115 protein-coding genes, 3 tRNA genes and 6 pseudogenes (2 of these 124 cut by a window edge) are annotated in these 112643 nt (G+C 58.4%); 52 read left to right on the top strand and 72 right to left on the bottom strand.

Annotated features, from left to right (window positions below):
* From QFX16_RS12730 to QFX16_RS12710, 5 genes are all read left to right on the top strand, one after another.
* Nucleotides 1-2096: the 3' portion of a multidrug efflux RND transporter permease subunit gene (locus QFX16_RS12730; RefSeq protein ID WP_283184188.1), read on the top strand. It extends 1003 nt beyond the left edge of the window; 2096 of the gene's 3099 nt are visible here — the last part of the coding sequence; the start codon falls outside the window, past its left edge; it ends in the stop codon at nt 2094-2096.
* A 191-nt stretch (nt 2097-2287) separates the two neighbouring features.
* Complete coding sequence (locus QFX16_RS12725) at nt 2288-2929, top strand: DUF1345 domain-containing protein (RefSeq protein ID WP_283184187.1); 642 nt, start codon at nt 2288-2290, stop codon at nt 2927-2929.
* Nucleotides 2930-3005: 76 nt separating this feature from the next.
* Entirely contained in the window at nt 3006-3845 is an 840-nt protein-coding gene (locus QFX16_RS12720) for an AraC family transcriptional regulator (protein WP_283184186.1), read from the top strand.
* 51 nt (nt 3846-3896) lie between these two features.
* Nucleotides 3897-4517 (top strand): LysE family translocator, encoded by a 621-nt coding sequence (locus QFX16_RS12715; RefSeq protein ID WP_283184185.1) that lies wholly within the window; start codon nt 3897-3899, stop codon nt 4515-4517.
* A gap of 159 nt (nt 4518-4676) precedes the next feature.
* Nucleotides 4677-5162, top strand: a complete 486-nt coding sequence (locus tag QFX16_RS12710; RefSeq protein WP_283184184.1) for a hypothetical protein — start codon at nt 4677-4679, stop codon at nt 5160-5162.
* Between the two features lie 77 nt (nt 5163-5239).
* Here QFX16_RS12710 and QFX16_RS12705 read toward each other — a convergent pair whose 3' ends face one another.
* The 3 genes from QFX16_RS12705 to QFX16_RS12695 all read right to left on the bottom strand — a co-directional run bounded on the left by QFX16_RS12705 (nt 5240) and on the right by QFX16_RS12695 (nt 10605).
* On the bottom strand, nt 5240-7483 hold the full coding sequence (locus tag QFX16_RS12705; protein ID WP_283184183.1) for an autotransporter outer membrane beta-barrel domain-containing protein: 2244 nt from the start codon (nt 7481-7483) through the stop codon (nt 5240-5242).
* Nucleotides 7484-7700: 217 nt separating this feature from the next.
* Nucleotides 7701-9704: a hypothetical protein gene (locus QFX16_RS12700; RefSeq protein WP_283184182.1), complete on the bottom strand. Its 2004-nt coding sequence runs from the start codon at nt 9702-9704 to the stop codon at nt 7701-7703.
* Nucleotides 9705-9801: 97 nt separating this feature from the next.
* Nucleotides 9802-10605 carry a hypothetical protein gene (locus QFX16_RS12695; RefSeq protein WP_283184181.1) on the bottom strand — a complete coding sequence of 268 codons (804 nt, stop codon included), beginning with the start codon at nt 10603-10605 and terminating at the stop codon, nt 9802-9804.
* Between the two features lie 229 nt (nt 10606-10834).
* Between QFX16_RS12695 and QFX16_RS12690 the strand changes: the two genes are divergently transcribed.
* The 5 genes from QFX16_RS12690 to QFX16_RS12670 all read left to right on the top strand — a co-directional run bounded on the left by QFX16_RS12690 (nt 10835) and on the right by QFX16_RS12670 (nt 16172).
* Nucleotides 10835-11860: a LacI family DNA-binding transcriptional regulator gene (locus tag QFX16_RS12690; protein ID WP_283184180.1), complete on the top strand. Its 1026-nt coding sequence runs from the start codon at nt 10835-10837 to the stop codon at nt 11858-11860.
* A gap of 152 nt (nt 11861-12012) precedes the next feature.
* On the top strand, nt 12013-12795 hold the full coding sequence (locus QFX16_RS12685) for a sugar phosphate isomerase/epimerase family protein (RefSeq protein WP_283184179.1): 783 nt from the start codon (nt 12013-12015) through the stop codon (nt 12793-12795).
* Complete coding sequence (locus tag QFX16_RS12680; protein WP_283184178.1) at nt 12788-13774, top strand: sugar kinase; 987 nt, start codon at nt 12788-12790, stop codon at nt 13772-13774. Before QFX16_RS12685 ends, QFX16_RS12680 begins: the two co-directional genes overlap by 8 nt.
* A gap of 100 nt (nt 13775-13874) precedes the next feature.
* Nucleotides 13875-15173: an MFS transporter gene (locus QFX16_RS12675; RefSeq protein ID WP_283184177.1), complete on the top strand. Its 1299-nt coding sequence runs from the start codon at nt 13875-13877 to the stop codon at nt 15171-15173.
* Between the two features lie 21 nt (nt 15174-15194).
* The gene (locus tag QFX16_RS12670) at nt 15195-16172 is read left to right on the top strand and encodes a 2-hydroxyacid dehydrogenase (protein ID WP_283184176.1); all 978 of its coding nucleotides are present in this window, start codon (nt 15195-15197) and stop codon (nt 16170-16172) included.
* A 127-nt stretch (nt 16173-16299) separates the two neighbouring features.
* On the opposite strand, the gene QFX16_RS12665 is transcribed toward QFX16_RS12670, so the two are convergent.
* The 5 genes from QFX16_RS12665 to QFX16_RS12645 all read right to left on the bottom strand — a co-directional run bounded on the left by QFX16_RS12665 (nt 16300) and on the right by QFX16_RS12645 (nt 23510).
* Nucleotides 16300-17487, bottom strand: coding sequence for a pyridoxal phosphate-dependent aminotransferase (locus QFX16_RS12665; protein ID WP_283184175.1), 1188 nt, complete (start codon nt 17485-17487; stop codon nt 16300-16302).
* A gap of 41 nt (nt 17488-17528) precedes the next feature.
* Complete coding sequence (locus QFX16_RS12660; RefSeq protein WP_283184174.1) at nt 17529-19154, bottom strand: methyl-accepting chemotaxis protein; 1626 nt, start codon at nt 19152-19154, stop codon at nt 17529-17531.
* A 612-nt stretch (nt 19155-19766) separates the two neighbouring features.
* Entirely contained in the window at nt 19767-20870 is a 1104-nt protein-coding gene (locus QFX16_RS12655) for an IS110 family RNA-guided transposase (protein ID WP_283180771.1), read from the bottom strand.
* Nucleotides 20871-20968: 98 nt separating this feature from the next.
* The gene (locus QFX16_RS12650) at nt 20969-22111 is read right to left on the bottom strand and encodes a glycerate kinase (protein ID WP_283184173.1); all 1143 of its coding nucleotides are present in this window, start codon (nt 22109-22111) and stop codon (nt 20969-20971) included.
* Between the two features lie 268 nt (nt 22112-22379).
* Nucleotides 22380-23510, bottom strand: a complete 1131-nt coding sequence (locus QFX16_RS12645) for a sugar diacid recognition domain-containing protein (RefSeq protein WP_283184172.1) — start codon at nt 23508-23510, stop codon at nt 22380-22382.
* A gap of 170 nt (nt 23511-23680) precedes the next feature.
* Here QFX16_RS12645 and QFX16_RS12640 point away from each other — a divergent pair, with 170 nt between their 5' ends.
* A complete protein-coding gene (locus tag QFX16_RS12640) occupies nt 23681-24991 on the top strand; it encodes an MFS transporter (RefSeq protein ID WP_033055148.1) in 1311 nt (436 codons plus the stop codon).
* A gap of 277 nt (nt 24992-25268) precedes the next feature.
* Here the strand turns inward: QFX16_RS12640 and QFX16_RS12635 are convergent, their stop codons facing one another.
* Together QFX16_RS12635 and QFX16_RS12630 are read right to left on the bottom strand one after the other, a co-directional pair.
* A complete protein-coding gene (locus QFX16_RS12635) occupies nt 25269-25631 on the bottom strand; it encodes a DUF6124 family protein (protein ID WP_283184171.1) in 363 nt (120 codons plus the stop codon).
* Between the two features lie 550 nt (nt 25632-26181).
* Nucleotides 26182-28512, bottom strand: coding sequence for a YVTN family beta-propeller repeat protein (locus tag QFX16_RS12630; protein WP_283184170.1), 2331 nt, complete (start codon nt 28510-28512; stop codon nt 26182-26184).
* A 253-nt stretch (nt 28513-28765) separates the two neighbouring features.
* Between QFX16_RS12630 and QFX16_RS12625 the strand changes: the two genes are divergently transcribed.
* Together QFX16_RS12625 and rarD are read left to right on the top strand one after the other, a co-directional pair.
* The gene (locus tag QFX16_RS12625) at nt 28766-29779 is read left to right on the top strand and encodes an aldo/keto reductase (protein WP_283184169.1); all 1014 of its coding nucleotides are present in this window, start codon (nt 28766-28768) and stop codon (nt 29777-29779) included.
* A 118-nt stretch (nt 29780-29897) separates the two neighbouring features.
* Nucleotides 29898-30785 (top strand): EamA family transporter RarD, encoded by an 888-nt coding sequence (gene rarD / locus QFX16_RS12620; RefSeq protein WP_283184168.1) that lies wholly within the window; start codon nt 29898-29900, stop codon nt 30783-30785.
* Nucleotides 30786-30849: 64 nt separating this feature from the next.
* On the opposite strand, the gene hppD is transcribed toward rarD, so the two are convergent.
* The gene (gene hppD / locus QFX16_RS12615) at nt 30850-31926 is read right to left on the bottom strand and encodes a 4-hydroxyphenylpyruvate dioxygenase (protein WP_046054072.1); all 1077 of its coding nucleotides are present in this window, start codon (nt 31924-31926) and stop codon (nt 30850-30852) included.
* A gap of 252 nt (nt 31927-32178) precedes the next feature.
* The gene (locus QFX16_RS12610; RefSeq protein ID WP_283184167.1) at nt 32179-33123 is read right to left on the bottom strand and encodes a DMT family transporter; all 945 of its coding nucleotides are present in this window, start codon (nt 33121-33123) and stop codon (nt 32179-32181) included.
* Between the two features lie 79 nt (nt 33124-33202).
* On the opposite strand from QFX16_RS12610, the gene QFX16_RS12605 reads away from it, so the two are divergent.
* The 3 genes from QFX16_RS12605 to QFX16_RS12595 all read left to right on the top strand — a co-directional run bounded on the left by QFX16_RS12605 (nt 33203) and on the right by QFX16_RS12595 (nt 36319).
* Entirely contained in the window at nt 33203-34075 is an 873-nt protein-coding gene (locus tag QFX16_RS12605) for a LysR family transcriptional regulator (protein ID WP_283184166.1), read from the top strand.
* A gap of 112 nt (nt 34076-34187) precedes the next feature.
* Nucleotides 34188-35723, top strand: a complete 1536-nt coding sequence (locus tag QFX16_RS12600; protein WP_283184165.1) for an EAL domain-containing protein — start codon at nt 34188-34190, stop codon at nt 35721-35723.
* Nucleotides 35724-35956: 233 nt separating this feature from the next.
* Nucleotides 35957-36319, top strand: coding sequence for a histone-like nucleoid-structuring protein, MvaT/MvaU family (locus QFX16_RS12595; RefSeq protein ID WP_283184164.1), 363 nt, complete (start codon nt 35957-35959; stop codon nt 36317-36319).
* A 173-nt stretch (nt 36320-36492) separates the two neighbouring features.
* Here QFX16_RS12595 and QFX16_RS12590 read toward each other — a convergent pair whose 3' ends face one another.
* Nucleotides 36493-37017, bottom strand: coding sequence for a DUF4946 domain-containing protein (locus tag QFX16_RS12590; protein WP_283184560.1), 525 nt, complete (start codon nt 37015-37017; stop codon nt 36493-36495).
* 145 nt (nt 37018-37162) lie between these two features.
* On the opposite strand from QFX16_RS12590, the gene gloA reads away from it, so the two are divergent.
* On the top strand, nt 37163-37684 hold the full coding sequence (gene gloA, locus QFX16_RS12585; protein ID WP_046054068.1) for a lactoylglutathione lyase: 522 nt from the start codon (nt 37163-37165) through the stop codon (nt 37682-37684).
* 313 nt (nt 37685-37997) lie between these two features.
* Entirely contained in the window at nt 37998-38927 is a 930-nt protein-coding gene (locus tag QFX16_RS12580; RefSeq protein WP_283183157.1) for an IS110 family transposase, read from the top strand.
* Nucleotides 38928-39106: 179 nt separating this feature from the next.
* On the opposite strand, the gene ahpF is transcribed toward QFX16_RS12580, so the two are convergent.
* The 3 genes from ahpF to QFX16_RS12565 all read right to left on the bottom strand — a co-directional run bounded on the left by ahpF (nt 39107) and on the right by QFX16_RS12565 (nt 42463).
* Nucleotides 39107-40669: an alkyl hydroperoxide reductase subunit F gene (ahpF, locus tag QFX16_RS12575; RefSeq protein ID WP_283184163.1), complete on the bottom strand. Its 1563-nt coding sequence runs from the start codon at nt 40667-40669 to the stop codon at nt 39107-39109.
* A 140-nt stretch (nt 40670-40809) separates the two neighbouring features.
* A complete protein-coding gene (gene ahpC / locus QFX16_RS12570) occupies nt 40810-41373 on the bottom strand; it encodes an alkyl hydroperoxide reductase subunit C (protein ID WP_010460707.1) in 564 nt (187 codons plus the stop codon).
* A 145-nt stretch (nt 41374-41518) separates the two neighbouring features.
* Nucleotides 41519-42463 (bottom strand): site-specific integrase, encoded by a 945-nt coding sequence (locus QFX16_RS12565; RefSeq protein ID WP_283184162.1) that lies wholly within the window; start codon nt 42461-42463, stop codon nt 41519-41521.
* A gap of 178 nt (nt 42464-42641) precedes the next feature.
* Between QFX16_RS12565 and QFX16_RS12560 the strand changes: the two genes are divergently transcribed.
* Complete coding sequence (locus QFX16_RS12560) at nt 42642-43661, top strand: DNA-binding protein (RefSeq protein WP_283184161.1); 1020 nt, start codon at nt 42642-42644, stop codon at nt 43659-43661.
* Here QFX16_RS12560 and gorA read toward each other — a convergent pair.
* Complete coding sequence (gene gorA, locus QFX16_RS12555; protein WP_283184160.1) at nt 43658-45016, bottom strand: glutathione-disulfide reductase; 1359 nt, start codon at nt 45014-45016, stop codon at nt 43658-43660. The genes QFX16_RS12560 and gorA overlap by 4 nt on opposite strands.
* Nucleotides 45017-45146: 130 nt before the next feature.
* The gene (galU, locus tag QFX16_RS12550) at nt 45147-45986 is read right to left on the bottom strand and encodes a UTP--glucose-1-phosphate uridylyltransferase GalU (RefSeq protein WP_282375774.1); all 840 of its coding nucleotides are present in this window, start codon (nt 45984-45986) and stop codon (nt 45147-45149) included.
* A 266-nt stretch (nt 45987-46252) separates the two neighbouring features.
* On the opposite strand from galU, the gene QFX16_RS12545 reads away from it, so the two are divergent.
* Nucleotides 46253-46444 carry a hypothetical protein gene (locus tag QFX16_RS12545; protein ID WP_283184159.1) on the top strand — a complete coding sequence of 64 codons (192 nt, stop codon included), beginning with the start codon at nt 46253-46255 and terminating at the stop codon, nt 46442-46444.
* Between the two features lie 139 nt (nt 46445-46583).
* Entirely contained in the window at nt 46584-46865 is a 282-nt protein-coding gene (locus QFX16_RS12540) for a hypothetical protein (protein ID WP_283184158.1), read from the top strand.
* Nucleotides 46866-46875: 10 nt separating this feature from the next.
* Here the strand turns inward: QFX16_RS12540 and QFX16_RS12535 are convergent, their stop codons facing one another.
* Nucleotides 46876-47106 carry a hypothetical protein gene (locus QFX16_RS12535; protein ID WP_283184157.1) on the bottom strand — a complete coding sequence of 77 codons (231 nt, stop codon included), beginning with the start codon at nt 47104-47106 and terminating at the stop codon, nt 46876-46878.
* Nucleotides 47107-47178: 72 nt separating this feature from the next.
* Nucleotides 47179-47535, bottom strand: a complete 357-nt coding sequence (locus QFX16_RS12530; RefSeq protein ID WP_283184156.1) for a hypothetical protein — start codon at nt 47533-47535, stop codon at nt 47179-47181.
* Between the two features lie 212 nt (nt 47536-47747).
* On the opposite strand from QFX16_RS12530, the gene QFX16_RS12525 reads away from it, so the two are divergent.
* From QFX16_RS12525 to ada, 6 genes are all read left to right on the top strand, one after another.
* The gene (locus QFX16_RS12525) at nt 47748-48050 is read left to right on the top strand and encodes a DUF1883 domain-containing protein (protein WP_283184155.1); all 303 of its coding nucleotides are present in this window, start codon (nt 47748-47750) and stop codon (nt 48048-48050) included.
* 29 nt (nt 48051-48079) lie between these two features.
* The gene (locus tag QFX16_RS12520) at nt 48080-48256 is read left to right on the top strand and encodes a hypothetical protein (RefSeq protein ID WP_283184154.1); all 177 of its coding nucleotides are present in this window, start codon (nt 48080-48082) and stop codon (nt 48254-48256) included.
* 126 nt (nt 48257-48382) lie between these two features.
* Nucleotides 48383-48889 carry a methylated-DNA--[protein]-cysteine S-methyltransferase gene (locus QFX16_RS12515; RefSeq protein WP_283184153.1) on the top strand — a complete coding sequence of 169 codons (507 nt, stop codon included), beginning with the start codon at nt 48383-48385 and terminating at the stop codon, nt 48887-48889.
* Complete coding sequence (locus QFX16_RS12510; RefSeq protein WP_283184152.1) at nt 48886-49590, top strand: 2OG-Fe(II) oxygenase; 705 nt, start codon at nt 48886-48888, stop codon at nt 49588-49590. The genes QFX16_RS12515 and QFX16_RS12510 overlap by 4 nt, the downstream gene beginning before the upstream one ends.
* Nucleotides 49580-50260 carry a DNA oxidative demethylase AlkB gene (gene alkB, locus QFX16_RS12505; RefSeq protein ID WP_283184151.1) on the top strand — a complete coding sequence of 227 codons (681 nt, stop codon included), beginning with the start codon at nt 49580-49582 and terminating at the stop codon, nt 50258-50260. The genes QFX16_RS12510 and alkB overlap by 11 nt, the downstream gene beginning before the upstream one ends.
* Nucleotides 50261-50347: 87 nt before the next feature.
* A complete protein-coding gene (gene ada, locus QFX16_RS12500; protein WP_283184559.1) occupies nt 50348-51421 on the top strand; it encodes a bifunctional DNA-binding transcriptional regulator/O6-methylguanine-DNA methyltransferase Ada in 1074 nt (357 codons plus the stop codon).
* On the opposite strand, the gene QFX16_RS12495 is transcribed toward ada, so the two are convergent.
* Nucleotides 51385-51873 (bottom strand): GyrI-like domain-containing protein, encoded by a 489-nt coding sequence (locus QFX16_RS12495; RefSeq protein ID WP_283184150.1) that lies wholly within the window; start codon nt 51871-51873, stop codon nt 51385-51387. The genes ada and QFX16_RS12495 overlap by 37 nt on opposite strands.
* Nucleotides 51874-51925: 52 nt before the next feature.
* A complete protein-coding gene (gene acuI / locus QFX16_RS12490; protein WP_283184149.1) occupies nt 51926-52909 on the bottom strand; it encodes an acrylyl-CoA reductase (NADPH) in 984 nt (327 codons plus the stop codon).
* Nucleotides 52910-53103: 194 nt separating this feature from the next.
* On the opposite strand from acuI, the gene QFX16_RS12485 reads away from it, so the two are divergent.
* From QFX16_RS12485 to QFX16_RS12450, 8 genes are all read left to right on the top strand, one after another.
* Nucleotides 53104-54168 carry an NAD(P)H-dependent flavin oxidoreductase gene (locus QFX16_RS12485; protein WP_283184148.1) on the top strand — a complete coding sequence of 355 codons (1065 nt, stop codon included), beginning with the start codon at nt 53104-53106 and terminating at the stop codon, nt 54166-54168.
* Between the two features lie 167 nt (nt 54169-54335).
* Nucleotides 54336-55103, top strand: a complete 768-nt coding sequence (gene modA / locus QFX16_RS12480; RefSeq protein ID WP_283184147.1) for a molybdate ABC transporter substrate-binding protein — start codon at nt 54336-54338, stop codon at nt 55101-55103.
* Nucleotides 55104-55784, top strand: coding sequence for a molybdate ABC transporter permease subunit (gene modB / locus QFX16_RS12475; RefSeq protein WP_283184146.1), 681 nt, complete (start codon nt 55104-55106; stop codon nt 55782-55784). It begins immediately after the preceding gene.
* A gap of 3 nt (nt 55785-55787) precedes the next feature.
* The gene (modC, locus tag QFX16_RS12470) at nt 55788-56867 is read left to right on the top strand and encodes a molybdenum ABC transporter ATP-binding protein (RefSeq protein ID WP_283184145.1); all 1080 of its coding nucleotides are present in this window, start codon (nt 55788-55790) and stop codon (nt 56865-56867) included.
* A gap of 75 nt (nt 56868-56942) precedes the next feature.
* Nucleotides 56943-57983, top strand: coding sequence for a DNA topoisomerase IB (locus QFX16_RS12465; protein WP_283184144.1), 1041 nt, complete (start codon nt 56943-56945; stop codon nt 57981-57983).
* Nucleotides 57984-58055: 72 nt separating this feature from the next.
* Nucleotides 58056-58277: a hypothetical protein gene (locus tag QFX16_RS12460; protein ID WP_046047413.1), complete on the top strand. Its 222-nt coding sequence runs from the start codon at nt 58056-58058 to the stop codon at nt 58275-58277.
* 126 nt (nt 58278-58403) lie between these two features.
* Nucleotides 58404-58634 carry a hypothetical protein gene (locus QFX16_RS12455; RefSeq protein WP_007946177.1) on the top strand — a complete coding sequence of 77 codons (231 nt, stop codon included), beginning with the start codon at nt 58404-58406 and terminating at the stop codon, nt 58632-58634.
* 305 nt (nt 58635-58939) lie between these two features.
* A complete protein-coding gene (locus tag QFX16_RS12450) occupies nt 58940-59224 on the top strand; it encodes a hypothetical protein (RefSeq protein ID WP_046047412.1) in 285 nt (94 codons plus the stop codon).
* Here the strand turns inward: QFX16_RS12450 and QFX16_RS12445 are convergent.
* Nucleotides 59221-59907 (bottom strand): TetR/AcrR family transcriptional regulator, encoded by a 687-nt coding sequence (locus tag QFX16_RS12445; protein ID WP_283184143.1) that lies wholly within the window; start codon nt 59905-59907, stop codon nt 59221-59223. The genes QFX16_RS12450 and QFX16_RS12445 overlap by 4 nt on opposite strands.
* A 169-nt stretch (nt 59908-60076) precedes the next feature.
* Here QFX16_RS12445 and QFX16_RS12440 point away from each other — a divergent pair, with 169 nt between their 5' ends.
* Entirely contained in the window at nt 60077-60913 is an 837-nt protein-coding gene (locus QFX16_RS12440) for an NAD(P)H-binding protein (protein ID WP_283184142.1), read from the top strand.
* A gap of 163 nt (nt 60914-61076) precedes the next feature.
* Entirely contained in the window at nt 61077-61286 is a 210-nt protein-coding gene (locus QFX16_RS12435; RefSeq protein WP_283184141.1) for a hypothetical protein, read from the top strand.
* A 104-nt stretch (nt 61287-61390) separates the two neighbouring features.
* Here QFX16_RS12435 and QFX16_RS12430 read toward each other — a convergent pair whose 3' ends face one another.
* Nucleotides 61391-61606 (bottom strand): hypothetical protein, encoded by a 216-nt coding sequence (locus QFX16_RS12430; RefSeq protein WP_283184140.1) that lies wholly within the window; start codon nt 61604-61606, stop codon nt 61391-61393.
* An 82-nt stretch (nt 61607-61688) separates the two neighbouring features.
* Nucleotides 61689-61766, bottom strand: a tRNA-OTHER gene (locus QFX16_RS12425).
* A 467-nt stretch (nt 61767-62233) separates the two neighbouring features.
* On the opposite strand from QFX16_RS12425, the gene QFX16_RS12420 reads away from it, so the two are divergent.
* The 3 genes from QFX16_RS12420 to QFX16_RS12410 all read left to right on the top strand — a co-directional run bounded on the left by QFX16_RS12420 (nt 62234) and on the right by QFX16_RS12410 (nt 63865).
* Nucleotides 62234-62584 carry a hypothetical protein gene (locus tag QFX16_RS12420; RefSeq protein ID WP_283184139.1) on the top strand — a complete coding sequence of 117 codons (351 nt, stop codon included), beginning with the start codon at nt 62234-62236 and terminating at the stop codon, nt 62582-62584.
* 28 nt (nt 62585-62612) lie between these two features.
* Nucleotides 62613-63326, top strand: coding sequence for an SOS response-associated peptidase family protein (locus QFX16_RS12415; RefSeq protein ID WP_283184558.1), 714 nt, complete (start codon nt 62613-62615; stop codon nt 63324-63326).
* A gap of 182 nt (nt 63327-63508) precedes the next feature.
* Nucleotides 63509-63865: a hypothetical protein gene (locus QFX16_RS12410; RefSeq protein ID WP_283184138.1), complete on the top strand. Its 357-nt coding sequence runs from the start codon at nt 63509-63511 to the stop codon at nt 63863-63865.
* Between the two features lie 106 nt (nt 63866-63971).
* Here QFX16_RS12410 and QFX16_RS12405 read toward each other — a convergent pair whose 3' ends face one another.
* The 19 genes and pseudogenes from QFX16_RS12405 to QFX16_RS12315 form a co-directional block, all read right to left on the bottom strand.
* Nucleotides 63972-64298: a hypothetical protein gene (locus QFX16_RS12405; protein ID WP_283184137.1), complete on the bottom strand. Its 327-nt coding sequence runs from the start codon at nt 64296-64298 to the stop codon at nt 63972-63974.
* 81 nt (nt 64299-64379) lie between these two features.
* The gene (locus QFX16_RS12400) at nt 64380-64805 is read right to left on the bottom strand and encodes a cell wall hydrolase (protein ID WP_283184136.1); all 426 of its coding nucleotides are present in this window, start codon (nt 64803-64805) and stop codon (nt 64380-64382) included.
* A 62-nt stretch (nt 64806-64867) separates the two neighbouring features.
* Nucleotides 64868-65233, bottom strand: a complete 366-nt coding sequence (locus tag QFX16_RS12395; RefSeq protein ID WP_283184135.1) for a phage tail protein — start codon at nt 65231-65233, stop codon at nt 64868-64870.
* Nucleotides 65230-65565 carry a hypothetical protein gene (locus tag QFX16_RS12390; protein ID WP_283184134.1) on the bottom strand — a complete coding sequence of 112 codons (336 nt, stop codon included), beginning with the start codon at nt 65563-65565 and terminating at the stop codon, nt 65230-65232. The genes QFX16_RS12395 and QFX16_RS12390 overlap by 4 nt, the downstream gene beginning before the upstream one ends.
* Nucleotides 65565-66704, bottom strand: coding sequence for a phage tail protein (locus QFX16_RS12385; RefSeq protein WP_283184133.1), 1140 nt, complete (start codon nt 66702-66704; stop codon nt 65565-65567). The genes QFX16_RS12390 and QFX16_RS12385 overlap by 1 nt, the downstream gene beginning before the upstream one ends.
* A 38-nt stretch (nt 66705-66742) precedes the next feature.
* Nucleotides 66743-67402: a hypothetical protein gene (locus tag QFX16_RS12380; protein ID WP_283184132.1), complete on the bottom strand. Its 660-nt coding sequence runs from the start codon at nt 67400-67402 to the stop codon at nt 66743-66745.
* Nucleotides 67399-67707: a hypothetical protein gene (locus tag QFX16_RS12375; protein ID WP_223527010.1), complete on the bottom strand. Its 309-nt coding sequence runs from the start codon at nt 67705-67707 to the stop codon at nt 67399-67401. Before QFX16_RS12375 ends, QFX16_RS12380 begins: the two co-directional genes overlap by 4 nt.
* A gap of 51 nt (nt 67708-67758) precedes the next feature.
* Nucleotides 67759-71343: a TipJ family phage tail tip protein gene (locus QFX16_RS12370; protein ID WP_283184131.1), complete on the bottom strand. Its 3585-nt coding sequence runs from the start codon at nt 71341-71343 to the stop codon at nt 67759-67761.
* A gap of 59 nt (nt 71344-71402) precedes the next feature.
* A pseudogene (locus tag QFX16_RS12365) lies at nt 71403-71888 on the bottom strand (tail assembly protein); the annotation flags it as partial.
* A gap of 200 nt (nt 71889-72088) precedes the next feature.
* A pseudogene (locus QFX16_RS12360) lies at nt 72089-73030 on the bottom strand (phage tail length tape measure family protein); the annotation flags it as partial.
* 27 nt (nt 73031-73057) lie between these two features.
* A complete protein-coding gene (locus QFX16_RS12355) occupies nt 73058-73234 on the bottom strand; it encodes a phage tail assembly chaperone (RefSeq protein WP_283184130.1) in 177 nt (58 codons plus the stop codon).
* A gap of 9 nt (nt 73235-73243) precedes the next feature.
* Nucleotides 73244-73891, bottom strand: coding sequence for a phage tail protein (locus tag QFX16_RS12350; protein ID WP_283184129.1), 648 nt, complete (start codon nt 73889-73891; stop codon nt 73244-73246).
* A gap of 70 nt (nt 73892-73961) precedes the next feature.
* Nucleotides 73962-74378 carry a phage tail terminator-like protein gene (locus tag QFX16_RS12345; protein WP_283184128.1) on the bottom strand — a complete coding sequence of 139 codons (417 nt, stop codon included), beginning with the start codon at nt 74376-74378 and terminating at the stop codon, nt 73962-73964.
* Entirely contained in the window at nt 74375-75031 is a 657-nt protein-coding gene (locus QFX16_RS12340) for a hypothetical protein (RefSeq protein WP_283184127.1), read from the bottom strand. Before QFX16_RS12340 ends, QFX16_RS12345 begins: the two co-directional genes overlap by 4 nt.
* Nucleotides 75028-75396: a hypothetical protein gene (locus QFX16_RS12335; protein ID WP_283184126.1), complete on the bottom strand. Its 369-nt coding sequence runs from the start codon at nt 75394-75396 to the stop codon at nt 75028-75030. Before QFX16_RS12335 ends, QFX16_RS12340 begins: the two co-directional genes overlap by 4 nt.
* A 16-nt stretch (nt 75397-75412) precedes the next feature.
* The gene (locus QFX16_RS12330) at nt 75413-75913 is read right to left on the bottom strand and encodes a DnaT-like ssDNA-binding protein (protein WP_283184125.1); all 501 of its coding nucleotides are present in this window, start codon (nt 75911-75913) and stop codon (nt 75413-75415) included.
* 3 nt (nt 75914-75916) lie between these two features.
* Nucleotides 75917-76132, bottom strand: a complete 216-nt coding sequence (locus QFX16_RS12325; RefSeq protein ID WP_046047652.1) for a hypothetical protein — start codon at nt 76130-76132, stop codon at nt 75917-75919.
* Nucleotides 76133-76185: 53 nt separating this feature from the next.
* Nucleotides 76186-76755 (bottom strand): annotated as a pseudogene (locus tag QFX16_RS12320) (major capsid protein); the annotation flags it as partial.
* A pseudogene (locus tag QFX16_RS12315) lies at nt 76751-77221 on the bottom strand (hypothetical protein); the annotation flags it as partial. The pseudogenes QFX16_RS12315 and QFX16_RS12320, both read right to left, overlap by 5 nt.
* Before the next feature lie 118 nt (nt 77222-77339).
* Here QFX16_RS12315 and QFX16_RS12310 point away from each other — a divergent pair.
* Nucleotides 77340-77897, top strand: a complete 558-nt coding sequence (locus tag QFX16_RS12310) for a hypothetical protein (protein ID WP_283184123.1) — start codon at nt 77340-77342, stop codon at nt 77895-77897.
* Here QFX16_RS12310 and QFX16_RS12305 read toward each other — a convergent pair.
* From QFX16_RS12305 to QFX16_RS12265, 9 genes are all read right to left on the bottom strand, one after another.
* Complete coding sequence (locus tag QFX16_RS12305; protein ID WP_283184122.1) at nt 77871-78956, bottom strand: minor capsid protein; 1086 nt, start codon at nt 78954-78956, stop codon at nt 77871-77873. The genes QFX16_RS12310 and QFX16_RS12305 overlap by 27 nt on opposite strands.
* Entirely contained in the window at nt 78931-80394 is a 1464-nt protein-coding gene (locus tag QFX16_RS12300; protein WP_283184121.1) for a DUF4055 domain-containing protein, read from the bottom strand. The genes QFX16_RS12305 and QFX16_RS12300 overlap by 26 nt, the downstream gene beginning before the upstream one ends.
* The gene (locus tag QFX16_RS12295) at nt 80381-80842 is read right to left on the bottom strand and encodes a DUF2280 domain-containing protein (protein WP_046047660.1); all 462 of its coding nucleotides are present in this window, start codon (nt 80840-80842) and stop codon (nt 80381-80383) included. The genes QFX16_RS12300 and QFX16_RS12295 overlap by 14 nt, the downstream gene beginning before the upstream one ends.
* 31 nt (nt 80843-80873) lie before the next feature.
* A complete protein-coding gene (locus tag QFX16_RS12290; protein WP_283184120.1) occupies nt 80874-81497 on the bottom strand; it encodes a putative metallopeptidase in 624 nt (207 codons plus the stop codon).
* 179 nt (nt 81498-81676) lie between these two features.
* Nucleotides 81677-81910, bottom strand: coding sequence for a hypothetical protein (locus QFX16_RS12285; RefSeq protein WP_283184119.1), 234 nt, complete (start codon nt 81908-81910; stop codon nt 81677-81679).
* A gap of 68 nt (nt 81911-81978) precedes the next feature.
* Complete coding sequence (locus QFX16_RS12280; protein WP_283184118.1) at nt 81979-82167, bottom strand: hypothetical protein; 189 nt, start codon at nt 82165-82167, stop codon at nt 81979-81981.
* A 53-nt stretch (nt 82168-82220) separates the two neighbouring features.
* Entirely contained in the window at nt 82221-82718 is a 498-nt protein-coding gene (locus tag QFX16_RS12275; RefSeq protein WP_283184117.1) for a DUF2514 family protein, read from the bottom strand.
* Nucleotides 82715-83059, bottom strand: a complete 345-nt coding sequence (locus QFX16_RS12270) for a hypothetical protein (protein WP_283184116.1) — start codon at nt 83057-83059, stop codon at nt 82715-82717. The genes QFX16_RS12275 and QFX16_RS12270 overlap by 4 nt, the downstream gene beginning before the upstream one ends.
* Entirely contained in the window at nt 83056-83388 is a 333-nt protein-coding gene (locus QFX16_RS12265; RefSeq protein ID WP_283184115.1) for an MFS transporter, read from the bottom strand. Before QFX16_RS12265 ends, QFX16_RS12270 begins: the two co-directional genes overlap by 4 nt.
* A 78-nt stretch (nt 83389-83466) precedes the next feature.
* On the opposite strand from QFX16_RS12265, the gene QFX16_RS12260 reads away from it, so the two are divergent.
* Nucleotides 83467-83856: a hypothetical protein gene (locus QFX16_RS12260; protein WP_283184114.1), complete on the top strand. Its 390-nt coding sequence runs from the start codon at nt 83467-83469 to the stop codon at nt 83854-83856.
* Between the two features lie 267 nt (nt 83857-84123).
* Here the strand turns inward: QFX16_RS12260 and QFX16_RS29710 are convergent, their stop codons facing one another.
* Nucleotides 84124-84432, bottom strand: a complete 309-nt coding sequence (locus tag QFX16_RS29710) for a hypothetical protein (protein ID WP_439900116.1) — start codon at nt 84430-84432, stop codon at nt 84124-84126.
* Nucleotides 84433-84630: 198 nt separating this feature from the next.
* Nucleotides 84631-85212 (bottom strand): annotated as a pseudogene (locus QFX16_RS12250) (bacteriophage antitermination protein Q); the annotation flags it as partial.
* Between the two features lie 53 nt (nt 85213-85265).
* Here QFX16_RS12250 and QFX16_RS12245 point away from each other — a divergent pair.
* Nucleotides 85266-86297, top strand: a complete 1032-nt coding sequence (locus QFX16_RS12245; RefSeq protein ID WP_283184112.1) for a tyrosine-type recombinase/integrase — start codon at nt 85266-85268, stop codon at nt 86295-86297.
* Between the two features lie 82 nt (nt 86298-86379).
* Here QFX16_RS12245 and QFX16_RS12240 read toward each other — a convergent pair.
* The 3 genes from QFX16_RS12240 to QFX16_RS12230 all read right to left on the bottom strand — a co-directional run bounded on the left by QFX16_RS12240 (nt 86380) and on the right by QFX16_RS12230 (nt 87160).
* Nucleotides 86380-86466 (bottom strand) — tRNA-Leu (locus QFX16_RS12240).
* A 195-nt stretch (nt 86467-86661) separates the two neighbouring features.
* A tRNA-Cys gene (locus tag QFX16_RS12235) sits at nt 86662-86735 on the bottom strand.
* Between the two features lie 203 nt (nt 86736-86938).
* On the bottom strand, nt 86939-87160 hold the full coding sequence (locus tag QFX16_RS12230) for a DUF3079 domain-containing protein (protein WP_283184111.1): 222 nt from the start codon (nt 87158-87160) through the stop codon (nt 86939-86941).
* Nucleotides 87161-87365: 205 nt separating this feature from the next.
* Between QFX16_RS12230 and QFX16_RS12225 the strand changes: the two genes are divergently transcribed.
* The 5 genes from QFX16_RS12225 to QFX16_RS12205 all read left to right on the top strand — a co-directional run bounded on the left by QFX16_RS12225 (nt 87366) and on the right by QFX16_RS12205 (nt 90914).
* Nucleotides 87366-87713: a hypothetical protein gene (locus QFX16_RS12225; RefSeq protein WP_283184110.1), complete on the top strand. Its 348-nt coding sequence runs from the start codon at nt 87366-87368 to the stop codon at nt 87711-87713.
* A 93-nt stretch (nt 87714-87806) separates the two neighbouring features.
* The gene (locus tag QFX16_RS12220) at nt 87807-88337 is read left to right on the top strand and encodes an iron transporter (protein ID WP_008153602.1); all 531 of its coding nucleotides are present in this window, start codon (nt 87807-87809) and stop codon (nt 88335-88337) included.
* A complete protein-coding gene (locus tag QFX16_RS12215) occupies nt 88338-88670 on the top strand; it encodes a cupredoxin domain-containing protein (RefSeq protein ID WP_223430077.1) in 333 nt (110 codons plus the stop codon).
* 22 nt (nt 88671-88692) lie between these two features.
* Nucleotides 88693-89547: an FTR1 family iron permease gene (locus tag QFX16_RS12210; protein ID WP_283184109.1), complete on the top strand. Its 855-nt coding sequence runs from the start codon at nt 88693-88695 to the stop codon at nt 89545-89547.
* Entirely contained in the window at nt 89535-90914 is a 1380-nt protein-coding gene (locus QFX16_RS12205; protein ID WP_283184108.1) for a 4Fe-4S binding protein, read from the top strand. The genes QFX16_RS12210 and QFX16_RS12205 overlap by 13 nt, the downstream gene beginning before the upstream one ends.
* 30 nt (nt 90915-90944) lie before the next feature.
* Here QFX16_RS12205 and QFX16_RS29705 read toward each other — a convergent pair whose 3' ends face one another.
* From QFX16_RS29705 to QFX16_RS12145, 13 genes and pseudogenes are all read right to left on the bottom strand, one after another.
* Nucleotides 90945-91649 carry a methyl-accepting chemotaxis protein gene (locus QFX16_RS29705; protein ID WP_370655155.1) on the bottom strand — a complete coding sequence of 235 codons (705 nt, stop codon included), beginning with the start codon at nt 91647-91649 and terminating at the stop codon, nt 90945-90947.
* A gap of 420 nt (nt 91650-92069) precedes the next feature.
* A pseudogene (locus tag QFX16_RS29700) lies at nt 92070-92564 on the bottom strand (MCP four helix bundle domain-containing protein); the annotation flags it as partial.
* Between the two features lie 86 nt (nt 92565-92650).
* Nucleotides 92651-93346 carry an anaerobic ribonucleoside-triphosphate reductase activating protein gene (locus tag QFX16_RS12195; RefSeq protein WP_283184106.1) on the bottom strand — a complete coding sequence of 232 codons (696 nt, stop codon included), beginning with the start codon at nt 93344-93346 and terminating at the stop codon, nt 92651-92653.
* On the bottom strand, nt 93343-93510 hold the full coding sequence (gene nrdD, locus QFX16_RS12190) for an anaerobic ribonucleoside-triphosphate reductase (protein ID WP_017338867.1): 168 nt from the start codon (nt 93508-93510) through the stop codon (nt 93343-93345). The genes QFX16_RS12195 and nrdD overlap by 4 nt, the downstream gene beginning before the upstream one ends.
* Nucleotides 93511-93542: 32 nt before the next feature.
* On the bottom strand, nt 93543-95558 hold the full coding sequence (locus QFX16_RS12185) for a ribonucleoside triphosphate reductase (RefSeq protein ID WP_283184105.1): 2016 nt from the start codon (nt 95556-95558) through the stop codon (nt 93543-93545).
* A 389-nt stretch (nt 95559-95947) separates the two neighbouring features.
* A complete protein-coding gene (gene moaA, locus QFX16_RS12180) occupies nt 95948-96940 on the bottom strand; it encodes a GTP 3',8-cyclase MoaA (RefSeq protein WP_283184104.1) in 993 nt (330 codons plus the stop codon).
* A gap of 25 nt (nt 96941-96965) precedes the next feature.
* Nucleotides 96966-97922 (bottom strand): peptidylprolyl isomerase, encoded by a 957-nt coding sequence (locus QFX16_RS12175; protein ID WP_283184103.1) that lies wholly within the window; start codon nt 97920-97922, stop codon nt 96966-96968.
* Nucleotides 97923-97932: 10 nt separating this feature from the next.
* Nucleotides 97933-98613: a respiratory nitrate reductase subunit gamma gene (gene narI, locus QFX16_RS12170; RefSeq protein WP_283184102.1), complete on the bottom strand. Its 681-nt coding sequence runs from the start codon at nt 98611-98613 to the stop codon at nt 97933-97935.
* A complete protein-coding gene (gene narJ, locus QFX16_RS12165; RefSeq protein ID WP_283184101.1) occupies nt 98606-99361 on the bottom strand; it encodes a nitrate reductase molybdenum cofactor assembly chaperone in 756 nt (251 codons plus the stop codon). The genes narI and narJ overlap by 8 nt, the downstream gene beginning before the upstream one ends.
* Nucleotides 99362-99363: 2 nt before the next feature.
* A complete protein-coding gene (gene narH / locus QFX16_RS12160) occupies nt 99364-100902 on the bottom strand; it encodes a nitrate reductase subunit beta (RefSeq protein WP_123366640.1) in 1539 nt (512 codons plus the stop codon).
* 1 nt (nt 100903) lies between these two features.
* Nucleotides 100904-104677, bottom strand: a complete 3774-nt coding sequence (locus QFX16_RS12155) for a nitrate reductase subunit alpha (protein ID WP_283184100.1) — start codon at nt 104675-104677, stop codon at nt 100904-100906.
* A 70-nt stretch (nt 104678-104747) separates the two neighbouring features.
* The gene (locus QFX16_RS12150) at nt 104748-106145 is read right to left on the bottom strand and encodes a NarK family nitrate/nitrite MFS transporter (protein ID WP_283184099.1); all 1398 of its coding nucleotides are present in this window, start codon (nt 106143-106145) and stop codon (nt 104748-104750) included.
* The gene (locus QFX16_RS12145) at nt 106123-107427 is read right to left on the bottom strand and encodes an MFS transporter (RefSeq protein ID WP_283184098.1); all 1305 of its coding nucleotides are present in this window, start codon (nt 107425-107427) and stop codon (nt 106123-106125) included. Before QFX16_RS12145 ends, QFX16_RS12150 begins: the two co-directional genes overlap by 23 nt.
* Nucleotides 107428-107731: 304 nt before the next feature.
* Here QFX16_RS12145 and QFX16_RS12140 point away from each other — a divergent pair, with 304 nt between their 5' ends.
* From QFX16_RS12140 to QFX16_RS12125, 4 genes are all read left to right on the top strand, one after another.
* Nucleotides 107732-109534 carry a HAMP domain-containing protein gene (locus tag QFX16_RS12140; RefSeq protein WP_283184097.1) on the top strand — a complete coding sequence of 601 codons (1803 nt, stop codon included), beginning with the start codon at nt 107732-107734 and terminating at the stop codon, nt 109532-109534.
* The gene (narL, locus tag QFX16_RS12135) at nt 109531-110178 is read left to right on the top strand and encodes a two-component system response regulator NarL (RefSeq protein WP_283184096.1); all 648 of its coding nucleotides are present in this window, start codon (nt 109531-109533) and stop codon (nt 110176-110178) included. Before QFX16_RS12140 ends, narL begins: the two co-directional genes overlap by 4 nt.
* A gap of 86 nt (nt 110179-110264) precedes the next feature.
* On the top strand, nt 110265-110939 hold the full coding sequence (locus QFX16_RS12130) for a Crp/Fnr family transcriptional regulator (protein ID WP_283184095.1): 675 nt from the start codon (nt 110265-110267) through the stop codon (nt 110937-110939).
* A gap of 74 nt (nt 110940-111013) precedes the next feature.
* Nucleotides 111014-111409 carry a putative zinc-binding protein gene (locus tag QFX16_RS12125; protein WP_283184094.1) on the top strand — a complete coding sequence of 132 codons (396 nt, stop codon included), beginning with the start codon at nt 111014-111016 and terminating at the stop codon, nt 111407-111409.
* Nucleotides 111410-112258: 849 nt separating this feature from the next.
* On the opposite strand, the gene ubiT is transcribed toward QFX16_RS12125, so the two are convergent.
* Nucleotides 112259-112643: the 3' portion of a ubiquinone anaerobic biosynthesis accessory factor UbiT gene (gene ubiT / locus QFX16_RS12120; RefSeq protein WP_283184093.1), read on the bottom strand. Its footprint extends 86 nt past the window's final position; only the last 385 of its 471 coding nucleotides appear in the window; its start codon lies beyond the right edge, outside the window; the stop codon is at nt 112259-112261.

The following is a 112643-nucleotide window of genomic DNA, read 5'->3' as shown; positions in this document are numbered from 1 at the left end:
CGATCACCAAGGTGGTTTACACCCTTGTCGAGGCAATGTTGCTGGTGTTCGCGGTGATGTTCCTGTTCCTGCAAAACATCCGCTACACGCTGATCCCGACCCTGGTAGTGCCGGTGGCGCTGATGGGCACTTTTGCGACCATGCTGGCGCTGGGGTTCTCGATCAACGTGCTGACCATGTTCGGCATGGTGCTGGCCATCGGCATCCTGGTGGATGACGCGATTGTGGTGGTGGAGAACGTCGAGCGAATCATGGCCACCGAAGGCCTGTCGCCCAAAGAGGCAACGCGCAAGGCAATGAAGCAGATCACCGGCGCAATCATCGGCATCACGCTGGTGCTGGTCGCGGTGTTCATTCCGATGGCGTTCATGCAGGGGTCGGTCGGAGTGATTTACCGGCAGTTCTCCTTGTCGATGGCGACGTCGATTCTGTTCTCGGCGTTCCTCGCCCTGACCTTGACCCCGGCGTTGTGCGCGACGCTGCTCAAGCCGATTGCCAAGGGCGAACATCACGAGAAGCGCGGGTTCTTCGGCTGGTTCAACCGGCGTTTCGAGCAACTGACCGAGCGTTATCAGGGCTGGGTCGCCTATGCGCTGAAACGCACGGGACGTTACCTGTTGATCTACGGCGTGCTGCTGATCGGATTAGGCGTGTGCTTCAGTCGCCTGCCCTCCTCGTTCCTGCCGGTGGAAGATCAGGGTTACACCATCACCGATATTCAACTGCCGCCGGGTGCAAGCAAGAACCGAACAGTGCAGGTGGTCGAGCAGATCGAAGCCCACAACGCCACTGAACCCGGCGTCGGCGACAGCACGGTGATTCTCGGTTTCAGTTTTTCCGGTAGCGGGCAGAACGCCGCGCTGGCATTTACCACGCTCAAAGACTGGTCTGATCGGGGTAGCGACGACTCGGCCAGTTCGATTGCCGATCGCGCCAACATTGCGTTGAGCCAGATCAAGGACGCCGTAGCGTTTTCGGTACTGCCACCGCCGGTGGATGGCCTTGGCACCTCCAGCGGTTTCGAGTTCCGCCTGCAGGACCGTGGCGGCCTCGGCCATGCCACGTTGATGCAGGCGCGGAGTGAATTACTCGCTGCCGCCGAGAAAAGTCCGATCCTGATGAACGTGCGCGAAAGCGCCCTGGCCGAAGCACCGCAGGTACAACTGGAAGTCGACCGCAAACAGGCCAACGCGCTGGGCGTGTCCTTTGCCGACATTGGCAATGTGCTGTCCACCGCCGTCGGTTCGGCCTACATCAACGACTTCCCCAATCAGGGGCGGATGCAACGGGTGGTGGTGCAGGCTGAAGGCGATCAGCGCAGTCAGGTCGCCGATCTGCTGAAGATTCACGTGCGCAACAACGCCGGGAAAATGGTGCCTTTGTCGGCCTTCGTCCAGGCCAAATGGACTCAGGGTCCGGCGCAAATGACGCGCTACAACGGCTACCCGGCGATCAGCATTTCCGGCGAACCGTCGCCCGGTCACAGCACCGGCGAAGCCATGGCGGAAATCGAACGACTGGTTGCACTTGGCCCGGCGGGATTGGGCCAGGAATGGACCGGGTTGTCATTGCAGGAACGGTTATCCGGCAGTCAGGCGCCGATCCTGCTCGGTTTGTCGTTGCTGATCGTGTTCCTTTGTCTGGCCGCGTTGTATGAGAGCTGGTCGATTCCGACCTCGGTGCTGCTGGTGGTGCCGCTCGGCGTACTTGGCGCGGTACTGGCCGTGACTTTTCGCGGGATGCCCAACGACGTGTTCTTCAAGGTCGGGCTGATCACCATCATCGGGCTGTCGGCGAAGAACGCGATCCTGATCATCGAGTTCGCCAAGAGCCTGTACGACGAAGGCCACGACCTGATCGACGCTACCCTGCAAGCCGCGCGCCTGCGACTGCGGCCGATTGTGATGACGTCGCTGGCGTTCATCCTCGGCGTGGTGCCGTTGGCGATTGCCACCGGGGCCAGTTCGGCGAGCCAGCAAGCGATCGGCACCGGGATGATTGGCGGGATGATCACGGCGACGCTGGCGGTGGTGTTTGTGCCGGTGTTTTTTGTGGTGGTGATGAAGTTGGTGCGAAAGAGAAATAAAAGTAACTGAGCAAACACAAATCAATTGTGGGAGCGAGCCTGCTCGCGAAAGCGGCGTAACAGTCAACGGATAGGTTGAATGTGATGGCATCTTCGCGAGCAGGCTCGCTCCCACAAGGGTTTTCATCGATCTCAGGGTTATGGTCACAACCGAGTGCGCTGGGCTAAGGTGTTTGCAAAGCCCTGACGCATCGAGTTCACATGCCCTTCCTCGCCCGCACCCACCCTCGCCTGTCCGCCGCTGCCACCCTCGGCGTCGCGGTGGGCATTCTGGCGCCGGCCGACTCGATCATCAGCAAAATCCTCTTCGGCTGGAATGCCGGCGTCTGGGCTTACCTGGTCCTGATGTTCTGGCTCACCGCGCGCGCCAAAGCGCCGGATGTGAAACGCATTGCCGAGGTCGAAGACGAAAACGCCGGGCTGGTGCTGTTTGTTGTATGCATCGCCGCGGTGGCGAGCCTGGCGACCATCGCCTTTGAACTGGCCGGCAGCAGAGACCTGGAAACCACGCGCAAGCTGTTGCACTACGGCTTTACCGCGTTGACGGTGATCGGTTCCTGGCTGCTGATCGGGGTGATTTTCAGCGTGCACTACGCCCGTCTGTTCTACACCTGGGGCGGCAAAGACCCCGCACTGCGTTTTGCTGAAGGTCTGACAACGCCCAATTACTGGGACTTCCTGTACTTCTCGTTCACCATCAGCGCGGCGGTCCAGACGTCCGATGTTGGCGTGGCGACTCGGGATTTGCGCAAGATTGTCCTGGCGCAGTCGCTGATCGGCTTTCTGTTCAATACGGCCATTCTCGGGTTCTCGATCAACATCGCGGCGGGACTGTTCAACTGATCCCTGCACAAACGTTCTAGTCATCGCCCTCGGCGCGGGCGTTAAATAAGTCGGCTATCCGTCTCACAGGTGCAGCATGACGACTCACAATTGGATCGACCTGGCCCAGGACGCCGACACCGGCATCGAGACCCTGCGCGCGCATTTCGAAGGCCATGCCTACGACCCGCACTGGCATGACAGCTATCTGGTGGGCGTCACCGAACAAGGGGTTCAGCAGTTTCACTGTCGGCGAGCAAAGCACCAAAGCACACCGGGCAAGGTGTTTCTGCTCGAGCCGGGGGACATCCACGACGGTGAAGCGCCGACCGAAGACGGTTTCACCTACCGCATGCTGTACCTCGACCCGCAGTGGCTGAAACGTGAACTCAGTGCAGTCTTCGAAAATGCCCCCGACTACAGTCAATTGAGTTTCGCCAACACCCTGGCCAGCGACTCGCGACTGGCCCACGCCACCAGCCTGGCGTTTCAAACCCTGCATCATGGTGAACTGAAAATCGTCCGCCAGACCGCCCTCGACGGTTTGCTCGAACGCCTGACCAGTCACCTGCACTGGCGCGCCCACTATGGCGAGGATCCGCGCCTGCCGCTGGTGGCGCAGAAGGCACGGGAGTACCTGCACGCCAACGCTCAATACGACATCGGCCTCGACCAACTGGCCGCCGTCACCGGAGTTGATCGCTTCCGCCTGACCCGCGCCTTCAAGGCTGCTTATGGCATGGCACCCCACGCCTACCTCGTGCAATTGCGCCTGGCGACCGCCCGGCGAATGCTGGCCCGTGGCGAGCAGCCGGCGACGGTGGCGATGGAACTGGGGTTTGCCGATCAGAGTCACCTGGGCCGCTGGTTTGTTCGGGCTTATGGTTTGACGCCGGCGCTGTATCGCAAGCGCTGCTCAAATCTTCCAGACGTGTGAATCAGGCTTTGTGAGGATTGGCTCCTGAGTTAATCCACGGAGCCTGCTGCCATGTTGTCCACCTTTCCGACCTTGCTACCTTTTATGTTGTTTGCGTTCGTCGCCTCCATCACGCCGGGGCCGACCAATATTCTGGTGCTGAGCAACAGTGCTCGACATGGCTTCAAGGCTACATTGCCTATCCTCTTTGGTGCCTGCGCCAGTGCTGCAATCATCGTCCTGCTGGTCGGTTATGGTTTGGGTGAATCCCTGAAACAGATTCCCTTGCTGCAAAACGCCATGCAGTGGCTAGGCGTTACCTGGTTGAGCTACCTGGCCTGGCACATTTACCATTCTGCGACCGATACCTTCGATCCCGATGTATCCGGCAATCAAAAACGTCCGGGCCTTTTGACCGCCGCAGGCCTGCAATGGATAAACCCAAAAACCTGGATGATGGCCATGGCGGTCATCGGCGTGTTTGCCAGCAACGGCTCCGATCGCTTGCATCACGTCTTGTTGTTGAGTTTTGTTTTTTTTGCGATAGCTCTGCCTTGCATGGCTGCCTGGGCGCTGCTGGGATCAAGTATCAATAAAAGGCTCCGTTCAACCAAAGCCTCCAAATACTTCAATCGCTCCATGGGTTTATTGCTGGCAGGTTCGACGTGGCTAAGTGTCTGGATCGGACAGTAAAAATTTGTCCCACCCCACCGGACAAAAAAATCACATTTAGAAGGCCTTGTAAACTGTCAGGTTTGACAGTTTACAAGTTGGCTTTTCAGCGCTCTGATATGTCATCCCGGACATTCTATTGCCAGGATATTTCGAGTCATAATCGCGGAGACAATTTAAATGAACAGGATCAACAACATCACCCGATCCGGTAGCTGCAGTGGAACAATTGGCGGCGGGATCACGTTTAATGCGCACTTGGTAGAGTTGACATCACAGACGTTCCCTCCACCGCACGGTGAGTCTCATGTCATGTTCGCCAGGCAACGTGCGCCAGGTCCAGATTTCACCACAAAGGAAGTGTACGTGTCAGCCAGGAAAGACTTGGCAGATGGCCCTTATACTGTCAGCCCTGACTCCAGTGAGGTGCGGGTAACCTTTGTGGACAATAGCGTATCGGCAGAACCCGTCATCTACATGCAGCACAGCGGAACGATTCACATCAAGTTCGATAACTCTGGTGTTTTCTCCGGAGAACTCAAAGACGTCCTTCTGGAAAACCATGATAACGACGACGATAAAACGTTAACTCTCAATCTCGAATTCAATGCAAAAAGCGATATCTCCAGCACTCGTAAAAACAAAAGCACCAGACAGGCTGCCTAACAAAGTCATGAAAGAAACGTTCAATAAAAAAGGAAGCCTACGCTTCCTTTTTTATTAGATCACCTCCATTTATTTTCTTAAAAACCGTAACGAACGCCAATATTCAAGCCGATCGGCCGCTCTATGTTTTTCCCTTTGCTGTAATCCGCATCAATGTGCACTTGCAGGCGATCCGTCATGGCGACAGCCAAACCTGCGGCAATCTCACCTCGAGATCCTGAGAGATCATTGTTGAACACATTATCGTTAACCTTGACCTCATTATTTTTGGCGAACTCGTGACCCAGCGCGACCCGTACATAGGGCTGAACTTGTAGATCGCGTTCCAGTGCAAAAGTGCGTCCAGCTGTCATGCCTGCTTCGCCCACCAATGACCGTGTGCGGTCTCCATTAGCTTGCATATCGTTGTCCAGAGTGAAACTCCTGCCCTGAATGACCACGCCGGACCACTTTGTGTAGGGCTCGATGAAATAGCCACCAGCCAGTTTGATATTCCGCCCAAGCTCGATGGAACCACCCAGTCCGGTATTATCGTAATCACCTTTGGCCCTGTGTCCATCGCTCAAACCAACCTTGGCCTCGTTGCGGAAGCGGTTTAATTTAAGAACTCCGTCCAGGTAGTAACCACTACCGGCATCAATCCAGGTGAGGTAGGTTCCCAGATAGTTGCTGGTGACGGTACCGGAAGTACCGCCATCAAGGTTCAGGTCGGACTTGCTATGCCCCGCCATCACGCCTATCAACCATTGTCCGTCGCCGAATGGCAGCGGAGCATCGGCACCCAACGTAAAACCTCGTTGGGTTTGCTGATATCCAACACCTGAACCATCGGCCACGTTGTATTTGTTGCCATAGGTGCGGCCCCAGGCGCCGCCCTCACCACCATTGAAACGCAACTCCCCCATGCGCGAACGCAGAGACGTAGCTTCTGCTGACCACACTGTCGATGCCGTATTGAATAAAGCCAGCACCGAACGCGCGCCAGGGCTTACTGTCCTTGTCGCGGGATCGAGAATCCAGTCGTTGCCGTTTTTCGCCAAGCTATAAGAAAAGGCTCCGAGGTCTACCTCCCGATCCATAAAGAATTGCGCATCGCCGCCACCTGTTTGCACCACCCGAACCGGTTGACCGGCGGCGGGGTCCACACCAGAACTACTGATTATCAGTTCATGACGACCGCTCGCCGTCCCGGTCACATTCAGCAGATCTGTCTGGCCCGTAGAGAAGTCAGTTCCCAACTCGAAGCGACCATTACCCGCGAGCTGCCCCACATTCAATTGATAAAAAGCATTGTCGGCGCCGAAGCGAACGGTGCCGCCGTTCAGAGTCAAATTGTCTATCTGGCCATCACCCACCAGTACCCATCGAGAAGAGTCATTGATGGTTGCGCGAGATACATTTTCCAGGTTGCCTGTCAGAACCGAATTGTTCTGTAAAACCAGGTCAGCAGTGCTGCCTGCTTCATTGACGATATTGCCGCTTAACGTACTGTTATTGACAGTAAACGAAGCAGTAGCCCCTCCTCGTACATCCAGCAAGGTATCGTTGCCTGCCACCAGCCGGGAGTTGTTCAGCGTGATCGTCGCAGTCGAAGACCCCGCACTGGCGAAATCAACCTGAATGGCCGAACCGGTAACGCCCTCGACAGTTGTATTGTTGAGGTTCAGCGTCGCGGGCTGGATAGAATTCGCGTCAAGCCCGATCGTCACACCGTTTTGTCCCCCTATGATCGTGCTGTCAGTGGCCGTGGCCTGACCGCTGGCCAACCTCAATCCGTAACTGCTGGCACCTGTTCCCTGAATCGTCGAATCAGTGACATCCAAGCGACTGAATGCACTCACCAGGGCTCCGCCCGTCACACCGGTTATGTTGCTTTTGCCGCTAACGGTGGCGGTAGACCCCGTCAAAGTATTCGCGTTGCGTACAACCTGAAGCCCGACACGATTGCCAGTGATCGTGCTGTTGTCGATATTGGCCTGACTATTGACGAGTGCCACCGCAGCCAGACCGCCAAAGCCCGAGACGGTTGCTCCGCTCAGGTTAACTTGAGAGCCGTTACGGGCTGCGATCTGTTGAGTGATACCTGCATTGACGTTGAGTGTCGAACTGTCAGTGTTTATGAACAGCGTCTGAGCTCCATTGACGTTCAATGTGGCATTTGAGCTAAGCGACCATTGCTCGGGAACACCTCCGGTAATAGTTGTGTTCCCTCCAACCAGGTTTCCTGCCATGGTCAATGATGAGAATGGCAACAGCATGGAAGTAAATATTAAACTCCGGCCGATACCGAAAGTAGGCGCCGCAGTTAACTTTTTTTGCATAGTAGACACCTGTCATCTAAAAAACGGAATCACTACCACTTACGTAGGAGGCCATGAAAACGAGGGTCGCTAGGCTAGCGTGAAGCTACGCCCATCTCTGTAGGACGTATCTGTTTTTCAGCATCGAAAAATCCGACATCGGATTTTTCTGACAGGTCTCGAATCAACTTAAGACAATGCGACTAAGACTATCTAGTCGCATTGTCTGTGGCGAACGTCATGGAACAGGATTTACCTCTTCGCAGTACTGCCCCTCGCTATTAGTAAACAGCATGAAATGTTTAGCCTCCGCTGACGGTGGAGTGGGCGTAGTACCCGCCCGGGTAATGGTGTATGTAAGCACAGCATTTGCCCGGTTCGCCGGTTTGAAGTGAGTGACATACTCACCGATATCGACTGGAACCCCCGCAGGTGGATACGGGTCAGGCACCGGCAAATCTACAGTGGTTTCCGTCCCATCAACAAGAACCGGTGGAGAGGCATCGGTATATGCAGCAAAACTTAAAGTGATCGTCTCCCCCGCGACCGTGTAACCACTTTTCGGGATGATAACTCTCAGATTACGCCGGGCAGTGCCATCACCAGGAGGGACGAAGTTCAATGTTGAACAACCGATTCTCCGCATCGGGCCTGCAAGATTCTGCACCTCGGGTGCGGGAGTCTGGATAGGAAAAGCGGCTACAGGAATATCCTTGGGTATACATTTAGTCGGGTTAGGATTCAACGCGGTATGAAGTACCCAATGTAATGGTTTGTCTCCGGGACCTTGAGCAAATATTGTATCCCAAGGAAGCGGTTGCGTAAGTGTAGTATTTTCCTGACCCGGGGTTAAGGCGATGGTCTCGCCCACTTTCACTCCATCATAATAAATCGTAGCCAACCATCCTTCTTCTGTAGGCGGAACGGCGAACAATGTAACTGAAATGGTTGCATCCTTTCCGAAATCCGATTCTTCCACCTGATCCGTACTGCCCCCTGTAACCGTCAGTACAGGTTGGTTCAAAGAAGGGTTCACGGGATTCGGCTCATCCGGATTAACAGGTCCGACATAGTGAATATTGACCACTGTCTTGTCATCTCTCCCGCCAAGACGACGGATACCTCGAAACATGGAATAACTGAACTCGGTTTCTTCATCGCCATCTGTATTGCCGTATACAGTCTTGATGGTGGAATATGGAACATCCCAAACTAATTTGCCATCAACGGCAGTATTCACAAGCTTTTCACCCAGTTCCATTGTGCCCCAGTAACCCATGAGCGTGTCCGTTGGAGCATTCGGGGCGGGCACCTTCGCCTCAAGTTTGACCCCCAGATGACAGTCAGCCAGATCAATCAAATCGTCGTCGGCCAATGGCACCTTTGGCGGTTCAAATACAGTAGGATCGGCAATGCGCTTTACTTCACGCGAAGCGGGATTCGATACTTTGCTCAAGTGACCTACAAGATCCCTCACTCTATAGATGACTGTGTTAGCACCCTCTTCAGCATTTACGAATACATCGATGGGGATGGTAAATTCGCGTGAGGAGGGTAAAGAAATTTCAAGCACCGGCTGGTCACGCACAGGATCCGGGGCTTTGCCCAACCAGGCCAGCAACACGTCAGTGGAGTGATAGTTCTGATAGGTCGCGGCAGTCAATGTGATTCCGCTCGGATTGTTACCTATGTAGGCTTCATCGATAGCAGCGGTCGGCGGCAAATTGGCTGGAAAGTTGGCTGCTCTCGGAGACAGGTTCGAAGGTGGTCGCTTTTCTCTATAGGGTGCAGTTCGGTCAATGCCGTATGTAACGATGTCCGAATTCCCCTCGTTCACCGAGCCATACCAGTAAACGTATTTAATTTCATACTCAGTAGGAAATTCAGATGTGTTTTTCTCGACCATCCACGGGGTCATTGGGATTGTCTTGGGCAAAGGCCATGTCCTGCCAGCAATAGGCCCCAACTCTTGCATGTCCTCTATATCCGTCCAGGCTAACGTACCTTTCTCACGGATTTTAAACTCAATCATATCATCCGGATCCTCAGGCTCTGTAGGCTTCGGAATGGTGTAATTGAGCGGCGAGGACAGCGCCGCCAGCGGGATGCGCAAGTCACCCCCGGGAAGTGTTTGAGCTGTAATTGTGACGCCGATGGGGTTTGCAAGTACGCCTCCCGCACCGTAACTTTTCTGAAGCACAGCGCTTCGGGACAGTATGGCTTTATCAACTCTGCTGTTCATCTTGAAAATCTCCTGTCATCACAATTGAAGTGAAATTTGTCGGGACCAAAGAATACGATTTACAACGTCCTGCGCAGCGCACGTTACTCAACATTGTTCAAGGCCCACATGGGAGCTCTTGACCACTGATGATTCTGTCGATTTTGACCAATGCTGTTTTTGACACACCTACAAGCCTGGCTCCACGATATATTCGATAAATGAGGGTGGCGGAAGAGTTTTTCACCATCGGCTTTATATGTATGTCGTAGGGTTCAACTACGAGTGGATATCCTTCCCGAATATCTTTATCGCTCAAATTTTGGCGCACATTGATCCAGCGTGCGGGAACGATCTCAGGGCCGCTACCATTCAGCGTGGAATACCCTCTCCATGTGACTTCGCATCTATCGCCAACTTTAAATAATGTTAGCGGCGGAATAACAACATGTATGCCAAACCATATTGGTGGCTCAGTGCCGCAATTATAATAACCCCAAAGGCTCTCGTATAAAAAATCAGCTTCTTCAAGTTCAATCGGTAACGGAGTGTGATCTATTGTCAGTTTACGACGATATGAAAAAGATGGATTATCGGCCGTATCAAGCAATTCATACCACAACTCGCCGACGCCATTATTTAGCAAATACTGCGGACCGATATGAATAATAAACTCAGGCTTCATCTCCCCCGGAGTATAAGTATTTTCTATTTTTACAGGTGTTTGTCCGGGTTGCACAAAGTGAACCGTCAAAATGTCCCTTTCCCCCGGCTTCGTCGCCGGCTCGGGCCATAAAGGGACGATCACATCAATACCTTCGGGTAACAATGGAAGTGGGATATGACCCTCCGGATCAACATCGGGATCGGCTACGCCTCTAACTTTTGGCGCATCGAATGTCAGTGGTTTATTGGGCGCCATATCATCGCAAGTCCTTTGATGGTCACAGAGTTACTTTTTGGTGCTGAAAGAAATTAAGCGCCGAGTTCAGTGGTTTGGCTACTGTCACATATGACAGGTAACGCTACCGTTGGTCGGTTTATTCCTATGCATTGGGATGTCGCTGGCTTGACGTCTTCTGGCTAATGGTGTCTTCTGAAACCGGTTTCATAGCCGACCTGCACAAACACCAATAACAAGGTTAAAAACCGTGAACGACTTCTCCGCCGCCCAGCGTAGCCGCGTCACCATGCTCGACGTCGCCGAACACGCCAAGGTCTCCAAGGCCAGCGTCTCGCGCTTCATCGGCGATGACCGTGCCCTGCTCTCCGATGCCACTGCCTTGCGCATCGAGCAGGCGATTGCCGAACTGGGCTATCGCCCGAACCAGATGGCCCGCGGTCTGAAGCGCGGTCGAACCCGCCTGATCGGCATGCTGGTGGCCGATATCCGTAACCCTTATTCGATTGCCGTGATGCACGGGGTGGAAACCGCCTGCCGTCAGCACGGCTACAGCCTGGTGGTGTGCAACACCGATCGCGATGACGAGCAGGAACGCCAGCACCTGGCCCTGCTGCGCTCCTACAACATCGAAGGCTTGATCGTGAACACCCTCGGTCATCATCGCGACGAATTACGTGAACTGCATCGGGAAATGCCGCTGGTGCTGGTGGATCGCAAGGTCGAGCAGCTCGACAGCGATCTGGTCGGGCTGGACAATCCTGCCGCCATTGAAATGGCCCTCACCCATTTGCAAGAACGCGGCTATCGCGACGTGCTGCTGGTCACTGAACCCTATGACGGCACCAGTTCGCGGATCGAGCGGGTCAGCAGCTTCAAGGCGCAGATCGAACAACGCCCGGCCCTGCGCGGCACCCTGATCGAAACCGGCAGCGAACTCACCGCGCAGCTGAAAACCTTCCTTGAAACGCCCGGTCCCGGCCCGAAAACGCTGTTCTGCGCCAACGGAATCGCCGCGCTGGCCAGCACCCATTCGTTGCGAGAACTGAAGTGCAATCTGTTCGAGGACGTCGGCCTGATCGCCCTCGATGACCTGGATTGGTATCCGCTGGTCGGCAGCGGCATCACCGCCCTCGCCCAGCCGACGGCCGAGATTGGCGCCAGTGCGTTCGAGTGTTTGCTCAAGCGTTTGCGCGGTGATGACGGGCCGGTGCGGACCCTGGATTTTTCGGCGCGGTTGATTGTGCGTGGGTCGACTCTAGGAAATTTGCAGTGAATGTCAGGACCTCTTCGCGAGCAGGCTCGCTCCCACAAGGGACCTACGGCGCTCACACCCCCCCTGTGGGAGCGAGCCTGCTCGCGAAGAGGCCATAAAGGTCACCAATTTTTTTTGAACAAAAATGAAACCGGTTTCAGAGGTATACAACAATGAATAAACCACCTGTCTCCATCAGCCTGTCGAGCTACGGCGCCGACCTTGTTCGCCAACGCGGTCAGGGATCGTTTATCGACGTGTTGGCCGCCGCGGGCGCCACGCGCATCGAATGGCGCGAAGAACTGCTGACCGTCGAAGATCCTGCGCAACTGGCTGACGCCACCCAGGCCCAAGGCCTCGAAAGCGTGTATTCCTCACCGATGGAATTGTGGTTGGCTGGCCAGTCCAAACCCAATCCCGAACTGATCAGCGCACTGCAGCGTGCCCAGGCATTCGGTGCCAAATGGCTGAAAGTGTCCCTGGGCTATTTCACCGACAACAGCGATCTCCAGACCTTGTCCCGCGTGCTGGGCAAAAGCGCCGTGCAGTTGCTGGTGGAAAACGATCAAACCCTGCACGGAGGCCGTATCGAGCCGTTCCAACGGTTTTTCAATGAAGTCGAGCAACACAACCTGCCGGTCAAAATGACCTTCGACATCGGCAACTGGCATTGGCAAGACCAGTCCGCTGCCAGCGCCGCGCGGTTGCTCGGTCGTCACGTCGGCTATGTGCACTGCAAAGCCGTGACGCGCCGGGCCGATGGCAAACTGGTCGCCATACCGCCGACCGCCAGTGACCTGCATCTGTGGGAACAACTGCTGCGGCACATGGCCCAAGGCGTCATGCGGGCGGCGGAATACCCGCTGCAAGGCGACGACCTGGTGCAGTTGACCACCGAGCATGTCGCCGCCCTCGTCCGCCTCGGTCAAACCCGGTTGGAGAGCGCTCATGCCTGAGATCGATATTCTCTCGTTCGGCGAAACCATGGCGATGTTCGTCGCCGAGCAGAACGGTGATCTGGCCGATGTCGACCACTTCCACAAACGCATTGCCGGGGCCGACAGCAATGTCGCCATTGGCTTGTCGCGGTTGGGTTTTAACGTGGCCTGGCTGAGCCGAGTGGGCGCTGATTCGCTGGGACGGTTCGTGATCGACACCCTGGAAAAAGAAGGTCTGGATTGCAGCAACGTTGCCATCGACACCGCACACCCCACCGGTTTTCAGCTCAAGTCGCGCACTGACGATGGCAGCGATCCGGTGGTCGAGTATTTCCGTCGTGGGTCGGCGGCGAGTCATCTGTCGCGGCAGTCAATCGCCCCTGAGTTGCTGAGCGCCCGACACTTGCACGCCACCGGCATTCCGCCGGCGCTGTCCGAAACGGCGCGGGAAATGTCTTTCGAGTTGATGACCCGCATGCGCGATGCAGGGCGCAGCGTGTCCTTCGACCCGAACCTGCGCCCGAGTCTGTGGGCCAGCGAGCAACAGATGATTAGCGAGATCAACCGCCTCGCATCCCTCGCCCATTGGGTGCTGCCGGGGTTGAGCGAAGGCCGGTTGCTGACCGGTTTCGAAGACCCAGCCGACATCGCGGCGTTCTACCTCGATCAAGGCGCCGAAGCCGTGGCGATCAAACTGGGCCCGCACGGTGCGTATTACCGCACCCACCTGGACCAGGGTTTCGTCGCGGGCGTGCCCGTGGAAACGGTGGTCGACACCGTCGGTGCCGGCGATGGTTTTGCCGTTGGCATGATCAGCGCCTTGCTGGAAAACCACAGCTTTGCCGATGCGGTGAAGCGCGCCAACTGGATTGGCAGCCGCGCGGTGCAGAGCCGTGGGGATATGGAGGGGTTGCCCAATCGATCCGAAATGATCGCCGAATTTGAGGCCGCCATCGCGAGCAGGCTCGCTCCCACATTGGATCGCATTCCAACGTAACCCTGTGGGAGCGAGCCTGCTCGCGAAGAGGCCGTAACAATCACTGAAGATTTAACCCGTTACCTGCTGCGACAAAAACAACAAGCTCAGGAGCACCACTATGAAAACCGCAACACTCGCCGCCCGCCGCTGGTGGTACATCATGCCGATCGTGTTCATCACCTACAGCCTGGCGTACCTGGACCGCGCCAACTACGGGTTCGCCGCCGCCTCCGGGATGGCCGCCGACCTGATGATCACGCCGGGCCTGTCGTCGATGCTTGGCGCACTGTTCTTCCTTGGCTACTTCTTCTTCCAGGTGCCGGGCGCGATCTACGCCCAGAAGCACAGCGTCAAGAAGCTGATTTTCGTCAGCCTGATTCTCTGGGGTGGCCTGGCCACGTTGACCGGGATCGTCTCCAACGCCTACTGGCTGATCGTGATTCGCTTCATGCTCGGCGTGGTCGAAGCCGCGGTGATGCCGGCGATGCTGGTGTACCTGTGCCACTGGTTCACCCGTGCCGAACGCTCGCGGGCCAACACGTTCCTGATCCTCGGCAATCCGGTGACCATGCTCTGGATGTCGGTGGTCTCGGGGTATCTGGTGCAGCACTACAGTTGGCGCTGGATGTTCATCATCGAAGGTTTGCCGGCGGTGCTCTGGGCGTTTATCTGGTGGCGTCTGGCCGATGACCGTCCCGCCCAGGCCAAGTGGCTGAGCGACCAGGAAAAGCACGATCTGGAAAGCGCTCTGGCCGCCGAACAGGTGGGCATCAAAGCGGTGAAGAACTACGCCGAAGCCTTCCGTTCGCCCAAGGTAATCATCCTGGCCTTGCAGTTTTTCTGCTGGAGCATCGGCGTCTATGGCTTCGTGCTGTGGCTGCCGTCGATCCTCAAGGCCGGTGCGCAAATGGACATGATTGAAGCCGGCTGGCTCTCCTCGCTGCCGTATCTGGCCGCGGTGATTGGCATGCTGCTGGTGTCCTGGGGCTCGGACAAAATGCAGAAGCGCAAACGCTTTGTCTGGCCACCGCTGCTGATCGCCTCGATTGCTTTCTATGGCTCCTACGCCTTGGGCGCTGAACACTTCTGGTGGTCCTACACCCTGCTGGTGATCGCTGGCGCCTGCATGTACGCGCCTTACGGTCCGTTCTTCGCGATCATTCCGGAAATCCTCCCGGCCAACGTCGCGGGGGGCGCCATGGCGTTGATCAACAGCATGGGCGCGCTCGGTTCGTTTGGCGGTTCGTATCTGGTGGGCTACTTGAACAGCTCCACTGGCTCGCCGGGTGCTTCTTATCTGTTGATGAGCGGCGCGTTGATGCTCTCAGTGGTGCTGACGATTTTCCTCAAGCCCGGCGCCAGCGACCGGGTCGTGGCCAAGGCCGTTGTGCAACGGTCGACGGCCGCTCATTCCTGAATTGAAGTTGAGATGATGACGATGAAAAAGCAGGTTGTGCTGTACAAGAAACTCTCGCCGCTGCTGATGGCTCGCCTGCACGAGCAGACCGAGGTGACGCTGATCGACAACCTCAATGCCGACGGCCTGGCAACACTGCGCGAGGCTCTGCCCCGCGCCCACGGGTTACTCGGTGCGAGTCTGAAACTGGATGCCGGATTATTGGATCTGGCACCTGACCTGGAAGCCATTGCCAGCGTGTCCGTGGGGGTCGACAACTACGACATCGACTACCTGACCGAACGGCGGATCCTGCTCAGCAACACCCCGGACGTACTCACCGAAACCACGGCCGACACCGGTTTCGCGCTGATCCTGGCGACCGCCCGACGCGTGGTGGAACTGGCGAACATGGTTCGCGCCGGTCAGTGGAACCGCAACATCGGCCCGGCGCAGTTCGGTACCGATGTACACGGTAAAACCCTGGGCATCATTGGCATGGGGCGGATCGGTGAGGCGCTGGCCCAGCGTGGGCATTTCGGTTTTGGCATGCCGGTTATCTATCACAGCCACTCACCGAAACCGGCGGTGGAACAACGATTCAACGCGCAATACCGCAGCCTGCCGGCGCTGTTGCAGCAGGCTGATTTCGTATGCCTGACATTGCCGCTGACGGCTGAAACCGAAGGGCTGATCGGGGCCGAGCAGTTTGCCCTGATGCGCCCCGAAACCATCTTCATCAACATTTCACGGGGCAAGGTGGTGGACGAGGCGGCGCTGATTCAGGCCTTGCGTGAGGGGCAGATTCGCGCTGCGGGGCTGGATGTGTTCGAACGCGAGCCGCTGAATACGGACTCGCCGCTGTTGCAGCTGAGCAACGTGGTGGCAACGCCGCACATTGGCTCGGCGACGCATGAAACGCGGGAGGCGATGGCTACGTGTGCGGTGGACAATCTGTTGGCGGCGCTGGCGGGTTTGCGGCCGGCGAATCTGGTGAATGCCGGGGCGTGGAAAGGCTGAGTAACTCGGCGCCTGTCAGATAGCTTTCGCGAGCAGGCTCGCTCCCACACGGGATCTGTGTACGACGCAGATTAAATGTGGGAGCGAGCCTGCTCGCGAAGGGGCCATTAAAGCCAGCACAAATCCTTCAGGCCCGGCGCGCCTCCAGAAGGTCCGCCGCACACAACGCTATCCGCTGGCACGCATCCGCCAGCTTCAGCTGATCCACCACCAACCCCAATCGAATATGCCCCGCCGCACTCGGCCCGAACGCTTCACCCGCCAGCACTGACACGCCATAACCCTCCAGCAATCGCTCGGCAAAACTCTGGGCGCCAAGCCCGGTCTGGCGTACATCGATCATCACGAACATCCCGCCATCAGGCCGGATCGGGCGGAGGCCCGGGCAATCACTCAGACTCGTGCACACCAGGTCGCGACGCTGGCGATACTCCTCGCGCATAAACGCCACTTCCGGCAGATCCTCATCCAGCGCCATTTGCGCGGCGTTCTGAATGAAATCCGGAATACCAAACAGCATGCATAACGAAAGGTGCACCAAGTGTTCGGCCAAAGGTTTCGGACCGATCACCCAACCCACACGCCAACCGCTCATGGCGTGGGACTTGGACAGGCTATTGATGGTCGCGGTGCGTTCAGCCATGCCCGGCAGACTGGCCGGGCTGATGTGCTTGCCTTCGTACAACAGATCGCTGTAGACCTCGTCGCTGATCAGCCACAAGTCGTGACGAACACACAGCGATGCCAGTTCCTGCCAGACCATCAACGGCAAACTGGCGCCGGAAGGATTGTTCGGACTGTTGAGCAAAATGGCGCGGGTCTTGGGTGTGATCAGCGCCGCGACATCCGCCGGATCGACCCGAAAACCGTTCTCGGGGCGCACCGCCACCGGCACCACTTTGGCCGCGCAGGCGCCGAACACGCCTTCATAGGTCACGTACATCGGCTCGGCGACGATCACTTCATCGCCCGGGTCGAGCAGGCATTGCACGACCGAATACACCGCACATTGCGCACCCGGCAGCACGATCACATGATCGGCATCCACCGCTTGACCACTGCGACGTCGATGACGGTTGGCAATGCTATCGCGCAACCCCCGACTGCCACGTACTGACGGGTAGTGGGTGTCACCGGCCAACAAACTATCGATGCACGCCTGAACGATGGGCTGCGGCGTATCGAAGTCGGGATCGCCGATCGATAGCAACAGCACATCAACGCCCTGCTCAATTAATTCCAGTGCTCGGTCATGAATCTGCCAGGCCGCAGCGCCGTCACCGGCAATTCGTTTGGTCAAGGCTGAATAGCGCATGTAATTCTCCAGTCGCGCGGGTTCCAAGTCTCAACCCTATCTCAAATCACGAAACGCGCCACCATGGCATTTAAATCCACGGCCAGGCGCGACAGTTCGTGAGTGGCGGCGCTGGTCTGGTTGGCACCGGCGGCGGACTGGGTGGCCAGGTCGCGGATGTTCACCAGGTTGCGGTCAACTTCGCGGGACACCTGGGCCTGTTCTTCGGAAGCGCTGGCGATCACCAGGTTGCGCTCGTTGATCAATTGGATCGACTGAGTGATCTGCTCCAGCGCAACGCCGGCGGCGCGGGCCATTTCCAGGGTGCTTTGGGTGCGTTGATTGCTTTGCTGCATCGACGCGACCGCGTGGCCGGTGCCGTTCTGGATGCCGGCGACCATTTTTTCGATTTCCTGGGTCGATTGCGCGGTGCGATGGGCCAGCGCCCGGACCTCGTCCGCCACCACCGCAAAACCACGCCCGGCTTCACCGGCACGGGCGGCTTCGATTGCAGCGTTCAGCGCCAGCAGGTTGGTTTGCTCGGCGATGGCGCGGATCACGTCCAGCACCTTGCCGATGTCGCGCCCCTGAGCGGCCAGGCCTTCGATCATCACCGAGGTGTTTTGCACATCGTGGGTCATGGTCTGGATCGCGCCGACGGTTTCCACCACTCGGTCGCGACCTTCACGGGCCGCCTGGGTAGACTGGTTCGAGGCTTCAGACGTCGACACCGCGTTGCGTGCCACTTCTTCCACGGCGGCGGTCATTTCGTTGACGGCAGTGGCGGCCTGATCGATTTCGTTGTTCTGCTGTTGCAGACCGCGGGAGGCTTCTTGGGTGACCGTGCTGAGTTCTTCAGCGGCGGCACCCAGTTGGGTGGCGGAGCCGGCGATCTGTTCGATGGTTTTGCGCAGGTTGGTTTGCATCGTGGACAAGGCACCGAGCAAACGGGCCGGTTCATCCTTGCCGTCGATGTCGATGGTTTTAGTCAGGTTGCCGCCCGCAATGGTTTCGGCCGCCTGGAGCGCACGGTTGAGCGGCGTGACGATGCTGCGGGTCAGCAGCCAGGCCAGCAGCACGGTCATCAGCGCCGCAATCACCGCCACTGCGATGATGCCGGTCACGGCGTTGCTGTAGTGCTCGCCCGCTTCGGCCGAGGCGGTTTTCGCATATGTGTTGTTGAACGCTACCAGTTTGTTCAGCTGCTCGCCCATCTGGTCCGTACCGTCCTTGATCCGGGTGTTGATCAGCGTGCGCATCTCATCGAGTCTGTTCTGCCGCGACAGCTCCAGCATCTGGTTCTGGGCTTGCATATAGCTGTCCAGTGTTGTCGTGAACGTCTCGTACAGCGCGGCTTCTTCCGGGGTGGCCGGCAACGCTGCATAACTGGCTTGTGCGCTGCGAACCTTGTCGACCAGCACGCCGGTACGTGTCTGGGCTTCCTGCAACGCGTTCGGATCACGGTTGACCAACACCCTGAAAGAAAGAATGCGCAGGCGCAGGATGTTTTCTGTCAGGTTGCCGAGAAACACGATGCTGGGCAGCTGCGTGGTTGCCATGTCGATGGAGGCTTGGCGGATGGTCGACATGCGGTTGACGGCAAACACACCCAGCACGATGACGAGCAAGGCAATGAAGGCAAAACCCAGGAAAGCTCGAGGCGCGATATTCAGATTACGCAGTGACATAGGATGATTCTCGGGTGATGGGGCTACGAGCATCCTTGCGTGATCGCTGAATGGCGGGCGGCGGCGCTCGCGCTTTCAGTTTGGCGCCACTGTTGGAATAGGTTTGTGTGGGCCTATTGGCTGTATCGGCTGGGGATGAGGTTTCCTGCGGGGATTGGAGAAAAATATTTCAAGGGATTACAAGCGTTTCACCCATGAAACACTCTAGCTCTATGTAGCAGCTGCCGAGCCTGCGAGGCTGCGTTCGGCGACGAAGTCGTCGTAAACCCTGCGAACGCAGTTTTCCTGGCACACCGCAGCGCCTGATTTCACGACGACTCCGTCGCCGAACGCAGCCTCGCAGTCTCGGCAGCTGCTATGTATGGACTCGCCCCCACTGTCTACCCGCTTTTAAAAAAACTGCCGCCCCGTTGCATCTATGTATTAGGCCTACTCGAGGAAGCCGTCGTCGGCTTCTGGCCAAAATTGGAAGAGCTCGTGGCATGCCGATTACAGTCAGGCCTCGAAGGCCACTAGCAGCTTAGGCATCTATCCACGCCGGTCTTACCAGGGGTCAATGTTTTTTCAGCAACAGGTTGGTCAGTAGGTACCTCGGTGGCAGAACTCGGTGGATCAGTGGCTCATCGTCGCTTGCTGGCCGTCGGCGGGCTGGCGACGATAAGTCTGGTCATTCTGTAAAAGCACCCAGACGATGCGCAGGTTGCGATTGGCCAACCTGACCGCTGCGTCCTTGCGGCCCAATCGGCTCATCCAGCGCAACAAACGGCGGTCGTCGGGCTGTTGGGAATCAGGTCGCAACTGCTGCAATACCGCGTGGGCACCCTGGATCATCAGGCTGCGCAAATAGCTATCGCCTCGCTTGGTCATGTCCCCCAGTTGAATCGTCTTCCCGCTGCTGTGCTGATCAGGGACCATGCCGAAGTACGCGGCGAACATGCGAGCATTGGGAAAACGCTCAGGCTTGGTTTCCTTGGCCACCAGCGCCGTAGCGGTGATTGGGCCGATACCGCGCACAGTCATCAACCGTTTGGCTGTCTTGTCGGCGTTCGCGGCCACTTCCAGGCGTCCCGTCAGGACGTTGATGCGCTCGCCCAAATGGCGCCACTCGGCCAACAGTTCGTCGATCAGTTCGCGCAACATGGCAGGCACCGGCTGAGTGGCATCCTCCAATATCCGCGGGATTCTCTGGCTGATCGCGACGTCGCCCTGTGCCAGCGCAATCCCGTGCTCAAGCAGCAGGCCGCGCATCTGATTACTCACGGCGGTGCGGCGACGCACGTAACCTTGACGAGCGCGATGCAGTGCCTGCATGGCCAGCGCTGCGACACTTTTGACCGGCACTGCGCAGATCTTTTCGTCGCGACCGGCACGCAGGATTGCCAGCGCATCGTTACGATCATTTTTAGGGCCGCTGCGATGCTTGGCCACCAGACCGGCAGGAAGGATCCGCGCCAGGTTGCCTTGATCCTGCAACTGCCGGGCCCAAGCTTGAGCGCCCGGGCCGGTCTCCATCAGGACCACGACATGAGGCGGCAGCTGGCGGAGAAACTCGTAGAACGCCTCGCGCGACTTGATCCGCTGCTCATAATGCACCTTGCCGAGGGCGTCTTCGCCGGCGAGCTGGAAAACATGCTTGGCCAGGTCGACCGCCACGGTAGTGCAGGCCGATAAATCGGCAGAAGACAAAGATTGATCAATCGAAGTATGCTTTTTCATGGACTCGCCCTCGCTGTCGTTGGCTGTTTAGACTGCCACCGTGGCGCATTGACGCCTCGGCGTGGGCGAGTCCATTCAATTACAGGATCGCGGGGTCTTCAGGCTTTGCGAGCGGCCACCCGCCAAACCCGCGCCACATCACTCGCCCGCTCCCGCAACAACCGCGGTGCCTCGGCACACGCCTGCTCCAGCGTCATCGGTCCACTGGCCAAGGCAAACGCGGCATCGATGCCATGTTCGTACAGCGCCTGGTAACCCTCACCCAGTGTTCCGGCGAGGACGATCACCGGCACGCCGTGCTGCCGAGCAATACGCGCCACACCAAACGGCGTCTTGCCACGCAGGGTCTGAGCATCGAAACGACCTTCTCCGGTGATCACCAGGTCCGCGCCCTTGACCGCATCGTCCAGGCCAACCAGCTCGGCGACCACTTCGACGCCAGCCTTGAACTGCGCCCCCAAAAACGCCTTGGCGCCAAATCCCAGGCCGCCTGCCGCACCGCTGCCCGGTTCGTCGCGAACGTCTTTGTTCAGGACTTGCGCGCACCGTTCGGCAAAGTGCCCGAGCGCGCGATCCAGTTGTTGGACTTGCTCGGGTGATGCCCCTTTTTGCGGACCGAAAATCGCTGAGGCACCGTGAGGGCCGCACAGTGGATTGTTGACGTCAGCGGCGATGTCGAAGCGTACCTGGGCCAGACGCGAGTCGATTTCACTCATGTCGATTCGCGCCAATTGCGCGAGGGCCAGACCACCCGGTGTCAGGGCCTGGCCCTGTGCGTCCAGCAGTTTGACGCCCAAAGCTTGCATCGCACCCGCCCCGCCGTCGTTGGTGGCGCTGCCGCCAATCGCCAGAATGACCCGTTGCGCCCCGGCATCGAGCGCCGCGCGGATCAGCTCGCCGGTGCCGAATGTGCTGCTGATGCAGGCGTCACGCTTGCCCGGCGGAACCCGTTGCAGGCCACTGGCCTCGGCCATTTCGATAATCGCGGTGTGGCTCTGGGGCAGCCAGCCCCAAGCGGCCTCAACCGTTGCGCCGAGCGGCCCGCGGACTGGGGTGCGGCGCAGTTCGCCCTCGCACGCCGCCAGAATCGACTCGACGGTCCCCTCCCCGCCGTCAGCCATCGGGCATTTGACCAGGAGCGCATCGGGCCAAACCTGCGCCAACCCCAGAGCAATGGCATCAGCCACACCCTGGGCACTCAGGCTGTCCTTGAACGAATCGGGGGCGATGACGATTTTCATGCGAATTCTCCAGTTCCAATGCGTTCCATGCTGCCAGCAGGCAAGAACAATAACGCCGGTCCGCTGCACAAGCCGGTGTGGCGTTTATTGTTCATTTCCACAAAACCTCCCTCCACACCGCTCGTTGTAGCAGCTGCCGAGCAGCGCGAGGCTGCGTTCGAGGACGAAGTCCTCGCAAATCCGGTGTACGCGATTTGCCTGATATACCGCGTTGCTTAAATGACGACGGCTTCGCCGCCGAACGCAGCCTCGCGCTGCTCGGCAGCTGCTACGGATTGGTGTTCGGTGCGTCGGTTTGTGGGAGTAGCTGGACGCCCAGATAAAGCGCGAGCATCCCGTCCAGTCTTAGCGGGTCAACACCGCTGAGCTCGGCAATCCGCTCCATTCGATAGCGCAAACTGTTGCGATGGATGCCCAGCGCATCGGCACACGCCTGGCTCTGACCATCGTGATCGCACCAGCTGCGCAGGGTCGCCAGCAGATGGCCGTTGCCATCCTTGGCGATGACTTTGCGCAGCGGTTTGAGCAACTCTTCCAGCGCGTCGTCGTTGCGGTGTCGCCAGAGCATCACCGGCAACCGATAACGGTTGAGCGTCAGCAAGCGGGAGTGCGGCAACACCTCTCGCCCATAGGCCAGCAAGTCGCCGACGCGTCGATAGCAACGACGCAGCCCGGACAATCCATCCGCCTGCCCGCCTACGGCAATGCGCAGAATGTTCCAGCCGAGGCCGTCGAGTTTTTCCAGCAACCGATCGTTCTCGATCGCCTGGCTGGCCGGTCGGCACCAGAGCAACGATGACTTGGCCGAACTCACGCACCAACTGTCCGGGTAGCGCGAGGTCAGCCAGGCGCTGAGCGCCTCGACGGTTTGCCCCGGACTGTGTTCCATCCCCAACTCGAACAGATACGGCACCCGCGTCATCTGCGGCTTGAGCCCAAGCTGTTGCGCTTCGTCGATCAGCCGCGGCGAATCCCCGGCCTCACTGAGCAGCAACGCCAGCAGATCATCGCAACGCTGGCGCCGCCATTGCTGTTCGGCCTGCTGATTGCGCTGGCCGACCAGCATCTCGGCGGTCATCCGCACCAGTTCGGCGTAGGTGCGTAATTGCTCGGGGTCACCGGTGATGCCCAGCACGCCAATCAAACGCTGATCGAGCAACAGCGGCAGGTTGATGCCCGGCTGCACGCCTTTCAAATGAATCGCCGTTTGAGCGTCGATCTCCACCACCCGACCGTTGGCCAGCACCAGTTGCGCGCCTTCATGACGGGTGTTGACGCGCTCCGGTTCGCCGCTGCCAAGAATCAGGCCCTGGCTGTCCATGACGTTGACGTTGTACGGCAGGATGGCCATCGCCCGGTCGACGATGTCCTGGGCCAGGTCGTGATCGAGTTCGAACATAGCGGGGATCCTTGAAAGCGTGATGGAGCGGATTGTTCACCCGCACAGGCCTTGGTTGCAAACCCTGTGCTCAGGCACAAAGACAATGACCCAAGCGGTGGCCGAGACTCACTGGGCGATCAACGTTACCCTTTGCATCGCAAAAAATCATAATAAAGAGAGAGCCCGCCATGTCACAGAGCGCCGCCGCTACCCAGGCCATCGTTGACGAGAAAAACGCCGTCTACAAACGCATTACCCTGCGTTTGATCCCCTTCATCTTCATCTGCTACCTGTTCAACTACCTTGACCGGGTGAACGTTGGATTTGCCAAGCTGCAGATGCTCGACGCGCTGAAATTCAGCGAAACCGTGTACGGCCTCGGGGCTGGGATCTTCTTTATCGGCTACGTGCTGTGCGGCGTCCCCAGCAATCTGGCCCTGACCAAATTCGGCCCGCGCCGCTGGATCGCACTGATGATGATCGTCTGGGGCTCGCTCTCGACCTGCCTGCTGTTCGTCACCACACCGACCGAGTTCTACACCTTGCGCCTGTTCACCGGCGCGGCCGAAGCCGGGTTCTTCCCAGGCGTGGTGCTCTACCTTTCGCAGTGGTTCCCGACCTTCCGCCGTGGCCGCATCATGGCGTTGTTCATGTCGGCGATCCCGGTGTCCGGCCTGCTCGGCAGCCCGTTTTCCGGCTGGATTCTCAATCACTTTGGCGCAGGCCAGGCGGGTTTGGCCGGCTGGCAGTGGATGTTCCTGCTGCAAGGTATCCCAACCGTGATCCTCGGCGCCCTCGCCTACTTCCTATTGAGCGACAGTTACGCCAACGCCAAATGGCTCACGCCGTTCGAGCGCTCGGTGCTGGAAGCCGACCACGCTGAAGACCTGGCCAACAAACCGAAAACCACCACCGACTCGCTGCTGGCGGTGTTCAAGAACCCGGCGATCTGGGCCTTCGGCCTGATCTATTTCTGCATCCAGAGCGGCGTCTACGCGATCAACTTCTGGCTGCCGTCGATTATCAAAAACCTGGGCTTCAGCGATAACCTGGTGATTGGCTGGCTCAGTGCGATTCCGTACCTGCTGGCGGCGCTGTTCATGTTGATGGTCGGCCGCTCGGCGGACCTGCGTAAAGAACGCCGCTGGCATTTGGTGGTGCCGATGCTTATGGGTGCGGTCGGTTTGCTGATCGCTGTGAACTTTGCGACTACACCGGCCATCGCCATCCTCGGCCTGACCATCGCCACCATGGGCGCCCTCACCGGTTTGCCGATGTTCTGGCCGGTGCCTACCGCGCTGCTCAGCGCGGGCGCTGCGGCGGGTGGTTTGGCGTTGATCAACTCCATGGGGCAGATGGCCGGGTTCCTGAGTCCGTATCTGGTGGGTTGGGTCAAGGACAGCACCGGGTCGACCGATGCCGCGCTTTACCTGCTGGCGGGCGTGATTGTTTGCGGGAGTTTGCTGGCGTTGCGCATGACGCGGACGTTGCGGGTTTAAGCTTCAGTAGACATGAGAAACGGCCCTTTTCGGGCCGTTTTTTTTGCCGAGGTGTTCGGCTTGAGTTTTGTGGTATTGCTTAAATCTATCCCCCTCACCCCAGCCCTCTCCCCCCAAGGGGCGAGGGGGAAAGGGGGCCGATCTTCATGCATTTCAAAGCCTGAGTTCGACTCAGAATTGCAGGTCGGTGTAGCTCTAAAAAACAACTCGGTCAGTCCCCTCTCCCTACGGGCGGTCCGACGTTTCGGGAGGGTTAGGGTGAGGGCTGCTTTTGCGTTTAACCCGGTGGATCGATGTTATCCAACGCCCGATTCACCGCCAGTTCGCCCAGCATGATGATCTGCGCGATGCCCAACAGCGAATTGCGACTCGACCCCTCCATTTGATCCGCCAGATCCATGGTCATGACATTGGCGGAGGCCAGCGACTCGCAAGCGTGGGCCAGCAGGGTTTCGGTATCGAGCTCCGGGTTGACGATGAACATGGTGCCGGGTGTGCGTGGGGTGTCTTTGATGTGGGCAGCCATGTTGAGGTAGTGATCGAGGTCGCGGTCAGCGGCTTCGTTGAGTTTTTTGAAATCGAGGCTTTCGTACGGGGATGCCGGATCGGTGTCCGGCGGATTGGGCGTTACTTTAAACATAGATGAAACTCCTAATTGAAATAAAGGAGCCTTCACCCTCGCTACCAAACGAAGGGTGGCGGCCATACGAAGGTTGGTAGACCGGCAATTAGGACCCGGCGCCCCCGAAGGAGCCCTGCGCATGGCCACCATAAAACCGAGACCTGAAAGGCCTACAAACGGTGGCGCTATGCGCCTAATTGCCGGGCTACCAAACCCGATCGCTTTTATTCAGCGACGGGGAAACGATAGAGCCCAGGCCCAAGGCGCACAAGCCGGCGGATTCTGGCGCAGTCGTAGGCAGCGGCGCAAGGATATGTAGCCCGAATCAGTATCTGGAGATGTCGATTAAACAACCCAGTCATTGCTCACTTTTCAATCGATAGGAGAGACGGATAAATATGTATGTCCCTCTTTCGTGGTCACTGCCAACGCCGCGCCATAACCGGATAAATAGATCTGTCCCCATATCTCGCTATCGGGTTTGGCGAGGGAAACACCCTGCAGTTCAGAACTGCAGGGTAAGCGGACATTTAGCCTTGACTCGAGACCGGCTAATGGGTGTCCCTGATTAGACCCCAATCACCGAGACCGTGTGGCTATCAGTGTTGCTGACATAAGCGCGGGCACCGTCCGGGCTGAGGGCGATCCCCATCGGAGAGATCCCGACCGGGATGTTCGTCAGGACTCGATCCGTCGCCGTATCAATCACCGAGACCGTGTGGCTAGCAAAGTTGCTGACATAAGCGCGGCTACCGTCCGGGCTGATGGCAACCCCGTACGGTTGGTTCCCGACCGGGATATTCGTCAGGACTCGATTCGTCGCCGTATCAATCACTGAGACCGTGTGGCTAAAAAAGTTGCTGACATAAGCGCGGCTACCATCCGGGCTGACGGCAACCCCCCCCGGATTGTTCCCGACCGGGGTGTTCGTCAGGACTCGATCCGTCGCCGTATCAATCACCGAGACCGTGTGGCTAGTCCAGTTGCAGACATAAGTGCGGGTACCGTCCGGGCTGACGGCAACCCCCCTCGGATAGGTCCCGACCGGGATGTTCGTCAGGACTCGATCCGTCGCCGTATCAATCACCGAGACCGTGTTGCTATCCAGGTTGCTGACATAAGCGCGGGTACCGTCCGGGCTGACGGCAACCCCCGACGGATTGTTCCCGACCGGGATGGTCGTCAGGACTCGATCCGTCGTCGTATCAATCACCGAGACCGTGTGGCCAGACTCGTTGTTGACATAGGCGCGGGTACCGTCCGGGCTGACGGCAACCCCCGTCGGACGGTTCCCGACCGGGATGGTCGTCAGGACTCGATTCGTCGCCGTATCAATCACCGAGACCGTATGGCTAGCCTGGTTGCAGACATAAGCGCGGGTACCGTCCGGGCTGACAGCGATCCCGAACGGACCGTTCCCGACCGGGATGCTACCGATTGGCCCCAGCCCCGTAACGGTTACGGTTGCGTTGGCGACCTGAGCACCACTGGTGGCGCTCAGACTGTAAGAGCCGGGGATGAGAGCGCCTTTGACGCGACTGACGCTGAGCCTGCCGGCAGCGTCGGTGATGAAGTCGCGCTGGCCGCTGCCGCCATCGGCGTACATGAAGTTGGTCGGGAGAGTCAGACTGAGCTTGCCCCCGGGGATGGGGGTGTTACTGCGGGTGCTGAGGAGCAACTCAACGTTCTTCAGCCGGCCAGCCGGGGCGATGGTGTAGGGCTCGTTGGTGAAGGTCGGCACGTCATGCTCCGCGCTAACCTGCGCCGTAGCCGTTTTGGACGTGGCCATGACCACGCTACCTCTGACCTGCTCATAGATCACCCTCACCACGCTGTCGGCAATGACCTTGGCATTGGGCACCATCAATTTATAGGTGAACGGGAGCCGCGAAACGGTGGCTTCAACGGAATGCGGCACCGCCGGGCCGCCAGACGGCGTTGACGTGTATTTCACGCGAATGATGTCATTGGGTTGCCACAGCGGTGCAAAGGCATGCACCAACACGGTCAGATCCTTGCTACCGAGTTTGCTGAGGTCGATGGTTTTCGGGTCATCGCTGGGGTCATCCGGGTCTTCGGCCAGGTCGGGGGCCACCAGCCGATTGCTCTTGAGATACACATCCACCAACAACGAAACCGACCACGGTGAATCCGTGTCAGGTCCGTTTCCCACCTGGTCGGTCACGGTGTACGAAAACACGAACCGGGGATGATCACCGGCGCGTTCGAAAACGGCTTTGTCGACGGTGACGCAAATCCTTGTCGGCTCGGCGGAAGGAGTGGCCGGTGCTTCGGCAGGCGTGACGTCGCGGTAGACGTCCTGGCCGTTGCAGTTCAACCAGATTCTGTCGTAGGCCCGGCAGTAAGGGTAAGAGAAACACACCTGCACACCCTGCGCCGCGCGGTCGGCGTCAATGCCGTTTTCGAGTACGTCCTCGGGCAGAATTAGTTCCAGCTCGGAGTGGCCATCGTCGCCATGAATGCGGTCTTCGATACCGGGGCGGATGGCGTTGTACAAGATCTCCAGCGGTGGCGTGGAGGTGCCCATGTTCTGACTGCCACGGGTCACCGTATAGGTGAGACGGTTGACGAACTCGGGCCTCAGCAGATTTTTGGGAATGTACAGGAAGACAGAATCATCCGTGGAGGCTGTCTGCGTACTGGCGATGTTTGGTTGGCCATTCAGGTTCAGCGCAACGGTATCGTTCGGTGCCTGCCCCTGGTACGCATCCACCTTGACCCTGGCGCCCATGGGGGACAGGTCATAAATCCGTATAGAGACACCGCAATGTCCCCCCACCACTGGCTTGGTGCTGCCAAGTACATCCGGCGCATACAGAACCAGAACGGTGATATCGGACGAAGTCTCAGCCAGTGTGTCGGGGGATTCGGTGGTCATGAAAACGCTCCTTCGTGGAACGACCGGGAGGGTCCGGCGGTTGGAGCTATCACACAGGGATCAGGGGCGGACTGGCTACTGTCAAATCTGACAGTGGCGACGAGTGGTTGCCCCGACCTTCATTCGAGGTGTTGAAGCGCCCGACCGTTTCTGGGCAAAAGTGCTGCCAGGCGCTTCGTCGATAAATCAGATTGCCCCGCCCCACCGTTCTGGTATTTGATTGAGCCTTTCCCACCGGTAAAAGGATTTCGGCATGAGCTACCGCACACTGGGTCATTCGGGTTTACAAGTGTCGACCCTGACCCTGGGCACCATGATGTTCGGCGAACAGACCCGCACCGAAGATTCCCTGCGGATCATCGACAAGGCCTGGGACCAGGGCATCAATTTCATCGACACCGCGGACGTTTACACCAACGGCCGCTCCGAAGAGATCGTCGGCGAGGCGATTGCCGGTAACCGCCACGAATGGGTGCTGGCGACCAAGGTCGGTTTCGGCCCGGTAGACGGCGTGCCGAACCGCAGCGGTCTGAGCCGCAAGCACCTGTTCAATGGCATCGACGCCAGCCTGACGCGTTTGGGCACCGATTATCTCGACATCTATTACCTGCACCGCGAAGACCACAACACGCCGCTGGAAGTCACGGTGTCGGCCATCGGCGATTTGATCCGCCAGGGCAAGATTCGCTATTGGGGTTTGTCGAACTACCGTGGCTGGCGCATCGCCGAGGTGATTCGTATCGCTGATCAACTGGGCGTCGACCGCCCAGTGATCAGTCAGCCGCTGTACAACATCGTCAACCGTCAGGCGGAAACCGAGCAGATCACCGCTGCGCAAAACTATGGCCTGGGCGTGGTGCCTTACAGCCCGCTGGCGCGTGGCGTGCTCAGCGGTAAGTACGCGCCGGACGCGAAGCCGGACGCCAACAGCCGAGCCGGGCGCGCCGATAAACGCATTCTGGAAACCGAATGGCGCGTCGAATCCCTGCGCATTGCTCAGCAGATCCAGCAGTACACCCAGGGTCGCGGCGTGGGCATCGTCGAATTCGCCATTGCCTGGGTGCTGAACAACAGCGCCGTGACTTCGGCCATCGTTGGACCGCGTACCGAAGAACAATGGAATGCCTACACAAAGGCGCAGGCGGTGAAGATTACGGCTGAGGATGAAGCGTTTATTGATTCGCTGGTTGTGCCTGGGCATGCGTCGACGCCGGGGTTTAATGATGTGAGCCACTTTGTGTCAGGGCGTAAACCGCGTCTGGCTTGAGATTTATCGCGAGCAGGCTCGCTCCCACATTAGGTTTGTGTTGATCAATCGGACAATATTCAACTCGAAAACCACGTATCCTCCGCACCCGTTTCACGTTCAACTTCGCGAGGACAGTTTGTCTAAAGGTATCGCTTTATCGGTTTCAGCCTCGGTGCTGTTTGCCGTCATGTATTACTACACTTCGTTGCTCACGCCTTTGAGCGGCGTGGAAATCTTCGGTTGGCGAATGCTGCTGACCCTGCCCTGCATGACCGTGTTCATGGTGGTCTCCGGTGAATGGAAACGCGTGGCCGCCCTTTTTCGGCGGCTGGTTGGCCAACCAAAACTGCTCGCCGGCCTGATCGTTTCCGCGACGCTGCTTGGCCTGCAACTCTGGCTATTCATGTGGGCACCGCTCAACGGCTATAGCCTCGACGTGTCTCTGGGCTACTTCCTGCTGCCGCTGTCCATGGTGCTGACCGGGCGGTTCGCCTATGGCGAGCGACTGTCTTACCTGCAAAAGGTTGCCGTGTTTTTTGCGTCCCTCGGCGTGCTCAACGAGCTGTATCAGGTTGGCGGTTTTTCCTGGGCGACCTCGCTGGTCGTCATCGGTTATCCGCTCTACTTCATCCTGCGCAAACGACTGGCGACCGACAACCTCGGCGGTTTGTGGATGGACATGGCCTTGATGTTGCCCGTGGCGTTCTGGTTCGTTCAGGGCGGTGATCAGGGTTTCGCCGTGTTCGATCAACACCCGTGGCTGTCGCTGCTGATCCCCTTACTCGGGGTGATCAGTGCTTCGGCGCTGGTGGTTTACATCATCGCCAGTCGGCTGTTGCCGTTCAGCCTGTTCGGGTTGTTGAGTTACGTCGAGCCGGTGCTGTTGCTCGGCGTTGCGTTGCTGCTGGGGGAAAGCATCAAGGCCGGTGAGTGGCTGACCTACATCCCGATTTGGTTGGCGGTGGTGGTGCTGGTGTTCGAAGGGTTCAAACATCTGGTCCGGCATCGACGGAAATCGATGTAGGACCGGCACGAAAAAGCCCGCTCAGCATTGCTGCTGACCGGGCTTTTTTTACATCTGAAACGGCTTAGTCGGTGGAAAGCACACCACGACGAACCTGGTCGCGTTCGATAGATTCGAACAGCGCCTTGAAGTTGCCTTCGCCGAAACCATCGTCGCCTTTACGCTGGATGAATTCGAAGAACACCGGGCCCATCAGGGTTTCCGAGAAGATCTGCAGCAGCAGACGCTTGTCGCCTGACTCGGACGAACCGTCCAGCAGAATGCCGCGCGATTGCAGTTGATCAACCGGCTCACCGTGGTTCGGCAAACGACCTTCGAGCATTTCGTAATAGGTCTCCGGCGGCGCGGTCATGAAGCGCATGCCGATGCTTTTCAGGTGATCCCAAGTCTTGATCAGGTCATCGGACAGGAAGGCAACGTGCTGGATGCCCTCGCCGTTGAACTGCATCAGGAACTCTTCGATCTGCCCGGCGCCTTTGGACGATTCTTCGTTCAGCGGGATGCGGATCATGCCGTCCGGCGCAGTCATGGCCTTGGAGGTCAGACCAGTGTATTCGCCCTTGATGTCGAAGTAACGGATCTCGCGGAAGTTGAACAGCTTCTCGTAGAAGTTGGCCCAGTAGGCCATGCGACCGCGATACACGTTGTGGGTCAGGTGGTCGATGATCTTCAGGCCAGCCCCGACCGGGTTGCGGTCAACGCCTTCGATGAACACGAAGTCGATGTCGTAGATCGAACTGCCTTCGCCGAAACGGTCGATCAGGTACAGCGGCGCGCCGCCGATGCCCTTGATCGCGGGCAGGTTCAGTTCCATCGGGCCGGTTTCGATGTGAATCGGCTGGGCGCCCAGTTCCAGGGCCCGGGCAAACGCCTGCTGGGCATTCTTGACGCGGAACGCCATGCCGCACACCGACGGACCGTGCTCGGCCGCGAAGTACGAAGCAACGCTGTGAGGTTCATTGTTGAGGATCAGGTTGATCTGGCCCTGGCGATACAGGTGCACGTCTTTGGAACGGTGGGTCGCGACCTTGGTGAAGCCCATGATCTCGAAGATCGGTTCCAGGGTGTTCGGGGTCGGCGATGCGAATTCGATGAATTCAAAGCCCATCAGGCCCATTGGGTTTTCGTATAAATCTGCCATGGTTGGCGCCTCATCATTTTCTTGTCAATTAACGGATCGTTAGTTGCTAGCAATGCTGAGACCGGCGGGTGGCGCACAGGAGATGCCCCGCACGCTGCGGGCGAGGAAGTCACCGTAGATCAATTGAAACCCGAAACTCTTCATTGTCGACCCAAGGCTCTTGCGGGCGAGGCTTCTGCTGCCAGAAGACGATTATTCTTGTATGCGTAACCCGATTCTACACAGCGTAAATAGGTTTGTCCGCCTTCTGTATCAAATCCCCTTTTTCCCTGCTCGCGCAAGGGGTTTGTTGCACAGGAAAATCCCCGCGAAGATCAGCCCTCCTCCCAGGCACATCGCCAGGGTCAACTGCTCGCCTAACAACAGCGCACCGAGGATCACCGCAGTCAGCGGGTTGAGGGCGATAAACACGCCTGAACGCGTCGCGCCGATTTTGCGAATGCCGTCGTAATAGCCGATATAGGCCAGCGCCGAACCCAATACGCCCAGGTACATCAGGCTCATCCATTGCGTTGGCCCGAGGCTGGTGAGTGCATTAATACTCAACTCACCGCGAACAGCACTGGTCACCCACAGCATCAGCGTGCCCAACAGAATCGAGTACGTCACCGTTTGCACCGGGCCTAGCGTCTGGTTCAGATCTTTGGAGAACAGCGAGTAAACGCCCCAGCCGAGCACACAGCCGAAGATCAACAGATCGCCGATCCACGCATCGGGATTGCTGGCCAATAGTTGTGGATTACGGCTGACGATCACCAGGCTCGCCCCGGCAATACAGATCGCAATACCAACTACTTTCGCTCGACTCAAGCGCTCCTTGAACAACAGCCATGACACCAGCCCGATCACGGCCGGGTTCAACGCCACGATCAATGACGCCCGTGAGGCATTGATGTAGTGCAGCCCATAAAAGAAGCACAGGTTGTAGAAAAAAATCCCGAAAAAACCCAGCAGCGCCAATTGCAGCCATTGCCTGGGGCTGGGCCTTGCAAGAGGCACGCGGGCCAGTAGCAGAAACACCAGCAACGCCACGCTGGCCAGCAAGAATCGCAGGCTGGCGGCAAACAAGGGGCTGAGGCTATCGGCCAGAAACCGCCCGGCGACAAAGGTGCCGCCCCAGATCATGGTGACGGCAGCCAGTTTCAGATAAACCGGGACATCCGAAGGGTTGGACAGGCTTTGCTCATAGGTCGTCATAGGTTTCCACAACGAGAAATCGGGAGAGATGAAGTATCATTCGATTAATACCTTCTCATCGTAAAATGAGTAAACACTCATGACCCTTACCCAACTGGAGATATTTTCTCTGGTCGCCGAGCTTCAAGGCTTTACGGCGGCAGCCAATCGATTGGGGATTTCCCAATCCGCGGTCTCTCACGCCCTCAAGTCGCTGGAACAGGAATTGGGCGTCGAACTGCTGCGCCGGCATCAGTCTCGGGTCGAACTCAGCGACATCGGCCAACAGCTTTTGATGCGCGCCCGGGCGATGCTGGGCCTGGCCAATACCTTGCGCCAAGAAGCGGCCGATGCTCGCGGAATGAAACGCGGCACGTTGCGCATCGGCTCGTTCGGCCCGACCTCATCGATCAAACTGCTGCCGCTGATCCTGCAGCACTACCGCGCGGCCCACCCGGGCATCGAGGTCCACATTGACGAAGGCCCGGACCGGCAGGTGATCCAGTGGCTGGAGGAACGGCGTATCGATATCGGCTTCGTGGTGTTACCCGAGGAGCGGTTCGACACCTTTGCGCTGATCGAGGACCAAATGGTCGCGCTGCTGCCCGTCGATCATCCGCTGACCCGTCGCGACAGCCTGACCCTGAGCGATTTGTGTAACGACCCCTTTGTATTGACCGAGGCCGGCTCGTCGGAACTGGTGTCGCGGCTATTCAGTGCCGCGCGGCTGACACCGAACATCCGTTATCGCTGCTCGCAACTCCTGAGTACGCTGGATACCGTTGGCCGAGGCGATGCGCTGACGGTCGTCGCCGAAAGCTCATTGCCCGATGATCGCGACAGTCGTTACGTGAAAAAACCGCTATCGCCAACGGTCACACGCCAAGTTGGTCTGGCGGTGCTCGACCAGCGCCAGTCATCCCCTGCGGCGCTGGCTTTTATCAAACTGGCCGAGCGCCTGAACTACCGTTGAGCGGCACACGGGCCGGGGGCCAACTATCATGGCCTCTACCTGAACTCTTTTTGGAAGGCGTCCCGTCCTGCCAGCATTTGAGAGCCCTACTTAATCATTACAGGTTTCGCAAATGCCACTGAATGTCAAAACCCGCCGCAAACGCGGCACCAGGATGGCTGTCACGCTACTGAGCGGATTACTCCCGGTGTTGTTGGGGTTCGCCATTCTTTATATGCAAGCTGAGCGTACGCTCAAGCAAAGTACTGAACAGACGGCCGAAGAAGCCATTCGCCAATTCGAATTGATGCTCGACAACACCGCCCAAGCCGCTCAGGAACTGCTGCCGCTGGCCGGCCAAAACTGCAACGACATCAAACTGGCCTTGCGCGAACAGGTCACCCGCCGGCCGTTCGTGCGCTCGACCAATCTGGTGTGGGACAACAACATTTACTGCAGCTCATTGTTCGGTGACGTTCAGGAAGCAATCGTTTCCGGCGACTACAGCGAAGGCGCGTTGTTGCTGATGAAAGGCAACCCCGTCACGCCTGATACTGCATTACTTGTGTATCGGCTCAGCAAAGAAAAACAGGGCGCGATGAGCACTCTGGACGGGTATCACCTGAGCAACGTACTGCGAATGATCGGCCGCAAGACGTTGCCGCTATTGCAAGTCGGCCCTCATTGGTTGTCCGCCGATGGCAAATTCCATGAAGGCGCCCTGCCTGCCTTTGCGGTGGCGCAAACCAGACTGACGTCCTCGCGTTACACCTTTTCCGTGGCGGCAGGGTTTCCTGAAGGTGAAACCTGGCGCTACATGAGCAGCGAGTATCCGCCGCTGTTTAGCCTACTGATCTTCTTCGGCGTGATTTCCGGCTTGATCGGGCACTTTGTGCAAAAACGCTCGTCATCGCCGAGCAATGAAATGCGGCGCGCCCTGGAAGCGGCGGAGTTCATTCCATACTTTCAGCCTGTGGTGCATGGCACCAACAAGAAGTGGTCCGGCGCCGAGGTGCTGATGCGCTGGAATCATCCCAAGGAAGGTCTGGTGCGTCCGGACCTGTTCATTCCGTTTGCCGAACACTCCGGGCTGATCGTGCCGATGACCCGCTCGTTGATGCAGCAGACGGCCGAATTGTTGGCGCCTGTTTCATCCTCCTTCGAGGGCGCTTTTCACATCGGCATCAACATTACCGCCAGCCACTGCAAGGACCTGGAACTGGTCGAGGATTGCCGTCAATTCCTCGCGGCCTTCGCACCGGGTGCCGTCAGTCTGGTGCTGGAACTCACCGAGCGCGAACTCATCGAACCCACGGCCATCACCCACCAACTGTTCGAGCAGCTTCACGCGCTGGGCGTGATGATCGCGATCGATGACTTCGGCACCGGTCACTCAAGCCTGGGTTACCTGCGTCAGTTCAACGTGGACTTTCTGAAAATCGACCAGAGTTTTGTCGCCATGATCGGCGTTGATGCCCTCTCACGGCATATCCTGGACACCATCATCGAACTCTCGGCCAAGCTCGATCTGGGCATCGTCGCCGAAGGCGTGGAAACCGTGGAGCAAAGTGATTATCTGACCGCCCACGGCGTGAACTTCTTGCAAGGTTATCTGTTCGGTCGGCCGATGCCCGGCGCGGACTTCATTAACGCATTAAGTCACCATTAACTAGCCGCGCTAAGCGACGAGACAAGAAGATCGCGCACCCATTTGAATCAAAAGACTACTGTTGTTACATGAAGAAAAAGACAGGATTTACTCTTGGCCAATTAACTACTACAATTTTTCATGCCTGCGCAAGATTGGCAGGTGAGCCATTATCACCGAGTCGCTTCAAGGCTCTTGGCTTATAGCTTTGTTTGCGGTTGGTATCAGCCAAACACACTATTGGAGTAAAGATATTGTCCAGACTCGCTGAATTTCGTGCAGCTGAAAAGGCCCTTCAAGAGCAGCTCAAGCAGCTGGAAACCCTGAAGAATGATGCCGGGCTCAAGAAAGAAATCGAATTCGAAGAAAAGCTCCAGGGGCTGATGAAAACCTACGGCAAGAGCCTGCGCGACATCATCGCCATTCTCGATCCGAACCCGGCAAAATCCGGTCTGCAACAGGCAACACCTAAAACCCGCCGCGCTCGCGTGGTCAAGGTTTATCAGAATCCGCACACCGGTGAACTGATTGAAACCAAGGGTGGCAACCACCGCGGCCTGAAAGCCTGGAAGGAACAATACGGTGCAGCTACCGTTGATTCCTGGCTGCGTAGCTAAGCATTCGCGGTGACAAAAAAGCCCTGCCAATGCAGGGCTTTTTTATGGACGCCTTCTAAATGCAACGATTGGCGTCGATCAACTCGCTACTTGTTGAATAACTTTGTGCTTAATCCCTTTGGTATCTAAAAATTTCAGAATGCGCTGAAACCGGCAGCCATTGAAATCTTTAACTAAAGTTTCAAGCTGTTACGGGCTGCCTCTATTTCATCCTGACTTGCCTTATAAACCTCTGCCTGCCCCGCGTAGGAAAGAACATAGGCCTTATCGCCATCCACGGCGGCAACCAATGTTTGAGAGAGCATATGCCTTCCGTTCTGCGTGATCGTGCAGGTAGTTTCCAGCGCTGATAAGCGGCTCAACGTCGTCGGGTGAATCTTGTTGCAGACACTTTGATAACCGCCTTGAAAGAAGTCCTTCTGCACCGACTTGCGCATCTCCAGCAACACGCCTTGCAAATTCACCTGATGACCGCTTTCCACCTGAGTCATGGTCAACTCCATCACCATTACCGGCGTGCCGTACTGATCGTTCTTCACCGCGCGCTGGCGGGAAACGTGGGTATTGGCGTCATCTTGCGGGACAGCTTCGACCTCCCAGCCGTTGGGCCAGGTCATGATTGGCTCATCTGCAAGAGCGCTGTTAACACCTGAAAGCACGCAGATCAGGACGACCATCGATTTACAGAAACGAATCATTGCAATGAACACTCACGGATTGAACCGTAAAGTCTGAGCCTCGCCCGTCTGTCAGGCAATAGCCGACGCTTTGGGTTTGGTGATGTCCGAGCCCTTGCGTATCATTGTCGCCATTCGTTAGCCCCACTTATTTTCCGGAGGGCCCATGAGCCTGCACGAATTGAACACCTTCCCAGGCGTGACTGCCCAACCTGATACCGCCACCCAGAAGTTCGTCTTCAACCACACCATGCTGCGGGTCAAGGACATCACCAAGTCCCTGGATTTCTACACGCGCATTTTGGGTTTCTCGCTGGTGGAAAAACGCGACTTCCCGGAAGCCGAGTTCAGCCTGTACTTCTTGGCGCTGGTCGATAAAAACCAGATCCCGGCCGACGCTGCTGCTCGCACCGAGTGGATGAAGTCGATCCCCGGAATTCTCGAGCTGACCCACAACCACGGCACCGAGAACGACGCGGATTTCGCTTACCACAACGGCAACACCGACCCGCGCGGTTTCGGTCACATCTGCATCTCGGTGCCGGATATCGTCGCTGCGTGCGAGCGCTTCGAAGCGCTGGGCTGCGACTTCCAGAAGCGCCTGAATGACGGCCGTATGAAGAGCCTGGCCTTTATCAAAGACCCGGATGCGTACTGGGTTGAGATCATCCAGCCTGCACCGCTGTAAGCCCCACTGCAGATCCCCTGTGGGAGCGGGCTTGCTCGCGAATGCGGTGTGTCATTCAGCAGTGATGTCGGCTGACAGTCCGCATCCGCGAGCAAGCCCGCTTGTGTCTTGCGCAGGAATTAGACTGAGGGTGAGAGCGGTGAGTGGCAAGCTGAATGCCCGGAGTGCTTAAAGCACGTGTGGGAGCCCATGCTGCCATTCACCTCTCCGCTCTGGTTATTGAGCCCGAACAGTTGAACGAGCCGACCTCGAACATTACAAGCGTGGTGCCCAGCCAGAGCGCTCTCACCTTTGAGTGTAAGAGGGATCGGCTATGTTTTCCTGCGCAGGCATCGATGTTTCCAAAGATACCCTTGAAGTTCGGATTAACCCGCAAGACGTTGGCGCGAGTCACCTCAATACCGCCAGTGATTTCCTTGCGCTGATTGACTGGTTAAAGCGCTATCAGGTCAGCCGCGTATTGCTGGAAGCCACCGGCGGCTATGAGCGAGAGGTCATGAAAGCGCTTCAGGCTGCCGGCTTCGAAGTCTTGCGGATCAACCCTCGCCGAGCCAGGGATTTTGCCAAGGCCATGGGGCAGCGCGCTAAAACCGACCCGATAGATGCGCGGCTGCTCGCGCAGTTTGCCGAAGTCATAAAGTCGCCAAGCAACCGAATCACCAGCCCTGAACAGGACAATTTGCGTGCGCTGGTACAGCAGCGCGAAAATTTTGTTCAGCAGCAAGGCGACGATATACGGCGCCTTAAAACAGCCTCTGCTGACACGGTAAAACCCTGTCTGCGAAGTCATATCGACTATTTATGCCAAGCCATAAAGTCGATAGAAAAGCTGATCCGTCAAACTGCTAAAGACCTGGACAGTGATAAAACGGCCCGTTTGTGCTCGGTCAAGGGTATAGGGCTCGTGACGGCAGCCAGCTTGATGGCCTACTTACCCGAACTGGGCGAGGTTGGACGGCACGAGATTGCAGCGCTGGCAGGCATAGCCCCCTACAACGACGACAGTGGCAAGCATGAAGGCCCCCGCCACATTAGCGGCGGCAGGTTTGCTGCGCGTCGGGCAATGTACATGGCGTGCTGGGTGGTGATTCAGCGACAGCCTGAGTTCAAAGCGCGGTATGACGCACTGCGTCATAAGGGTAAATGCGCAAAAGTAGCGCTCATCGCCTGTATGCGTGTGTTGTTGATACGGCTGAACGCCATGATCCGAGACCGAACTGAGTGGAAACAACCCTTGGCCTAAAACGGGTCGCGGTGTTCCTGTAGGGCATCGCATGGCGTAAAGCTGTGGGAATTCAGCTGTCTATCAATATGCTTTCAAAATAAAGGTCATCAAGACAGTTGCTCCCACATTGGGAATGTATGAAGCACAAAAAAACCCCATGATCGCTCATGGGGTTTTTGTGTTTTCAGCGCCGGGTTTTATGCCGGAGCCGAGGTGCGGATCAAGTGATCGAATGCGCTCAGGGAAGCCTTGGCGCCCTCGCCCACCGCAATCACGATCTGCTTGTACGGCACGGTGGTCACGTCACCGGCAGCGAACACGCCCGGCATCGATGTCTCACCGCGGGCATCGACGATGATCTCACCGCGAGGCGACAACTCGATGGTGCCTTTGAGCCAGTCGGTGTTGGGCAGTAAGCCGATCTGCACGAAAATTCCTTCCAGCTCGACGCTACGCAACTCGTCCGACTGACGATCCTTGTAGCGCAGGCCATTGACCTTCTGATCGTCGCCCAACACTTCAGTGGTTTGCGCACTGGTGATCACGGTGACGTTCGGCAGGCTGTGCATCTTGCGCTGCAAGACCGCATCGGCGCGCAGCTGCACATCGAACTCCAGCAGTGTTACGTGGGACACGATACCCGCCAGGTCGATGGCCGCTTCGACGCCGGAGTTACCGCCGCCAATCACCGCCACACGCTTGCCTTTGAACAGCGGACCGTCGCAGTGCGGGCAGTACGCCACGCCTTTGTTGCGGTATTGCTGCTCACCCGGGACGTTCATTTCACGCCACCGCGCACCGGTCGCCAAAATCACAGTCTTGGCTTTCAAGGTCGCGCCGCTGGCGAAGTGGACTTCGTGCAACTCGCCGTTCTTGCCCGGCACCAACTTGTCGGCGCGTTGCAGGTTCATGATGTCGACGTCGTATTGTTTGACGTGCTCTTCCAGCGCCACAGCCAGTTTCGGCCCTTCGGTTTCCTGCACGGAGATGAAGTTCTCGATAGCCATGGTGTCGAGCACCTGCCCACCAAAACGTTCAGCTGCCACACCGGTACGAATGCCTTTACGGGCAGCGTAGATCGCGGCCGAAGCACCGGCCGGGCCACCACCGACGACCAGTACGTCGAAGGCTTCTTTGGCGCTGATCTTCTCGGCTTGACGCTCGATACCGCTGGTGTCGATCTTGGCGAGGATTTCTTCCAGGCCCATACGGCCCTGGCCAAAGTTCACGCCGTTCAGGTAAACGCTTGGCACGGCCATGATCTGACGGTCATCGACTTCGGCCTGGAACAGAGCGCCGTCAATGGCGACGTGGCGGATGTTCGGGTTAAGCACGGCCATCAGGTTCAGTGCCTGGACCACGTCCGGGCAGTTCTGGCAGGACAGCGAGAAGTAAGTCTCGAAGTTGAAATCGCCTTTGAGCGAACGGATCTGTTCGATCACTTCAACGCTGGCCTTCGAAGGGTGACCGCCGACTTGCAGCAAGGCCAGCACCAGGGATGTGAATTCGTGGCCCATCGGGATGCCGGCGAAACGCAGGCTGATATCGGCACCCGGGCGGTTGATCGAGAACGATGGTTTACGTGCATCATCCCCGTTGTCGAGCAACGTAATCTGGTTGGAAAGACTGGTAACGTCTTTGAGTAATGCGAGCATTTCCTGGGATTTCGCACCGTCGTCGAGGGAGGCGATGATCTCGATCGGCTGGGTGACCCGTTCCAGGTACGATTTCAACTGGGCTTTAAGATTGGCGTCCAACATACGGGCGATTTCCTTTTTTTGCAGTTACATAAAGAGCCGACATAAAAAAACGCCCGAGCGAATCTCGCCCGGGCGTTTTTATTGGGCGTTTGCAGCCTACTTAGGTGCGGAAACCCGCCCTGATGATGCGTTCCACAGACTTAGATCTTGCCGACCAGGTCCAGGGACGGAGCCAGAGTGGCCTCGCCTTCTTTCCACTTGGCTGGGCAAACCTGACCTGGGTGAGCAGCGACGTACTGAGCAGCCTTGATTTTGCGCAGCAGCTCGGAAGCGTCACGGCCAACGCCGCCGTCGTTCAGTTCGACGATTTTGATCTGACCTTCTGGGTTGATCACGAAGGTGCCACGGTCAGCCAGACCAGCGTCTTCGATCAGCACGTCGAAGTTGCGGGAGATGGCGTGAGTCGGGTCGCCGATCATGGTGTACTGGATTTTGCCGATGGCTGGCGAAGTGTTGTGCCAGGCAGCGTGAGCAAAGTGGGTATCGGTGGAAACGCTGTAGATCTCGACGCCCAGCTTCTGGAACGCGTCGTAGTTGTCAGCCAGGTCTTCCAGTTCGGTCGGGCAAACGAAGGTGAAGTCGGCAGGGTAGAAGAACACGACAGACCACTTGCCTTTCAGGTCAGCGTCCGACACTTTTACGAAGTCGCCATTTTTAAAGGCGTCAGCTTTGAACGGTTTAACTTGGCTGTTGATGATAGGCATCGATGACTCTCCGTCAGGGTTGAAAAGTTTGGTTGAGAAGTTGATGGAGTGAATCCTACCGACTCGATTGCCGGATGGCTCATTGGCAAAGCTCATGCTGCTCATTGGTTTTCGCTATTAGCCGAACGTATTAATAGAATAAAACTTACTTAGCAGCGCCAATGGTTTTTTCCGCGAGCGGTGTCATCCCGAGAAACGGGCTGGCTTCAACATAGCGCATGGCGGACTTCATATCCTTCCAGCCCACGTAACTCATCAACGACTTCAAGTCCCACCCGCTCTGATGGGCCCAGGTGGCAAAGCCGCGCCGCAAGGAGTGACTGGTGTAGTGCTCGGCCGGGATCCCGGCGCGCTCCAGCGCCTGGCGTAGTAACGGGATCACGCTGTTGGCGTGCAGCCCCTCCTCGCTCAGGTGGCCCCACCGGTCGATGCCTCGGAATACCGGCCCGCGAACCAACGCGGCTTCGGTGATCCAATCGATGTACGCCTGCACCGGGCACAGGCGCTGCAACGCGGGCGTCTGGTAAGTCTTGCCGAGGTTTTCGTGGTCACTCTTGGTTCGCGGCAAATAGAGCGTGATGCCTGAGTCGGCAGCCGCTTTAACGTGCTCAATCTGTAGCCGGCACAACTCGTCGCTACGAAAACCGCGCCAGAAACCCAACAGAATCAGCGCCGTGTCGCGCCTGGCCCGCAACAGAGCCGGTTGATCGTGTTTAGATTTCGCGGTTTGCGCTTCTAGCTGCAACCAGGCAACCACTTGCTCCAGATGCTGAAGCTGTAACGGCTCGGCCTGTTTTTCTTGAGCCGGGTGTAGCGCGCGAATGCCCTTGAAGACCTTGCGCACCACCGGCGCCTTGGTGGGATCAGGAAAACCCTGACTGTTGTGCCATTGCGCCAGCGCTGACAAACGCAACTTCAAGGTATTGATCGACAGCACACCCGCATAAGCGACGAGGTAGCGCGCCACGCTGTCGCTGGTCGCCGGCAGGAAGCCGCCCCAACTGACTTCGAAATGCTCGACAGCCGCCCGGTAGCTGCGACGGGTGTTGTCGCGGGTGGCGGCTTGCAGGTAACGATCCAGCTCAGTCATGGGCTCAACTCTCTAAAACGTACCGCTTTGGCGGGTGAAAACGCGCCACAGGGCTTATCACACGGGGTAATACCAGTATATCCCGTATGAATACCTATCGTATTCTAAGTTTTTAGTTAGCGTGGTACATTGTGTACTTAAGTGGCATGTACCACAGTACGAAATCGTAGGAGAACTCATGGCTCGTGGCGGTGTAAACAAAGCAGTGGTCCAGGCAGCACGCTTGGCAATTTTGGCTCGCGGCGAAAACCCAAGCATTGATGCGGTACGGATCGAAATGGGCAACACGGGCTCGAAAACCACTATCCACCGCTATTTGAAGGAGTTGGATGGCGGCAGCGAGCGCGTCGAAACGCCTTCTGAGCCCATTGATGATGAGCTGGCAGGCTTGGTCTCACGCTTGGCGCAACGCCTCAAGGAACAGGCGCAAGAATCCATCGATCAGGCCCGCGAGCAGTTCGATCAGCAAAAAAAACAGTTGGATACGCACCTGCATGAAGCCCAGCAGGCCAATACGCAATTGCAGCAGCAATACGAGATTCAAAGCCTGGCCCTGACTCAAGAGTCCGAGGCCCTGCTAGAAACCCGCGCCATGCTGCAGACCGAGCAAACCCGCAACGCCGGACTTAACCAGGCATTGGCCGATTTCGAATTACGCCTGCAAGACAAGGACGAGCAGATTCGCTCCCTAGAAGAGAAACACCTGCATGCTCGCGACGCACTGGAACATTATCGCAACGCTGTCAAAGAACAGCGTGAGCAGGAACAACGTCGCCACGAAGGCCAGGTGCAGCAGATTCAGATGGAGTTGCGTCAGGCGCAGCAAAGCGCATTGGTACGCCAGGATGAGATCACGCAACTGCATCGCGACAACGAGCGTTTGTTGACGGAGAACCGTGGCACCCTGAGAGAGTTAAGCCTGCTACAGGATCAACTCAAGCAAACCAACGCTCGACAGGATCAGTTGCTGGAACAGGTCAACCGTATCGACAGCGAACGCACCCTCCTCCAGGAACGCTTGCGTGCTGCCCTGCTGGAAAGTCATTCGCTGAAGCAGAGCGTCGACGAGCAGTCGCAGATAAATAAAGCGCTGGAAATTGAGTTGCTCAAGACTCAAGCGAGTCTGGATGAGAGCGTGCGCCTGGCGGCCGTCATTGCGACAGCGCCAGACGCATCAGAGCCCCAAAAGGACGATTAACCCGCAACCGGCGTGCGCATGGTGACGAACTCTTCGGCGGCAGTTGGGTGCACGCCGATGGTTTCATCGAAATCGCGCTTGGAGGCACCCGCTTTCAAGGCGATCGCCAAGCCCTGCACAATTTCCCCAGCCTCCGGACCGACCATGTGACAACCCAGAACCTTGTCGGTCTTGGCGTCCACCACCAACTTCATCAAGGTGCGCTCCTGGCATTCGGTCAGGGTCAGTTTCATTGGACGGAAGCGGCTTTCGAAGATCACCACATCGTGACCGGCCTCCCGGGCCTCTTCCTCGGTGAAACCGACCGTGCCGATGTTCGGCAAGCTAAATACCGCAGTCGGGATCATCTTGTAATCGACCGGGCGATACTGCTCAGGCTTGAACAAACGTCGCGCCACAGCCATGCCTTCCGCCAACGCCACCGGCGTCAGCTGAACCCGACCGATCACATCGCCAAGCGCCAGGATCGACGGTTCAGCCGTCTGATACTGCTCGTCGACCTCGACGAAACCTTTCTTGTCGAGTTTGACCCCGGTGTTTTCCAGCCCAAGATTGTCGAGCATCGGACGGCGACCGGTGGCGTAGAACACACAATCCGCCTCCAGCTCACGGCCGTCCTTGAGGGTCACCTTCAGACTGCCATCGGACTGCTTGTCGATACGCTCGATGTCGGCGTTGAATTGCAGGTCCAGACCGCGCTTGGTCAGCTCTTCCTGCAGGTGTTTGCGCACGGCACCGTCGAAGCCGCGCAGAAACAGCTCACCGCGATAAAGCAACGTGGTCTCGGCGCCCAGACCGTGGAAGATCCCGGCGAATTCGACGGCGATGTAACCACCGCCTACCACCAGAACGCGCTTGGGCAGCTCTTTGAGGAAGAACGCCTGGTTGGAACTGATTGCATGCTCATGCCCCGAAATTTCTGGAATCTGTGGCCATCCACCGGTAGCAATCAGGATGTTTTTGGCGGTGTAGCGCTCGCCATTGATCTCGACCTGGTGCGGATCAACGATTTTGGCGTGGCCTTCATGCAAGGTCACACCACTGTTAACCAGCAGATTGCGATAGATACCGTTCAGGCGATTGATCTCGCGATCCTTGTTGGCGATCAGCGTCGCCCAATCGAACTTCGCTTCGCCCGGCGTCCAGCCAAAACCTTGCGACTGCTCGAAGTCTTCGGCGAAATGCGCGCCGTAGACCAGCAGCTTCTTCGGCACACAGCCGACATTCACACAGGTGCCACCCAGGTAGCGGCTCTCCGCCACTGCTACTTTCGCGCCAAAACCGGCAGCAAAACGCGCAGCCCGCACGCCGCCGGAACCGGCACCAATCACATAAAGGTCAAAATCGTAGGCCATTTTCAATCTCCTCGGCAGTCCACAAGCATACCCGCAGACGTCCGCTGGGCAAGCGCTTCAATCGATATGGGGACGGAAAATGAAAAAGCCACCCGAAGGTGGCTTTTCAATACAATTGGGTCAGAGGCTATCAGTAAGCCTTGCCAGTCTTGTAGAAGTTCTCGAAGCAGAAGTTGGTGGCCTCGATGTAGCCTTCAGCGCCACCGCAGTCAAAACGCTGGCCCTTGAACTTGTAGGCAATCACGCAACCGTTTTTCGCCTGCTTCATCAGGGCGTCGGTGATTTGAATCTCGCCACCTTTGCCTGGCTCGGTTTGTTTGATCAGCTCGAAAATATCCGGCGTCAGGATGTAACGACCGATGATCGCCAGGTTCGACGGTGCGTCTTCCGGGGCTGGTTTTTCGACCATGTTGCGAACGCGGTACAAATCATCAGCGATCAGCTCGCCGGAGATCACGCCGTACTTGTTGGTTTCCTGCGGATCCACTTCCTGGATCGCAACGATGGTGCATCGATACTGCTCGTACAGCTTGACCATCTGGGTCAGGACGCCGTCGCCTTCGAGGTTGACGCACAAGTCGTCCGCCAGCACTACCGCGAACGGTTCGTCGCCGATCAACGGGCGGCCAGTCAGAATGGCGTGGCCCAGGCCTTTCATTTCGGTCTGGCGAGTGTAGGAGAACGAGCACTCGTCCAACAGTTTGCGGATGCCGACCAGGTATTTTTCCTTGTCGGTACCTTTGATCTGGTTTTCCAGCTCGTAGCTGATGTCGAAGTGGTCTTCCAGAGCGCGTTTGCCGCGACCGGTAACGATGGAAATTTCGGTCAACCCAGCGTCAAGTGCTTCTTCGACGCCGTACTGGATCAGTGGCTTGTTTACCACCGGCAGCATTTCTTTGGGCATGGCTTTAGTCGCTGGCAGGAAGCGAGTACCGTAACCGGCTGCTGGGAACAAGCATTTCTTGATCATAAAAGTCCTTGATAGGGCTGTGTGTACGAGTTTCGGCGCAGTCTAATCAGGCGGCACGCACCTTACAATGCCCCGCACTGGCTAACCGATGCCATCATAGAGAAATATTCTCGCGGATAGTTCCCGAGATAGCTCCGCAGCCTTTATAGATAGCACAGACCATCAGATCTGCACGGCCGCGAATCGCACAACCCTACACCATCAGCACCCGTTGAGTGCATTTGGCGCTATCATTGCGCGATTGAACCAGCCAACGAGGCAGATAGATGTCGGTAGCAAAAAGTGTCAACGGGTTCCTGATCAATCAGGCGAAAGACGGCCAGTGGTGGATATTCAACTTCGGCGGCGGCGAGGAGATCGCCGGTCCTTTCCCGACCGAAGCGAAGGCGATTGAAGTGGCATCCGTATTGGAGCTCGAACACCCAGAACCGAAGCGTCGCGGCAAGGACAAGTCCTGATAAGCACCGGACGCGACCCAAGCCCTGCCTCGCGCAGGGTTTTTTTGTGATTGCCTGCAACCAAGTGGCCATTCGCTATAACCTTTTGATGCCTGCGCTGTCACAGGCTCAGCCCCTTCATCCTGACGACGACAACGACATGAATAAATTTTTGCCCCTGATCGCGGCACTGGCCCTGAGCGGCTGCGCCACTTCGGAAACGACTTACCTGAACAACGGCGAGCAAGGCCTGGCCATCGACTGTTCCGGGGAAGCCAATTCCTGGGCGACCTGCTACGAAAAAGCCGATGCCTCTTGCGCCGGCACCGGCTATCGAATCGTCGGTACCGACGGAACACCTTCGACCAAGGAAAGCGACAAGACCCTGGGTGTCGACGTCGGCAACTACAAGAACCGCAGCGTCGTGGTGGCCTGCAAGTAAGACCCCTGCCCTACATGTGAATTTCGGCGAACTTGATCCCGAGACCGCGCACCGTCTCGATCAAATCATCGAGGCTACTGAAGGATTCGACTTCATCGTTTTCATCCACCAGAAAATAACTACGCCCGGCGCTTTTCTTGAAAAACACGATCCATTCGCCCGAATTCGCCGGATTCTGAATCACGTGGGTGGCAGAGATGTGACCCTCTGCATGGCACTCCCGTACCTGCTCTCGCTTCATGCTCGACTCCAGAAATGACAACGCCGCCAAAGCGCTGCTTTGGCGGCATCGGTACTGACGGGCGACAGTCTATCAGCCGGAAATGCACGCCGTAGCGGCATTGCGTACATCCATGGGGCGCAACGGCACATTGGAAATGCGCTCATGCAGCTTGATGCTGCTGCCAGTGGAGCGGTCTTCGATATCAAATACCGCGGCCGGCCCCGAGGAGAACTTTTGCGGCACGATGACTCGCATTCCGTCCTTGTGTGGCTCGACTTGCAGGGCTCCCCGGCTGCTGGCCAGCTTTTCGGTCAGGCATTGCGCGTATTCATGAGGCTTCTTGCCTGAAATCACGCTCATGGTCGGCAGAGACTCATTGATCTCCGAGACACTCGCACAACCACTCATCGCTATCGCCATAGGCAGGAACATCACCCCCCACTTCATACAACACCTCCGATAAAGACACTCCGACAGTACAAATGCTGTTTTTCTCCGAGGCTTGCTGCGTTTATCGCTCATAGAATTCCGTATAACTGTTTTTAATTGTCAAAGCAGACCTCGACGACCGGATAATAACCCGTTCGGGCTGATAAACTGCGCCAATCGCACATGCTATCGTTTTGATTTTGTAGAAAAAGCCCTTCTGGAGGCGCCTCATGAAATTTATCCACCAGCGCGAGCACCTCAACGAAGACGACATCGTCGTCATTCAATGCTCCCAAACATGCAATATCCGCTTGATGAACGACGCCAATTTCCGCAGCTTCAAGAATGGCGGCCGCCACACTTACCATGGTGGAGCCTTCGACACTTTCCCAGCCCGGATTACTGCACCGAGCACCGGTTTCTGGAATATCACCATCGACACGGTCAACCGCCGGCCGATCAGCGTGACTCGCAATCCGACCCTGACTCACACCATCAAGATCATCCGCCGCTCCAGCACGAAACTGAGCTGAGTGACACCCAAACACCAAGACAAGCAGGTATGACAGTGGCCCAAACGACCAAGTACGTCATCAAATACAAACTTAATGGTGAGCGTCGCTTCGAATTTGCCCAGCTTGAAAACGGCACCGAAGAAGAAGCCAAGGCCGCGCTGGACGTCATTCATGGCCAGGGCGACGACGTCATCAGCGAGATAAGCGTCAGCAAAGCGTTGTAACGGGATCCGGAGCGACAACATGGACGTCTGCTCCTGCCTCTGGAATTCAACCGCAAGCGCCGGAGTGTTAACGAAGTCCCCGCTCCCTAGACTGGCCACCTCAACCTTCGGTTAAGGAGTCAGAACATGTCTACTTCCTCGATTCGCTTCATCAGCGGCACTTCCAGCCTTGGCGTCTTGCTACTCGCGTTCAGCGCCGAGGGATTGTGTGCGTTGCTGCTCGGCGATGACCTGGCCACGCTGGAAGGCGATCTTGCGCAGCGTTTCCCCGGAAAACAAACACCGCAGCGCGATGAGGGCTTGATGCCTGCGCTGGAGCAAACCCTGCGCTACCTCGAAGACCCGCGCTCCGCCCTGGATTTGCCGCTGGATCTGACAGGCAGCGTGTTTCAACGGCGAGTCTGGAATGCCCTGCGGCAAATACCGCTGGGTGAAACCGCCAGCTACCAGGACATCGCGCGACAACTGGGGCAACCCACGGCTTTTCGGGCGGTGGCCAATGCCTGCGGAGCGAACCCGTTGGCGGTTATCGTGCCGTGTCATCGAGTGCTGCGTCAGGATGGCAGCCTCGGCGGCTACCGTTGGGGGCTGGAGCGTAAACGGCAACTGCTGGATCGTGAGGCGCAACGATGAGCGAGCGCTCTCTCGATGGGCTGGACTGGGAAGCGCTGGAACAGCAACTCGATCAGGATGGCTGCGCGATCATCAGGTCGCTTTTAAGCCACGAGACGTGCGATGAAATCAGCGCTCTGTATGCCCGCCCCGAACCGTTTCGCTCGCAAGTGGTCATGGCTCGTCACGGCTTTGGCCGTGGCGAGTACAAATACTTCAAATACCCGTTGCCAGATGTCGTCACCCGTTTGCGCAGTACGCTCTATCCTCGATTGGTGCCGATAGCCAATCGCTGGTACGAGCGCATGGACCTGCCGACCCGTTTCCCTGAAACGCACGAAGCGTTCCTCGAACGCTGCCATGCCGCCGGTCAGGAACGCCCGACGCCGTTGTTGCTGCAATATGGACCGCAGGACTACAACTGCTTGCATCAAGACCTGTACGGCGAACACGTCTTCCCGCTGCAAGTGGCGATTCTGCTGTCAGAGCCGGACGACGACTTCACCGGCGGCGAGTTCGTGCTGACGGAACAGCGCCCACGGATGCAGTCGCGCCCCCAGGTCATTGGCCTGAAGAAAGGTGACGCGCTGATCTTTGCCGTCAACCAACGGCCGGTCAAAGGCGTTCGTGGCTATTACCGAGTCACCCTGCGCCACGGAGTGAGTCGCCTGCACAGCGGAAAACGGCATACCCTTGGAATCATCTTTCACGATGCGTTATGACCCCATGAACCCGATCACCTTCGACTTGTTTGCCGACGCGGAACCCGAGCAGCAACCCAGGCTCGATCGTATCGGCGAACAGTCCTGCGTCCTCAGAGGCTTTGCCCTGCCCTGGCTGGATCAGTTGCTGCCCGCACTGGACGCAGTTCTGGCGGTGGCACCGTTTCGGCAGATGATCACGCCCGGGGGCTTTACCATGTCTGTCGCCTTGAGCAGTTGCGGCGTGCTGGGCTGGACCACCGACCGCAGCGGTTACCGTTATACCCGCAATGATCCGCTGACCGGGAAACCCTGGCCGAAAATGCCCGAGGTGTTTCTCGAATTGGCACAAGCGGCGGCGCGGGAAGCAGGGTTCGCGGATTTCGTGCCTGATTCCTGCCTGATCAACCGTTACGTTCCCGGGGCCAAGATGTCGTTGCACCAGGACAAAGACGAAGTTTCCTACGCGGCGCCCATCGTTTCAGTGTCCCTGGGATTACCGGCGATGTTCCTGTTCGGCGGCTTCGAACGCAGCGATAAAAGCCAGCGGGTGCCGCTGCTCCATGGCGACATCGTGGTCTGGGGTGGCGTGGATCGTTTGCGTTATCACGGGGTCTTGCCGATCAAGGACGGCCAACACCCGCGACTGGGCGAACAACGGATCAACTTCACCTTTCGTACCGCCGGATGAAGCCTTCGAATTCGACCGCAAGACCCGGGGTGCAGCGACCCCGTCGGCTGGTTAATCTGCATGAAACGGATCAACGGACATGAAGCCATGACAAGCCATTCGACAAAGATTGCCACCGAGAACGATCCGCGCTGGGCCGCCGTCGTCGCGCGTGATCCCCGGGCAGACGGACAGTTTGTGTATGCGGTGAAAACCACCGGCATTTACTGCCGCCCCAGCAGCCTGGCGCGTTTGCCGAAACCGCAGAACGTCGAGTTCTTCGACACGGCCGTGCAGGCCCAGGCAGCGGGTTATCGCCCAAGCAAACGAGCCGCGAAGGATCAAAGCGACGTCGCCGCGCAACATGCCGCGACGGTGGCCGCCGCTTGCCGCCAGATCGAAACCGCGGAGAATCTGCCTGTCCTGAGCGAACTGGCTGTTGCTGCGGGTCTCAGTAGCTTTCACTTCCATCGGGTGTTCAAAGCGGTGACCGGTCTGACGCCCAAGGGTTACGCTGCGGCCCATCGTTCACGCAGGGTCCGTGAGCGCCTCGCGGACGGAGACTCGGTGACCGACGCGCTGTATGACGCCGGTTTCAACTCCAACAGCCGTTTCTATGAAGCCGCCGATCAGCTATTGGGCATGAAGCCCGGTGAATACCGCGCCGCTGGTCAGAACAACGACATTCGTTTTGCCGTCGGCCAGTGTTCCCTGGGGGCGATTCTGGTGGCGCAGAGTGAACGGGGTGTTTGCGCGATCCTGTTGGGCGATGACCCGCACCAACTGGTCTGCGATCTGCAGGACAAGTTTCGACGGGCGAATCTGATTGGCGCCGATCACACGTTCGAGCAACTGATCGCCAAGGTTGTTGGTTTTATCGAAGCGCCGGCCCTGGGCCTGGACTTGCCGCTGGATGTTCGCGGCACCGCTTTTCAAGAACGGGTGTGGCAAGCCCTGCGGGAGATTCCCGCCGGTTGCACCGCCAGCTACGCCGATATCGCTCAACGAATCGGCGCGCCAAAAGCGATGCGCGCCGTGGCTCAAGCCTGCGGCGCGAACAACCTGGCGGTGGCGATTCCGTGCCACCGCGTGGTGCGCAGCGACGGCAACCTGTCGGGCTATCGCTGGGGTGTGGAGCGCAAGAGTCAGTTGCTTGAGCGCGAAAACCCGTCTGAGTCCTGAATGCCGATATAGACCGACACTGAATCCGGGCTGGTATAGACCTCGAAGTCTGTGGCGAACGTGCGGCAAATCTGCGGGTTGTCCTTAAAGTAGGCCCAGATCAGGCCCCACGTCTGAATGACGCTGTCTGGCATCGCCCCTTTGGCGCTGAACACCAGGTATTCGCCTCCCTCCACCTGAACCTGCGGAAAGTCCTCGGAGGGCGCGGTGACCGCCACCCCCGCGATCACATCGAAGTGGCCCGAAGCGTCGGACTCGTAGTTGGAATAGACGCCATACACAAAAGAATCCGGTTGCTTGTGGGCGATCTTGTCGAAGATTTCCTCAACGAAGAATTGTTCCCACATAGGGCCGATGCGCGCAGTGTCTGCTTGCTGCTCTGCGGCATTGCAGGTGCGCACTTGCAGGCCCGAGACGCTAAAGGGCCGCACTTCACGCTGTTTTACATCCATGGTTGATAGTCCTTGTCTCTGTCGTTTGTCTGTTTGATTGGCGGTGAGACAGTCAACGATTGACGTCGACCACTACCCGCCCACGCAATTGACCGGCGAGCAATCGCGATGCAGCCTCGATCACTTCGCTCAAGCCGATTTCGTGGCTGATCAGCGGCAACAAGGTGAAATCCAGATCCTTGGCCAGCCGACTCCAGGCCAGTATCCGCTTGGCTTTGGGCTGAGTCACGCTGTTGATCCCGGCCAGGGTCACGCCGCGCAAAATGAACGGTGCGACTGAAGCCGGGAAATCCATGCCTTGCGCCAGGCCACACGCGGCGACAGTGCCGTTGGCCTTCGTGCTGGCACAGGCATTGGCCAACGTGTGGCTGCCGACCGAGTCGATGACCGCAGCCCAACGCTCCTTGGCCAAGGGTTTGCCCGGCTCGGATAGCGTGGCGCGGTCGATGATTTCGCTGGCGCCGAGTTGCTTGAGGTAATCGTGTTCGGAGGTGCGACCGGTAGACACGACCACCCGATAGCCGAGCTTGCTCAACAGTGCGATGGCGAAACTGCCTACACCGCCATTGGCGCCGGTGACCAACACTTCGCCCTGCTCGGGCGTCACACCATTATGTTCCAGCGCCAGGATGCTCAGCATCGCCGTGTAACCCGCCGTACCGATGGCCATCGCTTGCGCCGTGGTGAATACCTTGGGTAGCGGAATCAACCAGTCGCCATTCAAGCGAGCCTTCTGCGCCAGTCCGCCCCAATGCCCTTCGCCAACACCCCAGCCATTGAGTACGACCTGATCACCGACTTTGTAGTCTGGATGCCCACTGACTGCGACAGTACCTGCCAGATCGATCCCCGGCACCATCGGGAATTTTCGCACCACCGGGCTGCTGCCGGTGATCGCCAGGCCATCCTTGAAGTTCAGCGTGCTGTACGCCACACGCACCGTCACATCGCCCTCGGGCAGTTGATCGTCATTGATCTCTTGCAGTGTGGCCCGGTAACCGCTGTCGTCTTTGTCGATCAAAATGCCTTGGAACATTGCTGCCTCCAGATGAAATCACTCAGTTGTCGTGCAGTTGAAATAACGCACAGCAACATTTCACCGTACTCGACTTTAAGCCAAGAGTGACAGACGAAACGAAAACTCGGCTGGCCTTATGTCAGTCATAGCTGATACAAAAACGGTCCTACCGTCCCTTCCCTGCCCTGTTATGACGTCGGAGAACCCTTCAAATGAGCAAATGGCCAGACACCCGCATTCTTGACCTGCTTGGCATTGAGCTGCCGATCATCCAGGCGCCCATGGCCGGCGCGAACGGTTCGGCCATGGTTATCGCAGCCAGCAACGTCGGCGGCCTGGGCTCGATGCCGGCCGCCATGTTGAGCATCGATCAGTTGCGCGAGGAGCTGAAAACGATTCGCCAACACACTCAGCGCCCGATTAACGTCAACTACTTCTGCCATCAGTCACCCGTCGCCGATGAGCAACGCGCTCGAGACTGGAAGAATCTGCTGGAACCCTACTACCGGGAACTTGGCGTGGACTTCGACGCGCCGACGCAGGTGTCCAATCGAGCGCCGTTCGATAGCGCGGCCTGCGAAGTGATTGAAGAATTTCGTCCCGAAGTCGTGAGCTTCCACTTCGGCCTGCCGGAAAAATCTCTGCTGGATCGCGTGAAAGCCACTGGGGCGAAAGTGATTTCCTCGGCCACCACCGTCGAAGAGGCGATCTGGCTCGAACAACAGGGTTGTGACGCGATCATCGCCATGGGGTACGAAGCCGGTGGCCATCGAGGCATGTTTCTCAGTGATGATTTGAGCAGCCAAGTGGGCCTCTTTGCACTGGTGCCGCAGATCGTCGATGCGGTGAAAGTGCCGGTGATCGCTGCCGGGGGGATTGCCGATGCACGAGGCGTCGCGGCGGCTTTCCTGTTGGGGGCTTCAGCGGTGCAAGTGGGCACGGCGTACTTGTTCACGCCAGAGGCCAAGGTCAGCGCTTCTCATCACAAGGCGTTGCGCACGGCCAAGGAAAGTGAAACTGCCGTCACTAACATTTTCACCGGCCGTCCGGCGCGCGGCATTCTCAATCGGGTGATGCGCGAACTCGGGCCAATGAGCGCCAAAGCACCGGCCTTCCCGCTGGCGGGTGGTGCGCTGATGCCGTTGCGGGCCAAGGGAGAAGCGGATTTCAGCAATCTCTGGGCGGGTCAGGCATTCACGCTGGGCGTTGAAATGACCACGGGTGAACTGACCCGACGCCTGGCTGAGGAAGGATTGGCCAAGTTGGTTCGTCGGTAACGCACATCCGTGTAGCAGCTGGCGCAGCCTGCGTTCGGCAGCTGCAGGTTCATTCGTGGTCTCAACAACGCGCATCCAACACGTTCCGTTTGCAGGCATTTCGCTATATATTCCGCTATATAGCGTTTAACCCCCCTCGCTGCACTTGCCTACAACGGAGCCGTTTCATGACCAATCGTGCCTCACGTTTTGCCCCCACCTGCCTGGCAACCCTGCTTGCAGTGTTCGCTTTCGGGTCCGCCCAGGCGGACGAAGTCCAGGTTGCAGTCGCCGCCAACTTCACTGCACCGATTCAGGCGATCGCCGCCGATTTCGAAAAAGACACCGGGCATAAACTGATTACCTCCTTTGGTGCCACCGGCCAGTTCTACACCCAGATCAAGAACGGCGCACCGTTCGAAGTGTTCCTCTCTGCGGACGACACCACCCCGCAAAAACTCGAAACCGAAGGCGACACGGTGAAGGGCTCGCGCTTCACCTACGCCGTCGGCACCCTGGCGCTGTGGTCGGCGAAAGAAGGTTACGTCGATGCCAAGGGCAAAGTGCTGAGCGACAACCAGTATCAGCATCTGTCCATCGCCAACCCGAAAGCGGCGCCTTATGGTCTGGCCGCTACTCAGGTACTGGCCAAGCTGGGCCTGACCGACAAGGTCAAAGCCAAGATCGTTGAAGGCCAGAACATCACCCAGGCCTACCAGTTCGTCTCCACCGGCAACGCCGAACTTGGTTTTGTGGCCTTGTCGCAGATCTACAAAGACGGCAAAGTCACCGGCGGCTCGGCCTGGATCGTTCCGGCCGACATGCACGACCCGATCAAACAAGATGCGGTGATCCTCAACAAAGGCAAGGACAACCCGGCCGCCAAGGCGCTGGTTGACTACCTCAAAGGCCCAAAAGCCGCCGCAGTCATCAAATCCTACGGTTACCAACTCTAAATGACGCTATCGAGTGCCGACTTTTCCGCCATCTGGCTGACCCTGAAACTGGCGTCGCTGACGACGGTTATCCTGCTGGTCATCGGCACTCCGATTGCGTTATGGCTGTCGCGCACTCGCTCGTGGTTGCGCGGCCCGGTCGGGGCGATCGTCGCCTTGCCCCTGGTGCTGCCGCCGACAGTGATTGGCTTCTATCTGTTGCTGGCGCTCGGCCCTAACGGGTTTATCGGCCACTTCACCCAATCACTGGGGCTCGGCACCCTCACTTTCAGTTTTGCAGGGCTGGTGATCGGCTCAGTGCTTTACTCGATGCCGTTCGTGGTCCAGCCACTGCAAAATGCTTTTTCCGCCATTGGCACTCGCCCATTGGAGGTGGCCGCGACCTTACGCGCCAATCCCTGGGACACGTTTTTCAGCGTGATCCTGCCGCTGGCCCGCCCCGGTTTCATCACCGCTGCCATTCTCGGTTTCGCCCACACCGTGGGTGAATTCGGCGTGGTACTGATGATCGGTGGCAATATTCCCGACAAGACCCGCGTGGTCTCGGTGCAGATCTACGATCACGTCGAAGCCATGGAATACGCCCAGGCCCATTGGCTGGCCGGGGCGATGCTGGTGTTCTCCTTTGTTGTGTTGCTGGCGCTCTACTCCAGCCGTAAAACCAAAGCGGGCTGGAGCTGATCGATGATTCATACGCGTCTGAAACTGAGGTATTCAGGGTTCGCCCTGGAGGTGGATCTGCAATTGCCCGGCCGCGGCGTCACTGCACTTTACGGTCATTCCGGTTCGGGCAAGACCACCTGCCTGCGTTGCATCGCCGGCCTGGAGAAGGCCGAGCAGGGTTTCATCCAGGTCAACGATGAAGTCTGGCAGGACAGCGACAAGAAGATTTTCGTACCGCCACACAAACGTGCGCTGGGTTACGTCTTCCAGGAAGCCAGCCTGTTTCCCCATCTGTCGGTGCTGGCCAACCTGGAGTTCGGCCTCAAGCGCATTCCTCGTCAACAGCGCCGGGTTGACATGGCTCACGCGACCGAACTGCTCGGGATCGGCCATCTGCTGGATCGTCATCCGCAGCACCTTTCCGGCGGAGAACGCCAACGAGTCGGCATCGCCCGCGCCTTGCTTACCAGCCCGAAACTGCTGCTGATGGACGAGCCGCTGGCGGCATTGGATAGTCAGCGCAAAAACGAAATTCTGCCTTACCTGCAACGACTGCACGATGAGCTGGACATCCCGGTGCTGTATGTCAGCCACTCACAGGATGAAGTCGCGCGACTGGCCGATCACATCGTCTTGCTGAGTGCAGGCAAGGCGCTGGCCAGCGGCGCTATTGGCGAAACGCTGGCCCGTCTCGACCTGCCCTTGGCGCTGGGCGACGACGCCGGCGTGGTAATCGAGGGGCACGTCAGTGCCTATGACCCCGACTATCAGTTGCTGACCCTGCAACTGCCGAACACGACCCTGAACATTCGGGTGGCTCACTCACCGATGACCCTGGGCCAGGCGCTGCGCTGCAAGGTTCAGGCGCGGGATGTCAGCCTGAGCCTGCAAAGCGTCGAGCACAGCAGCATCCTCAATCGCCTGCCGGTCACCGTGATCAGTGAAATGGGCGCGGACAACGCCGCCCACGTGCTGATCCGTCTGGACGCTGGCGGCACACCGCTGCTGGCGCGGATCACCCGCTACTCCCGGGACCAATTGGGCGTGCACCCCGGCCAACAACTCTGGGCACAGATCAAGGCGGTGGCGGTGCTGGCATAAATCCGCTGGCACGACTGCAACAGCGTGCGGTCAATGGCTGTAACGGCCCCTGATCCGTCGCCAAGGACTACCGCCATGCCCGATATCGCGCTGCCCGATGCGCTGCCATCCGACCTGCATTACGTCGATGACACCCAGCCCGGCATCACCCGCAAGAAACTGCGCGACAAGTTCTGCTACTTCGACCCTGCGGGTCAGCGCATCACCGATCAAGATGAGATCAAACGCATCAACGCCCTCACCGTACCCCCGGCCTACACCGATGTGTGGATCTGCGCAGACCCGCGCGGCCATCTGCAAGCTACCGGTCGTGATGCCAGAGGTCGAAAGCAATACCGTTATCACCCACGCTGGCGAGAAGTGCGCGATGCCGACAAGTACTCACGCTTGCGGGACTTTGGGCTGGCGCTGCCGAAACTGCGCAAACAGCTTGAAGCACTGCTGGCGGCTCCCGGCTTCAGTCGCGACAAGGTCATGGCCACGGTCATCACCTTGCTCGATGCGACGCTGATCCGGGTCGGCAACACCCAGTACGCTCGGGACAACCGTTCCTACGGCCTGACCACCCTGCGCAACCGTCACGTCGAGGTCAACGGCAATGCGATCCTGTTCCAGTTCCGCGGCAAGAGCGGCGTCGAGCATCAAATCACCGTGAAAGACCGGCGCTTGGCGCGGATTATCAAACGCTGCCTGGAAATTCCCGGACAAAACCTGTTTCAGTACCTGGATGAAAACGGTGAGCGACATACCGTCAGTTCCTCCGACGTCAACGCCTACCTGCAAACACTCACCGGTGCCGACTTCACTGCCAAGGACTACCGCACCTGGGCCGGCAGCGCGTTGGCGTTGGCGGTTTTGCGGGACCTGCAGTGGGAGCCTGAGTCGGATGCAAAGCGGCATGTGGTGGAGATGGTCAAGAACGTCGCCAAACAACTGGGCAACACCCCGGCCGTCTGCCGCAAGTGCTACATCCACCCGGCGGTGCTCGATGGTTTTCTTTTGGGTGCGCTGGCTGAGCTGCCCAGACCGCGAGCTCGCAAAGGGCTCAGGGCAGAGGAAGTCGGGCTGGCGATGTTTTTGGAGATGAGGGTAACAATGGCTGAGGCGACGAACTGACCTGTCTATTTTTTGCACGATCGCAAATGGCTTCTATAGTTGTTGTGAACCTGAATTAGCTGCGGTGACGCCATGGAAGACATTTTCGTTGTGAAGCGTTGCAACAAGATCATCATCTATGGCCGCCGAGCCGGAGATACCAACCATCCACCACCCGATGCCGCCGTCTGGTATCGCATCGCCGATACTCGAACCCGTGGCTTCATCGGTGACGGTTTCGACCATGAAGAAGACGCCCGGCGTGAATGCCGGCAGCTGAATGCCAGGTCGCAAGTGACGGTCCGAGAAGGCTGATGCTACCTGCCTTTCACGGGTCTATACTGAAAAAAGCTGAAGGATTAGCGACCCCATCGGCAGACAGCTCGCTCCCCGCGGGCTTTTTGCTGCCAGTTACAGGTTTCTTGAACGGAGGTGTTTGCCATGTCCGAAAAAGAGTCCATCACCACTCTGCTCACCCTGCTCGACTCCCGTCAGGCTCGCCTGGCAGCGGCATGCAAGGAAATCGCCGACTGGGTCGATCATCAAGGCGGGCACCCGACGGCCCTCAGAATCCGTGATCGTCTGAACGACATCGAGAAGGACACGCCACTGATTCGCAATACGCTGTCGTCGCTCAAACCTGTCGACCCACCCCTGCCGCGGTTCAGATGATTCGATCTGGACATCCTCAAGGACACGGCCTGATTCAGGACGCATGAACGGCGACCTTATCGTCACCGGGTGCGTCCTTGCCTGAGCGCTTCCTGCTACATCCCCAACCCAGCCTGGCGCTGGGCTTTTTTATTACTGCGCAGTCTATTTCACACTGTGTTCACAACTCACGCCCTACAGTGACCGGACTCCTTTGAAGAATCCCCCTGGCCCGCCCGCATGCGGGCCTTTTTTTGCCCATTACGCAGGCGAACGTCACCGTACTCTGGAGGTCAAACGATTACACGTCACGAAGGAGGCGTCTGATGGTTACTCACTTCAAAGTCGGCGGGCATCTGGCCTGCGGTCACAAAGGCAGCAAGCTCGTTTCAACCAGCGAACTTACCCGGGTGAAATGCAGAAGCTGCCGCAACACCGACGCGTTCAAGGATGCGCGCAAAGACCAGCGCAACGCTGCACGCCGCGCCGCACGCAAAGCCAAAGTTACGCATACAGCCAATGACTGGCGCGCGGCTTGGGTCGAACGGCTCACCGCCATGGAAGGACTGCAACGATTGCCTCGTGGTTTCACCGGTCAGCCTTTCGTTTAGCTGACAGCATCAGCGGCAGAATCGAATTCACTCGATCCGGCCGCTGGCGCCATGATTTCCAGCAACGACATGCGCTTGAAGGCTTGGACCAGACCACTCCCCTCCTCGGGTGCACATGAGATGGCCAGCCGCATGGTCGCCTCCCCCAGATGCCAGATCAGAAACGCAGATTCCCGAACCCGCAACGCATCGCTGTCGGGGAATACCCGAAGCATCGCGTCGGCCAACAACCCGCCCGCAATACGACTCTCCTGTAGTTCCAACTCCATGAGCTGTTTGTCTGCCTGCATCCCGGACCAGATATCACGCATCGCCGGTGTAGCAAAAACGATCTCGTAATACTGATCGAGCAGCGCCGAATAGGCTGCTTGCAAGCCTTGCGCGTCCTCGACTGCACCCAACGCCTCTTCGATACAGCGACGGCTTTCTGCGTTATAGCGCTCGGCCAGCATCCGAATCACCGAACTCTTGTCGGGAAAGTATTGATAAAGCGATCCGATCGATATCTCTGAACGCTCGGCAATTTCACTCATTTTTAATTGATCGCTGCCCTTGGTCGCGATCAATTGAATCGCCACGGCCAGAATTCGCTCCTGACGCTCTCGACTGCGTTTTTGCGTGGGGTTGCGCCGAGTCGGCTCTGAAACAAGCGGCTCGAGCACCTCAGGAATTTTCTTGGGCATGGGTGCACTTCCCGTTCAATAAACATGACATAGGCTCACCTTAGCACCGCTCAACAGGTATCTTCCATACGTCGGTTTCCAGGGTTCTGTCGGTTGACGGCATAAGGTGAGGGTTTATCATCTTTTAAACATGAGTATCACTCACATTAACCAGATGGAGATGAACGCGATGAAAACCACTCAAGAAAACATCCTGATTCTCGGCGCGACTGGTAAAACCGGTCGGCGAATTGCCCAACGAATGGAAACTGCCGGCCTGCCTGTCCGCCTGGGTTCCCGTATGGCGACCCCACCCTTCGACTGGGAAGATCGAGCTACCTGGGAAGCTTCGCTTGATGGCATTCACGCGGTCTACCTCTCCTTTCAACCAGACCTCGCCGTCCCCGGCGCGCTCGAAACGGTTCAGGCATTCACCGATCAGGCAGTCAAAAGCGGTGTCAGCAAACTGGTGCTGCTATCGGGGCGCGGCGAGGTCGAAGCAGAACAGGCCGAACGCGTCATCCAGAACAGTGGAGTCGACTGGACAATCCTGCGGGCCAGCTGGTTCTTTCAGAATTTCAGCGATGCGCACTTCCTGGGACCTATCCTTCAAGGGGAACTGGCCCTCCCCGTTGGTCATATCGCAGAGCCCTTCATCGATGCGGAAGACATCGCCGAGATCGCGGTCGAGGCGCTGACCAAACCAGGGCACTCAGGTCAACTCTATGAACTGACGGGCCCACGAGCACTGACATTTGCCGAAGCCGTCGATGAAATCGCCCGTGCGACAAAACGCGAAATCCGTTTCGCCGCAGTGCCGCCCGAGGCTTATCGTCAGGCGTTGGAACAGGAAGAACTTCCCGCACAACTGATCGACCTGGTGCTGTATCTCTTCACTACCGTGCTTGATGGCCGCAATACACCAGTTGCCAATGGCGTGCAGCGTGCGCTGGGTCGGCCGGCGCGGGACTTTTCCGACTATGTTCGGCGCACGGCTGCTTCTGGCGTCTGGGCAAATGAGGGATGAAATCGAAGCAGCGTGCGCTTTCGATTGGGGTAACGGGTGTGTGTTAGTTAGAAGCCCCTGGCACCCTGCCATTTTTTGGCGGCAAACAGATTTCTCGACTAGGGTTCTATCGAATCGAAATGGCGCCGGCTGCGTTGGCGGGCCTTGATCAAGGAGGAGACAGATGACACCTATTCGTATTGCTGAGAAAACCTATCGCACCTGGTCCAGCCCAATCTTGCTTGAACTCAAGGAGAGAGAGGACCAGCTAGACGCTGCAGCCCGCCAGGCCCTTCAAAATGTCTTGGTCGAGAGAAGGCTTGTCAATACCGGCAACCCTTCTGGCGAAGATCGACGCAGCGCCAATCCAGGGGCTAGCGGCCGGGATCAATAACTGCCGCGGGCTAAAAAACAGCAAGTCAGAAACAAAAAGGGTTTGCATCAGCTTTCGCTCGCAAACCCTTGGTTTCAGATGGCACCACAACGACAAACACCGGATCAATTCTTGGGGGAGGACTTGGACGAGCGATAAAAGAACCATAAACGATTGACCAGGATGAAGAGCACTACCGGGCCAGCCATAACCGCCAATCCTTCAAAAAAGCCTTCAACGATCCCGGAATTCTCAAGCCTTGTCCCGACCATGATGGACAAGAAGGTCACAACAACCAGCCAAATCGCAGCTTTACCCCGGATGACGAAAGAGTCTTTCATAGCGTTATCTCAAATCCTTTTGAATCACCAGAAACAAACAAGGGTTTGCATTAGCTTTCGCCCGCAAACCCTTGATTTTAAATGGTGCCCGAAGCCGGAATCGAACCGGCACGCCCTTACGAGCGGGGGATTTTAAGTCCCAAGGGAAAATCAATCAGGCTGCGCCTTTCAATAGGTTTTCTGGGCCGCAATCAGGCAAAAAAGGATGCCATGCAGTCCAATGTTTCTGCATACCTCTAAATGATTGCGGCCCGGAAAAACCCATGTTCAAAGCGAAAAAATGGTCGCTCAGCACGAGTCGAAATCAACCCGCATTATGCCAATTATGCATACTACCACGCGCTCTACCGGTATCGCCTCGCCCCCTAGCACCCCATGCTTGCAGGGGCGCTGAAAAGCTTTACGGAACAGTCCTTTGGAACGGCGCCCACTGCAATCGATGCCGTACCGTGACTAACCGTGTTTTACGAATCCCCGCAAAAGTCCCTACAGGCTTTCGACGAGAAAGTCCCTGTCTCCCGGCGTCCTGCCGATCGCACACCACCCAAAATCCAACAGTTCGTCGCCTCACCCTCGCCCGATCATGTCCGCCTCGATTACTGTATATCCGAACAGTACCAATAAGGCATGACCGTGGAACCCTATGACATCGAAGACACCAGCGACTGGCTTGGATGCCCGACCGAACTGGAAACCATCACCCATTACAAACTGATGCTGGAAAACGAAGTCCAGGAATTGAATCTACAACTGCGTACCGCTCGGGAGAACATCTTCGGCCTGGTGCAAATGTACGACGAAGCCTCAGCGCAACGTGACGTAGCAATGAGCAATCTTCGGGAGCGATCCGGGCAGCTCGCAAGTGTCCGCAAGGAACTGTACGACCTCGACATAGCAGCGAGAGGCTACAAGCGGGAAGCTGACCGGTTGCGCGGAATACTGGATGGCCTTACCCCTGGCTCAAAAACCATCATCTAAGCTCAGTATTCAGCCGGAGGGTTCAACCATGTGCGGACGACTTTCCCAGTACCGAGGCATTCACGACTTTGTCGCGGCGCTCAGCATTCCCAACGCATTGATCAACTATGCCGGCGACCAGCCTTTCGAGCGCTATAACGCCGCACCAACCACTCAGCTTGCCCTCTTTCACCAAGAAGGTCAGTTTCTGCGCGCTGACATGGTTCGGTGGGGCTGGCGCCCGCACTGGGCGAAAGACCGCGCCGCGCCGATCAATGCTCGAGTCGAGAAAGTAGCCCATGGACCGTTCTTCAAAGCCATCTGGCCTCATCGGGCGATCATCGCCATCGACAACTGGTTTGAATGGGTTTTTGAAGGCGGACCGAAGAAACAGCCCTACCTGATTCGCCACCGCGACCGGACGCCAATCCTTTGTGCCGCAATCGGTCAATATCCGATCGCCGAGCATGAACCGGGCGAGCATGACGGCTTCGTTATCATCACCGCCGACAGCGCCGGCGGTATGGTGGACATTCATGATCGCCGCCCGGTGGCGTTATCGCCGGAACTGGCCCGGGAATGGCTGGACCCGGCAACACCCAAGGAGCGCGCCGAGCAAATTGTATTGCTCCAAGGGGAGCCGACCGAGGCCTTCGAGTGGTTCAAGGTGGACCGCGCCATTGGCAATGTGCGTAATCAGGGACCTGAACTGATAGAGCCAAAAAGCGAGGTTACCGGCGGGGACTACAAGGGCAATGGTTAAGACGACGTTTTGCACGCCGTGAATCGATTCTTGGCGTCGGGGCACTATTGGCGACAACTCACTGAGTATGCTATTAAAACTGTCGCAATTTTGAGTTATCTGTAGAAACCCAAGCGATGGATCATCCCATCAATGCCGCCTTTACCATCTAGGAGCTGTGACAAGCTCAAGGACGAGAGATTGTGAGAATTGTTCCGCTGGCTTTTGCCTTATGCTGCCTGTGTGCCCAAGCTCAAGAGATTGAAATTGATGGCCCTCGCTTTGATGAAGGAAAGTATGTAATCGCGAATGTTGATAGAGATGGCACTCAAAGAACGGTAACCATTAAGCGAACCGGCCCCTATTTCACGACCTACATCAAGGAACGATACGATTGTTCGAATTCAACCTATCGACTGCTAGGGACAGGAACGACAAATGACAACATAATCGATGCTGGCTTAGACGAACCATGGTTTGGAGTATCTGCAGAAGACTGGCGTGTTGGATTGAAAAATTACGTTTGTTTGTCCACCTCTCAAACCACAGCATCAATGTGACAGAAAAACGGTGCCCGCTAGCGGAGCAACTTATGCACCTACTTAATACGCAGGCGGTGCGATCAATCCTCGATCGCACGTGTCAGTAATTCCCATAATTCGTTGATCATGCGCTGGGCACGCGGAGAGAAAATAAAGCCTCCCTGCACCACCACGACTGCGCATACAGGCAGCCGTCGATTTCTTCCAGGCCGCTAAGCGTGAAAGCGTTGGTCGCCATCCCTGACAATCGAGCATCCAGCAACGGTAGAAGCGGGACCGGATCGAGCGGCATGCTTGCCGGACGGATCTCGGCAATGTCGCTCGTCCGGTTGAGCTGCTCGCACATCTGGTTTCTGATGTTGATGTCACCGCGAATGCCAACCGTTTGCCGGATTTCCTTCCACTCTCGGGCGACCCCCTTCTCTCTCATGCGCGTAATAAGAAAGTACATGACCAACTCGATGCTGGATAAATAAACAGTATCGCAATGACGTATTCCAGCTTCAACGGCTCGCTGACGGACGACAGTCCTTCAGGGCACATCCTTGAAGAAGATGTGATGGCCGAGCTTCAGCGTCTGTCTCGCTCCCACAGCCCAGGCGGGCGCTTTCGGCATCGTGGTCGCGTAGTAGTGGGTCGCACCCCCAGTAGAATCAGGCTCTGCGCCAGACATCACCATGCCGGCTGCCTTTTGTGCCCTGACGAACTCAGCGGCAGGGATCGGCTTGCTCCCACAGAGGTACGGGTAATTCGGGTCGTTCTTGTTCCAGCAGCTGAACTGGTACGGCTTTTGGCACACGCCGGCGTAACCCTCACCCCACCACGACTTGGCTTTTCCATCGTTCACGCGGTTGCGAATGGTCCAGGCCACTGCGATCTGGCCACCGAGACTTTCCCCTCTGGCTTCCCCCCACAGCGTGCGCGCGAGGATGTCGCGGTCTTTCTCGGTAATAGTCATCACTTTTCTCCAGGCAAAAAAAATCCCGCTCGATGGCGGGTGCGTTGTGCTGCGTGGCGCGCTTACATCTGGTCGGCGGCCCGGGCGTCAGGGTCCGCAACGATCACGGGTATGGCTGGCTCGACCGGCCATACCGGCGCCTCGTACCAGGTCGGCTGGACAGTGACTTTGCCCAAGGCAAACTTGTAGGTCTTCCAGGCTTTCAGGTTCACCAGCAGCGCCGCCTGCTCAACCTCATCCTCTTCGGTCGCTTCGCCGGCATCAATGCCGTAACCAAGAGTCTCGGTACGATCTTGGATGCGGACGATCTGCCCCGCCGCCTTGAGGTTCTTGGTGGCCAGCTCGGCTTTGGCCTGGGTCAGTTGCGCCTCCTTGACGATGGCTTCCTTCATGGCTCTGGTGATCAGTTGGGTCCAGTCGATGTTCATGCGCGCTCCTCGGTGGTGTCTTCGGTCACGATGACGGGGGAAGGCGCCGGAAAGAGTACTGGTCCGTCCGGGACGTTCAATAGGGGCTGAGGGAATGCCTGGGCCTGGCTGAAGTTTGCCGGCAAAGGCAGAAACAAGGCCAGCTCCAGTTCTCCGTTGTTTTTATCAATCTGGCCGCTGAACCATTCAGACATAACCGCCGTTGCTGGCAGCGAGTCACCGTCGGCCATTGGTGAGAAGTCGAACACCTCACCATTGATCGTCAGGACATCGCCGTTTTTCGTCACTCCAAGCACATCATCACGGCGTTGCGGGGAAAGTTTAATAATCATCAGAACCACCTCCCAATAGCCAAATAGCGACAGTTGATGATGGATTGGGCGGCTGCCCCATTCCGAAACACTCGAGTGCCACTGTGAACAGCTTTTGCATTTACACCGGTGAACCCATAGATGTCGTTGCTGGCATTCGGCGCACCGGCGCACTCGAAGTAATAACTGGTGTTGATGAATAGCGCCGGAAACGTTGCAGTCGACGAGACGGTGGCCACCGCGCCGGCGGCAACGGCAAAGTCCGGCATCGGCCCCTGGCATATCAGCGTCCCGTCGGCGAACTTCGTGTAGGTGCCATTGGCATTGGTCGCCGTCTCAATAATTGCGCCTGTCGGGTTCCCGCCGGATTGGCTCACAGTCCCCAGCAAATCGAATACAGCGGCGGTTTTTAACGCGAGTGCGGCCCTCGCTGCGGCTGGGTTGTTGGCACCAGTGCCACCTTGCGCAACGCTTATCGGAGTGGTCAATCCGGACAACGAGGTAATGTCATTGTTTGCGCCAAGCACAGTATTCAACGACAACTTGAACCATCCTGACCACGTAGATGGACCTGTGCGCTTCTTCATAAACAGTGTTGGGTTTACCACACCTTCCTGTACTGCAATAAGAGTTGCCTCATTATCGTAACGTAATGGAATGATCGAGCACGGAAAACCCGTTACGACACTGTTCGTGTATGGCGCGACCAGCCTATATGTAACTCCAAGTGTTAACGCTAAGTGCGCATCACTTATATCAATAGGTGTCGCAAGACCCAATTCTGTCCTGGCAGCCGAGGCAGTGGTGCTACCGGTACCACCCTTGATGACCGGCAGCACTTCATAGTTGCCTGTCGTGCCCAGCATCGCCAGCTTGGTGCCGTAGGTGTTGACCAGGGCCCGCAATGCGTCTGCCGAATCCTTGACATAACCCTGCATGGGAGCCAGTGCGTAGACGCCAGCTGCATTGGTCGCGCCCTGATAGTTCGGCGAGATCGACAACGCGGTATCGCTAGCGATGTTGGTCACTTCATACCAGCCACCGTCCGGGCCACGGAAGGCATCGCCTACTCGGCTGTTGGCAATGAATGCGGTACCCGCGCCAATCACGGCGTTGGAATTTTGGGTGACAGAGGCCGTTCCTGATTTGTACCAGGGCATTGAGTATCTCCAGATGAATAGGTGCGCAGCGAAAGAAGTCAGGCCAGTAATTTGGCGCAGAGGAATGGACGATGGCCTTGGTCAGTCCAGGCAGTTGTGGCGAGGCTGTACATCATGATCCGGCCATTGGCGTAATCGACGCCAAGTGCGCATCCGCCACCCGAAGCGTTGTTGTGGCAGTTCATGGCGAAAGGGTTCAGGGAGACATACTCGCCTGCGCCGAGCATCTTGTTGATTCCCCAGAAGTACCGGTGACCCACGGTCAGCTGCTCGTCTCCGAGGTACGTCCAGTTGCCAGCGGCGAAGGTCACGACCACCGCCGGCGCGCCACTGTCGTAAACAAGCGCCGCGTTCTGATCCCATAACCGCAGCCCATAGGCTGCTGTGCCCATGGACGACCAGGCCGCCACGAAATACTGGCCGCTTAACGTTGCGTTGACGTTGGATGCCTTCATGGTGAACCCGGTCCAGTTTCCCGGCCCACCGGTGAACCACACCGATATCGGAACCTGGATCGCTCCCTGGTCCGGGCGAATGAACACTAGCGGCGGATCCTGGCTCGTGATTGCTCTGGCAAACACACCCGATGCATTGGTAGTCCCTGAATACGACCCTTTGGTAAGCATGCAAAGCCTGGGAGCCTCGGCGTCGATCTGAACAAACGCATTGTCGTTGATGCTCTGAAATCCAAAACTCATGTCGAGTACCTTATCGCGTAGGCCTTGGCGGCAACCGTTGAGCCGATAGTGGAGGCACTTGAAGATGGATTTTTTCTCCTGACAACCACCTGGCCCACCGCCGTCGTGACGAACGGATAGGACTTTTGGTTCCCGCTCCCGTCGGTCTCGGATGACTGCACATCCTGGGCCCTTGTCGGAATGATCATGAACACGCAGTTGGCCGGGTTGAAGCCCGGAATGCTCAGCGTGTAGTCGGGCGCGACTCCACTGAAATCGATCACCCCTTGCCAGATCACCTGATAGGTGAAGCTGTTGGTGTCCATGGATAGGCCACCGCTTTCATCAAAAACACGCAGGCCAAATGAAGCCATAGTTCACCCCAGATAGCCGAGCCGGACACGCAGCACGTTGTTGGCGTCGTAAACCGAGACGTTCAACGAGCTGATCACCAGCCGCCCCTGACCGGGGACGATGCCGTTGATTTCAAGCGTTCCATCTTTATTGAGAATCCAGCCTTGCTGGCCGGCGATGTAGTTGGTCGAGCTGATGTAGCTGCCGATCTTGGCGTTGGTGATGGTGCCGTCCGCGATAAACGCCGAGTTCATGAACACCTGACCACCCTGCACCGCAAACGGTACCGAGATGGCGCCGCCGGCGATGGTGTTGACGATCGCAAACCTGTCGGCACTCACCAGGAACTGGCTTTGCAGTCCTGCCCCAGTGTTCTCAATGCCCAAGCCGATTCCGGCTGCTACGTACTGCCCCCCTGCGGTGATCTGCATCTTCACCGACCACATGGTCGACAACTTGCCGCTGGTGTCCGCGTAAGCAGTGGCTGTTTGCTGGATGGCCGCGGTGTTCTGCTGAATATCTGTGCCGTTTTGCCCAACGGTGACGCTCAGCTGATCGATCTTCGTGGCCGTTGCTGACTGGTTCGTGACCACGACCTTCTCGAGCGTTGTGATGTTGGCTGCGTTCTCGCCGACCTTTGCATCGACGGTGGTGATGCGCTGGGCCGTGGCTTCGTTTTCCGAGGCCCTGACCTTTTCCTCTGTCGCGATTGCGGCTGTGCTGGTCCAGCCCTTCAGCGCATCCGCCAAATCCCCTTCGCCATTGTCGTCGCGGGATGACGCGCGCAAGGCTTGGAAGGCCGTCGCTTGAGCAGTGACCGCGCCGTCGAGTTCGATGATCTCGGCAGTATTGGTCGCGACCTGTTGCGCCAGTCCATTGGCCGTCTCGACGGTCTGGCCAACGTCGAGCCAGAAGTCCTCATTTGGCGGCGGAGTGTCGAGCGGCACAGCGCCAGTCGCCTGATAGATACGCTTGCCAACCACAACCAGATCGTATTCAACATAGGTGGCTTCAGGGTCGTAGCCCTTGAGTCCGTCCAGTGCATCGATCTGCGCCTGAAGGCCGGGAATCTTCTCGATCTCGTCCAGCAGGTCCTGGCCGAGCTCCGTCTCGGTGATCTGGCCGGCGATCATTGCCAGGATCGGGGACGCGTTAGAGCTCGACTGGCCCTGCACACCGATACCGATTGGGTACCACGGGCCGATGTTGCCGATCCGGTCCACCAGGCGCGCCCAGAAGTAAAAGGTCACGCCAGCGGCTAGGCCGAGCATCGAGAAATCTCTTTGCGGGTAGGACAGGTCCGTCAGCTTGGTGGCAGCCGGCAGGCTGGTAGTCGGCCCGTACCAGATTTCAGTACGCTGGGTGTCCTCGGCGCCAGCCGGGAAGCCCCATTTCAGGTAGATGCCGAACAGCAGCGGCGTAGCCGTCAGGTAGCTGAGCGCCGGCGGCAGCCCCTCCTTGCCCTTCAGGTTGGTCAGGATCGAGTTGCGCCAGATCGACGAGATGTCGAAAGCACTCACCGCGCGGACGCGGGCCACGTAAGCGCCGGCGTAGATGCCAACCACGTCAACACTAGTCATGCCGGTGCGCTGCAGCTTGATCCAGTTGCCGCTGTCCTTGCGCCACTCCACGTCATAGCCAACCGCACCGTTCACCGCCGGCCAGGTGATGGTCATGGTGGCGACGGCGATGCCCTGGGAGACGACCGAGTTCGACGTGACGGTAACACTCGCCGGCGCCGGAACGACGGTGATCGGAATCACGCTGATCGGCCGCTCTTCCAGTCGTGCGCCGGTGTCGATATGAGCGAACTTGCTCGGGTCGTACTGGACGGCCGAGATCTCGAACACGCCAGCCTCTGGTCGAGATACAGAGGTCACGCGATACAACGGCACGGCCAGGTCGTCGGCATCGAGCGCCCAGACAAGCTCTGCCTCAGGCGCAACCGAATAGGACGTGGTTACTGTCACCGCACGACCGGCCACTGACTGCACGGTGCGACCTTCGCAGTTACCGTTAGGCAGGTTCAAGATTAGCCTGTCGCCTGCCTTGGCCTGGGTGTCACGGTCAAGCGTGATGACCCGGCCGGCTGCCGCCGAGATTCGCCCACCGATTGCGCGCCCAGCGAGCAGCTCATCCGCAACAGGGATGACGTAGCCCGGTAAAGGAATGCGCCCGTCCAGGCCAACCTTGAAGCTGATCCCGCGATCCTTGGAGTTGGTCAGTAGCGCCCACTTGCCACGGCGCTGCGCTTCAGACTCACGGGTGCAGCCGATCGCGCTGATCTCCAGCGGATTGTCGCCGTAGCGCCGCTGAAGCTTGGCATCCGTCACCGCAGTGACATCCGTGTCGTAGTTGTTGGCTGGGTTGTCGTAGCTGATCAGGGCTCGACTGTAGCGAGTGCGTTCCGATGCGCTCGAGTAAGTGAACTTGCCGTCGATGACATTCGCCCGGGTGTAGGCGAAGTCGAAGTCGGTGGCGCGCGGCATGTCGGACAGCGTGAAGACTTGGCCCTGAGCCCAGTAGGTCATGCCACGATAGATAGCCGAAATATCGCGCAGCAGTGACCAGGCGTCGGCCTTGCCCTGAAGGTTTAGATTACAGATGAAGCGCGGCTCTTGGCCGCCTTTACCATCCGGCACCAACTGATCGCAGTACTGAGCGATCCGGTACAGCTCCCACTTGTCGACCTGCCATGGCTTGATCCGGCGACCCAAGCCGAAGCGATCATTAACGGTGATGCCGTAGGTGGCCCACGCCGGGTTATCGGTCCAGGCCTCCTTGAAAGTACCGTCCCAGATCCCGGTATAGCTTCGAGTTTCCGGATTATAGTTGCTCGGCACCTGCCACTTGCGCGCAGGGCAGTCGACCGTCACGGCCGGAATACTGCGGAACTGCTCGGCCGAAAATTCGATGTAGAGCAGCGCAGTGTTCGGGTAGCGCAGCTTGGCGTCGATCACCTCAGTCAAGCCGGCGATCTGCATGGTGTCGGCGATTTTGTTGTTGTTCTGGTTCGGGGTTATACGGGTGACGCGCAACAACCACCCGCTTGTCGCCGCCGGCAGATCAATCCGCCGAGTGCGTTCGTAGGTGGTAGTGGTTTTGCCGTCCACAGCTTCGCTCAGCACCTGCTGATAGGCGCCGCCGTCGGTTGCGACTTCGACCTTGTACTCAATTCTGTAGCCGTTGATGTTGTTTTCAGCATCTACAGACTGAAGAGCTGCCCACGCAAATCGCAGGCGCACCGCTGACAGTTCGGTATTGCTGATTGCGCGCACCCAAGGCGTGCCGCTGCGCAGCTCGATCCCTAAGGTGGTTTCGTTCGCTACAGATGGGATGCCCTGGATGTAGCCTTGCTCGACCGACCCGTTGCGAAACTCCCACTTCACGTTTGGGAAGTTCATATTGCCCTGGGGATCTTGCAGCGGCGTATTGTCGAGATAGATGTCCTGAGCGGTCGGATTCCCTGCGAACTCCCCCTCGCCGATAGCAATCAGAATCTTGGCCATGGCCACCGAGCGCAGACTGTCGGGTGCCTCGGTTGGGGTTTTCGGCTTGTCCGATCCGCCCTTGGCGCCGTAAATATCAAGCTGCTGTGCTGCGCCCATGCTTTTCTCCAGGCAATAAAAAACCGCCTCACGGGCGGCTGCGTTGTTTGGCAGTTTGGCTACATCTGGTCTTCGGCATAAATCTCGGCGCTGACAATCGCGCCACCCCACCGGCGCCTGCCGATGCAGAGCGGCACTGGATTGCCGGATGCCGTGGTGTTCTTGGCGCTTCCGAAGGCATAGCCGGGAGTGTTCTCGGCGGCTGCGCTGGTTTTAAGACCGCCTGGTTGTGGGCTGAGCATTTGAATGACCCCTCCGGCGATCAAGGAGGCCCCCATCATGATCAGAGCCGAGCCAAACGGCGCTCCTGCACCAAACGTACCGCCGGTAATAACCAGGCCCACTACGATGAGCACCGCGCCGATGATTGTCTGAAGTGCTCCTGCCTTTTTGTTGCCGGTAATGATGGGCGCGATGCGGATATCGCCATCTCCTGCGTATCCCAATTCCCCCTCCCCAATATTCGTCTTCCCGCGAAAAACCGCGAATTCAACGCCCTTGGATTTCGCATTGGAAAGAAATCGCTCGAAGCCAGGGATCTGTACGTGCTGACCGCCAGAGTCTGCTTGCGCAGGCGGCCTTCTTCGTTGGTGGCGATGATCGACAGTTCGCTGTCACTCTCCTGCTGCGCCTTGACCATGGCGCTGCGAGCATCGGCGATCTTCTGATCGATCTGGATGACCTGCGCCGCAGTCGTGCCCTTTTTGGCCTTGGCCGCTTCGAGCGCATCGATTTCCGACTGGTAACTCTGCGCAACCTCTTCCGTCTGTTGCTTCAGTAGGCTGACACGCTGCTCGGTGTAGCTGGCCTGAGAGATCACCCCGGCACGTTGCGAGGCTTCGAGCTCCTTGTCCGCGTTTTTGTAGTAGGCCACGGTCGCGCTGACCTGCCGCGCCATTTCGCCCAGCTGCTCGGAGCTCAGGCCAGCGGAGTTGCCAGTGAGGACCAGCCCCTTGTTGTACGCATCCTGCTCTTCGCTGCCCTTGTAATAGGCAACAGCCAGAGCGCCGACAGCGGCAGTGGCCAGGGCGATCGGGGCAAGGATGGCAAGCAAGCCAGCAGCCGAAGCGCCAGCACCTGCGCCCAACTGAGCCACGGCACGAACGCCGCTACCCCAGTCCCCGGACGACAACGCGTTGCCGAGCTGAACGACGTTTTCCTGCGCCTGGCGAGTACCAAGCTTTAGCTTGTCGAATCCGGTGGCAGTCTTCTCCAGCGCCGCATAGTTGCCGTCGATCTTGCCCAGCGCTGCGTTGTACTGGTCCTGGCTGATCCGCCCTGCGTCGAGGTGCTTACCCAGCTGCTCAACCTGGCTGTCCAGTTTGCCCATGGCCGCGCGGGCCGGGTCAAGTGCACCCAGCAGGCTGTTCAGGGCCTTCTGTTCATCCAGCGTCGACTTGGCCAGGGCCACTTGCTGCTTATCGAGCTGCGCAGTGATCTTGGTGAATTCGGCCTCGCCATAAGCGCCGGTCTTGGTGAGTTTCGCCAGACTCTCGCGCTGCTTGGCCAGTTCCTGCGTGGTGGTCGCGCCTTTCGACAGCGACTTCTCCAGCGCCTCCATCTCTTTCATCAGGCCGACGGCAGACTGCTCTGCCCGCTCGCCGGACTTGGTCAGCTTGTCGAGATCGGTCGCAGCCTGGGCAGCATCAGCGGAGTCGACCTTGATGCCGAGTTCTGCAATGTTCATCGACTCACCTTGAATAAGTGCCCGTCTTCACGGGCTGTTGTCGCGGGCTTCCGCTTTGGCCTTCCAGGAATCGAACAGTTCAGCCAGTGCCGTACGGTCGCGGTACTTGAAGGTGAACGGCACCATTGCCGGCTTTTCGCCGACCTGGGGGATGGCCACGTCGACAGTGAACGTCGGCTTTGGCGCGATGGAAAACTTTGCCATGGAAACCCCTTAGGCGTTGTAGCGAGTTGGGCGGGAGGCGAACGACAGAGTGATGGTCCGGGTCATGATGTTGTTGCGACTCAGCGTCGGGGTCGCGGTGATCGACACGTACGCGTAGTAATAGATGGTTGCGCCGCCAGGGAGGTTTGCACGCACCAGACGCGGCTCTTTGTCTTCGTCGGCAGTCTCGACCAGAGCCACATAGGCTTGAGCCGGATCATCAGCAACCGGCAGCGTCATGCTGCTGGCCGACTTGGTGGTGGGCAGTTGACGGTCATCATCGTCTTCGAGGAAGCCGTACGTGAGGAACTGCTGTTCGCCGCCGTTGGCAGCGGGCTCAGTGATCTGCGCGATCTGCGTCCAGCCAGAAGCGGCACGGACAGTGCCCGCACCAGAACCGGCCGGGTAGTTCTTCACGCTGGTGGTATCCACGCCTTCAGCCGCGAAGGTGCCGATTTCGGAGTCGACGACGCGAGCCGGTCGACCGTTCAGCTTCGCCCAAGCGGAATCAATTACGATCACGTCGCCATCGGCCAGGCCGTGGGCGGCAGCGGTCAGCACTGCCGGTTTGGCGTTACTGATAGCAGTGAACGCTTTGGCAGTGCTCAGGGTGGCCGCGATCTCGAACGTAGTGCCGTTGGGAATCTTGACGCTCATGGGTTTTCCTCTTTGCAGAAATGACAAAACCCGCTCAATGGCGGGTTCTGGGTTTGCCCAACGGGCTAATTCAGTTGGTGTCGGCTCGGTACAAGAACGAAACCGGCACTGTATAGGTCGTGTCGTCTGGAATGCCGGGGCCTGGATCAACCGGTGTCATCGTCACAACGGTCAGCGCACCCTTGGTGTTCCGCTCGTACAGCGGGAACAACACGGCGATCTGGTCGGCCAGTGCACCAGCCGCGCCACGGTACTTGCCCGATGGCGTCACGATGCTGACCTGAAACACGCCGGTGTACAGCTTGTGATCGCCGCCGAGCGTGTTGCTCGCGGTGTCCGCTGGCAGCGTGAACGCTTTGAGGAAGGTCGCGCCGTTCACAGGTGTATAGGCCTCGTTCTCGACGACGACCTTTAGCGGTACCGGCAAGGCTTTCGCCCAGTTGATCAGCTTGGCCTCATAGATCGAGGCGATGATGTTGTGGCTCATATCTGGTTGTTCCTGATGGCCTCCTGCACGATCTGCTGGAAGCGGGCCACGGTGATGCGGACCATGCCGCCCGGCGCCTGGTTCGAATGTCCGAACTCGAGCGGGATGGCGTACGGCAGGTTGTTGATGAGGTAGGCAGTCTGGCCGGCGGTGAAGTCGCTGACTGCCGAGACCAGTGCGGCAATCGTCTCCTGGCCGCTCGGGTCGACCTCGTCAAACGTTACGTTCTCGACGACATCAATGGAGAGGTGCCAGTTCGCCCGGAACCTTCCGCCGACGTAATCCTTGCCGGCGACCAGACCGTTCACGTTGAAGTTCTGGTCCCGCTCGGTTTTGGTCAGCGGCTTGGCGTACTTTACGTTGCGCTTCAGCTTGCCAGCCTTGGTGAAATTGCTCGGAGTCAGTGCGGTGATGACGTTGCGGACCTCAACATGATCATCATACGCGTCAGCCAAGGCCTTGTTGCCGGCCCGGTGAGCGACGTTCGCCGCCCAGATCTCAGGGTTTCCCACTGGAGACATGCGGATGACGCTACTACCGACCTCAATGATGATCTCACGCAGACTGGCGTCGATGGCTTCAGTGGCCTTCGCTGCGAATTCAGCAAGGCTCAGAGCGAAGCTACCGGACTGGCCGGCGCCCGCACGACTCACGATCGAACCTGCAGTTCGTACAGAATCGGTGTGCCTGCCGGATTGATCTCTTTCAGCGGAGGAACAATTGACCAGGTGCGGCCTTGAACGACGACCTTGTTTAGCAGGTCAGGCACCCATGCCAGTCCCTGCGCGGCGATCTTGAGCTTCTTGTCGCCCTGCTTTATGAGGCTGTTGTTCTGGAATTCTTGGCCGGTGAAGTCGAGCAGGATGCCCTGAGCGGTCTGTTCGGTGATGGTGTCAGGCGGCGCGCTACCGGTGTCGGGGTCGTACTCGCCGACGGTGATTGCCCGGATGATCACGGGCTGGCCGAACTCTGTGATCATCTCCAGAGCCATCACGGCCATTTCGTCGTAGAAGGCCATGGAGGCTCCGTTTCAGCTATGCGCGGACGGCGAACAGGCCCCGCTTCTGTAGATAGTCGGCAAACTGCGTGGCGCTTGGCCGGTCCGGCGCCGCCGGCAACAGTCTGCCGCTGGTGTTGGAAATCGTCGCGTACTCGCGATCAACTGCGCCCTCGACGCGCTCACGGGTGATTGCACCCTTTCGCTTGTCGATCGGGTCGATGTCGTCGGTGTGAATCTCGGCAGCCAAGGCCATCTGGCCGTACTGGATGCGAGCCGGTAGGTAGTTGTCGGGCTTGATCTGGCAGTCCAGTTCAACCCCTCGGCGCGGCCAGGCCAGAGCCTGATCACTGTCCATCTTGCGACCCTTCCAGGTCATGCCATCCATCGCCAAGGCGGACCGGCGAAGCAGTGCTTCTTGCGCTGGCTCGTCCGCAGGGATGGTCACGCCGAACTTGCCGGCATACATGACCAGGTCCGCGGCGCTCGCGTAGCTTTCGGCGTCTGGCTTGCCGGTGCCGTCCTCGATGATGAGCATGGGTCAGTCCTTGGGTTTGTTCAGGTCAGCGCCTGCCTTCGCAGGTGCGGCGCGGTACTCAGCCTTCAGCGTAGCCTTCGGCGGCTTCTCAACTTCGCCGCCACGGTCTTCCGTGACATTGGCATCGATGATGATCAAGCCTTCCTTCTTGGCAATTGCCTTCACGTCATCTTCGTAGCGGTGGAACGGGCCCGGCAGATACCAGATGTTATCAGTCATCACTGTCACTCCGCTGCGCCAGGGCATTATGCCCCGGGGCAGTCATCAGGTGGTTACTTGGAGGCGTCGCCGATCAGAGCAACACCGGCGGTGTCCTTGATACTGGCTGCGGTTTTGTCCCAGTTGGTGCCGGTGGCGAGCGCGGCGCTGGATGGCGACTTGCCGCCGTTCGCGACATCCCAGGTGTAACCCTTGATACCGAGGCCGAAGGTGTAGTCCACCTGGATGGTCGTGGTGATGCGCTCGTTACCGTTGTTGGTCTGCACGTTCGAGATGATGTCTCGGTTGTCGTGCACCAGCGCCGCACCAGCTGCCAGACCCAGGATGATTTCCTTGTTTGGCGTGCCGGTTTGAGCGAGAGCCGGCGCATCGGTGACGATCGAGGTCTTGCCGAGGATGTCGACGACGCGAACGTTGCCGGCCTGGAACAGGTTGTTCGGGTTCGCGAGGCCTTGGCCGACCAGCTTGTGCCAGGTGGTGCCCTGCATGACTTGAGCAACAAGGTTCTGGCTGGCATCGCCGAACTTCGCATGCGCGCTGTTCAGGCCGGACTGGGAGATGCCAAGAGTGGCCGACACGTCGTTCACCGCAGCTGCTTGCGCAGTGATGGCCGCCAACAGGCTTCCCGTCGCGCTGTTCGACGCTCAGACGGCGCTCGATGTGCGGCAACAGGGCTTTGGCGCTGCCTGGGATTGCCAGGGCAGACGCGATATCAGTAGCGGTACGGCCGACAGTCAGATCCCGGATCTGAGTGCTCAGCGTTCCACGCTCCTGTTCCAGCATGCCGTTCAGCTCAGCTTCGCGGCGGGTGAATTTTTCAGTCCAAGAGCGTTCGAGCTCTTCGACGTTGCCGGACTTCCGGGCATTCTCTTCGCGCTCCAGGCGGGCCTGATCTTCGGCATCCTTGCGCGCCTTGTCGGCGGCTTTCTTCTCGTCCAGCAGCTCCTGGACCTTGGATTTCAGGCCAGAGACATCCTCAGGCTGCGGCAGACCTTCGATGCCGAGTACGAACTTGCCGTCCTTCTCGGTGTAAAGAGCGCGCACGGCTTCGTCGACACCATCCAGGCTGTCCAGTTGGAATTTCAGCATTTGTTGTCTCCCAGAGACGTTGGTGCAGGCCCTGCCTGCGAGAAAAACGCCATCAAGACGTTTGAATTACGGCCAATCGAGTGTTTAATGCGGGCCTTTTTTTAGGAAGGAATCGAGCATGAGAAACGGATCGCCCGTACCTCAAACATCCATCGGCCAGAATGGTGGTCCCACAAACTGGGGTCCTGTATTGATTTGTTTGATTACGGCCACTTTCACGCTAGGAGGTACAGTCGTGCCATCCTTCATGGATGGGCGCAAAGAAGCCGGCAAGCTGACCCAAGAAAAAGAAGCTGCTTGCATCAAAAGAATCGATGACCAAGAAGCTAACTTTAGAGCTTTGGCGAAGGACTTTTCCGTTTCTATGGGGCGCTTTGATGTCGAACTCCATGATGGAACTCGGGGAATGAGAGTTCTCATTCCTCAAGCCGCAGAGCTTTCGGATAACGGTCGTAAAATTGCCGTTTACTCCAATCGAGCGATGAACGAAACCACGGTAGACCTAGTTACTGCTATCGCCGAAGCGGTCTATGGTTCAGTAGAGACCGTTAAAGAAACCTCAGAAAAACTTGATCGATTGATTCCTCAGTGGACTGAACGGTACTTCCAAGAACTAGACGCCATTGCATCTAAAAGAGCCGAATGCACATCAAAGACCAGCGCGGACAAACGCTAGAGGCTCCAATGCCTTCATCTCGGCGAGAGTCAGCGGCGAGAAATTGCGATCAAGCTGCAGCTCGGAAAATCGTTCGATGCTCAGGCCACCTTCGCGGAACAGCTTTGCCCGAACCGGACCGATTGCTCGGTCTTGAAACGCCGCCGGCTGCTGCTTGAGCCAATCGTAATAGCTGAGGTCTGCCCTCACCTGCTGGGCACCGCCGTCGCCGATGGATGCGCGCGTGGCGTCCTTGGCGAACAGAGCGCTGAAGCGAGTGACAGCCACCACCGTAGAGCGACAGTTGATGTGGATTGGCGGCCTCGGCCCCTCAGTCAGCTTGAACCGTTGCTTGTCGAGCGTCCGGCACTGACTGGTCGTCTTCGTGTCCAGGGTGCTGACCCACTCCACCGCCTGCACGACGTCGGAGTTCTCTTTCAGTGTCTCCATGCGCGCTTGGGTGGCGACATGCTGGACCGCCGTCCGCACCACAGCGCCGGCATTCCGGTTTGTCGTGGCCAGGATGCCGTCGTTGTACTGGAGCGCTTTGGTGCCCCGGATGTTCTTGATGATCTGGAAATTCGTCTGGCCTTCGAAGAAGCCCTGCCGGATCGCGCCAGTGAGGCGTTGTCGCTCGGTGGCGGTGAAGCCATCAATGAAAGACTTGAGCAGCTTGCCGCCATCAGCACCGCGCACGCTGAGCGGGTTGCCGAGGATTGCCGTCCTGATTGCAGCAGCACCTGGCACCGCCGCGTCAAACGAGACGCCCACCGGCGCCGCCCGGGTCAGGCTGGTCGCTTCGAACTCGGCCTCGTAGTTCGCAATGTCGATCAGGTCGAGGTTCAGCTTGTTGCTGTAGCGGTTGAAGATGCCCAGCAGCAGGCTATCGACTTCGCTCAGCAATCGCTCCAGCCTGACGATGGTGTAATCCGTCAGATCGGTCCGGGTCAGCCGCTCGCGGATCGAGCGATCGATCTCCTTGAGGAAAGGCCCGAACTTGGCGACCTCCCCCGACTTCAACTGCTCGAGGAAAACGGCGTGCCGAATGGTGGCATCAAGGATTGCTTGGTTTGCCGCCATTCGGAATTACCTCAGTGTCGTCCAGAGCAGGCCCAGGGCTTTCTGTTTCCAGTTCGTCGCGGATCTGGTCGTCGGTCTTTTCAGGATCGATAACCCCGCGATCTCGCAGGTACTGCCAGAAGTCGCCCGCCGGCAGCTTGCCGCCCTGCACTGCGTTGAACAGCGCGGTGAGGATCGTTGCGTCCAGGCTGATTTGGCTGAAATCCTGATTGAGTTTGTAGACGACCTCACCGGGTGCATTCACGAACTCAGCCATCCAGACCAGGCACTGGCTGTAGGCCTCGCTGACGTTGCTGACCACCAGCGACAGCACGCTGTGTTCCGCGGCGCTGTCGTTGTCGGCTTGGGTCGCGGTCTTCACCGCGCTACCCCGCTCGATCAGTCGGGCGCCGAGCGAAACCATGTCCTCTTTCTTGCCGTCCATTGCCTCTTTGGCAACGGTGTTGGGCTGAGCCTGCCAGACGCCGCAGGTGCCACTGACCGGAAGCAGCCAAGGCGCACGGGAGCCGAGGAAGATGCCGCCCTTCTCCATGTGATCGCGCCACTGCTCATCAAGGCCGGCCATCCATGGCTGAGGCTGGCCCACCAGGTAGGCCGCCTCTTCGTAGTCAGCACTGTTGCGGTAATGGCCGATGTTGACTTCAGCCATGTCGTACAGCGGCGAATCGTCGATGCTGGTGTCGTTGTTCTCGCTGCCCAGAAACTGGAACGGGATCACTCGCCACGGCTGACCGAGACCATTCAGTGGGGTGAAGGGCGCGATGGTCATTGCTGTTTCGCTGGGGCCCTCTTCCCACACCTCCTGCGTGTAGACGCCGGCCGCATCCAGGCGCAGCACTCGAAACTGAACAACCTGTTCGCTGCCAAACCCGTCATCGGTGTCGACATCGACCGTCTCACGCAGCACGACCAGACTCAGCAGATGCTGGCCACCGACTTGGCGAGTCTTCCAGTTGATGATCGACTCAGCCGAATAGCTGGCAACGCTTGCCCGGGCCCGGCCTGCCTGTTCGTCTGCCTTGCTCACCGAGCCGGCCACCACAGCCGCGTAATCCACCAACAGCCCGTGACGACCGACTTCGAGCAGATGGCCGATCTTGAAGCCGACAATCGTCTGCGGCTTCTCCATCGACCGGCAAATCACAGTGCCGCGATACTGCCGGCCGCTGTAGATGTGAACCTCATGGTTCGCCTGGTTGATCTTGGTCTTCAGTCCCCAGTCGTAGGCCACCTCTTCCACTGTCGGATAGAAGATGTCCCGGATCTGCGGGTAAGTCGGTGCGAAGTAGCCAGCGTTGACGCCAGGCCACTCCATGAAGTGCTTGCACAGCGCTGAGCATCCCACCCAGGTCTTACCTGAGCCGAACCCTGCAACGAATGCGCGGAATTTGTGGGGTAGCGTGAGGAAGTGAGCCTGCGGAACGTTAAGGCTCGGCATTCGGCTTCCTCGCATCCACTACGTCGACCTGGATGCGGGTCGGGATAGCAGGCTCGTCGTCAGGCTCATCCTTGCGGTTGCGGTTGACGTACATATCGCCGGTTTCTTTCGCGGCCTGCTCCAGAATCTGCATGGCGAGGCCGATGTTCTTCATCGTCTCGGCCTTCTCCACGAAGCGGTTCATAGCGCGGAGCCGGAAAGCACGATTGGCGATCGGAATCTCAGCCGTCTCTTCGCGAAAACGCTTTCTGGTGTCGTGGAACAGGGTTTGCCACTTCAACGCCAGCCCCTTGCCGGACGTCTTGGTTGGGTCATGTGTTTCCACCTGTTGGCGGCTCAACACAACGCCGAATTCGTTCTTGACGGATTCAACCACCTGAGAAGGTGTGTCAAAGCACGCCAGAGCCTGAACGATGAAGCTCTTCACCTCATTTTTCAGGACTGCCATAAGTTCTCATCCGTCCAGTGCCTGTCCAGAATCAGGCCGACTTGAGCAGACAGGTTCCGCAGGCCCTCGATATGTTCAATTTCCCTACCTCAGCAGGTTTGTTTGCTGCATCCACCAACGCCTGAACGTCAGGGCTCGCACCATAGCGGCGAACCACACCGACGAACTCTTCGACGTCGTGTCCGCGCATCTCGATCTTGGGTGCGCCCTCCTTGGTGAAGGCTGGCTGACCGTATTTGTCTTTGGCGTGGGCCAGGTGATACAGCTCATGCTCAACCAGGGCGCAAAAGTCAGCGTCGCTGCACTGAGAGCAGTAGTCAGCAGCCAAGGTGATGATGAAGGCCGGCACATCGCCGAACCAGTCACGCATCTGCTGTTCCATCCGGGCTTTCTGCCAACCACCAGCGCGGAACGCCACTTGCTCGACCTGGCCAAGCACTCGGCGACCCTTCTTCTCGAAACTGCTCGATGCCCACATGATCCGGATATCAGCATCCCGTAGATGGGCGTGGTCTTCGTTGTGGATGCAGCCGGTGTCGGCAAGGATCTCGGCTTGGAGCCAATCCCACACTTCAGGGGCTGGAGTCAGGCGGATGCCGAAGTCGGATAGCTCGGACAGCTCAAGCAGTGACGATGGAGGGTACGGCCTATCCATGGGTCACCTTGCACTTGAAATGGTGGTGCGTTGCAGGTAAGGCAGGAGTTGACTCGATGCAGGAGGCAGAGCTATGCCAAGAGTTTATGTAGTTCAGCGCAAGCTATGCATGATTGCCGATTCATCCGGCCTGCCATGCGGCGCCATAATCCAAGTGCCCTCATGAAAGGCCGACCCTCTTAGCTTTCACCATCATGCACAGTGACCCTAACTCCCGTAGCGACAATCTCGTACTCGGTTTCGGAAATCTTATTCACGGCACCACCAAATTGCATTTCGAAATGCTTCAGGCCTTCATGTCGAACCATGCCGCTTGGCGAGCGCTCAATGGTCTCGTCCTGATATATGTTAATCACGTAGTCCAAGTTATCCGTGCCAACTCCAACTATTTTTCCAACATATTTATCTGCCATGTCCGAACTCCTTGCATGAAATTTCAAAGTAGCTGGTACTGACAGATGAATCCACAGCATTGAACAGTTCACTTCACCATGATGTTGGTCTGCATCTGGGCGTGCCCGTGCAAGAGAGACACGACCAGTCCTTGAGGGAGGCCCGCAGCCTTCGCAGCGTCAATCGCTTTGGCGATGGCGCTATCCAGCTCAGTAATAGCCTGGTTAATGGCTGGGCTCAGCGGTAATGCGTGATGCAGGCGGGTGACGTTGGTCATGCCCTTCTCCAATGTCGCGACACAATTTTCTGATTCGCGAAACGTGTCGCGGATTACCTATTCTTCTGCGCAGCCGAGTAGGCTGCCTCACACGCAAAGCCCGCTATTCGGCTTCGGTCAAGCGCTGCTGCCAGGCTTCCCGCTGTTTCGTCAGCGCTTCTACGCAGGTCGGCAAGCAGAACGGTAAGCCCTGCTCTTGCCTTGCTTCCGCTGGCAACCTCGGCAGAGCAGTGCTCTCCTCGATCGAGTAGTTCGGTGATTTGCTGCTGCAAGCTGCGAGCCCGGCCATCAGCAATAGCAACGGCAGCCGTAACGTGTTCAGTCTTGGCTTTCGCATCGTCGGAGACTCGGTTGATGTCATCAGTGATTTGGCGTTGCAGGCGCAGCGTGTTGCCGAGCGACGTCACCCTGGCATTGGCCGTGTCCCGCTCAGTTGCTACGAGCTGACGATCAGCCTTCACGCTTTCCAATCGCCACGAGAGGTAGCCAATGGATGCGAGCGCAGCCAGGACAACCCACATCCACATCGGGACGATCCGAAGAAGAGTCACGGCGTCTTTCTCTCTGCTGCCTTGCCGACCTTGTCGCAGGTCATGCAGTGCTCGCAGTTCAGCGTCCGGCAGAGCCATGCCTTCACCGGCTGCCAGTACGTGACCATGAAGATATGGCGGACGCCGGCCAGGGCCAGAGACATATGCAGCGTCAATCCAGCCGTGGTCGGACCGAAGAAGATGTTCTGGCTTCGAACCATCACCACGAAACCGCTGATGGCGATCGTCGAGTAGATCAGCTTCCCAAGGATGCCGTCCCTCACCTTCCCGCTTAGTACGCACCAGGTGGCCCACAGCGAAATCAGGCCTACCGCGATGGAGTTGATCAGTTCGTAATTCATGGTGGATTGCCTCCCCCGAACCGCTGGCGAATGAATGCCCAGAGGTCAGCGGCTTTAATGGCCCGGGTGATTGCCGCGATCAGCGATCCGCCGAAGGTGCCGAGCAAGAAGCCGATACCGGCAACGCTGCGAGGCTCGACAACGCCGAGGTAGGTGCTGACCAAACCCGTCAAGTAGTGGGCACAAGCAGCGCCCGAGAAGATGAAGATCACCCAGGCCTTTCGGTCGACCAGGTCATCCTTGTGCCAGAAGCTGGCGACCACGGCTCCAAGCAATCCGGCTGCAAACCATGTATCCAACCTGTCGAGCAGGCGGTAGAGAAGCTCCATGCGCTCGACTCCGTGGGCATGAGTTAAATGGCCTTGAGCCATGTAGAATTCCCCTGCCAACAAACCAAGGACAAGGGTATGAACATAAAAGTAGCGGCAGGATTCCTCACTTCCATTGGACTCATCACCAGCGCACACGCCGACACCTTTACAAGCGTCGAAATCTGCAAGGCAGCTATTTCCGTGGAGATGGGCCGACCAACAAAAACGATGAAAACCAAGCAGGCCGAGGAAAACCCCGAAATTTCTTATCGACGCCCCGATGGAGACCCATTTCGATATCGATGCCAAGTGAGCAAAGACCGCGTGATCTGGTCTGCATTCATGGAGGATGAAAACGAATGGGGCCGATGGAGAAATCGCTACTCAGAAGGCGATGCGTCGACGACGTACTCGGTGTCGAACGGCGTGCTGAAAATTAGCAACGATCAGTCGGGCGACAAAACCTTCAAGAAGAAAGATTTCTGAAACCTGAAATAGGTGCGCAGTCTTTCCCGCTGTCTGCCGAAGACCTTCTCCGCGTCGACGCCCTATTGCATCGATCTCGCAGATTCAGTCTCGCGCCACCCTGTAAGCGTTGATGGTCAGGATGCGCGGGCTGCCGGAGTTGATTCCGTCCGTCGCACTGTCCGGCTATCGACGTCCAGGCCTTCCCGAGGGCTGCCCTGGCTACAGGTGAATTCGAGGTGTAAAAAAGCCCGCGCTGTGCGGGCTATTGGCATGATTCGAACTTGTTCAGGCTCCTGATTCAGGGTCGCTCGCAGGCATGCCACGAGGCTCCTTATCATCTTCGCCCTGATCGTTCATCTGTGGGTCGGCGTCCGGATCATCGACGCGACCGCTTTTTCCAGCTTCTGGATGCTCACTCGACACTGAGTTGTTGGCATCCACGTCTGTCATATCTTCATCGACAGGCGCTTCGTCGTCCGGAGGCAGCGGAACCTCAGGTTCTTTCCCCTTAGGATCATGGCCTGCTTCGTTATCAGTTCCGCCCGTTACGCCCTGCTGAGATTTGTTTCCAGGCGCATTCTCGTCAATATCCATGCTGGCTCTCCGTACTTACGCGCGGGAAGTCCGTGCTTGTACATGAGAGAGGACAAAGCATTTGCAAGTGCCAATCAGTGGACGAACGGCGAGAACAAAAAACCCGGCTCGATGGCCGGGTTCAGATATTCGTGTGCGTGTTGCGTGAATTGCGCACTATGGGAAAAGTACGCGCAATTCCCCGTCATGTCAATATGATTATGCCGCCTCCTCTTCTTTTTCCGCGTGAATGACCTGCCATACCGGTTGTTGCGCTTGAATATCCACTTCTTTGATGACTTCTTTCAGAGATTCCCAGAGGTCGAGCCAGTCGCGCGTCCAGTTCTTCGGATCGATCGTCACGCCGAAGAAGGCCTTTATCTCGGCGGCGACCCGAGCCGGCCCCCATTCTGCGGCCCCAACCACCTCCCCCTTGTACGATTGCAGCGCCAGGGTCACCAGGTACTGCGCCTTCACGCGCTTGGCCGATGTCAGGTCGGGCAACTTGGCATGGGCGGTTATCAGCAGCACGGCGTTCATGACGTGACGCATAGTCATCGCCGGGTGGTAGAGGTAGTGGCCGAACTGCTGCACCTGGAACGGCAGCGTGTCGATGGCGCGCAAGACCTTGCCGATGGTAGCCAGGTGCGCAGCGCGGGCGGTGGATCGGCCAATCGGTGTGCGGCGCGTCTCGCTGATGGTGATCTTCTGCCGAACGATCTGAATGCGCTCTTCCTTATCATCGCCCAGGGCGGCAAACACCGCCTCATGGCGGCGCATGCGACTGCCCTTCTGCACCGGTGGCATATTCGAACCAGAAAAAACCGCATGGAAATCACGCAAGGCAAGCTGAAATGGGAAGACGACCTAGTAAACCCGGCTCTATAGCCCGGCTGCGAGAGCGCAAGAAAGCCAGCGGCCGGGTTTTCTACTACTACGACACTGGCGGAAAGGACCGCAAAGAGATTCCACTGGGCAGCGATTACGGACTGGCGATCATGGAGTACGCGAAGCTCGAACGGGATCGTACGGCGACCGACCTGGTCGCCAAGGTGATCACCTTTCGCTACGTCGCTGAAAAGTACATGGTCGATATCGTGCCCACAAAAGGCGCCGCGACTCAGCTCGACAATAAGCGCGAACTGAAGAACCTGATCGCTTTCTTCGATGACCCGCCAGCACCACTGGAAACGATCGAGCCGCTACATGTTCGCCAGTATCTCACCTGGCGTAAGGCGGCGCCGGTCCGAGCAAATCGAGAAAAGGCGCTGCTCAGCGCAATATGGAACTACGCCAGAGATAAGGGCTACACATCTCTAGCCAACCCATGCGCTGGCATCAAGGGCAATAAAGAGACGGGCCGGGACACGTACGTTGAGGATGAGCTGTTCAAGCGCGTTCACGACAAAGCCGATACCGGCCTTCAAGACGCCATGGACCTTGCCTATTTGACCGGCCAGCGAGTGACCGACACTCGACTGATGGACGAACGGGATGTCCGCGACGGCCAAATTTGGGTGCTTCAGGGAAAAACAAAGGCCAAGCGGCGAATCGAGGTTACCGGCGAACTCAAGGTTTTGATTGATCGAATCATGTCCCGAAAGTCCGGGCATAAGGTCCGCTCAACGCGGCTGATCGTGTCAGAAGATGGCGCACCTATGACGATGGCGATGTTGCGCAGGCGTTTTGACATGGCCAGGGAGGCCGCAGGAGTATCCAAGCCGGAGTTCCAATTGCGCGATTTGCGCGCAAAGGCCGGTACGGACAAAGCAGAGTCCAGTGGCGACATCATGCAGGCCAAGGATCAACTTGGGCATACCACCGTTGTTATGACGGAGCAGTACATCCGCAACCGCAAGGGCAAGAAAGTCTCACCAACTAAGTGAATTGCGGACCAACTCTAAAATAGCGGACCAGAAACAAACAAGGGTTTGCATCAGCTTTCGCTCGCAAACCCTTGATTTAAGATGGTGCCCGAAGCCGGAATCGAACCGGCACGCCCTTACGAGCGGGGGATTTTAAGTCCCATGCGTCTACCAATTTCGCCATTCGGGCGGTAGCGCGGTGGAGCCGTCTGAAGACTGTCAAATAACGATCTGGCAGTTCTGACGCCTGTGCAGCAGAGGGGGAAATATATACATCCCGCTCCGGTGAAGCAAGTTCGCGACTGCCCTTTTCAAGACTAAATCTTGCAGGACAGTGAAAATAAAAAAGCTCCGTAAATCATAGATCTACGGAGCTCGTTTAAAGTGGAGGCCGAGGTCGGAATCGAACCGGCGTAGGTGGATTTGCAATCCACTGCATAACCATTTTGCTACTCGGCCTCAAACATCTGATGTCATGTAGCACAACATCAAACGCGTACAAACTTGGAGTAAGATTCGTGATCTAACTCCTTGAAAACATTGAGCTTTTTCAGCGGTCAGTGCTTTCGATGGCGTGAATTATGTACTGATTTCCCGAGGCTGGCAACCCCTTGATTTCAAAAAAAATTCCGTCAGGTGGTTTCTATGTTTAAAGGAGTTGCTCAGCCCTTCACGCCGGGATCGTCCGTCACGTCCTCTACCGCGATCAACGGTTCAATGCCCCAGTCGCCATGCAGATACCAATCGTCTCCGATCATTTCGGCTGGATGCATTGTCCTGTCGGAGCCATTGCCGCACGCCAGGGAATTGGCTGGACAGTATCTGTCGCAGCCCCAGCAAATGCGCTCGGGATGTTTGGGGCTGATGGGAAAATTCTTGGCCATGTCGATCCCCGGTTCGCCTCTAGGATGTACCTCCAACCTACATCGCTCGGGCAAAAATGCCCTTGATACGGATCAAGGACTGAAATCAAAAGCGCTCCCTCAATGGCAGTCTTGCGGCTAAGCTTTGTCCTGCCGGGAAATCGGCTACGTCATAGCGTTTTCCGGTCCTTGGGCAGCCACCTAAAAACACCTGGAGAAGCTTCTTATGCCTGGTAAAAAACCATCTACCGGAGACCAAAGCCCTGTCCGATTGTCGACTTGGGATGATGAAGGCGCGCAAAACTCACTCGATGCAGAAGCATTTTCCTCTCCCCCCGAATTGACCAATGCAGAACTGGTCCACCTTCGTGTCCGGGTGATTGCCCTGGAAAACCTGGTCATCGCGTTACTGACACAAGGCTCGGATCATCAGTTAGCCGTCGCTCGCGAAATGGCCGCCTACATTTCACCCAGACCCGGCTTCACCCAGCATCCTCTGACGATTCACGCGGCTGCGCAGATGAGCGACAGCGTCGACCGCGCCGAGCGGTTTCGAAAGCGTTCCCAGTCATAGGCTTAATCGCTGCAAACTTGATAACAATCATTATTACTCGCAAGAAAGCTTCCTACACTCGGGCTCCTACTCGTTAGTGCCCAGGAAGACATCATGCGTACGACCTTTTCGCTGTCCCTCGCCCTGCTCTTGCTCACACCGTTGGCTCAGGCCAAGGAATACCCGATCGGGGAACCTCAACTGTGTCCGGGGCTGGAAGTCGGGGCGGTGTATTTGCAGCCGATCGAGATGGCACCTGCCGGCATGATGCGGGCCACTGCAGATTCCGATGTGCATCTGGAAGCCGACATTCGTGCCACGGCGGACAATCGACAGGGCTTTCAGGAAGGCAGTTTCGTGCCTTACCTCAATGTCTCGTTCAACCTGAAAAAACAGGGCAACGAGAACGAACTCAAAGGCGATTTTCACGCCATGGTCGCCAATGACGGCCCGCACTATGGCGACAATGTAAAGCTGCTCGGTCCAGGCAAATATCAGCTGACCTTCACCGTCCTGCCGCCCGGCGGTCATGGGTCCCTTGGCCGCCATACCGATAAGGAAACCGGTGTGGCTCCCTGGTTTGAACGCTGCGAATTGCACTACGAATTCATCTACGCCGGCATCGGTAAAAAAGGCGGCTATTGAATGAAGCGCCTGCAGATTGCCTGGCTGATGCTTGCCGGAGCAGTTGCGCCGTTCACGGCCTATGCCGAATTACCGAGCTATGAACTCAACCTGCGCGATGGTCACTTCACTCCGGCCCTGCTGGAGGTGCCGGCCGGACAGCGCTTCAAGATCATCCTGAAAAATATCGGTCAAGGGCCAGCAGAGTTCGAGAGCACACCGTTGCGGGTTGAAAAAGTACTGTCGCCGGGCGTGACGACTTTCGTAGTGATTCATCCCCTAAGGCCCGGTCACTACCCCTTCTTCGACGAGTTCAATCCGCAATTGCCCGAGGGCGGCATCCTCGCGAAATAACCCGTTCAAACACGGAGTTTTCATGAATCAATCAATGTTCATTGTCTGGCGCGAAAGCGTCGAGGCGCTGCTGGTGATCGGCATTCTCCAAGCCTGGGTCAGCCAGCAGCATCAGGGCGAGCGACTGGCGAAATACTTGTGGGCAGGCGTCGTGCTGGGGTTGATGCTTTCGGGCCTGCTGGCAGTGTTGATTCTGTTTGCCGGTGAGGCTATGAGCGGCTCCGCCAGTGAATGGTTCCAGGCCGCACTCGCGCTGGTGGCCAGCCTGCTGATCGTGCAAATGGTCGGCTGGATGCACCGCCACGGGCGCACGCTCAAGCACGATTTGCAACGACACGCCGATAGCCACCTGGCCCGGCAAGGTGGCGCAGGTCTGTTACTGCTGGCCATGCTCGCCGTCAGCCGCGAAGGCAGTGAAACGGTGGTCTTTCTCTATGGCGCCGGTGCTCAGTTGCGAGGTCCGCAGCTCGGTTTGTTTGCCATCGGCGGCGCAATGGGACTGGTGCTGTCGGCGCTGACCATTGCCCTGCTGCACAGCAGTCGCCGGTTCATTTCGTGGCAGCGATTCTTTGCCATCAGTGAAGCTGTTTTGCTGGTACTCGGCGCGGCATTGCTGGTCAGCGGCACCGAGCGAATCGGCGGCCAATTACTCGCGATGGATTTACCGGAGGTGATGTACAGCCTCGTTGGTGATGCGCTTTGGGACAGCAGTTCCGTGCTCAGCGACAGCCATGGACCGGGCGGTTTTCTCGCGGGTTTTGCCGGTTATCGCGCGACACCCAGCGGCATGACGTTACTGGTGCTAGCCGGATATTGGCTGGCCGTCGGCGGTTGGCTGCGTCAACGGGCTGCGGAAAAAGTCCCATGCCTGAGCTGAGTCGCCACAATCGATGGCTGCAGCGCTTGGGCGACGGCATGCGTCGTCACGCGCCTGTCATTCGTGCCGTGCAATGGGCCGCTGTACTGTTCTATGCATTGCTGTTGGTGGTACCGGCAGCGTTGCCGCTGCCGGACAGCCAGGTACGGATGCTCGATAACCTGACCCTGTTGGCGCAGTTTTTGTTCTGGGGCATTTGGTGGCCGTTCGTGCTGCTGTCGATCGCGCTGTTCGGCCGACTCTGGTGTGGCGTTCTCTGTCCGGAAGGTTCACTCAGCGAATGGGCCAGCCATTACGGCAAAGGTTTGGGTGTACCGCGCTGGTTGCGCTGGGGCGGCTGGCCAACCCTGGCGTTCTGCCTGACGACCCTCTACGGCCAGTTGATCAGCGTCTACGACTACGCCCAGGCGGCACTGTTGATTCTGGGCGGCTCGACCGTCGCCGCGGTCGGCGTCGGGTTGCTGTTCGCCCGGGGCAAGCGCGTCTGGTGCCGTTACCTGTGCCCGGTCAGCGGCGTCTTCTCCCTGCTCGCCCGTCTCGCGCCCGTGCATTTCCAGGTAAACGAACAACGCTGGATGGAAAATGCCGCGCCGCGCCTGCCGCCGCCCAACTGCGCGCCCTTGCTCGATATCCGCCGTATGAAAGGCGCCAGTGACTGCCACGCCTGCGGACGCTGCAGCGGCCAACGCGGCGCTGTTCAGCTGATCGCCCGCTCCAGCAACCAAGAGATTCTTCACGCGACAGCGCAGACGCTTTCACCATGGGACGCGCGTCTGTTGCTGTTCGGGGTGATCGGCCTGGCCATGGGCGCCTTCCAGTGGACGGTCAGCCCTTGGTTCGTCGTCCTCAAACAAACCCTCGCCCAATGGCTGGTCGAGCACGACCAACTCTGGGCCCTGCAGGACAACGCCCCTTGGTGGCTGCTCACCCATTACCCGCAGCTCAACGACAGCTTCAGCTGGCTCGACGGTTTCAGCATCGTCGTTTATCTGAGTTTGAGCTCGATGGTGTTGGGCACGGCGTTGATGATCCTTCTGCGCCTGACGGCTCGACTGGCGCAAGATCCTGCACTGTATTGGCCCCTGGCGCTGACACTCACGCCCCTGGGTGGTGCCGGATTGTTTCTCGGGCTGTCGGCCACAACGGTGAAACTGCTGCGCTACGAAGGTCTGCTGCTGGAGTGGGTACAACCGGCCAGGGCCTGTCTGTTATTGGCCGCGATGGGTTGGAGTTTGCTGCTGGGTTGGAAACGTCTGAACCGCGAAGGTCTTTCCCTTGCGCGGCGCGTGTCTGGCCGCGCGTGCCTTTTGCTGGCAATCGGGTGGGTGGGGTTTGGCTGGTGGTTGCAATTCTGGGGCTGGGCTTGAGCACCGATACAACCACCAACCCCGAGAAACCTAGACCTTAAAACGTGCCACTGTCTGGTGCAGTGCCCCGGCCATCTGCGCCAAATCGTGACCTGCGGTGTGAGTATGTTGGGCCCCCAGCAAAACCTGCTCGGACAAGTTGCGAATCCCCATCAGATTGCGATCCACCTCTCGCGCCACCAATGCCTGTTCCTCCGTGGCGCTGGCGATCATCATGTTGCGCTCGTTGATCTGTGAGATCGACCGGGTGATCTCATCCAATGCATCGCCCGACCGTTGCGCCACTTCCAGGGTGGCCCGAACCAGATTGCTGCTGCTTTGCATGGCCGTCACCGCATGCCCGGTATCGAGGCGAATGTTGCCAATCATCTGCTCAATTTCCTGGGTGGACTCCTGAGTGCGATGCGCCAAGGCGCGCACTTCATCGGCGACCACGGCAAAACCGCGTCCGGCATCGCCGGCACGCGCCGCTTCAATGGCCGCGTTGAGGGCCAGCAAATTGGTCTGCTCGGCGATGCTGCGAATCACGTCCAGCACCTTGCTGATGTCCTGCACCCGGCCCGCCAGTTGCTCGATGCGCTGTGAGGTGTCGGTGACGCCATCGGCCAGTGCGCCGATTGAAACCACGGTTTCCTGAACCTGTTCACGCCCGCGCTGCGCGGTTTGCTCGGACTGCCGCGAGGCCTCGGAGGTGCTCACCGCATTGCGCGCCACTTCATCGACCGCCGCGGTCATCTGGTTCACAGCGGTGGCCGCCTGCTCGATCTCCAACCCCTGCAATTGAAGGTTACTGCTGGTCTGGCTGCTGACCGCACTCAGTTCTTCGGAGGAACTGGCCACCTGGTCCACCGAAGTCGCGATGTGCTTGACCATGGCATTCAGACTTTGCTGCATCTGATGCATGTTCATCATCACGCTGCCGCCGACACTTGAGTTCACGGGCACCTGAATCGTCAGGTCGCCTTGAGCGATCTGACTCAAAAACCGTGCGGCATCATCCGGCTCGCCGCCCAATGGACGGGTCACACTGCGCGTGACGATCACCGCCGCGGCAATGACCAGCGCCACGCAGAACACAAACAACCCGAGCATATTGCGCCGGGCATCGCTGTACAGTTCCTGCGCCGCCTGTTCTCGATCGGCGAATATTTTGCCTTGCAGCACCATCAACTGATCCAGGCTGCTATAAACCTCGCGTTCGGCCGGCACGACCTTTTGTTTCAGCTGTGCCATGGCGTCGTCGAAGGCACCTTGCCGGATCAACACCTGCACTTGAGTGAACGCCGCCACGTAGGCTTCGCGATTCTTCTTCAGCGCGGCATAAGCGGTTTTTCCCTCTGGCAAATAGAACAACGGCTCAAGCGTTTCGAGTGCCTGAGTGATCCGTTTCTTGGTGGCGTCGATTGACTGCTGCACCTGCTGATTGTCTTTATCGATCAGTAAATCCCGGGTGTTCCTGGCGTTATCACGCACGCCGGTGGCGATGACCATGATCGGATCGATCTTCGGCCAGTCCTGCTTGACGATTACTACCGCCTGCTCCTTGAGCGTTGCCAAATCGTGCAACGCGTAAAACGCCATGCCCATCAATGCCAGCGGCGCGATTGCAAAACCGATGACGATACGTTGTGCCGTACTTAATTTGGCCATATCAAATGCTCCCCGTTTGATAGCTGCCGATTGGCAGCGCATTTGAAAACCTAATGGTGGATCTCGCCGTTAAACCTCAGCCTCGGTTACCCCCGTAACACGAAGGCTGGAAACAACTCGCGCATGGCCTCCCACAGCTCAGGTAGCAAGGCTTGTGCCGAAACACTTGGCAACAGCGGATCGAACATCCGCTCGGTGCGAACCATCTGCACGGCGAAGCGTTTGACGCCGAGTTCGCTCAAGCGCTTGGCGAGGATCAGCAGACGCACCGGCTCGAACAGATGCCAATGCACAGTGGTGCGACACTCGTAGTCGACACCGCTGGCCAGCAGATGCTCAAGGCTGCGCCAGTTAGCGGTTCCGCTGCCCTCGACCCGGGTGATCGCCTGGCAATCTTCGGGTAACGCCTTGACATCGAAACCGACCCAATCGGCCCCGGTCAGAGCCTTGGCGAACGCGGCGGGTTTGATGCCGGCGCTGTGCAAACCGATGCGAAATCCCATCGCCCGCACCTCATCCATGGCGCCGAGCAAACCGTCTTGCAAGGTGGGCTCGCCGCCACTGAACACCACGGCATCGAGCAGGTCCTGACGCCGTTGCAGAAACGCCAACACCCGGCGCCAATCCACTTCGTCTGTGCCACGAGGCGGGATCAACTGCGGGTTATGGCAGTAACGACAACGCCAGGCGCAACCCTGGCAAAACAACACGCAGGCGAGCTGTCCCGGATAGTCGATAGTGGTCAGGGGCACCATGCCCCCGACCCGAAGCGTTCGACTCATTGGCGCCCGGCCAGCGCCGCGCTTTCAGTGAAGTGCACCCGCTCGCGGTGCTCCGACTGTTTGCCCGGATTGAACGCCGACACAGGGCGGTGATAGCCCATTACCCGAGTCCAGACTTCGCAGCGTTGACGTTGAGCCTGGGGCAATGTTTGCGATGCAGTCATGGTGAAGCTCCTTGCAGTAGAGTGGATCGAAATCAATGAACGGTGCCGAGCTTCTGCTCTTGCAGCAGCAGTGCTTCGTCGCACTTGGGGCAGAATTCATGCTCGCCATCAAGGTAGCCGTGCACCGGGCAGATGGAGAATGTCGGGGTCACGGTCAGGTACGGCAGGCGGAAGCGGCCAAGGGCTTTGCGCACCAGTTGCTTGCAGGCCTCGGTCGAAGAAATCCGCTCGGCCATGTACAGGTGCAAGACCGTGCCGCCGGTGTATTTGCATTGCAGCTCGTCTTGAAGTTCCAGGGCCTCGAAGGGGTCTTCGGTGTAGCCCACGGGCAGTTGCGAGGAGTTGGTGTAATACGGCGCTTGCGCGCTGCCGGCCTGGAGAATATCGGGGTAGCGCTTGAGGTCTTCCTTGGCGAAGCGGTAGGTCGTGCCCTCGGCGGGCGTCGCTTCCAGGTTGTACATGTGGCCGGTTTCTTCCTGGAAACGCAGCAACGTGGCACGCACATGATCGAGCATCTTCAGGGCAAACTGACGGCCGTGCTCGGTGTGCATGCCCTCCTCGTTACCGGTGAAATTGCGCAGCATTTCATGCATGCCGTTGAGGCCGATGGTGGAAAAATGGTTGCGCAGGGTTCCGAGGTATCGCTTGGTGTATGGGTACAAACCGGCATCCATGTGGTGCTGAATCACCTTGCGTTTGACCTCCAGGCTTTCCATCGCCAGTTCCATCAGCGTGTCCAGACGCTGCAGCAAACCGCTGGTATCACCCTTGAACACATAGCCCAACCGCGCGCAGTTGATGGTGACGACGCCGAGCGATCCGGTCTGCTCCGCCGAGCCGAACAAGCCGCCGCCACGTTTGAGCAACTCGCGAACATCCAGCTGCAAACGGCAGCACATCGAGCGCACCTGATTGGGTTGCAGGTCCGAATTGAGAAAGTTCTGGAAGTACGGCAAGCCGTAACGCGCGGTCATCTCGAACAGGCGGTCGGCGTTTTCACTGTCCCACGGAAAGTCGTGGGTGATGTTGTAGGTCGGGATCGGAAAGGTGAACACCCGCCCTTTCGCATCGCCGGCCTGCATCACCTCGATGTAAGCGCGGTTGAGCAGCTCCATTTCGACTTGCAGGTCGCCATAGGCAAATGGCATTTCCTCACCGCCGATGACGGGTATCTGCTCCCGCAAATCCTGCGGGCACACCCAGTCGAAGGTCAGGTTGGTGAACGGCGTCTGGGTGCCCCAGCGCGAGGGCACATTGAGGTTGTAGATGAACTCCTGAATCGCTTGGCGCACCTCCTGAAAGTTCAATTGATCCTTGCGCACATAGGGCGCCAGGTAGGTGTCGAACGAGCTGAACGCCTGGGCGCCGGCCCATTCGTTTTGCAGGGTGCCGAGGAAATTCACCATCTGCCCCAGGGCACTGCTCAAGTGCTTCGGCGGACCGGCTTCGACACGCCCCGGCACACCGTTGAGCCCTTCGTGCAACAGGGTGCGCAGCGACCAGCCAGCGCAGTAACCGGCCAGCATGTCGAGGTCGTGCACATGCAAATCCGCCTCGCGGTGAGCTTGGCCGATGGCCTCGCTGTACACCTCGTCCAGCCAGTAGTTGGCGGTCACCTTGCCCGACACGTTCAACACCAGACCGCCCAGGGAGTAACCCTGATTGGCGTTGGCCTGGACCCGCCAGTCTTCACGATTCAGGTATTCGTTCATTGAGGTCGCGACTTCGACCAGGGTCCGCCGGTCGCGGCGCAAGCGCCCGTGCTGTTCGCGGTAGACGATGTAGGCCCGCATGGCGAGGAAAAAACCGGCGTCCATCAACACCCGCTCAACACGGTCCTGGATTTGCTCGACGTGGAGTCTTGGCAATCCTTCGAGCCTGGCCAACACCGCCTGAAGCAAGCCTTCAACCTCAACCTCGCCGTACTCCCCCGTCGCCTTGCCGGCAGCGATCAATGCCTGACGGATTTTGTCGGCATCGAAGGCGACCTGACTGCCATCGCGTTTGTGCAAGCGGTTACATCCTACTGCGATCAGCGTGCTCTGCATTTGGCCTCCAGACACTACATATAGATGTTTAATTAATAATAAACACAACATGCGGTAAGGCTACGGACAAAGTGCTGATCTGCAATTGATCGATATCAAGATTTTCCGGCAAAAAAAAACGCCCGAAGACGGCAAAGGAAAACTGTTGGTAAGCCGGGGGGAAACACTCTGATCTGAAATCCACCCCTCACCCTAACCCTCCCGAAACGTCGGACCGCCCCAGAGGGGCGAGGGGACTGACCGAGTTGGTTTTAGAGTTACATCGACCTGAGAGCCCGAGTCGAACTCAGGCTCGAAAAGCATGAAGATCGGCCCCCTTTCCCCCTCTCCCCTATGGGGAGAGGGCTGGGGTGAGGGGTGGATTTCGGAACAAGCACAGACCACCCGAATCAACCGCCACTCATGTTCATGAATCGCACAATCTGTACCTCTCCGTCGGGGCTGAAATCGTGGCGCAGCGGCTTACCGCGCAAGGCCTTCTGAACCGCGCTGATCACGGGTTGATCATCCAGCGGATAACGCCGCAGCAATCCTCTTAAATCCAGGGCATCGTCCTGCCCCAGACACAGCAACAGCTTCCCTTCAACAGTCATCCGCACCCGATTACAGCTGCCACAAAAGTTGTGGCTGTTGGGCGAAATGAAACCAATGCGTGTCTCGGGATGGCGTTCCAGACGCACATAGCGCGCCGGTCCACCGCTGTTTTCGGTACTGTCGAGCAACCGATGCTGGCTGGCGATCAGCGCCCGTACTTCCTCGCTGGAACAAAACGACTCGCCCCGGGAACGACCGACGTCGCCCAAAGGCATTTCCTCGATAAAACTGATATCGATGCGCTGATCGATGGCGTATTGCACCAAGCCCAGGACTTCATCGAAGTTGCGCCCTTTCATCACCACACAGTTGAGTTTGACCCGCTCGAAGCCCGCATCCCGCGCGGCTTCGATGCCGTTGAGCACCTGATCGAGGTCGCCGTTACGGGTGATCGCCCGAAACTTCTGCCCATCCAGGCTATCGAGGCTGATGTTCATCCGATTGACCCCAGCGTCGACCAACGGCCGGGCCAGACGGCCCAGTTGCGAGCCGTTGCTGGTCATCACCAGTTCGCGCAAACCGGGCAACGTGGCGATGTTACGGCACAGTCCGACAATGCCGGGACGGATCAGCGGCTCGCCGCCGGTCAGACGGATTTTGCGTACACCCAGGCCAACGAACAGCGTCGCCAGGCGCTGCAATTCCTCCAGCGTGAGCACCTGCTGACGTGACAGGAACGTCATGTTTTTTGCCATGCAATACACACAGCGAAAATCACAGCGGTCCGTCACCGACATCCGCAGATAATCTATCTGCCGCCCAAAACCATCCTGCATCACAGCGTTCATCACTTCTCCCGGTTTGCCTCGATGCTCACTGCACCAGCGGTGAGTCGGTGCCCTGCAAGTGAATGCCGCGAATATCCGCCGCACCGATCAGGGTTTGCAGGTATTGCACCAGCGCTTTCTGCCAGACGCCTTGCTGCAACTGCGTGCGGATCGCCGTCGACACCACTTCATAGGGTAATGGCATGCCTTCGATCCGCTGATCGACACTGACCACATGCCAGCCGTATCTACTTTCCAGCGGTTTGCTGGCCAGGCCCGGAGCCAGGGTGAACAGCTGACGCTCCAGTTCGGGCACGGTTTGGCCCTTGCTGATCTGCCCCAAAGAACCACCTTGAGCTTTCGACGGGCAGGCCGAAAATTTCACGGCCAGCTCGGCGAAACTGCCGGGGAATTCTTCCAGGCGCTGCAACAGGATTTCCGCCTGAACACGCGCCAGCTCGCGGGCCTCGACATCGTCCGGTGCGCATTCGAGCAGGATGTGCCGCACCGCCAGCAACGGCGCGCTGTGGAAGCGCCCGCGATTGTTTTCGTAGTAACGAAGGCTGGTTTCCTCGTCGCACTGCGGCACTTTCACCTCACGTTCGAGCAGCAAGCGCGTGGCCGCTTCTTCTTCGTTCTCACCGGCGCCGATCTCCAGCGACACACCGAGTTCGTTGATGCGCTGCTGCAACAACTCGCGGATCACCAGTGCCCGGGCCGCCAGATAGACCGCCTCCTCACGGCTTTCAGCCGGGTGATATTGCAGCTCCTGGGCCATCGCCTCCGGGGTGATCGACACCTCGTTGACGCTGATGATCGGCCACTCCTGTTCACTGCTGGCGATCAACTGCGCCGGGGCGTCATCGGCCACCGCAGGCTCAACCGGCAGCGCTTCAAACTGCGCCGCTGCGACTGGCGCGATGTCGAGAACAGCCTCCGCTTTTTTGGAAGAACCGCAGCCACCGCTGCCCCCGTTACCACCACATCCACATCCACCTGACATGATTGTCTCCTCAGTACTTCTGACGAACGATTTGATAACGACGCCCCAGGTACCAGATCGGTGCGCTGATCATGTGTACGAGACGGGTGAAGGGGAACAGCACAAACAGGGTCAAACCGAGAAACACATGCAACTTGTAGATCAGCCCGACCGGCGCGATGGCCGCCGCGGCTTCCACCGGACGCAACAGCACGGTGTTCTGTGCCCAATCGGCAAGCATCACCATGACCGAGCCGTCCATGTGGCCGGTGGACGCGACGATGGTCAGCAGACCGAGCAGCAATTGCGCCAGCAGCACCAGCAGAATCAGGATGTCCGAAGGGCTGGAAGTCGCGCGAACCCGAGGGTCGCTGAGCCGCCGGTTAACCAGCATCAGCAGGCCAATCAGGCATAGCAGGCCGAAGAACCCGCCCGAGACCATTGCCAGCAACTGCTTGTTCTCAGTGCTGATCACGTGGTGATAAATCGACGCTGGGGTCAGCAAGCCGACAAAGTGTCCGGCCAGCACGAACAGCACACCGACATGGAACAAATTGCTCGCCACGCGCATGCCGCGTTGGTTGAGCATCTGGCTCGAACCTGCCTTCCAGCTGTATTGCGACAGGTCGAAGCGTGCCCAACTGCCGATCAGGCAAATGGCCAAAGCGACGTAGGGATAGACCCCGAACAACAACAGGTTCCATTTAGACATTGCCTACCTCCTTGGCTGGCACGGCGGCCAACCCTTCATGCTGAAAATCCACCCAATGCAACGGCACCGCGCTTTCCTCACGGGCCTTGCCCGGTGCGCTTGGCAGTGAGCTGCAACGGTCCTGCTGTTCGGCCTGGAGAAAGTCCACGGCCTCCTCTTCCCAGATCTTGTCGAGGGCTTCGAGGGAGTCGTCGCGAGGTTCGGCCGCGACCTGCGCCCGCAGGTCGGCGACCGCCTGATGCGGCTCGGCCCCGGCAATTTGCAGCAGCGCCCGGAAGCAGCTGGCATAGGCGCTTTCACGCTCTTCCAGACGCGCCGCGAGCAAGGCCAGCAAGTGCGAAACATCCGCCAGGCCCTCGCGGGCCTCAATGTCTTCGCGGGTAGACAGGAACTCCAGGTACAGCGGGATGTAATCGGGCAGCTCTTTGACGCCGATGGCAAAACCGGCTTCTTCGTATTGCGCCATCATGTCGACCATCGCCTGGCCACGGTCGCGGGATTCACCGTGCACATGCTCGAACAACAGCAGCGACAACGAGCGCCCCCGACCGAACAGCGCACCGTAGTGCTCCTGCCCGTCCATCAAGTCATTGGCGCAGATCAGCTCGAGCAATTCGAACAACGCACCACGCTGCGTCGGGCTGATTTCCCGTGACTGGATGATCGCTTGCTCCAGTTCGTCGCGACCGCTAATGAGCGTCTCGGTCGGGTAATCGAGCAGCAGCGAAATCACTTTGAGAATTTGCATGCTCATTCCTCCCACAACTGGACGGTTTTCAGGATGTCGCGGCGGTTGGCTTTCTTGGCGCCGAACATGTTGGTGTCGGAACTGCCGCTGCAACCGCTGCCGAAACTGAAGCCGCACCCGGAACGCTCGGCGAAGGCATCGCTCATGGCGTCTTCACGGTGGGCACTCGGCACCACGAAACGGTCTTCGTAGTTGGCGATCGCCAGGTAGCGATACATCTCCTCGACCTGGGCCACGCTCAGGCCGACATCCGCCAGCACTTGCAGGTCCTGAACGCCGTCGACTTGCTCGGAACGTTTGTAGGCGCGCATCGCCAGCAAGCGTTTAAGCGCACGCTTGACCGGTTTTTCATCGCCCGCCGTCAGCAGGTTGGCCAGGTACTTCAGTGGAATGCGCAGGCTGTCGACATCCGGGATCACCCCGTTCATACCCACGGTGCCGGCAGTGGCGGCGTTCTGGATCGGCGACAGCGGCGGTACGTACCAAACCATCGGCAAGGTGCGGTATTCCGGGTGCAGCGGCAGTGCGAGTTTCCAGTCCACGGCCATTTTGTAGACCGGTGAACGTTGGGCTGAATCGATCACCGACTGCGGTACCCCGTCTTCCAGTGCCTGACGAATCACCGCCGGATCATTCGGATCGAGGAAGATCTCCAGTTGTTTCTCGTACAGGTCCTGCTCATTGGCGGTGCTCGCCACTTCGCTGATCCGGTCGGCGTCATACAGCAGCACACCGAGGTAGCGGATGCGCCCGACGCAGGTTTCCGCGCAAACAGTCGGCATCCCGGCTTCGATACGCGGGTAGCAGAAGATGCATTTCTCGGACTTGCCGCTCTTCCAGTTGAAATAGATCTTCTTGTACGGGCAGCCGCTGATGCACATGCGCCAGCCACGGCATTTCTCCTGGTCAATCAGGACGATGCCGTCTTCCTCACGCTTGTAGATCGCCCCGCTCGGGCAAGCCGCTGCGCACGTCGGGTTGAGGCAGTGCTCGCACAGACGCGGCAAATACATCATGAAGGTGTTTTCGTACTCGCCGTAAATGTCCGCCTGGATCTTGTCGAAGTTCTTGTCCTTGCGGCGCTTGGCGAATTCGGTGCCGAGGATTTCCTCCCAGTTCGGGCCCCACTCGATTTTCTCCATGCGCTTGCCGGAGATCAGCGAACGCGGGCGCGCGGTGGGTTGATGCTCGCCCAGCGGCGCGGTGTGCAGGTGCTGGTAATCGAAGTCGAACGGTTCGTAGTAGTCGTCGAGGCTCGGCAGGTCCGGGTTGGCGAAAATGTTCGCCAACACGCGGAATTTACCGCCGATGCGCGGGTTGATCGTGCCGTTGGCATTGCGGATCCAGCCGCCCTTCCACTTGTCCTGGTTTTCCCATTCTTTCGGGTAGCCGATCCCGGGTTTCGATTCGACGTTGTTGAACCAGGCGTATTCCATGCCTTCGCGGCTGGTCCAGACGTTTTTGCAGGTGATCGAACAGGTGTGGCAACCGATGCATTTGTCCAGGTTCAGAACCATGCCGATTTGTGAGCGAATCTTCATCTCAGTTCTCCTCAATATCGGTCGGCAGGGGACGCGGCAGATCATCGCCACTTGAACCATCGAGCCAGTCGACTTTGGACATTTTGCGCACCACGACAAACTCATCGCGGTTGCAACCGACGGTGCCGTAATAGTTGAAACCGTACGCCTGCTGGGCATAGCCGCCGATCATGTGGGTCGGTTTGAGCACGACGCGGGTGACCGAGTTGTGGTGGCCGCCACGGGTCTTGGTGGTTTCCGAACCGGGCACGTTCACGATCCGTTCCTGGGCGTGGTACATCATCACCATGCCGTCCTTGACCCGTTGGCTGACCACCGCTCGGGCGGTCAGTGCACCGTTGATGTTGAAGCACTCGATCCAGTCGTTGTCCTCGATACCGGCGCTTTTCGCGTCGTTCTCCGAGAGCCAGACAATCGGCCCGCCACGGCTGAGGGTGAGCATCAGCAGGTTGTCGCTGTAGGTGCTGTGGATGCCCCACTTCTGGTGCGGGGTGATCCAGTTCAGGACGATTTCCTTGTGGCCGTTACTGCGCTTGCCTTTCACCCCTTCGATGGTGCGGGTGTTGACCGGCGGCCGATAACTCATCAGTTGCTCGCCGAACGCCTGCATCCACGGGTGATCCTGATAGAACTGCTGGCGACCGGTGATGGTGCGCCATGGGATTCCTTCGTGAACGTTGGTGTAGCCGGCGTTGTAGCTGACGTGATCGTCTTCGAGACCCGACCAGGTCGGGCTGGAAATGATCTTGCGCGGCTGTGCCTGAATGTCGCGGAAACGGATGGCCTCGTGGGCTTTGGACAGCGCCAGGTGGCTGTGGTCGATGCCGGTGAATTCCGACAGCGCGGCCCAGGCCTTGACGGCGACCTGGCCGTTGGTTTCCGGTGCCAGCGACAGAATCACTTCAGCGGCATCGATCGCCGTGTCGATTTTCGGCCGACCCTGGCTGATACCGGCATCGCCTTCTTTGTGATTGAGTTCACCGAGGAATTTCACTTCGTCTTCGGTGTTCCAGTTGATGCCTTTGCCGCCGTTGCCGTGTTTCTCCAGCAATGGCCCGAGGGACGAGAACTGCTTGTAGATGTTCGGGTAGTCACGCTCCACCACATGCAGGTTCGGTGCGTTCTTGCCCGGTTCCGGGGCCACACCGGCGCTTTTCCAGTCGGTGCCGCCAAACGGTTGGGCCAGCTCGCCGACGCTGTCGTGCATTAGCGGGATGGTCACCAGGTCCTTTTCAACGCCCAAATGCCCTTCGGACATGCTGGAAAACGCCTTGGCGATGCCTTTGTAGATTTCCCAGTCGGAACGCGATTCCCACGCCGGGTCGATGGCGGCCGACAACGGGTGAATGAACGGGTGCATGTCCGAGGTGTTCATGTCGTCTTTTTCGTACCAGGTTGCCGTCGGCAACACGATGTCGGAATAGACGCAGGTCGAGGACATGCGGAAGTCCAGCGTGGTGACCAGGTCGAGCTTGCCGATGGCGCCCTCGTCCACCCATTCGGCTTCTTCAGGTTTGCAATCGCCGACCTGGCCGATGTCTTCGTTCATCACTCCGTTTTTGGTGCCCAGCAGGTACTTGAGCATGTACTCGTGGCCCTTGCCCGAGGAGCCCAGCAGGTTGGAACGCCAGATGAACATGTTGCGCGGGAAGTTGACCGGACTGTCCGGCTGTTCGCAGGAGAAGCGCAGCGAACCGTCCTGCAGCGACTTGACCACGTAGTCTTTCGGGTCCATGCCGGCCGCAGCCGCGTCGCGGCAAATGTGCAGCGGGTTAGTGTTGAGCTGCGGTGCGCTGGGCAACCAGCCGGCACGTTCGGCGCGGATGTTGTAGTCCAGGGCATGCTCAGGGAATTGCGATTTATCGGCCAGCGGCGAGAGCACATCGTGCATGCTCATCTTCTCGTGGCGCCACTGCGAACTGTGAGCGTAGAAGAAGCTGGTGCCGTTCATTTGGCGAGGCGGACGGTTCCAGTCCAGGCCGAACGCCAGGGGCAGCCAGCCGCATTGCGGGCGGAGTTTTTCCTGACCGACATAATGTGCCCAACCGCCACCGGTCTGACCGACACACCCGCAGAGCATGAGCATGTTGATCAGCCCGCGGTAGTTCATGTCCATGTGGTACCAGTGGTTCATCGCCGCGCCGACGATGATCATCGAGCGGCCCTTGGTCTTGTCGGCGTTGTCGGCGAACTCACGGGCAATCTGGATGGCTTTCTCGCGGCTGACGCCGGTGATCTGCTCCTGCCACGCCGGGGTGCCGGGCACCGAGGCGTCGTCGTAATCCTTGGCGACGTTTTCGCCACCGAGGCCGCGATCAATGGCCAGGTTGGCGGCCGACAGGTCGAACACAGTGGCGACTTTGGCCACGCTGCCGTCCGCCAGCACCACGTTATGCACTGGCACGCGGCGGTATTGCACGGCATCGCCGGCCACGTGCTGGAAGTGCTCGTGGGACTCGCCGGCAAAATACGGGAACGCCACTTCGGCGACGTCATCGCCGATCAGGCTCAGTTTCAGATCGATCTCACGGCCTTCGCCGCCTTCACGAGGCAGGATGTTCCACTTGCCCTTCTCGCCCCAGCGATAACCGATGGAACCCTGAGGGGACACCAGTTCGCCGCTGACATCGAGGGCGATGGTTTTCCATTCCGGGTTGTTTTCCTGGCCGAGGTTGTCGGTCAGGTCGCTGGCGCGCAGGAAGCGGTCCGGCTGGTAACCGGCGCCTGGTGCCTTGTCGACCATTTGCTTGAGCAGCACCAGCACCGGCAAATCGGTGAAGCGCTTGGCGTAGTCGGTGAAATAGGCGCTCGGTTTGTCCAGGTGGAATTCTTTGAAGATCACATGGTTGAACGCCTGGGCCAGCGCCGCATCGGTGCCTTGTTTAGGGTTCAGCCACAGGTCGGTGAGTTTGGCGACTTCCGAGTAGTCCGGGGTGATCGCGACTGTCTTGGTGCCCTTGTAACGGACTTCGGTAAAGAAGTGCGCGTCGGGGGTACGGGTCTGCGGGACGTTGGAGCCCCAGGCGATGATGTAGTTGGAGTTGTACCAGTCGGCCGATTCTGGCACGTCGGTTTGCTCGCCCCAGACCATCGGCGAGGCCGGTGGCAAGTCGCAGTACCAGTCGTAGAAACTCAGGCAGGCGCCGCCGATCAGCGACAGGTAACGCGAGCCTGCGGCATAGCTGACCATCGACATGGCTGGAATCGGCGAGAAACCGACGATCCGGTCAGGGCCGTACTGTTTGATCGTATAGACGTTGGCGGCAGCGATGATCTCGTTGACTTCCTCCCAGTTGGAGCGAATGAAGCCACCCATGCCGCGCTTGCTTTTATAGGAGTCGGCCTTGGCTTTGTCCTCGACGATGCTGGCCCAGGCTTCGACCGGCGCCATGGTTTGCCGCGCATCGCGCCAGAGCTTGAGCAACGGCTTGCGGATTTTCGGGTACTTGAGCCGGTTGGCGCTGTAGATGTACCAGCTGTAACTGGCACCACGCGGGCAGCCACGGGGCTCATGGTTCGGCAGATCGTTACGGGTACGCGGGTAGTCGGTCTGCTGGGTTTCCCAGGTGATCAGGCCGTTCTTGACGTAAATTTTCCACGAGCACGAACCGGTGCAGTTCACCCCGTGGGTGGAACGCACGATCTTGTCGTACTGCCAGCGCGAACGGTAGACGTTCTCCCAGTCGCGAGACTCTTTGCGGGTCTCGCCATGACCGTCGGAAAACTCGTTTTGCTTGCGATTGAAAAACTTCAGTTGATCCAGTAAATGACTCACGGTGTAGTCCTCTCAGGCTTTGTCGCGGAGTCTGTGCCCCGCCCACGCAATGGTTGGATTCGGGCTCGACTCAGCAGGGTGTCGCGGCGCCTTTGCGCGCGTACCACCACCAGGTCACCACGATGCAGCTCAGGTAAAAGCCGACGAACATGTAGAAGGCCATCTCCGGGCCGCCGGTCTGGGCCATCGAAGTGCCGAAGGATTTGGGAATGAAGAACGCACCGAAGGCGCCCATGGCCGAACTGAAGCCCAGGACGGCGGCTGACTCTTTGCCGGCATTCTTCAGCGCTTGTTCGCGCACGGCGGGTGGTTTTCCGGCCGAGGCCTTTTCGTGCTGGGTGCGGAAGATCACCGGGATCATGCGGAAGGTGGAGCCGTTGCCGATGCCCGTGGTAATGAACAGCAGCATGAACATGCCGAGATAGCCGTAGAAGTTGCCGGGCTCACCGTCCTGCGGCAGGAAGTGCATGACGCCGAAGACCATCACGATCATCGCCACGAAGTTCCACAAGGTCACCTTCGCGCCGCCGAGCTTGTCCGCCAGCCAGCCGCCCAATGGGCGTACCAGCGCACCGACCAACGGGCCGAGGAAGGCGAATTTCAACGCGATGACATCAGGAAAAGAGGTTTTGATCAGCAGCGGAAACGCAGCGGAGAAACCGATGAACGAACCGAAGGTCGCCAGGTACAACCAGCACATCAGCCAGTTGTGTTTGCGTTTGAAGATGACCGCTTGCTCGCTGAAGGAAGCACGGGCACTGGACAGGTCATTCATGCCGAACCAGGCCAGCACCGTCACCAAGACAATGAACGGCACCCAGATGAAGCCGGCGTTTTGCAACCACAACTGACCGCCGTCCGGCAATGCTTGCGGCGAGCCGCCCATGAAACCGAACACGCCGAAGGTAATCACCAGCGGTACACAGAACTGCATCACCGAGACGCCCAGGTTACCCAGCCCGGCGTTGAGGCCAAGGGCTGTGCCCTGTTGCGACTTGGGATAGAAGAAACTGATGTTGGACATGCTCGAGGCAAAGTTGCCGCCACCAAAACCGCAGAGCAAGGCAATCAACACGAACACGCTGTAGGAGGTGCTCGGGTCCTGCACGGCGAAGCCCATCCAGATCGAGGGCAACAACAGTGACGCGGTGCTCAGGGCGGTCCAGCGACGGCCACCGAAGATCGGCACCATAAAGGAATAGAAGACGCGCAAGGTCGCCCCGGACAGCCCCGGCAATGCCGCCAGCCAGAACAACTGGTCAGTGGTGAAGGTGAAACCGATGGCGTTCAGACGCACGATCACCGTGCTCCAGACCATCCACACCGCAAAGGCCAGCAGCAGCGCAGGAATGGAAATCCACAAGTTGCGCGTGGCGGTCTGTTTGCCGCTACGTCCCCAGAATGCTGGGTCCTCGGGGCGCCAGTCATGAATGACCGGGCCTTTGTCAGGCTTTTGCAGAACGGACATGTTCTTCTCCTAGGGCAATGCTGGAAATCGGGGACGGGGTCAGCAGCGGCGCTTTACCCAGCACCGCGCTTTTGCGTATTTCGCTGAAGTACATCCAGGTGAGGGAGACCCAGACCACGCCGTACATCAACATGAAGCAGGAAGAGCGCACGCCGGTGAGGTCCACCAGGGCGCCGAACAAGATCGGCAGCACGAAACCGCCCAGGCCACCGGCGAGGCCGACGATGCCGGACACCGCGCCCATGTTTTTCGGGTAGTCGTTGGCGATGTATTTGAAGACCGAGGCCTTGCCGAAAGCGAAGGCGATGCCCATGACGAACAGCAGCACGGTGAACAGCGCGGGATTGAGGCCGATGTGGAAATCCACCGGACCGTTGACCGTTTGCACTTGCAGTTGGGTCTGGGGATACGAGAGCAGGAACAGGCAGACCCAGCTGACCCACAACACCCACCAGGTCACGCTTTGCGCACCCCAGCGATCCGACATCCAGCCGCCGACCGCACGCAGCACGCCACCGGGCAGGGAAAAACAGGCCGCCAACAGCGCCGCGCTTTGCAGGCTGAAACCGTATTCCTGCACGTAGTACTTGGTCATCCACAGCGCGAGGGCGACATAACCTCCGAAGACGATCGAGTAGTACTGGCAGTAGCGCCACACCGCCGGGTCCTTCAGCGAGCTCAATTGCTCACGCAAGGTGGCGCCGGTGGCACTGCGGTGGTCCTTGTTTTCGGCGCTGAAGAACCAGAACAACAGCGCCGTAATAAAGAGGATCGCGCTGAAGACTTTCGGCACCAACTGCCAGCTGCCGGCAGCGATCAGCGCCGGGGCGAGAAATTTGGTCACCGCAGCCCCGGCGTTACCGGCGCCGAAGATGCCCATCGCAAAGCCCTGATTCTCCTTGTCGAACCATTTGGCGACGTAGGCAATCCCGACCGAGAACGAACCACCGGCCAGCCCAACGAACAAGCCCAGCACCAGGAACTGCCAGTAGGCGGTGGCGTGACTGATCAGGTACAGCGGCGCCACGCAGGCCAGCATCAACAGGAAGAACACGCTGCGCCCGCCAAAGCGGTCGGTCAGCAGACCCAGCGGCAACCGCACCAGCGAGCCGGTCAGCACCGGGGTCGCCGCCAGCAGGCCGAATTGGGTTTCGTTGAGCTGGAGAAGGTCCTTGATCGGCACCCCGAGCACGGCAAACATCATCCAGACCATGAAACAGACAGTGAAGGCCAGTGTGCTCATGCCCAGCACCAAGCCTTGTCGTACATGCGGTTGGTTCACAATGCTCTCCAGTCAGTTAGCCATGGCGGCAGACTAGAGAGGCCAACCCCGCAAAAACTTGATCCATGTCAACGAAGCCCTAGGGGGCATAGGCCTATGCTTGTGCGGTCTACCTCTAAGGAGGTAGTACAGGAAAACCCTAAAACCGGCGGTTTATCAGCGTCTTAAGGTTTTCTTCCAAGGTTTTTGCTGACAAGGATCAGTCGACAACTCTTTAGAGGTAGCGCGCCCGGGATCGGCGGCAAAACCCCATCCTGGAACTGCACATGCTCTGTTTTCCTGATTTTTTCCCGGACCTGCGCTGATGGTGCGCTGGTTGCGCAGTTCCCTGCCCGCTCGCGCCGGGCTGGCGGTGATCCTGATCGCCGTGCTCGCCCTCGCCAGTTCGTTAAGCGCCGGACTGATCGCCTGGTTCAGCCAGGGTGATGCCGCTGCCATCAACACCGCAGGCTCGGTGCGCATGGAGACTTACCACCTGAGCTGGAAACTGGCCGCGGGTGCAACCGGCGAAGAAATCATCGCCATCAGCGACAGCCTGCAAACCCGCCTCAACAGCCAGTCACTCAAGGCAGTGCTGGAAGATGGCCCGACCGCCGCCCTGCAAATCAGCTACGGGCAAATCCAGCAACACTGGAACGAGGATTTGCGCCCGGCACTGGAGCGCGGCGATGCCGCCTATTTTCAGGTCCAGGCCCTGCCCTTCGTTGAACAACTGAACCAGTTCGTCAACCTGTTGCAGCGCCAAAGCGAACAAAAGCAAGGCTGGCAACAGGTGATCCAGGGCCTGGCCTTGTTCACCACCCTGTTCGTCCTGCTGATTGGGCTCTACGAATTGCAGTACGGGGTCGTCATGCCCTTGAAAGAGTTGGTGGATGCGACCCAGCGCTTTCGTCGCGGCGATTTCAAGGTGCGGGTCAACCATCAATCCCAGGACGAACTGGGCCAGTTGGCCATGAGTTTCAACGCCATGGCCGAGACGATCGAAGACTCGCATCGCACCCTTGAGAGTCAGGTCCAGCAAAAAACCCTGAACCTGCAACAAGCCAATGCCGCCCTCGAGTTGCTGTACCAAAGCAGTCGAAGCCTGGCCACACGCCTGGCCAATGCCGAAGGCCTGGATGAGTTGATCCGGCGTTTCCAGCAACGCTTGCCCGGCTTACGCCTGTCGCTGTGCCTGCAAGGACAAATGCAGGCACCGGCCCAGCAGTTGCTCGCCCTCCACGGCGCGAACATCCGGGAAGTCTGCGCCAGCAGCGACTGCGCCACGTGCCAGAAGCACCATAAAGCCAGTCCACAAACGTTCAGCATCAGCAATCAGGGCAGTGAACTGGGCGAACTCAAGGCGCATTTTGTCGACGGACATCCGACCCAAGCCTGGGAAACCCAACTGATCCAGGCCCTGGCCAACCTGATCGGCACCTCGCTGTCGCTCAAGCGTCAACGGGAACAGGATCATCGCCTGCTGTTGCTCGACGAACGCACGATCATTGCTCGCGAGTTGCATGACTCACTGGCCCAGGCCCTGTCCTACATGAAGCTGCAAGTCAGCCGCCTGCAAACCCTGATGCGTCGTGGCGAAACGGTCGAAACCCTGGAAAACGTCACCGCCGAACTGCGCGAAGGGCTGAACAATGCCTACCGCCAGTTACGCGAGTTGCTGACCACCTTTCGCTTGCAGATTCACGATGCGGGACTGGTGCAGGAACTCAAGGACACCGCCGAGGAGTTCTCCCGTCGCGGGGAATTTCAGGTGCACCTGCACGTCGACGCGCTGGCCTTTCAGTTATCGGCCAGCGAGCAAATCCACATCTTGCAGATCACTCGCGAGGCGCTCTCCAATTGTTTGCGCCACGCCCATGCGCAGAACGCCTGGCTGCAACTGCGTCAGGACGGTGAAACCGTCAGGCTCATCGTCGAAGACGACGGGCGTGGCTTCAGCGGCAACGTCGACCAACGCGAACACCACGGCCTGAAAATCATGGATGAGCGGGCCCGCAGCTTGCGCGGTCAACTCGAAATAGTCTCTAGGGAGCCGCAAGGCACCCGCGTCCAACTGGAATTCCAACCGGAGTTTCTCGGGCAGCAAACAGAAGGTAGCGTCACATGAACCCGTCCCTGCAACACACCATCCTGCTGGTTGACGACCATCCGATGATGCGTCACGGCATCCGCCAGATGCTCGAACTCGAAGATGATTTCCTGATCGTCGGTGAAGCCAACAACGGCGAAGAAGCACTCAGTCTGATCGAGCCGCTGCAACCGGACCTGGTGTTGCTCGATAACAACATGCCGCAGATGAATGGCATTGAAACCCTGCGCCAATTACGGGCGATGCACTACACCGGCAAGGTGCTGCTGTTCACGGTCTCGGATGCCGAAGACGATATTCGCGACGCATTGCGTCTGGATGCCGACGGCTATCTGCTCAAGGACATGGAACCCGAACTGCTGATTCAGTACATCCGCAATGCCTTGAACGGCGAATTGGTGATCAGCCCGGGGCTGACCCAAGTCATGGCCCAGGCGCTGCGCTCACCGCAGCGCCAGACCGTGGTGGAACTGACCGAGCGTGAACGTCAGGTGCTGAAAACCATCGCCAGCGGCTTCAGCAACAAAGTCATCGGGCACAAGCTGGGCATCACCGAAGGCACGGTCAAGGTTCATGTGAAAAACCTGCTGCACAAACTCGGTTTGCGCTCACGGGTCGAGGCGGCGGTGTGGGCCATGGAGCATCTGCGCAATGCGGGCTGAGGGGCATGCCTCCTTGGAGGTAGGCCGGCAGAGGCATAGGTCATCCGGCCGGCGCTCTCTACTATGAGCGTCAGCGGAGGTACGCCATGCTGACCCACCCTTCCATCGTTTTAACGTTGCGTCGTCATCATCTGTTCAGCCAACTGCCGGAGAAAATCTTCGAGGAAGTCTGCGGCCTGGCGATGCTCAAGCGCCTGAGTTGCCACAGCACGCTCATGCACCAAGGCGATCCGGCCAAGCGTTTTTTCCTGCTGGTCAGCGGCCAGATCAAGTTGTACCGGCTTACCGGCGAAGGTCAGGAAAACCTGGTGGAGATCATTCAGCCCGGCCAGACGTTTGCCGAAGCCTTGCTGTTCAGCCAGGCCCGTCTTTACCCGGTGAGCGCCACGGCGCTGAAGGACAGCGTGCTGGTGAGTATCGAGGGCACCCATTACCGCAATGCACTCGAGGACCAGCCGAAGGTTTGCCTGGCCATTCTGGCGAGCATGAGCGTGCACTTGCACCTGCGTCTGCGCGACATCGACACCTTGACCATGGCCAGTGCGAGCCGGCGGGTGATCAATTTCCTGTTCCAGGAACGCAACCCGGTCAGCGGTTTGATTGTCTTGCAGGTGTCCAAACGCCTGGTGGCCTCGAAGCTGGGCATCCAGCCGGAAACCTTTTCGCGGATCTTGCACCGCCTGGTGGACAGCGGCCTGATCGCGATGGAACGCCGCAGTATCAGTATCCTCGCCGAAGAGGATCTCGCGGCGTTCCAATAGACGGAATTGACCGCAGTCAATGCGCAACGCCACCGGCCTTGCACACTGAAGAAGTCCATCCACGGAGAACGCTCATGTCCCGTTCAACCTTGCCCCTTATTTACGCCTGCTCAGGCTGCTCCAACGTCGCCCAACTGGCCAACGCCCTGGCCGTGCGGCTTGATCGCAGCGGATCGGCTGAAATGTCCTGCATCGTCGGGGTCGGCGGGCATGTGGCGGCGCTGGTCAACAAGGCACGCTCGGGACGGCGGATTTTTGCGCTGGACGGTTGCCCGTTGCAATGCGTTGAAAACTGCCTGAAGCAGCATGGTCTGCACGCGGATGTGCATTTGATTCTTAGCCATTACGGGTTGCGCAAGCGCTATGGTGAGGACCGCACGGAGGCGCAGGGGGATGAGTTATTTGAAGGGATCAAGCAGTTGATTGCCAGTGATGCTCGGCAGAATCACGCCTCTGAACTGATGGTTTGAGGGCAACGCAGATCAAATGTGGGAGCGAGCCTGCTCGCGATGGCGTCTTTTGGCTCAGTACATATCCATTTCTGCGGTAACGGCGGCTTAGGGTTCCGCCCTTACGGCGGGTCACTTTCGAAAAGCGCGAAAGTAACCAAAGCGCTCATGCCCCTGTCGTTCGGTGGCTCGCCTAGGCTCGCCATGCCCTCGCTCCGGTCCTGCTCCGTGGGCCCGCCGCCATCGGCCATCCATGGCCGGGGGCGGCTAACCCGGCATCCATGCCGGGTTGCCCACTACGCAGAACCTCCACTCGGCCTCTCGAGGGGGCGTGCACCGCAAAAGCGAGGCGGCCTACCGGCCGGCCTGTCTCTTCAAGCGTACGCATTCCCCTGTGGGAGCGAGCCTGCTCGCGATGAGGCCCTGTCAGTCGACATCAATGTTGAATGTAAGTCCGCCTTCGCGAGCAGGCTCGCTCCCACAGTTGGATTTTTGGCGGGCATGACATAGGTGTCCACCGCCGATGACCTTGACAGACATCAGGTCGGCTATCAGGCCGCCCCACTTTGGCTTTTGATCGTGATCTTGATCCTGATCTGCCCCGTCGGAAGGCCGAGCGCAGGTTCTGCGCAGTGGGCACCGCGGCAAGGATGCCGCGGTAGCCGCCCCCGGCCATGGATGGCCGATGGCGGCGGGCCCACGGAGCAGGACCGGAGCGAGGGCATGCCGAGCCTAGGCGAGGCACCGTACGTCAGGGGCAAGAGCGCTTGGTTACTTGGCGCTTTTCCAAGTGGCCCGCCGTCAGGGCGGAACCCTAAGCAGCCGTTACCGCAGAAATGGAAATGTACTCCAACCAAAAATACAGCTCGGCTAACCGGCCGCCAACCCCTTCCCCGCCCGCTCCAGATTGCGCCACAACCACACCGGCAACACATCAGGATCCAGACTGTCGATCAGGTTCTTCAACGCCAACCCCAACTCCGTATCACCCTCAATCACCAAACGCCTGCGAAAGAACAACGTATCCGGATCCTCCTGACGACTCGCCAGCAATAAAAACTCTCGCCAGTTACCGCTAATGGTCACATGCGCCGTGGCGTGTTCAGCAATTCGCAACCCTTCACGGGTCAGCGTCAGGAACCAGGACAAACCCAGGTCCGGGATCCGCAGACACAACCAACGCCCACGCAATACTTCAAATTCGCCATCGCGCAACGGCTCGGCGAGGCAGCGATTGAGCGCCTGCTGCAACGCC

The organism is Pseudomonas svalbardensis (genome assembly GCF_030053115.1).
Lineage (GTDB): Bacteria > Pseudomonadota > Gammaproteobacteria > Pseudomonadales > Pseudomonadaceae > Aquipseudomonas > Aquipseudomonas svalbardensis.
This window is presented reverse-complemented; position numbering and strand designations above follow the sequence as displayed.

Coding starts and splice junctions, on each gene's coding strand:
- QFX16_RS12725 (WP_283184187.1), top strand. CDS start 2,288: ATGCCCTTCCTCGCCCGCACCCACCCTCGCCTGTCCGCCGCTGCCACC.
- QFX16_RS12720 (WP_283184186.1), top strand. CDS start 3,006: ATGACGACTCACAATTGGATCGACCTGGCCCAGGACGCCGACACCGGC.
- QFX16_RS12715 (WP_283184185.1), top strand. CDS start 3,897: ATGTTGTCCACCTTTCCGACCTTGCTACCTTTTATGTTGTTTGCGTTC.
- QFX16_RS12710 (WP_283184184.1), top strand. CDS start 4,677: ATGAACAGGATCAACAACATCACCCGATCCGGTAGCTGCAGTGGAACA.
- QFX16_RS12705 (WP_283184183.1), bottom strand. CDS start 7,483: ATGCAAAAAAAGTTAACTGCGGCGCCTACTTTCGGTATCGGCCGGAGT.
- QFX16_RS12700 (WP_283184182.1), bottom strand. CDS start 9,704: ATGAACAGCAGAGTTGATAAAGCCATACTGTCCCGAAGCGCTGTGCTT.
- QFX16_RS12695 (WP_283184181.1), bottom strand. CDS start 10,605: ATGGCGCCCAATAAACCACTGACATTCGATGCGCCAAAAGTTAGAGGC.
- QFX16_RS12685 (WP_283184179.1), top strand. CDS start 12,013: ATGAATAAACCACCTGTCTCCATCAGCCTGTCGAGCTACGGCGCCGAC.
- QFX16_RS12680 (WP_283184178.1), top strand. CDS start 12,788: ATGCCTGAGATCGATATTCTCTCGTTCGGCGAAACCATGGCGATGTTC.
- QFX16_RS12675 (WP_283184177.1), top strand. CDS start 13,875: ATGAAAACCGCAACACTCGCCGCCCGCCGCTGGTGGTACATCATGCCG.
- QFX16_RS12670 (WP_283184176.1), top strand. CDS start 15,195: ATGAAAAAGCAGGTTGTGCTGTACAAGAAACTCTCGCCGCTGCTGATG.
- QFX16_RS12665 (WP_283184175.1), bottom strand. CDS start 17,487: ATGCGCTATTCAGCCTTGACCAAACGAATTGCCGGTGACGGCGCTGCG.
- QFX16_RS12660 (WP_283184174.1), bottom strand. CDS start 19,154: ATGTCACTGCGTAATCTGAATATCGCGCCTCGAGCTTTCCTGGGTTTT.
- QFX16_RS12655 (WP_283180771.1), bottom strand. CDS start 20,870: ATGAAAAAGCATACTTCGATTGATCAATCTTTGTCTTCTGCCGATTTA.
- QFX16_RS12650 (WP_283184173.1), bottom strand. CDS start 22,111: ATGAAAATCGTCATCGCCCCCGATTCGTTCAAGGACAGCCTGAGTGCC.
- QFX16_RS12645 (WP_283184172.1), bottom strand. CDS start 23,510: ATGTTCGAACTCGATCACGACCTGGCCCAGGACATCGTCGACCGGGCG.
- QFX16_RS12640 (WP_033055148.1), top strand. CDS start 23,681: ATGTCACAGAGCGCCGCCGCTACCCAGGCCATCGTTGACGAGAAAAAC.
- QFX16_RS12635 (WP_283184171.1), bottom strand. CDS start 25,631: ATGTTTAAAGTAACGCCCAATCCGCCGGACACCGATCCGGCATCCCCG.
- QFX16_RS12630 (WP_283184170.1), bottom strand. CDS start 28,512: ATGACCACCGAATCCCCCGACACACTGGCTGAGACTTCGTCCGATATC.
- QFX16_RS12625 (WP_283184169.1), top strand. CDS start 28,766: ATGAGCTACCGCACACTGGGTCATTCGGGTTTACAAGTGTCGACCCTG.
- hppD (WP_046054072.1), bottom strand. CDS start 31,926: ATGGCAGATTTATACGAAAACCCAATGGGCCTGATGGGCTTTGAATTC.
- QFX16_RS12610 (WP_283184167.1), bottom strand. CDS start 33,123: ATGACGACCTATGAGCAAAGCCTGTCCAACCCTTCGGATGTCCCGGTT.
- QFX16_RS12605 (WP_283184166.1), top strand. CDS start 33,203: ATGACCCTTACCCAACTGGAGATATTTTCTCTGGTCGCCGAGCTTCAA.
- QFX16_RS12600 (WP_283184165.1), top strand. CDS start 34,188: ATGCCACTGAATGTCAAAACCCGCCGCAAACGCGGCACCAGGATGGCT.
- QFX16_RS12590 (WP_283184560.1), bottom strand. CDS start 37,017: ATGATTCGTTTCTGTAAATCGATGGTCGTCCTGATCTGCGTGCTTTCA.
- gloA (WP_046054068.1), top strand. CDS start 37,163: ATGAGCCTGCACGAATTGAACACCTTCCCAGGCGTGACTGCCCAACCT.
- QFX16_RS12580 (WP_283183157.1), top strand. CDS start 37,998: ATGTTTTCCTGCGCAGGCATCGATGTTTCCAAAGATACCCTTGAAGTT.
- ahpF (WP_283184163.1), bottom strand. CDS start 40,669: ATGTTGGACGCCAATCTTAAAGCCCAGTTGAAATCGTACCTGGAACGG.
- ahpC (WP_010460707.1), bottom strand. CDS start 41,373: ATGCCTATCATCAACAGCCAAGTTAAACCGTTCAAAGCTGACGCCTTT.
- QFX16_RS12565 (WP_283184162.1), bottom strand. CDS start 42,463: ATGACTGAGCTGGATCGTTACCTGCAAGCCGCCACCCGCGACAACACC.
- QFX16_RS12560 (WP_283184161.1), top strand. CDS start 42,642: ATGGCTCGTGGCGGTGTAAACAAAGCAGTGGTCCAGGCAGCACGCTTG.
- gorA (WP_283184160.1), bottom strand. CDS start 45,016: ATGGCCTACGATTTTGACCTTTATGTGATTGGTGCCGGTTCCGGCGGC.
- galU (WP_282375774.1), bottom strand. CDS start 45,986: ATGATCAAGAAATGCTTGTTCCCAGCAGCCGGTTACGGTACTCGCTTC.
- QFX16_RS12545 (WP_283184159.1), top strand. CDS start 46,253: ATGTCGGTAGCAAAAAGTGTCAACGGGTTCCTGATCAATCAGGCGAAA.
- QFX16_RS12540 (WP_283184158.1), top strand. CDS start 46,584: ATGAATAAATTTTTGCCCCTGATCGCGGCACTGGCCCTGAGCGGCTGC.
- QFX16_RS12535 (WP_283184157.1), bottom strand. CDS start 47,106: ATGAAGCGAGAGCAGGTACGGGAGTGCCATGCAGAGGGTCACATCTCT.
- QFX16_RS12530 (WP_283184156.1), bottom strand. CDS start 47,535: ATGAAGTGGGGGGTGATGTTCCTGCCTATGGCGATAGCGATGAGTGGT.
- QFX16_RS12525 (WP_283184155.1), top strand. CDS start 47,748: ATGAAATTTATCCACCAGCGCGAGCACCTCAACGAAGACGACATCGTC.
- QFX16_RS12520 (WP_283184154.1), top strand. CDS start 48,080: ATGACAGTGGCCCAAACGACCAAGTACGTCATCAAATACAAACTTAAT.
- QFX16_RS12515 (WP_283184153.1), top strand. CDS start 48,383: ATGTCTACTTCCTCGATTCGCTTCATCAGCGGCACTTCCAGCCTTGGC.
- QFX16_RS12510 (WP_283184152.1), top strand. CDS start 48,886: ATGAGCGAGCGCTCTCTCGATGGGCTGGACTGGGAAGCGCTGGAACAG.
- alkB (WP_283184151.1), top strand. CDS start 49,580: ATGCGTTATGACCCCATGAACCCGATCACCTTCGACTTGTTTGCCGAC.
- ada (WP_283184559.1), top strand. CDS start 50,348: ATGACAAGCCATTCGACAAAGATTGCCACCGAGAACGATCCGCGCTGG.
- QFX16_RS12495 (WP_283184150.1), bottom strand. CDS start 51,873: ATGGATGTAAAACAGCGTGAAGTGCGGCCCTTTAGCGTCTCGGGCCTG.
- acuI (WP_283184149.1), bottom strand. CDS start 52,909: ATGTTCCAAGGCATTTTGATCGACAAAGACGACAGCGGTTACCGGGCC.
- QFX16_RS12485 (WP_283184148.1), top strand. CDS start 53,104: ATGAGCAAATGGCCAGACACCCGCATTCTTGACCTGCTTGGCATTGAG.
- modA (WP_283184147.1), top strand. CDS start 54,336: ATGACCAATCGTGCCTCACGTTTTGCCCCCACCTGCCTGGCAACCCTG.
- modB (WP_283184146.1), top strand. CDS start 55,104: ATGACGCTATCGAGTGCCGACTTTTCCGCCATCTGGCTGACCCTGAAA.
- modC (WP_283184145.1), top strand. CDS start 55,788: ATGATTCATACGCGTCTGAAACTGAGGTATTCAGGGTTCGCCCTGGAG.
- QFX16_RS12465 (WP_283184144.1), top strand. CDS start 56,943: ATGCCCGATATCGCGCTGCCCGATGCGCTGCCATCCGACCTGCATTAC.
- QFX16_RS12460 (WP_046047413.1), top strand. CDS start 58,056: ATGGAAGACATTTTCGTTGTGAAGCGTTGCAACAAGATCATCATCTAT.
- QFX16_RS12455 (WP_007946177.1), top strand. CDS start 58,404: ATGTCCGAAAAAGAGTCCATCACCACTCTGCTCACCCTGCTCGACTCC.
- QFX16_RS12450 (WP_046047412.1), top strand. CDS start 58,940: ATGGTTACTCACTTCAAAGTCGGCGGGCATCTGGCCTGCGGTCACAAA.
- QFX16_RS12445 (WP_283184143.1), bottom strand. CDS start 59,907: ATGCCCAAGAAAATTCCTGAGGTGCTCGAGCCGCTTGTTTCAGAGCCG.
- QFX16_RS12440 (WP_283184142.1), top strand. CDS start 60,077: ATGAAAACCACTCAAGAAAACATCCTGATTCTCGGCGCGACTGGTAAA.
- QFX16_RS12435 (WP_283184141.1), top strand. CDS start 61,077: ATGACACCTATTCGTATTGCTGAGAAAACCTATCGCACCTGGTCCAGC.
- QFX16_RS12430 (WP_283184140.1), bottom strand. CDS start 61,606: ATGAAAGACTCTTTCGTCATCCGGGGTAAAGCTGCGATTTGGCTGGTT.
- QFX16_RS12420 (WP_283184139.1), top strand. CDS start 62,234: ATGACCGTGGAACCCTATGACATCGAAGACACCAGCGACTGGCTTGGA.
- QFX16_RS12415 (WP_283184558.1), top strand. CDS start 62,613: ATGTGCGGACGACTTTCCCAGTACCGAGGCATTCACGACTTTGTCGCG.
- QFX16_RS12405 (WP_283184137.1), bottom strand. CDS start 64,298: ATGTACTTTCTTATTACGCGCATGAGAGAGAAGGGGGTCGCCCGAGAG.
- QFX16_RS12400 (WP_283184136.1), bottom strand. CDS start 64,805: ATGACTATTACCGAGAAAGACCGCGACATCCTCGCGCGCACGCTGTGG.
- QFX16_RS12395 (WP_283184135.1), bottom strand. CDS start 65,233: ATGAACATCGACTGGACCCAACTGATCACCAGAGCCATGAAGGAAGCC.
- QFX16_RS12390 (WP_283184134.1), bottom strand. CDS start 65,565: ATGATTATTAAACTTTCCCCGCAACGCCGTGATGATGTGCTTGGAGTG.
- QFX16_RS12385 (WP_283184133.1), bottom strand. CDS start 66,704: ATGCCCTGGTACAAATCAGGAACGGCCTCTGTCACCCAAAATTCCAAC.
- QFX16_RS12380 (WP_283184132.1), bottom strand. CDS start 67,402: ATGAGTTTTGGATTTCAGAGCATCAACGACAATGCGTTTGTTCAGATC.
- QFX16_RS12375 (WP_223527010.1), bottom strand. CDS start 67,707: ATGGACACCAACAGCTTCACCTATCAGGTGATCTGGCAAGGGGTGATC.
- QFX16_RS12370 (WP_283184131.1), bottom strand. CDS start 71,343: ATGGGCGCAGCACAGCAGCTTGATATTTACGGCGCCAAGGGCGGATCG.
- QFX16_RS12355 (WP_283184130.1), bottom strand. CDS start 73,234: ATGGCAAAGTTTTCCATCGCGCCAAAGCCGACGTTCACTGTCGACGTG.
- QFX16_RS12350 (WP_283184129.1), bottom strand. CDS start 73,891: ATGAGCGTCAAGATTCCCAACGGCACTACGTTCGAGATCGCGGCCACC.
- QFX16_RS12345 (WP_283184128.1), bottom strand. CDS start 74,378: ATGAGCCACAACATCATCGCCTCGATCTATGAGGCCAAGCTGATCAAC.
- QFX16_RS12335 (WP_283184126.1), bottom strand. CDS start 75,396: ATGGCCTTCTACGACGAAATGGCCGTGATGGCTCTGGAGATGATCACA.
- QFX16_RS12330 (WP_283184125.1), bottom strand. CDS start 75,913: ATGCTCATCATCGAGGACGGCACCGGCAAGCCAGACGCCGAAAGCTAC.
- QFX16_RS12325 (WP_046047652.1), bottom strand. CDS start 76,132: ATGACTGATAACATCTGGTATCTGCCGGGCCCGTTCCACCGCTACGAA.
- QFX16_RS12310 (WP_283184123.1), top strand. CDS start 77,340: ATGAGAAACGGATCGCCCGTACCTCAAACATCCATCGGCCAGAATGGT.
- QFX16_RS12305 (WP_283184122.1), bottom strand. CDS start 78,956: ATGGCGGCAAACCAAGCAATCCTTGATGCCACCATTCGGCACGCCGTT.
- QFX16_RS12300 (WP_283184121.1), bottom strand. CDS start 80,394: ATGCCGAGCCTTAACGTTCCGCAGGCTCACTTCCTCACGCTACCCCAC.
- QFX16_RS12295 (WP_046047660.1), bottom strand. CDS start 80,842: ATGGCAGTCCTGAAAAATGAGGTGAAGAGCTTCATCGTTCAGGCTCTG.
- QFX16_RS12290 (WP_283184120.1), bottom strand. CDS start 81,497: ATGGATAGGCCGTACCCTCCATCGTCACTGCTTGAGCTGTCCGAGCTA.
- QFX16_RS12285 (WP_283184119.1), bottom strand. CDS start 81,910: ATGGCAGATAAATATGTTGGAAAAATAGTTGGAGTTGGCACGGATAAC.
- QFX16_RS12280 (WP_283184118.1), bottom strand. CDS start 82,167: ATGACCAACGTCACCCGCCTGCATCACGCATTACCGCTGAGCCCAGCC.
- QFX16_RS12270 (WP_283184116.1), bottom strand. CDS start 83,059: ATGAATTACGAACTGATCAACTCCATCGCGGTAGGCCTGATTTCGCTG.
- QFX16_RS12265 (WP_283184115.1), bottom strand. CDS start 83,388: ATGGAGCTTCTCTACCGCCTGCTCGACAGGTTGGATACATGGTTTGCA.
- QFX16_RS12260 (WP_283184114.1), top strand. CDS start 83,467: ATGAACATAAAAGTAGCGGCAGGATTCCTCACTTCCATTGGACTCATC.
- QFX16_RS29710 (WP_439900116.1), bottom strand. CDS start 84,432: ATGGATATTGACGAGAATGCGCCTGGAAACAAATCTCAGCAGGGCGTA.
- QFX16_RS12245 (WP_283184112.1), top strand. CDS start 85,266: ATGGGAAGACGACCTAGTAAACCCGGCTCTATAGCCCGGCTGCGAGAG.
- QFX16_RS12230 (WP_283184111.1), bottom strand. CDS start 87,160: ATGGCCAAGAATTTTCCCATCAGCCCCAAACATCCCGAGCGCATTTGC.
- QFX16_RS12225 (WP_283184110.1), top strand. CDS start 87,366: ATGCCTGGTAAAAAACCATCTACCGGAGACCAAAGCCCTGTCCGATTG.
- QFX16_RS12220 (WP_008153602.1), top strand. CDS start 87,807: ATGCGTACGACCTTTTCGCTGTCCCTCGCCCTGCTCTTGCTCACACCG.
- QFX16_RS12215 (WP_223430077.1), top strand. CDS start 88,338: ATGAAGCGCCTGCAGATTGCCTGGCTGATGCTTGCCGGAGCAGTTGCG.
- QFX16_RS12210 (WP_283184109.1), top strand. CDS start 88,693: ATGAATCAATCAATGTTCATTGTCTGGCGCGAAAGCGTCGAGGCGCTG.
- QFX16_RS12205 (WP_283184108.1), top strand. CDS start 89,535: ATGCCTGAGCTGAGTCGCCACAATCGATGGCTGCAGCGCTTGGGCGAC.
- QFX16_RS29705 (WP_370655155.1), bottom strand. CDS start 91,649: ATGACCGCGGCGGTCGATGAAGTGGCGCGCAATGCGGTGAGCACCTCC.
- QFX16_RS12195 (WP_283184106.1), bottom strand. CDS start 93,346: ATGAGTCGAACGCTTCGGGTCGGGGGCATGGTGCCCCTGACCACTATC.
- nrdD (WP_017338867.1), bottom strand. CDS start 93,510: ATGACTGCATCGCAAACATTGCCCCAGGCTCAACGTCAACGCTGCGAA.
- QFX16_RS12185 (WP_283184105.1), bottom strand. CDS start 95,558: ATGCAGAGCACGCTGATCGCAGTAGGATGTAACCGCTTGCACAAACGC.
- moaA (WP_283184104.1), bottom strand. CDS start 96,940: ATGAACGCTGTGATGCAGGATGGTTTTGGGCGGCAGATAGATTATCTG.
- QFX16_RS12175 (WP_283184103.1), bottom strand. CDS start 97,922: ATGTCAGGTGGATGTGGATGTGGTGGTAACGGGGGCAGCGGTGGCTGC.
- narI (WP_283184102.1), bottom strand. CDS start 98,613: ATGTCTAAATGGAACCTGTTGTTGTTCGGGGTCTATCCCTACGTCGCT.
- narJ (WP_283184101.1), bottom strand. CDS start 99,361: ATGCAAATTCTCAAAGTGATTTCGCTGCTGCTCGATTACCCGACCGAG.
- narH (WP_123366640.1), bottom strand. CDS start 100,902: ATGAAGATTCGCTCACAAATCGGCATGGTTCTGAACCTGGACAAATGC.
- QFX16_RS12150 (WP_283184099.1), bottom strand. CDS start 106,145: ATGTCCGTTCTGCAAAAGCCTGACAAAGGCCCGGTCATTCATGACTGG.
- QFX16_RS12140 (WP_283184097.1), top strand. CDS start 107,732: ATGGTGCGCTGGTTGCGCAGTTCCCTGCCCGCTCGCGCCGGGCTGGCG.
- narL (WP_283184096.1), top strand. CDS start 109,531: ATGAACCCGTCCCTGCAACACACCATCCTGCTGGTTGACGACCATCCG.
- QFX16_RS12130 (WP_283184095.1), top strand. CDS start 110,265: ATGCTGACCCACCCTTCCATCGTTTTAACGTTGCGTCGTCATCATCTG.
- QFX16_RS12125 (WP_283184094.1), top strand. CDS start 111,014: ATGTCCCGTTCAACCTTGCCCCTTATTTACGCCTGCTCAGGCTGCTCC.